Consider the following 111,377-nt stretch of genomic DNA (forward strand, 5'->3'; position numbering starts at 1 on the left):
TTGTTCTGGCCCAGCTTCCATGTGCCGTCGATGCTTTCGACATGAAGCACGAAGGGGACGATCATCCGCAACATGCGGTTCAGCGCGTCCGGCGGCATCTTGTCGGTGAGCCAGGCGGGCTTGGGCGCCAGCCGGTCCTCGAACTGCGCCGACAGTCGGTCGAGCATCGGGCGCAGGCTGTCCTGCGGCTGCCGCTGTAACCGGCCGCGCAGGTGAACGGCGATGTAGTTCCACGTGGGCACCTGGTCGTCGATGCCGTACCAGTCGGGCGAGATGTAGCTGTCCGGACCCTGCACGGCGAGCGCTGCGGGCAGATCGGTGGCGCAGGCCGCGGTGATCGGGTTCGAGCGGACAAGGTGCAGTTCGGCAGAGCCGCCGTCTTCGGACAGGACGAAGGGCACATGCGCCAGCAGCGGCGCGGGATCGCCGTTGACGGCCAGCGTGCCAAAGCCACGGTCGCGGGCGAAGGCCACGTTCCTGTCGCGGCCCGTTTTCCGGAAGGTCGGGTTCGGATGCATCAGCCCGCGATCAGGCGGGTGCCGTCGACGCCCACGATCCGCGTCGGCACGATGCTGCCCTCGACCTGCGGTTCGGCGAAGGTCACCTCTGTGAACTGTTCGGTCCGGCCCATGTGCGGGTTTTCCATCAGCACCGCATGGTCGCGGCCGATCTGGGCGGCCAGGTGCCGCGTCACAGCGAGGTCGCCGGCGGCGCGCAGGCGGGCCGCACGGTCCTTGATCGCCTTGCCGTTCACCTGCGGCATCCGCGCGGCGGGAGTGCCGGGGCGGGGCGAGTAAGGGAACACGTGCAGCCACGTCAGGTCGCAATCCTCGACCAGACGCAGCGAGTTCTGGAACATCGACTCGGTCTCGGTCGGGAAGCCTGCGATGATGTCGGCGCCGAAGGTCATGTCGGGGCGCAGGCGGCGGGCCTCTTCGCAGAAACGAATTGCGTCGTCGCGCAGGTGGCGCCGCTTCATCCGCTTCAGGATCATGTCGTCCCCGGCCTGAAGCGACAGGTGCAGGTGCGGCATCAGCCGGGGTTCCTCGGCGATGGCGCGCATCAGGTTGTCGTCGGCCTCGATCGAATCGATGGACGAGATCCGCAGGCGCGGCAGATCCGGCACCAGCTTGAGAATCCGCATCACCAGATCGCCCAGCCGCGGCGCGCCCGGGAGGTCCTGCCCCCACGAGGTCATGTCGACCCCGGTCAGCACGACCTCGTTATAGCCACGCTCGACCAGCCGCTTGATCTGGTCCACCGCCACCCCGGCAGGCACCGAGCGCGAATTGCCGCGCCCGAAGGGGATGATGCAGAAGGTGCAGCGGTGATCGCAGCCGTTCTGGATCTGGACATAGGCGCGGGACCGGGTGCCGAAGCCGTCGATCAGGTGCCCGGCGGTCTCGGTCACCGACATGATGTCGTCGACCTGCACGGGTTCCGTCTGGCCGATCAGGTCGGGCGCCATGTTGGCCCATGTTTGCGGCTGCATCTTCTCGGCGTTGCCGACGACCACGTCGACCTCGTCCATCGCGGCAAAGCTGTCGGGGTCGGTCTGCGCGGCGCAGCCGGTGACGATGACCTTGGCGTTCGGATTCTCGCGGCGCAGGCGGCGGATTTCCTGCCGGGCCTTGCGGACGGCTTCCGAGGTGACGGCGCAGGTGTTCACCACCACGGCATCCTCGACGCCATGCGCGGCGGCGAGTTCTTTCATCGCCTCGGTCTCGTAGGCGTTCAGGCGGCAGCCGAGGGTGGCGAAGACGGGGGCGCGGCGGTCCATCTACAGCGCCTCGAGAAACGCAGCCGTCAGGTGGCCGGAAAACACGTGGGCGGTCGGCCCGGTCATCCAGACCCCGTCGTCGCGCCAGTCGATGTCGATATCGCCGCCGTCCAGCGTGATGGTGACGTGGCGGCCGGTCAGCCCGCGCCGCGCCGCCGCCACCGCTGTGGCGCAGGAGGACGAGCCAGAGGCCAGCGTTACGCCCGCGCCGCGTTCCCACACCCGCATGCGCAGGTGGTCGGGGCCGATCAGATGGGCGAACTGGACGTTCGTGCGCTGAGGGAAGAACGGGTGATGTTCGATCTCGGGGCCGCGGGCCTCCAGGTCGATCTCTTCCGCGTCCTTCACGAAGAAGGTGCAATGCGGGTTGCCCATGCCGGTCGCGACCGGCGCGCCGGGCATCGGAAGATCCAGCGTGTCCATCTCGGACACCAGCGGGATCTCGGACCAGTCCAGCAGCGGCGCGCCCATGTTCACGCGGGTCAGGCCATTGCCGGCGTCCTCGGCGGTCAGCAGGCCGCGCTCGGTGCGCAGGGTCAGGTCGGCGCGGCCGGTGTCGTCCATCAGGAAGCGGGCGATGCAGCGGGTGGCGTTGCCGCAGGCCCCGGCGACGGAGCCGTCCGCGTTGAAGAAGGTCAGCCGCGCATCCGCCTCGGAATCGGTTTCGATGGTCGCCAGCTGGTCGAATCCGACGCCCATGTGCCGGTCGCCAAGGGCCCGCGCCAGCACTTCGGACACGACGGCACCGCCCGCGCGGCGGTCGATCACCACGAAGTCGTTCCCGAGGCCATGCATTTTCATGAAGGCCAGCCCGTTATGATGCCCGTTGTCGCGCATGGCGGCGCATATATCCCCGCAGCGATTACGAATCCAGAGGTCGTAACGTTACGTGTGCTTTTTGGCCTTGACCGGGGTTGGAGGGTTTCTTAGAGAGGCGCCTCGAGTGGGCCGTTAGCTCAGTTGGTAGAGCAACTGACTTTTAATCAGTGGGTCGCAGGTTCGAATCCTGCACGGCTCACCACTGAACCTCCGGACAGACAACGGACAGCCGTTCCCCTGCGAATCGCGTTCATGCGCGAGCGTCGGGTCGGGGCCGCGGTACAAAGCCGGACATTCCAACGATTCCCCTGCCTTGCGCCCCGTCGTGGGACCTGCTTGCGTGTCGCGCTATATCGACAACATGATTGTCATTAACGCGCGGCTTCGCGCGTTTTAGAAATGCAGGCGAGGGCAGGCACCGAATGCTGGATGGCGACAAGATCTTGATCGAGGGCAGGGCCCTCATCGCCTGTCCTCAGTGCGACATGCTGCATTTCGAGCCGGACATCCCGGAAGACCACACGGCGACCTGCATCCGCTGCGGTCAGGTGCTGGCGGCGCCTCGGACCAATGCGTATCTCCGGGTGCTGTCGCTGGCGACGACGGCGGTGATCCTGATGGTCGGCGCGGTGTTCTTTCCGTTCATCGAGCTGGAAGCCGCAGGGCTGCACAACACCACCTCGGTGATCGACGCGATCCTTGCCTTCTCGACCGGGCTGATGTTGCCCTTGTCCTTCGCGGTGGCGATGCTGATCGTGCTGATCCCGGTGACCCGGTTCGCCGCCATCATCTACACCATCTGGCCGCTCGTGCGGAACCGGAAGCCCTTTGCCGGTGCGTCCGAGGCGTTCCGGCTTGCGGAATTCCTGCGCCCGTGGTCGATGGCCGAGATCTTCATCGTCGGCGTCTCGGTGGCGCTGGTGAAAGTCGCGGGGCTGGCGACGGTCAGCTTCGGCCCGGCATTCTGGGCATTCGCGGGACTGGTGGTCGTCACCGTCCTTCAGGACAACTCCATGTGCCGGTACACGATATGGAAATCTCTGGAACAGAACCGCGCCTGAGCACGGCCCGCGCGCAGGGGCTTATCGCCTGCCAGCGCTGTGGGCTGGTGCATCTTGCGGGTACGGATTACTGCAGCCGCTGTGGCGGCCCGGTGCGCAGCCGGGACCCGCATTCGCTGCAGCGGGTCTGGGCGTGGCTGTTCGCTGGCATCGTCGTCTACATCCCGGCGAACATCTATCCGATGCTGCGCACCGCGACGCTGCTGGACAAGGAGGAAAGCACCATCGTCGGCGGCGCGATCGAGCTGTTCCATCACGGGTCCTACATGGTGGCGACCGTCGTGTTCGTCGCCAGCATCCTGATCCCGATCGGCAAGTTCATCGCCATCGCCTATCTTGCGCTGGGCGTGCGGAAAGCGGTGGTCATGAACGCCCATCAGCGTCACAAGCTGTTCGAGGTGGTCGAATTCATCGGCCGCTGGTCGATGATCGACGTCTTCGTGGTGGCTATCCTGTCCGCACTTGTCCAGCTTGGATCCGTAGCTATCATCAATCCGGGCATCGCGGCCGTCAGTTTCGCGCTGTCGGTTGCGTTTACGATGTTGTCTGCACAAAGCCTTGATCCGCGATTGATCTGGGACGCGGACGAGGAGTTCAAATGAGCGATCCGAAAACGGATCCGACACCCGGTGCGACTCCGGCAGAGCCCAATGTCCGGCGCCGGTCGCGCGGGCTGCTTTCGCGGCTTTCTTTCGTCTGGCTGGTGCCCCTGCTGGCGCTGGCGATCTCGCTTGCCGTGGCGTGGCAAAGCTATTCCGAGCGCGGCATCCTGATTGAGATCGGGTTTGAAAACGCCTCTGGCATCGGGGCCGACCGGACCGAATTGCGCTATCGCGACGTCGTCGTTGGTGCGGTGGAAGAGGTTTCCTTCTCTGAAGACCTCGGAGAGGTCATCGTGGCGGTACGGGTGGACCGGCGGCTGGCCCCCTATCTGGATGACGATGCAGAGTTCTGGGTTGTCCAGCCCGAGGTCTCGGTGCGCGGGATCAGTGGGCTCGATACCGTTCTGTCGGGGGTCTACATCGAAGGCAGCTGGGACAGCGAGGCGGGCGAGGCCCAGACCCGTTTCACCGGGCTGGAAGAAGCGCCGCTGGTCGACCCGACCCGTCCCGGCACGCCGATCGAACTGCGGGCGCGAGACGGCAATTCCATCGCGAACGGTGCGCCGGTGCTTTACAAGGGCATCCCCGTGGGCGAGGTCGAACGCCCCGAACTGGCGCCGAACGGCGAGGGCGTGGTGATCCGCGCCTTCATCGACGCGCCCTACGACCGGCTGCTGTCGTCCAACACGCGGTTCTGGGACATCTCCGGGGTGTCTGTCTCGCTGGGGCCGGGCGGCGTGTCGCTGGACTTCTCGTCGCTTGCGTCCCTTGTCGAGGGCGGTGTCAGCTTCGACACGCTGGTGTCGGGCGGCGACCCGATCGAGCCGGGCCAGGTGTACCAGCTGTTCCCGAACGAAGAGGCCGCGCAGTCCAGCCTGCTGACCGACGGCACCGCAGAGACGCTGGAACTGCTTGCCGTGTTCGACGGTGTGGTCAGCGGCCTGTCCGAAGGGACCGCGGTGCGGTTCCAGGGCGTGCCTGTGGGCGAGGTGACCGGGGTTGCGATGGTCGCCGAGGATTTCGAAGACCGCAAAGTGGTTCGCCTGAACGCGACGCTTGCGGTGTCACCTGCGCGGCTTGGGCTTGGGGACGAGGCGACGACCGAAGAAGCGCTGGCGCTGCTGGACGACTACGTCGTGCAGGGGCTGCGCGCCCGGCTTGCATCGGCCAGCATCCTGTCGAACCAGCTTGTCGTCGAACTGATCGAGATACCTGACGCCGATCCGGCGTGGATCGTGAACCGGCAGGGCCGGCCTCCGGAACTGCCGACCGCGGATTCGGATTTCGCCGACCTGAACGCCACCGCGCAGGGCGTGTTCGAGCGGATCAACGACCTGCCGATCGAAGAGGTCCTCGCCTCGGCGCAGACGATGCTGGATTCGGTGACCGACCTCGTGAGTTCGGACGATACCCGCGCCGTTCTGCCGGGCGTGACGCAGACGCTGGACGACATGCGCTCTGTCGTGCCCGAAGTGAACGAAACGCTTGAGACCGTGCGCGGGGCGGTGCCGGACCTCGAGTCGACGCTGGAGGAAGCACGTGCCATGCTGGACGAGGCGCGGCAGGTGGTGGCGGACATTCGCGAGGCCGGCATTTCCGAGTCGATCGACGGCGCGCTTGATTCCGCGGTCGCCGCGGCCGAGTCGGTGCAGGACGCCGCCGCCGGGCTGCCGCCGCTGGTGGCGCGTCTCGATTCGCTGGTGTTGCGCGCGGAAGCCACGCTAAGCACGTTCGGCGACGGCTCGCGGCTGGTGACCAGTACACTCTCGACGCTGCGAAGCATCAGCGAAGCGGCGGACTCGCTGCGCAACCTTGCGCGCACGCTGCAACGGAACCCGAACTCGATCATTCTGGGACGGTGACATGAAGACCCGAGCTATTGCGACCCTGATCACGGCCCTGACCCTTGCCGCCTGCGGCGAAGGCGGCCCGCGCTATCTTGTGGACTCGCCGCCGTCGAACCTTCGGGTGCGCGCCGCGGTGTCGACCCTGCTGGTGCGGACCGTGTCGCTGCCGACCTACGCGGCGGACGAAGAGATCGCGTTTCAGGACAAGAACGGCGTGGTGAAGACGTCGAACTCGGGCCTGTGGGCGGACGACCCCGAACGGGCGACGACGCTGACGGTGACGCGGCATCTGAACGCGATGACCTCGGCCAAGGTCGCGCCAGAGCCGTGGCCGCTTCCCGCGCCGCCGGATGGTGTCGTGGACGTGCGGATCGAGAACTTCATCGCCACCAATCAGGGCACGTTCCGGATCTCGGGTCAGTATTTCATCGGCTCGGAAGAACCGCCGCTGGAGGACAACTTCGACAACCCTGACTACCAGCCCAAATCGCTGCCCGCTCCGCTGCCGGACCGGGTGGGTGTCTTCGATATCGCCGTGGCGCTGGACGGGACCGGCCCTGCCGCCATCGCCAACGCGCAGGCTGCGGCGCTGACGCGATTGTCGGAACAGATCGCACGGGATCTTGTGCGGTGACGAATGAACGGGCGCGCGGCTTGGGCCGGGCGCCCGTTGACTTTAAGGGAAGCTGAAATAGATGAGAATGGTTCGCAATTCGTTTGACACTTGAGAATGATTTGCATTAACACGATGCTTGAAGCTGTCGCAGACTGGAGAACTAAATGCGCGCCCTGACGACCAACCTTCTTGCTGCGGTTGCCGCGCTTGCGCTGGCGGCGCCCGCCGCTTACGCCCGCGATGGCGAACCGATGAAGGTCGTGACCACTTTCACCGTGCTGGCCGACATGGCTCAGAACGTGGCCGGAGACGCCGCCGAGGTGGTTTCCGTCACAAAGCCGGGGGCAGAGATCCACGGCTACGAACCGACGCCCCGCGATATTGTCCGTGCCCACGATGCCGACCTGATCCTGTGGAATGGCCTGAACCTGGAACTGTGGTTCGAACAGTTCCTCGCCAACCTCGGAGACGTCCCCTCGGTCACGCTGACCGAAGGCATCGACGCGATCCCGATCGCATCGGGCGCCTACGAAGGGCAGTCGAACCCGCACGCATGGATGGGGCTCGACAACGCGATGGTCTACATCGACAACATCGTCGCCGCTTTCTCGGAGCAGGATCCCGACAATGCCGAGATCTACGCGGCGAATGGCGAGGCCTACAAATCCCAGATCCGCGAGACCATCGAGCCTTTGCGTGACCGCATCGCCGAGATCCCCGAGGGCCAGCGCTGGCTTGTGACCTGCGAAGGCGCATTCTCGTACCTCGCCCGCGACTTCGGCATGAAAGAGCTGTATCTCTGGCCGATGAACGCCGACCAGACCGGCACGCCGCAACAGGTGCGTGCCGTGATCGACGGGGTGCGGGAACACGACGTGCCCGTGGTCTTCTGCGAAAGCACCGTCAACACCGCCCCGGCCGAGCAGGTCGCGCGCGAAACCGGCGCTGCCTACGGCGGGGTTCTGTATGTCGACTCGCTGTCCGAGGCTGACGGCCCGGTGCCGACCTACCTCGACCTGCTGCGCGTGACCTCGGAAACCGTTGCGGAAGGGCTCGTGTCGACCACGAACTGATTGCGGTGCGACGACAAGACCTGCCCTGCGGCTTTCCGGGCCGCAGGGCCATGCTATTCTAAGGAAAGATGCAGGGACACCTGCCGAAAGGACATCCGATGCTCGACACCAGCCCGGCACTCGACGCACTCACGACGGAAGACGGTCCCGGCGGCGGCATCCTGGCACGAGACGTGACCGTCACTTATCGCAACGGGCACACCGCGCTCCACAACGCCAGCTTCCAGATCCCGCGCGGCACGGTCACGGCGCTGGTGGGGGTGAACGGCGCGGGCAAATCGACCCTGTTCAAGGCGATCATGGGCTTCGTGCCGGCCGCCGCCGGCGAGATCCGATTGCTGGGCCGCACCGTGAAGCAGGCTCTGCGCGAGAACCTCGTCGCCTATGTGCCGCAAGCGGAAGAGGTCGACTGGGGCTTCCCCGTGCTGGTTGAGGACGTGGTGATGATGGGCCGCTACGGCCACATGGGGTTCCTGCGCCGCCCGCGCGCGGCGGATCACGAGGCCGTGGATGCCGCGCTGAAGCGGGTGAACATGCAGGACTACCGCCACCGCCAGATCGGCGAACTGTCCGGCGGCCAGCGCAAGCGCGTGTTTCTTGCACGGGCGCTGGCGCAAGAGGGGCAGGTGATCCTGCTGGACGAGCCCTTTACCGGCGTCGACGTGAAGACCGAAGAGCAGATCGTCGCCCTGCTGCGCGAATTGAAGGACGAGGGCCGGGTGATGCTGGTCTCGACCCACAACCTTGGTTCGGTGCCCGAATTCTGCGACCGCACCGTTCTGGTGAAGGGGACGGTCCTAGCCCACGGCCCGACCGAGACGACCTTCACCCGCGAGAACCTTGAACTGGCCTTCGGCGGTGTGCTGCGCCACTTCACGCTGGGCGGTGCCGACCTGCACGACGATCACGACGACGACCCGCGCGAACTGACGATCTTCACCGACGACGAACGGCCGCTGGTTCACTATGGCGACCGGACGCGGGTGCGCGGAGACGACTCGTGATGGAACTGCTGCTGCAGCCGTTCACCTATGGCTACATGACCAACGCCATGTGGGTTTCGGCGCTGGTCGGCGGGGTCTGCGCCTTTTTGTCGGCCTACCTGATGTTGAAAGGCTGGTCGCTGATCGGCGACGCGCTTTCGCATTCGGTCGTTCCGGGGGTGGCGGGGGCCTATATCCTCGGCCTGCCTTTCGCGCTGGGCGCGTTCATCGCGGGCGGGCTGGCGGCGGGGGCGATGCTGTTCCTCAGCGACCGGTCGGGGCTGAAGGTCGACGTGATCATCGGGCTGATCTTCACGTCTTTCTTCGGGCTGGGCCTGTTCCTTGTCTCGATCAATCCGATGTCGGTGTCGATCCAGACCATAACGATGGGCAACATCCTTGCCATCACGCCCGAGGACACGCTGCAACTGGCGATCATCGGCTTCGTGTCGCTGGCGATCCTGTTGGCGAAGTGGAAGGACCTGATGGTCACCTTCTTCGACGAGAACCACGCCAAGTCCATCGGATTGCGCCCGGGCCTGCTGAAGGCGGTGTTCTTCGTGCTGTTGTCGGCGGCGGTGGTGGCCGCGATGCAGACGGTCGGGGCCTTTCTTGTCATTGCGATGGTGGTGACACCAGGCGCGACGGCGTACCTGCTGTGCGACCGCTTCCCGCGCCTGATCCTGCTGTCGGTCGCCATCGGCACGCTGACCAGTTTCGTAGGCGCCTACATCAGCTATTTCCTCGACGGCGCCACCGGCGGCGTCATCGTGGCGCTGCAGACGGCGTTGTTCCTTGCGGCCTTCGTCTTCGCGCCGAAACACGGCCTGCTGGCGACCCGCCGGCTTGCGGCAGAGGCGCTTGAGCCGACTGCGCCCGTCGCCAAACCGGAGCCTGCGGAATGACCCTCGACACCCTGCTGCTGCCGTTCCAGTTCCCGTTCATGCAGAACGCGTTCCTGATCGCCGCCATCGTCGCGGTGCCGACGGCGCTGCTGTCTTGCTTTCTTGTCCTCAAGGGCTGGGCGCTGATGGGCGACGCGATCAGCCATGCGATCCTGCCGGGAATCGTGTTGGCGTGGATCACCGGTATTCCCCTGATCATCGGCGCTTTCGCGGCGGGCATGACCTGCGCGGTCGCCACCGGCTATCTGTCAGAGAACAGCCGTGTGAAGCAGGACACCGTCATGGGTGTCGTGTTCTCTGGCATGTTCGGCGTGGGGCTGATCCTTTACACCTCGATCCACACCAACCAGCACCTCGATCACGTTCTGTACGGCAACATGCTTGGCGTAGGGCCGCAGGATCTGTGGACCGCCGGGCTGATCTCGCTGGGCGTGACGGCGGTGCTGCTGCTGAAATGGAAGGACCTGCTGCTGCATTCCTTCGACCCGGCGCAGGCGCAGGCCAGCGGGCTTCGGGTGAACCTGCTGCACTATGGCCTGCTGACGATCCTGTCGCTGACCATCGTCGCGACGCTTACCTCGACCGGCCTGATTCTCGCAGTCGGCCTGCTGATCGCGCCGGGGGCCATCGCATTCCTGCTGGTCCGCAGTTTCGGACGGATGCTGGTCACCGCCGTCGCCGTCTGTCTGATCGCGATGCTGGGCGGTGCCTATCTTAGCTTCTTTCTCGACAGCGCCCCGGCGCCGACCGTCATCCTGCTGCTGTCGGCCATGTTCCTGCTGGCCTTCGTGCGTCGCGTCCGGATGACGCGGCTTGCTTCGGTGAAGCGGATCGAAGCCAAAAGCTGACGCGGTCCGAAAGACACACCCCGGACGGGACGTCGAGATTTCTTCTCTTGTGCCCCCGCCTATATGTTGACACCACTCTGGCCGTCGGCCCAATATGGTGTTGCTTTGGTGCTCGCGGGGTGACTCGCGGGTGAAAAGGGAAACCGGTGAAAATCCGGTACTGCCCCCGCAACTGTCAGCGGCGAGCCAAGGCCCGAAACCACTGGTGTCAGGCAACACCGGGAAGGCGGGTCAAGGCGTCCGAGCCGCGGAGTCAGGAGACCTGCCAAGGCGACAAAAAACGACGACCGCGGCGGAGGGCCCGGGTGCGTAGGCAGGCGCGAAGCGCCCGCTTTCGTGTCCCCTTCGGTTCGCACCAAACAGACCAGAAGGGACAGAGCAGATGACTATCACCGTGTATTCCAAACCCGCCTGCGTGCAGTGCACCGCCACCACCCGCGCTCTCGAGGCCCGCGGCATCGATTTCGACATCGTAGACCTGACCGAGGACGCCGATGCGATGGAGATGGTGCAGGGTCTTGGCTATCGGCAGGCGCCCGTCGTCGTCGCGGGCGAGGATCACTGGGCCGGTTTCCGTCCCGACATGATCGGCCGGCTCTCCTGAGGACATGCCCGGGCTCGTCTACTATTCCTCGCGCTCCGGGAACACGGCGCGGCTGGTCGAACGCCTTGGGCTGCCCGCAGCCCGCGTTCCGGTCAGCCCGTCCGACCCGATGCCGGTGGTCGACGCGCCCTTTGTCCTGATCTGCCCGACCTATGCCGACGGCGAGGGGCGGGGCGCGGTTCCGAAGCAGGTGATCCGCCTGCTGAACGACCCCGCGACCCGGGCCCTGCTGCGCGGCGTGATTGCGGGCGGCAACCGCAACTTCGGCGCCACCTTCGCCCGCGCGGGTGACGTGATCGCCGCGAAATGCGGCGTCCCGGTGCTTTACCGCTTCGAGCTTGCCGGGACCGACACCGATATTGCCCGCATCCGGTCCGGACTGGACCGGATGGGGGACAGCCTCCGCCCCGCCGCCTGACGGCGCGGGCGTCTCCTCCTTATCTACCGTTTTACCACCAAGGACCGTCATGACCGATTTCCGCCCTCCGTTCCGTGCCGACCACGTCGGCAGCCTGCTGCGCCCCGCACCCGTCGCCGCCGCGCGCAAGGCCGGCGTAAAGGGAGCCGAGCTGAAGCAGATCGAAGACAGCGAGATCCCCGCGCTGATCAAGATGCAGGAAGACGTGGGCCTGAAGGTCGTCACCGATGGCGAGGCGCGCCGCGCCTTCTGGCACTATGACTTCATGGACGGTCTGACCGGCCTCGACATCATCGAGACCGGCGGCGACGCGCTGGGCTTCAAGGGCGCCACCGTCAGCCTTGCGCCGACCATCGACAAGGCACTGGATTTCCCCTCCGACCATCCGATGCTGGACCACTTCAAGTTCGTGGCCGCCAACACCAAGGTCTGCCCGAAAATCTCGATCCCCGGCCCGTCGGCGGTGCATTTCCGCGTGACGCCGGACCACAACCATCACGCGCCCTACGCCGATCAGGACCTGTTCACCGCTGACATCGCGGCAGCCTACAAGAAGGCCGTGCAGGCATTCTATGACGCTGGCTGCCGCTATCTGCAGCTGGACGACATTTTCTTCGCCTACCTCGGCGACGAGAAGCAGCGCGAGATCCGTCGCTCGATGGGGCAGGACCCCGACTGGATGATCCAGCGCTACGCGTGGATGCTGGAAGAGGCGATCAAGGACCGTCCGGAAGACATGGTGATCGGCATGCACATGTGCCGCGGCAACTTCCAGTCGACCTTCGTGGCGACGGGCGGCTACGACGCCGCGGCCGATGCGATCTTCAACCACACCAGCGTCGATGTGTACTTCATGGAGTACGACAGCGAGCGTGCCGGCGGGCTGGAACCCCTTGGCCTGCTGCCCAAGGGCACCAAGCGCGTCATGCCCGGTTTCATCACGACGAAGACCCCGGAACTCGAGAACATCGACGACATCAAGCGGCAGCTTGAAGCCGCCTCGAAATTCGTGGACATGGACCAGCTCGGGATCGCGCCTCAGTGCGGATTCGCCTCTACCGAGGAAGGCAACAAGGTCACCGAGGACGATCAGCGCCGCAAGCTGGAGCTGGTCGTGAAAGTCGCCCAGGACGTCTGGGGCGAAGCCTGACACAACACCGGGCCCGGACCGTTCCGGGCCCGTCATCGTTCAACGAGGACCGATCATGCTGGACAACGCCGCGACCGCTTCGCTTGACTACCACGCGCTGAACGCGATGCTGAACCTCTACGACACCGAGGGCCGCATCCAGTTCGAAGCCGACCGCATGGCGGCGCGGCAGTACTTCCTGCAACATGTCAACCAGAACACCGTGTTCTTCCACTCGCTGGACGAGAAGCTGGGGTATCTGGTGGACGAGGGCTATTACGAGCCCGAGGTGCTGGACCAGTATTCCAAGAACTTCCAGCGCGCGATCTGGGACGCCGCCTATGCCCGCAAGTTCCGGTTCCCGACCTTCCTTGGCGCGTTCAAGTACTACACCTCGTACACGCTGAAGACGCGGGACGGAAAACGCTTCCTTGAACGCTACGAAGACCGCGTGGTGATGAACGCGTTGACGCTGGCTCGCGGCGACGAGAAGCTGGCGATGCGGCTGATGGAGGAAATCCTCGACGGCCGCTTCCAGCCCGCGACCCCGACCTTTCTGAACGCCGGCAAAAAGGCGCGGGGCGAGTTCGTGTCGTGCTTCCTGCTGCGGCTGGAAGACAACATGGAAAGCATCGGACGCGGCATCAACTCGGCGCTGCAGCTGTCCAAGCGCGGCGGCGGCGTGGCCCTGATGCTGACCAACATTCGCGAGCATGGCGCCCCCATCAAGGGGATCGAGAACCAGTCGTCGGGCGTCATCCCTGTGATGAAGCTGCTGGAGGATTCCTTCAGCTACGCCAACCAGCTTGGGGCCCGTCAGGGCGCTGGCGCGGTCTACCTCAACGCCCACCACCCCGACATCCTGCGCTTCCTCGACACCAAGCGCGAGAACGCGGACGAGAAGATCCGCATCAAGACCCTGTCGCTTGGCGTGGTGATCCCGGACGTGACCTTCGAACTGGCGAAGAAGAACGAGGATATGTACCTGTTCTCGCCGCACGACGTCGAAAAGGTCTACGGCAAGCCCTTCTCGGATATCTCGGTGACCGAGAAATACGCCGAGATGGTCGACAACCCGAAGATCCGCAAGAAAAAGATCAACGCGCGCGCCTTCTTCCAGACGATCGCCGAGATCCAGTTCGAAAGCGGCTATCCTTACATCATGTTCGAGGACACGGTGAACAAGGCGAACCCCATCGCGGGCCGCATCGCCATGTCGAACCTGTGTTCCGAGATCCTGCAGGTGAACGAGGCATCCGAGTTCAACGACGACCTGTCGTACTCGGCGATGGGCACGGACATCTCGTGCAACCTCGGCTCGATGAACATCGCCCGCGCGATGGATGGCGGCGATCTTGGCGCGTCCGTCGAAACAGCGATCCGCGCGCTGAACGCGGTGTCCGAGATGTCGGCCATCGACTCGGTGCCGTCGATCCGCAAGGGCAACGACGAAAGCCACGCCATCGGGCTGGGGCAGATGAACCTGCACGGCTATCTGGCGCGGGAACGAATCCACTACGGCAGCGCGGAAGGGGTGGATTTCACCAATATCTACTTCTGCACCGTGCTGTACCACGCCTTGCGCGCGTCGAACGCGCTGGCGAAGGAAAAAGGTCAAAAGTTCAAAGGCTTCGAGACCTCGACCTATGCCGATGGAAGCTTCTTCGCTGACTATGTCGAGCAGGACTGGCTGCCCGAAACCGACCGTGTGAAAGAGCTGTTCGAGACCGCCGGCGTGACTGTTCCGACCCGCGACGACTGGGCCGCCCTGCGCGACGCGGTGATGGAACACGGGATCTACAACCGTAACCTTCAGGCTGTGCCGCCGACCGGGTCGATCAGCTATATCAACTACGCCACCTCCTCGATCCACCCGATCACGGCAAAGGTCGAGATCCGGAAAGAGGGCAAGATCGGCCGGGTCTATTACCCCGCGCCCTTCATGACGAACGAGAACCTGGAGTACTATCGCGATGCCTATGAGATCGGACCGGAAGCGATCATCGACACCTACGCCGCCGCCACCCGGCACGTGGATCAGGGCCTGTCGCTGACCCTCTTCTTCCCCGCCGAGGCCACCACCCGCGATATCAACCGCGCCCAGATCTATGCGTGGAAGAAGGGGATCAAGACGATCTACTACATCCGCCTGCGGCAGGCCGCGCTGGAAGGCACCGAGGTGGAAGGCTGCGTGTCCTGCACGCTGTGATTTTGGGGGGTGTGATGTGGAAATTCGGACGGTGCGCATGAATGCGCACCCTACCATGGACCAATGCGCTGCCACCCGTGGGCCGCGAATCCATGCGCAACACCCAACCCGGATCAATGCATCGCCCACCCGTAGGGTGCGCATTCATGCGCACCCTACGCACTCCTCCGAACCCGAAGGACCGACCCGATGAAAGACATGCACCACACCCGACCCGTCCCGCGCGCGATCAACTGGAACCGCCTGCAGGACGACAAGGACCTTGAGATCTGGAACCGCCTGACGGTGAACTTCTGGCTGCCCGAGAAGGTGCCGCTGTCGAACGACATCCAAAGCTGGTCGCAGCTGACCGAGGAAGAGCAGACCCTGACGATCCGCGTCTTCACCGGGCTGACCCTGCTGGACACGATCCAGAACACCGTCGGCGCGCCGTCTCTGATGCCCGACGCGGTGACCCCGCACGAGGAAGCCGTGCTGACCAACATCGCTTTCATGGAAGCGGTGCACGCGCGGTCCTATTCCTCGGTCTTCTCGACCCTTTGCCAGACCTCCGAGGTCGACGAGGCGTTCCGCTGGTCCGCCGAGAACGAGCACCTGCAGGCCAAGTCTCGCCTGATCCTTGATGAATACGACGCGACCTCGAACCCGCTGAAGAAGAAGATCGCCAGCGTGTTCCTGGAGTCGTTCCTGTTCTACTCGGGCTTCTACCTGCCGATGCACTGGTCCAGCCGGGCGCGTCTGACCAACACCGCCGACCTGATCCGCCTGATCATCCGCGACGAGGCGATCCACGGCTATTACATCGGCTACAAGTTCCAGCGCGGGATGGAGCGGCTGGCCGAAGCCGAGCGGCAAGAGCTGAAGGACTTCGCCTTCGCGCTGCTGTTCGACCTCTACGACATCGAGGCGCGCTATACCGAGTCGCTTTACGACCCGCTGGGGCTGACCGAGGACGTGAAGCACTTCCTGCACTACAACGCCAACAAGGCGCTGCAGAACCTCGGCTTTGAATCGCTGTTCCCTGACGAGGCGACCCGCGTGAACCCGGCGATCATGGCCGCGCTTTCGCCCGGCTCGGACGAGAACCACGACTTCTTCTCGGGCTCGGGGTCCAGCTATGTCATCGGCAAGACCGTGGCGACCGAGGACGACGACTGGGATTTCTGACCCCCGAAACGAACACAGCGGCCGCCTTGGCGACCGCTGCATCCGGGATGAGTCAAACAGGTGCTCACGGGACAGAGAGAGCCGGTTTGACGGGACGACTGGTTACTTGCCGGTGCACTTCAAGACGACGCCGGCGGTACGGAACAAGATGTCGAGGTCCAGCTTCAGGGACAGCTGGGCATTGTATTCGTTGTCAAAGCGGGCGCGGCCGGCAAAGCTGCATTCGTTGCGGTCAGAGACCTGCCAAGCGCCGGTGATGCCGGGGCGCAGGTCGTAATAGGCCTTGCCCGGGTAGATTTCCTGCTGCTCGACCATCATCGGACGCGGGCCGACCACCGACATGTCACCGGTCAGCACGTTCCACAGCTGCGGCAGTTCATCAAGCGAGCTGCGTCGCAGGAAGTGACCGACGCGGGTGATGCGGGGATCGTTGTCGAGCTTCTGCTTGTCGTCCCACTCGCGGCGCGCCTCGGGGTTGGACGCCAGGTAGGCGGCCAGCTGTTCGTCGGCGTCCGTCACCATCGAGCGGATCTTCACCAGCCAGAAGGTCCGGCCATGCCGGCCGACGCGGGGCTGGAAGTAGAACGGGTTATGTCCGTCAAGTGCGGTCAGCAAAGCGGCGACGGCGATGAGAATCAGCGCCATCGGTGCGACCAGCAGGACGAAGAGTATATCGAGGGCACGCTTGCCGAACGAGCGGTACAGGCCACCAGCCGGACCGCGGGTGTCGCGGGCCTGGAAATCGACCGCCGGATGCGCCTTGATGGGCGCACCCGAACGGCCCGCATCTGAAAAATGGATCGTCAAAACAGTCACCCCTCGGCGATTACCGCAAACTTCAGCAGTGATTCAAAAGCGTCCGTCCGATCCAAATGTTGCAGCAGCCGGATCCGGCGGATGTGTACCCAACACCACTTGTTAACCACGAGACGGAACATACGCCGGCTCGTTGCTGAGTAAACAGAATCGCCAAAAGAGAGGTCGGGAGGGGGGGCCCGCAACTTGCGCGATAACGGAGAGAGGGTGCTGTGCCGCTTCAGAAAAGCGCAACAATTCAAGAGCTTAAATGTCTTGATCGGCGGAATGCACGTTTAAGGAGAGTGTAGCTCAGCGCGCGGTCCTGTACAAAGGTATAGGAAATTGCACCGTGGGTAATCCGTTCGGATCAGAGACAACCTGAAGGCTTAGCCCCGATTGTTCTCAAAATGAGGTCAATTGCCTGAAGTGTGGCTTCGCCTTGCCACAATCGCGCCACGGTTGATGTCGCGTGGCCGATTCTCTTCCCGTCGGACAGGGATGTGCCAAAACCCGGTCATCCCCGGTCAAGGCTTCGTCGGTCGCGCCTGTCGGTATCTCTGGCCGCATTGGCCAGAGCCGCCGTAAAGAACCCCGTTGCGCCTCCCACGATATAGGCGACCGCAATCCAGAAGATGCCGCTCATGTCCCGTCCGTCCACTTTGTCCCTGTCGTCGTCCCACGACAGACGCAGAATGCTTGTCAGGAGCCTATTGGTCATCAAGACTCGCTGAATAACATTTATAATTACATTATTGTTGCCATTTGGCACACAATTATATTTTGGCCCCTGAATCCGGCGCCCGATCCGTTCGTTTTGTGCTGGCTTACGAGTGGCGATGCTTGGGGTGCGGAACGAAAGGCACGACGGTTCCGGAAAGGTCCGGCTCGGCCTGCGCCGGCCGCTCGTCGGCAAGGGTCCGCACGATGCCGGACAGTTCGGACGCGACAGTTTCGTTCCGGTCCATCACCGACATGCACCCGGGCTCGGACGCCGAGGCGAGCGCGGCAAGATCCAGCACAAGGTCCAGCGCTCTGCGGACCGGTGTGCGTGTCTGGTGCTCGGCCCATTCTGCGGGGCACAGCTGCATCGACAGAAGAAAGCCGCCGGTCCAAAGTTCCCAGGTCGGTTCACCCGGAACCGGCTCGCGGCTAAGCACCGCTTCGTACATCCCCGGGTTGTCCGCAAGCGCGGCGGCGACGCGGTCGTGATGGCCGACAACGGCCTGCGTCGCGGCGCGCTGAAGCTCGGCGCTTTCGAAGGAAGGCAGGAAGGCGTCGCCCCAGACCCAGGGCAGCCAGTCACGCGCGGCGATCTCGACGGGACCGACGGCCAGACCCGCGATGAACCCGTCCAGCTTGGACAGCGTCATCGCCTCGTTCTCCCACGGAACACGCCGCAACAGACCCGACAATCGGTCGAGTATCTCGCTGGAGTGAAGTTCTTTGGGCGCCATGGTCGAGGCATCCGGGAAAAATGGCTAAGTGGCTTACGCAGCGTAACCTGAGCGCGCTGCCTGACGTCAAGAACCCTTTGGCGTTTCAGAATGCAAGTTAGTTTGTAGAATTACTAATGATTATTTCGAAACCGGAAATTCTACCTAGCCCGCGACATGCGCCAGAAGCAGGCAGCTTTCACTGTTCCTGACGCCCGGAATCTCGCGGATTTCCCGCAGCACGCGGTCGAAGGCGGCAAGGCTGTCGAACCGCAGTTCGGCCACAAGGTCCCAGCTTCCGTTGGTGGCGTAGACATCCGTCACCTCTGGCACCCGCCGCAGCGCATGGATCACCGACCGCGACATGCTGCCCTGTAGCTCGATCAGGGAAATCGCCCGCATCTCGTCCCCGGCGTCGGCATCCGTCTCGATGGTGAAGCGGCGTATGCGTCCATTGGCGATCAAAGCATCCAGCCGCGCCTTGGCCGTGGTGCGCGAAATCCCGACCCGCAGCGCCAGTTCGGTCAGCGACATGCGGGCGTCGTCGCGAAGGGCGGCGATGATTTGGCGGTCAGTCCCGGTCAAAGGCACGGTCATTGATCGTTCCGTGTAAAAGGCTGTTCATTATGCGTAGAATATCTAGCGAATTGCGCAATATCGAGAGAGATTTCGACTGCGTATTGCCGCAGACTTCGTGGGGAACGGAGGGTGCGACATGCCGAAAACGATACTTCTGGGCGCTCCGGTGCAAACGGGCGCTGCGCAACCGGGGTGCCTGATGGGCCCCGCAAGCCTGCGCACGGCCGGGCTTGGTGATGTGCTTGCCGGCCTCGGATGGGAGGTCGAGGACCGCGGCGACGCTGCAATCAAGCCGACCGGCCCGATTGACTGCGCAAACCCCGCGGTCCGAAATCTGGCGGAAACGGCGGCATGGATCGACGTGCTGACCACGGCTGCCTACGAGGCCGCGCGGGACAGTGACCTGCCCGTGTTCATGGGTGGCGACCATTCGCTTTCGGCCGGGACCGTCGCAGGGGTGACGCGTCACGCCGCCGAAACGGGGCAGCCGCAGTTCGTCCTGTGGCTGGATGCGCATCCGGATCTGCATACGCTGGAGACGACCGAAAGCGGTAACCTGCACGGCACACCCGTCGCCTATTTTTCCGGCCAGCCGGGCTTTGACGCCTACCCGGAACTGACCCACGCGGTGCCGCCCGAGAACCTCTGCATGATGGGAATCCGGTCCGTTGATTCGGCTGAACATCGCCTGATCGCCGCCATGGGTGTCACCGTTCACGACATGAGGGCGCTGGACGAGACCGGCGTGCTTGCCCCCCTGCGCGGCTTCCTCGATAAGGTGCGCAGCGCGAACGGTCGGCTGCACGTCAGCCTTGATGTCGACTTCCTTGACCCCGACATCGCCCCCGCCGTCGGCACCACTGTGCCGGGCGGCGCGACCTTCCGCGAGGCACATCTGATCATGGAGACGCTGGGGGATTCCGGGCTGGTGAAGTCGCTTGATCTGGTCGAACTGAACCCCTTCCTCGACGAACGCGGACGCACGGCAAAGTTGTTGTGCGACCTGACGGCCAGTCTGTTCGGCCGCCGCGTTCTGGACCGCATGACACGGAGTTTCTGACATGGTGCCCGAACCCTCTGCGCTGGCCTACGTGCCCTTTGTTTCGGTCGAGAACATGATGCGGCTGGTGAACCAAACCGGGGTCGAGCCGTTCATCGCCGGGCTCGCGAAATACATCGAGGCGGACTTCAAACGGTGGCCCGAGTTCGACAAGACGCCCCGCGTCGCCAGCCATTCGACGGATGGCGTGATCGAGCTTATGCCGACCGCCGACGCCGAGAACTACGGCTTCAAATACGTGAACGGTCACCCCAAGAACATGCGCGAGGGATACCAGACCGTGACCGCTTTCGGGGTGCTTGCATCGGTCGCCACGGGCTATCCGCTGCTGCTGACGGAGATGACCGTTTTGACGGCACTTCGCACCGCCGCGACCTCGGCTCTGGCGGCGAAATACCTCGCTCCGGCCGAATCAGAGGTGATGGCGATGATCGGAAACGGGGCTCAGTGCGAGTTTCAGGCAATGGCGTTCCGGGCCATTTGCGGGATCACGAAGCTGCGGCTGTACGACGTGGACCACGCCGCGACCCAAAAGGCGGAACGCAACCTGATCGCCGAGGGGTTCGAGGTGGTCACCTGTACGACCCCGGAAGAGGCGGTCGAAGGGGCGCAGGTCATAACCACCTGCACCGCAGACAAGCAGTTCGCGACGATCCTGACCGACAACATGGTCGGCGCCGGGGTGCATGTGAACGCAATCGGCGGCGATTGCCCCGGCAAGACCGAACTGCACCGCGACATCCTTCTGCGGTCCGACATCTTCGTCGAGTACCCGCCGCAGACCCGGATCGAGGGCGAATGCCAGCAGTTGGACGAGGATCACCCGGTCAACGAGTTGTGGGAGGTCATCGCGGGCCAGCGCCCCGGACGCCGCGACCGGTCGCAGATTACGCTGTTCGACTCTGTGGGTTTCGCGATCGAGGATTTCTCGGCGCTTCGCTATGTCCGCGACGCGATCGAGGACACGCCCTATTTCGACCGGCTTGACCTGCTGGCCGACCCCGACGACCCGCGCGACCTGTTCGGCATGCTGCGCCGCGCGTCCGGCACCTAGCCCATCGCGGGACCGCGAAAGATCAGCACCGTGCCGGTATCCTTGCGGCGGGCCGCAGGGACGCCGCGCACGGTGATGAACAGCTCGCGCCCTTCGAAGTCGCCCGACAGCATCTGCTGGTCGCCGGTCTCGGTCACCTGTTCGGCAACGGCGCTGAGATCCGCGAACGACACGCGCGGTCCGATGACCGAAAGCCTGCGCGCGATGTCGTGGGTTTCCAGTTGGAACCGTTCGGCGATCAGCGCGCTATAGCGTTCGATCCTGCCGTCGGGCCCAAGAAAGATCACGCCGACCCCAAGAATACGCAGAACCAGTTCCGTGCTTTCGTTCAGGTCGGACAGCAGCGTGATCTTGCGTTCGTGCTCTGCGCTGACCGAGACGAGTTCCTCGTTCACCGCGTGCAGTTCCTCGTTCGCGCTTTGCAATTCTTCATTCGAGGCCTGCAGCTCTTCGTTGGATGCCTGCAACTCCTCGTTCGAGGCCTGCAACTCTTCTCCGCTGCTTTCCAGCCGCTCTGTCACGTGTTGAAGCGTCTCTTCCGTCAGCCGCAGATCGCGCTCCAGTTCCTGTATCCGGACGGTCAGAAGCGACCTGTCCTCGCCCCCGTCCTTGGCGATTTCAACCGCTGTTGCGATGGGACGCGGTGCGTCATCGGGGTGCAGGTCAAGCGTCACGAGCATCAAGGTGCCGCCAGCGGACCGGCCAAGGGACTCGATGCGAACGGTGCAATCCTGTGTCCGGTCGTGTCCACGGTCCAGAGACACCTTGCGGACATAGGCCTCTAGCTGACCCTGCCGCTGCCGTTCCATGGCGACATTGATCGGGAGATGCAGGTCGGGGTGTACGATGTCCTCGACCGTCCAGTCGGCAAGGTTGTTCATCGTGTCGATGACCGAAGACGCCGCGCCGAACCAGCCCAGGACGCGGCCGTCGCTGCCGATCAGGATCGAGGACGGCGCGTACCGCTTCAAAAGCGCGTCGTAGCCCCGGATCAGCAGGTCGCGATCGCGCAGTTCCGTGACTTCGCGCAGCATTGGCACGCGCGGGGGGCCGGCGTCGGCAGAGGGCACCGTGCTTGCCTGCGCCGCGCCACGGATCGGGGTCGTCAGCATGGAACGGTCGATGATTGTCCGGGCCGACGCCTTGCGAAACAGCCGCCAGCGGGCGTCTTCGACCTCGAACTCGCCTGCATATTTTCCCAGCGTTTCCGAAGGACCAAGGAACAGGTATCCGTCCCTCCGCAGCCCGAACAGGAACATCGAGATGACGCGGGCCTGCGGTTCGTCGTTCAGGTAGATTAGCATGTTTCGGCACGACACCAGATCCAGATGCATGAACGGCGGGTCCGACAGAACGTCGTGGACAGAGAATATGATCTTCTGGCGGAGGGCCGGGTCGACGATGCGCTGACCGCGGTGTTTCAGGAAATACCTCGACCTCAGCGGTTCAGGGATCTTCGCCAGCGCTTCGTCGCTGTAGACGCCGGCCGATGCGATATCGACCGAGCGGCGGTGTACGTCGGTGGCGATGATCCTGAAGCGGCGGGTCTGACCCGTCTCGCGCAGCGCCTCGGTCATCTCGATCCCGATGGTATAGGCCTCTTCCCCGCTCGCGCAGCCGGGCACCCAGATCCGCAGCGGCGTCGTCTCGTCGCCCTTGCGCACAAGCGTGGAAATCGCGGTCTCGCGCAGAAGGCGGATGGCATCCGGGTCGCGATAGAACTGGGTCACGCCGATCAGAAGGTCTTGGTACAACTCGTCCAACGCGGCTGGGCTGTCCGTCAGAAGGGCAAGATATTCCTCCGTGCTTGGCACCCCGCGAAGCTGTTGCCGCCGCTCGATCCGGCGCTGGACGTTCACCGGTTTGTAGGCTGAAAAATCCACGTGATGCTGATCTTCTAGCAACCGCAGGATTTGGGCGGACGCGGTGTCGCTGCCGCTGGCATCGCCGGCGGCGCCAAGCTTTCCGGTGGCGAACACGTCCCGGATGGCGCTTGGCATGTCCGAAGCGACCATCACGCGGTCCACCGCGCCCGTCGCCAGGACGGACCGGGGCATCGACGCAAAGGCGGCCTCGGCCGGCGACTGAACAAGCACGACGCCGCCGTTCCGGTGCAACGCATCGGCACCGCGCGCACCGTCGCTGCCGGACCCCGACAGGATAACCGCCACGGTCCTCTTCGGGTTGCGCCTGCTGACCGAGTTCAGAAAGGCGTCGATGGGCGTGTGCGGCAGCGCGTCCCCGGACTGATATTCGCGCGTCCGGAAGACTTCGCCATCCAGTTCCGCGATCGTGTTGGGCCGGTTCAGGAAGATCGTGTCCGGCTCTAGCGCCGCGCCATCCTCGATATGCCGGATGCGAAGTCGCGACTTGCGGCCCAGAAGCTCGTCCATCATCGACCGGTAATCCGGCGACAGATGCTGCACCACGACATAACACCAGCCCGCCGCAACAGGCGCATTCTCGAAGAAACGTTCAAGTGGCTCCAGCCCGCCTGCGGATGCCCCTATTGATACGAGGGGCAGTGTCTCTGAATGAGACGTCAGAGGAACTTCTTCCTCCAAGTATGCAGACTCCGTTGCGACCGGGTGCGTATTATTGGTACCATAAGTTTATGGCTTTTCAATGTGAGGGAGGCTCTGTTGGCGAAGATTCTTATCGCCGATGATGATCGCGATTACTTAACGGCATTTAGTGAGGGGATGGAATCGCTCGGTCATGTTGTTACTTGTTCAGCGAGTGGTGAAGATGTGAGCCGTTTTTTGGAAGAAGACGCCTTCGACATAATCTTTCTCGACGTCGTAATGCCGGGCGGCGGCGCAATATCTTTGGTGCATAGCGTCAGGCAACACGACAGCAGCGTTCCGGTGGTCGTGATCACTGGCCGGCCCGAATTGATCAGTTCGCCGCTGTTCCGTGAAGGCATGCGACAGGCACAGGCGAAGGTACACAAGACAGCCACTTTGCAAGAGCTCGATGCGCTGGTCCGGCGGTTGACGGGATGAGCCGGGCGCGGTCTCCATACGCGGCAGTTCGGGCCCCGCGCAGCAACAGGCGGGTCTAGATGGACGTCGCGCTGCCCGCCGCCCGCGCCGACACCCGCCGTCTTGCGGCGATCTGCGCGTCAGCGGTCATCGTCATCACGCTGGTGGTGCTGGTGGTGGGCTGGGGCATGGGGAACTCGATCGTGGTGCGCCTGCACCCGACGTTCCCGGCGATGGTTCCGGGCACTGCGGTCTCTTTGCTGCTTCTGGCCGTCGCGCAGCTTCTTGTGTTGCGACCGACAGAGCCCGCGGCCCGCACCGCGCGGATGCTTCAGATTGCTGTCGCTGGCTTCGCCTTGGTGAAACTGGCGCTTCATTTCGAAGAGCACGCCCGGTTGCCGGATGTGGCGGACCGCATGGCGTTCGCCACGCTGATCGGTCTTCCCCTTGTCGCGGCCTCCGGTCTTTGCGCCACGGCGTCCAATGCGGCGTGGCGCAGACATGCAACGATCCTTGCCAGCGCCGGGGTCGTCATGTGCACGATCGCGCTTGTCGGCTACCTGTTCGACCCGGCGGCTGTCAGGGGCATCGCCGTTTTTCTTGGCCTTGCAATTCCCACGGCGTTCTCGCTGCTGCTTCTGTTTACGGCCGTCCTGCTGTTCAACGCGTCAGGGAGTTGGGTCTCTGCCCTGACCTCTGACGGCGCGCCGTCAGAGGCGGCGCGCGCCGCGCTTCCCTTGGCCGTCGCCGCGCCGATCCTTCTTTGCTATCTCGCGCTGCTGTCGACCGAGGTTGGGATCATCAATCCGAATGTACGGCTGAGTACGCTTGCTGTCCTGCTGGCCGCGCTGTCGGTCGCGGTGGTGGTCCGGACCGCGCGCTTCAATGCCGAGGCACAGCAACGAAGTGCGGACGAGCAGGCCCGTCTGACCCGCATCTTCGACGGTCTCGCGGCAAGCGTTTTCGTCGTCGACGACAAGGGGACGGTCCTTTTGACGAATGACGCGGCACGGAAGATGGCGGGCAAGGGGGTGGTGGCGGAGGACTGGCTTCGCTCTGCGCCGTTTCACACGCTGGATGACCGCAGCGCGCTGGAGGGCGATCTGCATCCGGTGCGTCAGGCGCTGGACGCCCGAGGTGGACCAGAGCTTTTTGCGGGCTGGTTCGGGCCGGGCGGGTCCGAGCACGCGCTTCGGTTCTCGGCGACGAGATTGCCTGCGGATGGCGTCACGTTGATTGCCGTCAGCGACGAGACGCAAAGTTGGATGCTGCGAGAAACTCTGGGCCGGACCGAGCGGCTGGACGCGATCGGGCAACTGTCGGGCGGCATCTCGCATGAGCTTGCCAACATCCTTGGGGTCATCCGTCTGTCCAGCGACACGGCGCTTCTTGGCGACAACGTCGACGGCATGCGCCGCCAGCTGGAAGCGGTTCGCAAGGCCTGCAGTCGGGGCGCAGACCTGACAGAGCGGCTGCTGCATCTGTCGCGAGAGCCCAGCTATTCCGAAACCGCAGTCGATGCGGCGGAAATTGCCCGAAGTGCCGTCTTGCTTGCGAGCGGGTCGATGGCGGATCGGGTGGAACTTGTCGCGAAGCTGGACGACGTGCCGCCGTGCCCTGTCGCGGTATCCGGCGGCGATCTGGAAAGCGCCGTGCTGAACCTGATCCTGAACGCACGTAACGCGGTCGAAGAGGGCGGCGCGCCGGGCCGCATCGAGATCGAGGTGTCGGCGGGCGCGGACGAGGTCGCGATCATCGTTCGCGACACAGGGGTGGGCATGTCGCATGATATCCAGCGCAAGGCACGAGAGCCGTTCTACACCACCCGGCGGGCGAAGGGTGGCTCTGGGCTGGGATTGTCCATGGTCGACAACCTCGCGCGCCGGGTCGGCGGACGGCTTGATATCCGGTCCGCGCCCGGCGAGGGGACCGAGATCAAGATGGTGCTGCCCCGGTCCGGCGAAGCCCAGGCGTCAGAGCAGGACAAGGACGCGGACACACTGGCGGGGCTGACCGGTATCCGGGTGCTACTGGTGGAGGACGACCAATCATTTGCCGAAGCGATGGTGGGCACGCTGGAGCTTCTGGGGGTCGTGCCCTGGGTGGCGCAGGACGCATCGCAGGCGCTGAAAATGTTGGAAGACCGCGGTGCGCCGGACATCCTGCTGACCGACATCGCGCTTCCCGGCGGCATCTATGGCGACCAACTGGCCGTCGAGGCGGTGGCGCGCCATCCGGAGCTGCGGGTGATTTTCATGTCGGGGAACGCGGCATTGCTGAACCAGGCCGACCGCGAGGTTCCCGGCATCCGCCTGCGCAAGCCGGTCTCGTTGAAGGGACTTGCGAATGCGATCCGGCTTACGATGTCGGGGCGGCTAGACCCTCACTGACCGGGAGGCGCCGCCCGGCCAAACGGGCCGAAACACCGGCTGGCGTGCTTGGCGCTCATCGGTTCGGAAAACAGATATCCCTGACCTTTGCGGCATCCGCCCGCCTTCAGTTTTTCGACCTGCGCCGGCAGTTCCACCCCCTCGGCGACGACGTCGAAACCGAACTGGTGCGCGATGGTCAGTATCGCGTCGACGATTGCACCATTGCGCGGGTTCAGATGCAGGTCGCGCACGAAGGACTGGTCGATCTTCAGCAGGTCGATGGGCCAGTCGCTTAGATGACGCAACCCGCCATAGCCGGTGCCGAAGTCGTCCAGCGCCACCTTGGCCCCCCGGGTGCGCAATTCGCCCAAGGACCGGAACGCCTGTCCCTTGCGCTCGCCCAGCACCACGCCCTCGGTCACTTCGATCACGATGTGGTTCCAGTCGACATGCCGGTCGGCGAGATGGGTTTGAAGCTCGAACACGAACTCGGGGTTCATCAGGTCGAACGAGGTGACGTTCAACGCCAGCGTGGGCCGGTCGCCGGACGCCGAGGCCGGGAAGGTTGCCGCGTACCAGTCCAATGCGCGCTGGACGATGCAGCGCGTCAGCGTTTCGGCGCAGGTGTGGTCTTTCAGAACCGGCGCGAAAGCCTGCGGCCGCAGCAGGCCGCGCGTGCGTTCGTCCCAGCGCGCCAGCGCCTCATAGCCCACGCAGACCCCGGTCTCGAGATCGACGATGGGCTGGAAATAGGGCAGCACCTGCCCGTGCCGGACCGCGCGCAGGAACAACGGTCCCATCGCGCGCGCGTTGAACATATCGTGCTTCTCGGGGGTGAAGATGCGGTGCGTGCTGCGGCCAAGATCCTTGGCGGCGTACAGCGCGGTATCCGCCAGTTCGAACAGCGTGTCGAACTCTGTCGCCTGCTCGGGGTAGGTCGCCGCGCCCATGCTGACCCGGCCAAGGTCGGGTTTGCCGAGAAAGGCGGTGGTGCGCTGCACCGCGCTGCGGCAGCGCGACAGAAGCGATTCCAGATAGCTGGTGCCTTTCGTGGGGATCGACAGGAAAATGCCGAACTCGTCGCCGCCCAGCCGCCCGATGATCGCGGTTTCCGGAAAAGCCGACAGGATCGCCTGCGCGATGGCTTTCAGATACGCGTCGCCGAACCTGTGGCCGTACAGATCGTTGATGCTTTTGAAGTGGTCGATGTCGAGGATGATCAGCGCCGCGCTGCCGGTGGCATGGGCCAGCATCCGCTCTGCCTTTTCCTGAAACGAGGCAGAGTTCTCCAGCTTCGTCAGCGGATCGATCTGCGCCAGCCGGTGCAGTTGCGACGCCTGCCTGTTCATCGCGACATAATCTACTTCCAGCGCCACCCGCCGCGTTCCGGCGGACAAAAGGCTTTCGACCAGCCTGCCGATCATCGTGCTGATGCGGACCTGCCGAGAGTCGTCCCAGTTCTCGGGCGCGAAGGTCAGGCCCAGAACGCCAAGGTCCTGCGAGTCCTCGTCGTGCAGCGACATCGCGAACAGTACGAGGTCTTCGCCATCCACGGACAACCGTCGCACGGCGCTTCGCTCGGCGCGCGGCTCCAGCCCGGCACGACCGCCACCCAAGAGAGAGAGTGCGGCGTACAGAACAGTCTCGCGTCGTCCGGCGCCGGGGCAGGACTGCGCAGACGGGGCCGCACCAAGTCCCATGTGTAGCGCGGTGTCCAAGGCCACCACGCAGTCGCGCACATCCAGCCCCGCCAGCACGGCGTCGCGGACAAGCCGCTGCATCCTGTCCAGTTCAGCGCTGACGAAGGCGCGGCGATCGACGGCTTCAAGATCGGTGGGGTCCGATCCCGCAGGGGCGGCGTCCCGAGGGTACAGGGTGCCGGGGGACCTGCTTGCACTGCCGTCGATCGCGTCCTGCATCCCGCCTCCGTCCGTGGCCGCGGCAAAGCCGCATCGACCGACGGGCGCAAGAATTGCGCAACCTTCGTTAACAAATGATTAACGCGGGTTTCCGGTCAGAGGTCTGTCAGCACGTCCGCAACGTTTGCCTTTGAGATCGACACCGCCTTGAGAAGGGCGAACACGCTGTCGCCGGTGGTTAGACCCAGCGCCTCGACCGACCGCCGGGTGATCCGGGCCAGCAGCATGTTCTCACCCGCGCGAAGCTGCACCAGCGCGCCCGGTCCGCCGCCCAGCCGGATGCCGGTAATCGTACAAGGCAGGATGTTCAGGGCCGAGATGTCGGTGGGCCGGCTGCGTGACAGCATCACGTCATGCGCCGCGATCTGCACCCGCACCCGCGCGCCATCGGGCTGTCCGACGTCCGGCAGGAACAGGCGCAGACCGCTTGCGTCCAGTTCGCTGATGCCGTCCGGGTGAGTCCGCACCACGCGCGTTTCCAAAACCGCCCCGGCGGCCCGCGCGCCCAGCGGAGTGACGGCCGGGTCGCTCAGTACCTCGCCCGCAGGCCCCTGTCGCAGCACCTTGCCGTTGTCGATCGCGACGACGGTGGTCGCCAGCCGCGCCACCTCGGACGCCGAGTGGGTGACGTACAGCATCGGGATCGACAACTCGTCCCGGAGCCACTCGAAGTAAGGCATCACCTCGGCCTTGCGCGCCTCGTCCAGCGAGGACAGGGGCTCGTCCGCAAGGATCAGTCCCGGCGCTGACAGCAGCGCGCGGCCGATGGCGACGCGCTGCCGTTCGCCGCCCGACAGGGTGGCCGGACGACGGTCGAGCAGGGCCGAGATACCCAGCAGGCCAATGATCCGGTCGGGATCGGGCCGGGTGACTCCGGCTGGGGCAAGGCGGTGGCCGTACATCAGGTTGCGGCGCACGGTCATGTGCGGGAACAGGCGCGGCTCTTGGAAAATATAGCCCAGCCTGCGCCGCTGCGGCGGCAGGTTGGTGCCGCTGGCGGTGTCGCACAGCACCCGTCCGTCGATGGCGATCCGGGCCTCGTCCGGTTTCAGCAAACCGGCGACGGCGTTCACGATCGTCGTCTTGCCGGCGCCGCTGCGCCCGAACAGCACGGTGATGCCCGGCGGCGCCTCGAACGCGACATCCAGCCTGCGTTCGGCGAAGCGGTGCCGCATCCGGACCGACAGCGTCATCGGCCACCCACCCGCCGCGCCACCGCGCGGCTGACGTATTCGGACAACAGCAGCGCCAGCATCGCCACGGCGACCGAGACGGTCACCAGCTTCAGCGCGGCGTCTTCTTTCCCCGGCACCTGCAGGAAGGCGTAGATCGCCGAGGGGATCGTCTGCGTCTGGCCGGGGATATTCGACACGAAGGTGATCGTCGCCCCGAACTCTCCCATCGCCTTGGCGAAGGCCAGCACCGCGCCCGCCACGATGCCCGGCAGGATCAGCGGCAAGGTCACGGTGGCGAAGATCCGGATGCGCGTCGCGCCCAGCGTCGCCGCGGCTTCCTCGAGCTTGGGATCCACCGCCTCGACCGACAACCGGATCGCGCGGACCATCAACGGGAAGGCCATGATCGCGGCGGCCAAGGCGGCGCCGGTCCAGCGGAAGGCAAAGGTGATGCCGATGGCGTCCAAAGGTCCGCCCAGCGGACCGCGGGTGCCGAAAGTCAGCAGCAGAAGATAGCCGGTCACGACCGGCGGCAGGATCAGCGGCAGGTGTACCAGCCCGTTCAGAAGCTGCTTGCCGGGGAAGGACCAGCGCGCCAAGGCAAAGGCGCAAAGCAGGCCGAATGGCAGGCTGGCCAGCGTGGCCCAAAGCGAAACGCGCAGCGACAAGGCCACCGCCTGCCATTCCTCTGGGCCAAGCCAGTCCACCGCGCCGCTACTCCAGAACCTCGAAACCCATGCGGGCGAACACCTCTGCCGCAGGTGGCGAGGCGAGGTAGTCGAGGAACGGGCCGTTCAATGGGTTGTCGCTGTCTGCCACGGCGCCGGCGGGGTAGACGATGGCGGGATGGCTGTCGGGCGGGAAGGTCGCGACCGCGGACACGTTCGGTTCGGCGGCGGCGTCGGTGGCATAGACCACGCCCAAGGGTGCCTCGCCCAACGCGACCAGCGCCAGCGCCGCGCGTACGTTGTCTGTCTGAACGACGCTGTCCGCCACGCTGTCCCACAGGCCCAGCGAGGTCAGCGCCGCCTTTCCGTAGATCCCGGCCGGCACCGCCTCGACCAGCGCCATGGCCAGCCGCCCCCCGTCCAGCAGGGCGGGAAGATCGGTGTCAGGCGATAGCTCGATCGGTGCGGCCCCTGCGCCCGAGGCGATCAGGACCAGCGAGTTGCCAAGCAGGTCGCGGCGGCTGCCTGCGTCGATCAGGCCCTCGTCCTCCAGTGCGTCCATCCATGCGAGGTTGGCCGACAGGAACAGGTCCGCCGGCGCGCCGTTCTGGATCTGCCGTGCCAGCGCGGAAGACCCCGCGAACGAGATGACAACCTCGTGGCCTGCCTCTGCCTCGTAGTCCCCGGCGATTTCGGTCAGGGCGTCGCGCAGGCTGGCGGCGGCGAAGACAAGCACGCTGTCGGCCAGCGCCGGAACCGGCGCAGCGAGGGCGGACAGGAACAGAAGATTTCTGACAAGCTTCATCGAACGACCGGCGCCTTGATGCAGATGCTTCAAGGTATCGGGGTGCAAGGCCGGGATCGCAAGCGTTATTTCTTGTCAGACATATCGCCCAGCAAGGCCGACAAGGCGGCGATCTCCGCCGCGCCCTCGCGCCGGGAGATTTCTTCCAGCCGCCGGTAGCGTTCCAGCACCTCGGACCCCAGTTCCGTCAGCTGCGCGCCGCCGCCCTTGGTGCCGCCTCGGGTGCGTTCGACCAGCGGTTCGCGGAACGTGGCGTTCATCGTTTCAACCAATGTCCACGCGCGTTTATAGCTCATCTTCATGTCCCGCCCGGCCGCCGAGATCGAGCCGGTGCGCGCAATGCCATCCAGCAGATCGGCCTTGCCGGGCCCCAGCATCCCGCCGCCCGGAAACATCAGGCGCAGGCGCAGGCGGGTGTCGGTGGCATCGCGTGTCATGTCCGGATTTTCGACGTTGGCACGGGGACCTGCAAGGACCAGTGCGCGGGCAGATGCGCAAAAATGAGTCAGAATATTCGGAACAAGTTTTCGCGACTGACGTTCAGTTCCCGAAGGCAGTGCGGAGACCGCACCAGCCAAAACGACTTAGGGAGACTACTAATGCGTAAGCTTCTCATGACGACCGCCGTCGCCGTTGCGATGGCCACGCCCGGCATGGCCGCGACCCAAACCGAAGGCTTCATGACCCAGTCCGAAGCCGGTGATTTCTACGGCAGTGAACTGATCGGCAAGCGTCTTTACGTGTCCGAGGCCGAGGTGGATGCCGAAGCCGACTGGACCGAAGAACAGCGTGCCGAGTGGGACGATGTGGGCGAGATCAACGACATCATCATCGGCGACGACGGCGAAGTGAAAGCCGTTCTGCTGGACATCGGCGGCTTCCTTGGCATCGGCGAAAAGACCGTTGCCGTTGATATGAGCCAGCTGAAGTTCGTGACCGAAACGGCGGACGCCGAGGATTACTTCATCGTGATCCAGGGCAGCGAAGCGATGCTCGAGTCGGCACCTCAGTTCGATATGGCCGCCGTGTCGCCGGAAGGCGCGATCGACGAGACCATGGCGACCGAAGAGACTGCCGAGGCCGACATGGCCGACGCAGAGATGACGCCGGAAGACGAGATGGCGGAAGCCGAAGCGACCATGGAAAACGCCGCTGACGAAGCTGGCGAAGAAATGGCCGAAGCAGGCAACGAGATCGAGAACGCTGCCGAAGAGGCCGGTGACGAACTTGCCGAAGCTGGCAACGCCGTCGAGAATGCCGCCGAGAACGCTGCGGACGAAGCTGGCGAAGAGCTGGCCGAAGCTGGCAACGCGGTCGAGAACGCTGCCGAAAACGCCGAAGCCGAAGTGTCTGAAGAGATGGCCGAAGCTGACGCCGAAATGACCGACGAAGCGATGCCGGCAGAAGAAGAAATGGCCGAAACCGATGGCACCGCCGGCGGCTGGGCGACCCCGGAAGTCGAGCGTGACGGTTACGAGACCGTGCAGATGGTCGACCTGACCGCCGAAATGCTGCAGGGAACCTATGTCTACGGCGCTGACGAAGAGAACGTTGGCGAAATCGCTGACCTCGTCATGACCGAAGATGGTCAGGTCGAAGCCGCGCTGATCGACGTGGGTGGCTTCCTGGGTATCGGTGAGCACCGCATCGAAGTCGACTTCGAAGAACTGCAGGTGCTGCGCGAGCAGGAAGGCAATGGCGTCGAGGTGCATATCTCTGCCACGAAGGACCAGCTGAAAGAGCGTCCGGCCTACGACGGCTGATACGTCTCTCACCAAACAATCAGGGCCGCAGCAGTGCTGCGGCCCTTTTTCGTGCGTCGGTCATCCGAAGCCCGGACATCTTATTGCGGCGCGCACTCTCGCCGCGCCGGATGGCGTGAGGGTTCGTGGTGGTCAGAGGTGTGCGTGGTGGCGCGCGAGCGGACTGATCGTCAGACCATTTCCTCGGGCACGCCGGGAAGCGGCATCGCCGAATTCTCGGCGGCTTTCCGGTCGTAGGGCACAAGAAAGCCGCGCCGTTCCTCGGGCGGGTGCATCGCGTTGTGATAGATGACCGACCGCATTTCCTCGAACGCGGTTTCCAACCGGAACGCCGCTTCCGAGGCATCGTCCGGCAGCCAGTGGCGCAACAGCGCCTCGCGCATCATCGTGACGTCCTCGGGTTCGCGGAACGCCAGTCCGGCCTCGGTGTCCCAGCGCATCGACCGTCCGTTAAGGTTGGCCGACGACACGACGGCAAGCTCGTCGTCGAACACCGACGCCTTGGCGTGCAGATAGATGATCGGTGCGCCGTTCAGGCTGGCGCGCTCGGCGTCGATGTCGATGCCGTTGGTCCGCCGGGGCTGCGCCGGGCTTGCGATCAGAAGCCGCTTGCCGAACGCACGGCGGATCGAGCGGATACAGCGCGATTGCAGGAAATCACCGAACCGGCCATCCAGCTTCGGGTTCTCTTCGAACGCAACCGTATCGGGCGCGCCGGGCAGGATCAGGATCATCCGAAGCTTGGGATTTGCGCGGGCCCGGCGGGCAATCGCGCGTGCCAGCCGCCGGTCGCGGAAGAACTGCGTTTCGATATAGATCAGGCCACGCGCCTCGGCGGTCGCGCGGTGGTGGATGTCCGACAGTTCCTGAACCAGAGTCTTCGGCGACAGTGTCCAAGGTTTCTCGTGGCTCTGGTCGCACGACAAAGTCCGCAGCAGGCCCGGCGTGTCGATCACCTCGTGATGGCCGGCGGCAGTCTGGTTGTACGTCTCGATATGCCGCCGGGCGGCCAGCGCGGTCTCGGGATCCTCCACCAGCACCTGAACGTCGTGCCACGTCTCTTGCGCGGCTTGCTCGTGCTGCTTGGTGTCCCAGCGCCGCTCGTTCAGATCCAGCCCGCCGATGTACAGCCAACGGTCGTCGAAGCTTGCTAGCTTCTGGTGGTGAGAGGCGGGGAAGGCCAGCAGCGGCCGGCCTTTGAACTTTGCGCGCAGATAGGCGACGCCGGGCACATATTTCAGCGCGCGCCGCTTGTGCGATGCTTCGTTGCCTTCGTCCTTCTGCACGATCTGCCGCATCTTCCCGGCGACGATCGGCCAGAAGAAAATGCGCGAGATACGCCCGATCTTGGCGGGGTGAATATCCGCATGCAGCGTCAGGCGCCCGGCAGCTTCGGGAGAAATCATCTCGCGCATGCCGCACAACACGCGGACACAGTGCCAGCACAGCTTGTGCAGCGGCGTCGCGGCCACCGGATCGAAATCCGATACATGAAGCTCGATGTTCACCCCGCGCTCCAGCGCGTCGGCAAGCAGGTCGACCCATGTGTCGCCGACCTTGCGCGCTTCGGGCGAACGCAACTTGGTGCGCGGATCGAAGATGCGGAAGCCCATCGTGATCGACTTTTCCGCCGCAAGCACGCGCCGCTCGAACTCTGGATACGCCTCTTCGGCGGTGATCAGGATTTTCGGGCGTGCGGTGACCGGCTGAAGGGACGCATCTGACATATGGGCTTCGGTCCCTTCGCGGATCGGATCAAGTGGACCACGCGAGTTCCGTGGGCACATCGGTTTCATCGAAATCGGCAACCGGGAAACGCAGCACAGAGCAGAACTGTTCCGCGGTGCTTTCGTTTGTCGCATTACCTTCAAGCTGGTGCGCGAAGGCCGTTACCAGAGCCATGCCCAACCCGCTGCCTTGTGGGGCGTCCGCATGCTCGGACTGCCCGGCAAGGCTGTTGCAGATCATGACCTCTGCGTCGTCCGCACCGTCGCGGCGCAGGTGAACGGTCAGAACCGGCTTCTCGCCGTCGGGCGCGCCCAGATGCTTCAGCGCGTTGGTCAGCAACTCGGTGACGGCCAGCGAAAGCGGCACGGCCTGATCGGGATAGACGACGATTTCGTCGTAACTTTCCTCGAAGGTGATCGAGCTTTCATCGTCGATCGCGCTGCGCACCGTGTGGCCGACAATGGCCTTCAGCAACTCGCCGGCATGGACACGCTCGGCGGTCGAGGTCTCGTACAGTTCCTGATGTACGCGGGCGATGCCCATGACGCGCTGACGGATGTCGGTCAGGGCGTTGCGCACCTCGGGGTCGCGGGCCTTGCGGACCTTCATGTTCAGGATCGACACGATGAGCTGCAGGTTGTTCTTCACCCGGTGGTGGACTTCCTTCAGCAGAACCGTGCGCTGGTGGATGGTGTCGTAAAGCTCTGCCTCGTCGTGCAGGACGTTCTCGGCCAGCCGCATCCATGTGTCTTCCATGTCCCGCAGCTCGCGCGGGGTGGCGGCCTCGTGCTTTGGCTCGGAGATCCGGCGCGACCGCATGAACTGCAGCATCCGGGCGCGCAGGTTGCGGGTCGGGCGGATCACCATACGCTGCACGGCGAAGAAGGCGACGCCCAGACAGACCAGCCACATCGCGACGGGGAACAGCATGGACGAAGTGACGGACAGCCCCTCGATGAAATCGTTGCGGCTGTGTTCCCAGCTTCCCAGCGCATAGACCTGACCGGGGACAACCGGGATCACCGCGAAGACCCGAAGCAGCCCGTCACGGGTCTGGTCGATGAAGGCGCCTTCCTTGCTATAGCGAAGCTCGGCAAGGTCATAGTGCTGCGGCAGGTGCGGCTCGACATCGTCCAGCCCGCGGCTGGAGGTCAGAACCTCTGCGTCGTTGTTATAGGTGATCAGGTCCAGCGGGCGGTCGGCGGACACCTGATCCAGCGGGCGGAACAGCTTGCCGTGCGGCAGCGACACCACGACGTAGCCATTGTACAGACCGTCTTCGATGACTGGCACGGCGATCAGCACGACCGATGTGCGGCTGACCAGCGCGTCGCGGACCACGGTGATGCGGGTGCGCGGATCCTCGGTCATGTCGCGATAGATCTTGCGGTCGCTGGCGTTTTCACCCTGACCGCCCGAGGCACAGGCGATGGTGCCGTCCAGCGCGATGTAACCCGCGAACGAAAAGCCGTCGGACTGCTCGATGAAGCGCTTCAGCTGCCTTTCGCAGTCCCAACCCGTTTCGCGCAGCTGCGGGATCATCGACGCCAGCATGCTGGCCGCGCCGATGCCGGTACGGATGAACGACGCCTCAGGCGCCGCCGCTTCCGCGGTCAGCGCCATAAGGTTCGTTTCCGCCTTGCGGTCAGCCTGACTGAGAAGCTGGAAGGTGGTGGCAACCGAAATAAGGCCGATGGGAAGCAACGCGAGCGCAAGCAGCGCCGCGATCCTGAACGTCAGCGACTGACTTGCTTCCCGGATTCGCGTGATCAAGCGATGTTCTTCCTCGGCTGGAGGCTGCCGGTCACAACCGCCAGCGTCGCGCTGTCGGTCATCTCAAGCGCCTCGTCCTCGCGGATGCCAAGCAGCTCGACCAGCTTGGCCCGCCCACGGTTCACACGGCTTTTGATCGTGCCGATGGCCACTTCGCAGGTTTCCGCGGCTTCCTCGTAGGACATGCCCGACGCCCCGACCAGGATCAGCGCCTCGCGCTGTTCGACCGGCAGACGGGTGAACACCTTTTCGAAATCCGCCATCGCAAGCCGTCCGTCGTGCTGCGGTTTCTCCGACAGGGTCGCCGCCATGGCGCCATCGCTGTCGGAAACCTCGCGCTTGGACTTGCGAAGGTTGGAATAGAAGGTGTTGCGGAGGATGGTGAACAGCCAAGCGCGAAGGTTGGTGCCTTCCTTGAACTTGTCGAAATTCTTCCACGCCTTGACGATCGTGTCCTGTACCAGATCGTCCGCGCTGGCGGAATCTCGCGTCAAGCTGACGGCAAAGGCCCGCATCGCGGGAAGATGCTCAACGACCTCTTCGCGCGGGTCGCCCGCCGCACGGCCATCAGTCATCTTGCGTGTCCTGCTCCTTGAGCTGCTGCAATAGCGCCGCGAACCGATCGGGAACCTGTTCCTGCTCGGTCCTTTGAAAGACCTTGCGGAGGTTCTCGTCGATCTGCTGCTCCAGGTGGGTTTGGTCCCGTTCTTGATCCATATTCTTTCCTGTGCCGAGGCTTCGGTTTTTGTTCCCTGTAGCTTGCACTTTTTTCGACTCGGTGCGGAACCAAACGCGCGTTGCCGCGTTCGGTTCCATGAAAAATGCAAAAAACAGGACGGACAATGGCAAAGGACGAAAGCGACTATCTGTCGGTGAAGGTTGCGGGACTGCTTCCTTATCTCCGGCGGTACGCCCGTGCGCTGACGGGGAGCCAGACGACAGGTGACAGCTATGCGGCCGCGACGCTTGAGGCGCTTCTTGCGGACCGCTCTGTGTTCGACCAGGGCTACTCTGACAAAGTCGCCCTTTTCCGCGCGTTCCACATCATCTGGAGCAGCGCCGGCGCCCCGGTCGAGGGCGAGGACGAAGGCATCGCCAAACGCGCGCAGCGCCATCTGTCCCGCCTGACCAAGAACACCCGCGAGGCGCTTCTGCTGCGCACGGTCGAGGAATTTTCGGTTCAGGAAATCGCCGAGGTGATGGAACTGGACCCCGAGGACGTGGCGCATCTGATCGACGTCGCCCGCCGCGAGATGGAAGAAGCGGTCAAAGGCCGTGTCATGGTCATCGAGGACGAGGCGATCATCGCGATGGACCTGCAGGACATCGTCGCCGAGATGGGTCACGCCATCACCGGCGTCGCACGGACCGCCTCCGGCGCGGTAAGCCTTGCCGCGAAGGAAAAGCCCGACCTGATCCTGTCGGATATCCAACTGGCCGACGGATCGTCGGGCATCGACGCGGTGAACGAGATCCTTTCTGCGGCAAGCGATATTCCGGTGATCTTCATCACGGCGTTCCCCGAGCGCCTGCTGACGGGCGAACGCCCGGAACCGGCCTTCGTGATCACCAAGCCCTATTCCGAGGAACAGGTCCGCTCGGCCATCAGCCAGGCGATGTTCTTCGCCAGCACGGAAACGCTGCACGCCTGATCCGCATCGGTGTGACGCAAACGAAAAGGCCGCCCGACGCATCGGGCGGCCTTTCTTGTTGTCTGCCGTGGTACGCGGAGCGGGGTTTCCCACCGCTCCGCGACCGGCTCCATCTTACACTGGCGGCTTGCCTTGGACCGCGCGGGCGATAAGCGCGACCACGAACAAGACCAGGAAGATGAAGAACAGAATTTGTGCGATCCCGGCCGACGCCGAAGCAACGCCGCCAAAGCCGAAGACGGCTGCGATCAGCGCGATAACCAGGAATGTAAGTGCCCAACCAAGCATGTTGAGACCCTCCTTGAGTTTGGGTTCACCGCGTCGTCGTGACGCGTGATTTGGAATACAAACGCTTGGCCCCCGCCCCGGTTCCCGCTAATTTTTAAAGGCAGACCGGGAACATTTCTTCGACACCGCGCGTTTCACGGGCAACCGCACACGCGAGTGAAGGAGACGAAAGATGGCTACTGCCACGCCCAAGTCGAACGGAAACGGAAAAGCGAGCAACCAGGTCGAGACCATGGCGAAACCTACCGACGTCGACGAACTGAAAGCGCAGATCGAGGTTCTGAAAAAGGACATCTCTGCTTTGACCGGAACCATGAAGGACATCGGCAAAACCCGCGCCGAGGCGCTGAAGACGGCTGCAAGCGATCAGGCGACCGAATGGAAGCTTCAGGGCGAAGCCGCGGTGGACCACGCCCGGCTGAAGGGCCAAAACGCCTATGCGCAGGCGGAACAGTCGATCCGTGAAAACCCCGCCATGGCCGTCGGCATCGCCGCGGGCGTCGGCTTTCTGACCGGCCTTCTGCTGCGCCGCAAATGATGCTGCCCGGCGGACTGAACTATACCGCAAGAACAATGGCCCTGCGCTCTGCGCTGGGCCTTTTCGGTGCGGTCATGCTGCTGGTCGGGATCGGCTTTCTGACGGCGGCCGGATGGATCGGGCTGAGGCTGGTGGCGACGCCGCTGGACGCGGCCCTGATCATCGGCGGCTCTTTCGCGGGCCTTGGTATTCTGGTGCTGCTGATCGCACGCATCGCCCGCCCGCGCCGCCCCGTGGTCGCGCCGCCCGCGATGACGACGCAATGCGCGCAGGTGCAGGCCTTCGCAACGATCGCCGCTGCCTTCGTGCAAGGGGTCGGGGCCGGGATTGCCGCTCGACGCAAATAAGAAATTTCAAAAGTCATTGAAATATGATGCCGGCAGAGGGTCCCTCTCTGCCGGTTTTTCTTTAAGCCATTGGATATCGGAACTTTTTGCTCCGCTCGCGTGTTTTATCCACAACAGGACGAAACAAGAGAGCAGAAAAAATGCTGACACGCGCTTTCATCCTTGCCTCTGCGGTAATGGTTCAGGCCCCGGCCGTGATCGACGACTCGGTCGAGCCGGAACTGGTGCCCGCCGCTGCAAGCACCACCGCTATTCCCGAGATCGAATTCCTGCCCGAGACGGCGCTGACCTTCACCGGTCTGGACGTCGATGCGCTGATGCGCGCGGCGGTGATCGACCGCAACGACCGCGTGGTCGGATCGGTGGCCGAGCTGATGGTCAGCGGCACGGGGCGGATCACCGACGCCGTCGTCCGGCTGACGGGCGGCCCACTGAGCCTGACGAGTGAAAAGGTCGTCATCGGTTTCGACGATCTGAAGGTCGAGGATGCGGGCGACGCCGGGGTCGAGGCCTACGTTGTACACGCAGCCCTCGACAAGGCGAGCATTGACGCGATGCCGCGGTTCAATCCCTGATTATGCCGCCTTGGCGGCGTCGGCCTGTACCTTGCTGGGCGCGACGCCCGATGCGTTGTTGATCACCAGGATCCAGACCAGAATGGGGATTGCGACGATGCCGCCGATAGGTCCCCACAGGAAAATCCCGAAGACCACCGCCAGAAACACCACAAGCGGGTTCAGCGACAACTGGCGGCCGACCGCTGTGGGGGTTACGAACTGCGCTTCGATGAAGTTCAGCCCGACATAGCAGGCCGCCGGCAGCAATGCCTGTATCCCGTCGAAGGATGCGATACCCGCGTACAGCATCGCCACGAAGAACGCCGCCGGCCCGAGGTACAGAACGAAGTTGCACAGGAAGGCGACAAGGCCCCAGACCGGAGCGCCCGTGACGCCTAGCTGGGTCAGCGCGCCGAATACCGCCAATCCGAGGCCGGCGTTGATGACTGCGACCGTCAGGAAATAGCGCGACACCCGTTTTTCCGCTTCCAGCAAGCGCTGAAGCATCAGGGACCGATCAACATTCCACGGGATGTGGCGTGCGACCCAGCGATAGACATCGACCCGCGTGGCGAGAAAGAAGAACAGCGTACCGGCGAAAATCGCGGTCTGCGCAAGGATCGACGGGGCAAGCCAGACCACATCCGTCACCGAAGGCACCGCCGCATCGGCGGAAACGCCGCCGCCATCGTCCTCGCTTTCGGCTGGCGCCGGCGCGGGTTCGGGTACGGGTTCGGGGGTGTTCGAGCCGGTCAGATCCAAAGGCGACGGGGCGTCCTCGTCCTCCACGCCCTTCATGGCGTTGGCGACTTCTTCGGACATCTCATCGATCCCGCGCACCATTTCGCGCAAGTCCCGCACGGTGGATTCCACATCGGCCACCACCTTGGGCGCCTGCTCGATCAGGCGCATGGCGACAGGTTGCAGAAGGAAGATCGTCGCGCCCACGGCGGCAAGCGCGACCAGAAGGTTCAGGATCGCGCCGATCTTGTGGGGGATGCCGATCCGTTCCCAGGACACCGCAAGCGGCGACAGCACGATTCCCGTCACCAAAGCCAGCGTCATGGGTGCAAGAATGGATTCCGCCGATCGCAGAATGGCGCCGGTGGCAAGAATGCCAACGGCGCCGGCGGATAACATTATGATTGTCGGGAGCCTTTGGCCGGTCTTCTCGTCAGGCATGTCGCGCGCTACCGCGCGGGCCGAACAGCAGCCAGATGATGAAGCCCAGAAGCGGGAACACGATCACCGCCAGAGACCACAGAACTTTTTTCCCGGTAGAGGCGTTCGACGACACGATCGACACCAGCGCGTAGATGTCCAGCGCCAGAAGGATCAGCCCGCCGATTCCGGAAAGCTCGAACATGCTTAATTGCCCCATCATACAACTCCGCGTAATTCCAGTTCCGGGGTCAACGCCGCAGGTCCGCGTCTGGTTCCGTTGCCGCGGCGCAGAATTAATCGTGCAGTTGCCGCATTTGCACCACAATTACGCTATGTGCGCCTTTACCGAATCGTATCCACGGGTCATAAATCCTTCATGCTTATGGGGAGCGATATGGCAGATACAGCCAGGATGGGGTTGGCCCGCAGGATCAACGATCTTTCGGCCACCGAACTGCACGAGTTCGTGCAACATCGACTGAACTCGCGTGAGCTGCACCTAATTGTCCGGCAACTGAACGACATCGTAATGTCGAAGGCACCCGGTCAATCCGGCGTGGCGCGTAAGGCGCTCGACCGGCTTGGTTTCGTAGACTAAGCCGGCCACCTGCGTAAAGAAAAGCCGCCGCGCGATGGGGGTCGCGCGGCGGCATTCTTTTTTGGCGGAAGGCTCCGGGGCGGACCCGAAGCCGACCTTTCCTTACATATCCATGTCGACCTTGAAGAACAGCGTCTCGCCAGAGCTGTCGTCGACGCCGTCATTGTCGGTGGCGGCATAGGCGTTGCCCTCCGCGTCGATGGTGAAGCCCTCGATCTTGTCGACGACGAAACCGTTCAACGCCTGCAGGTCCGGCAGGAAGTCGTGCACCAGCGTCTTGGTCACGACCGGAAGCTCCTCGGTCAGCGCCACCGGCTCGAGATCCGACAGCGGCACCGAGTACAGCGCCTTGATCGCGGCATTCGCACCGATCTGGTTGTCGCGCTCGATGATGTAGACCACGTCGCCACCGGCGTAGGTGATGTCCGACAGGCCGACCCAGCCGCTTTCGACAGCTTCGGTCGGGTAGGCGACGCCGCCCCATTCCTTCGCTTCCAGATCGTAGGACAGCAGTTTCACCTGGTTCGCGGGATCGTCGTCGAAGCCACGCTGGATCGCGACCCACAGAACGTCGCCGATACGGGTCACGCCTTCGGCGGCCCAGCGGCGTTCCACGGCCATGATCTCTTTCGGGAAGGGGATCACTTCCTCGATCTCGCCATCGTCGGCGATGTGATAGATCGCATGCAGGATGCCACGGTCCAGACGGCCCTCGGAGGCGACGTAGAAGCTGCCGTCCTCGTTGGCGAACACGCCCTCAAGGTCGAAGCCCTGCGCCGGAACGCCTTCGCGGGTGATGACCGTCTTTTCGGTGATCAGCGCCGGGGTCTGCGTTGCGTCGATGGTGAAGATCGACGGCTGCATGCCGTAGAAGCTGTCCGACACGGCGTACAGTTTGCCGGCTTCGGACGGGTCGGCGGCAAGGCCCGACAGCGCGCCCCAGCCGATCGGGGTGTCACCGTCCATCGTCGACTTGATCTGCGGATAGGCGGCGGGACCGTCCCCCAGTTCGTACAGCATCACGTGCGCACGCACGCCGCCATCGGGGCCAAGGTCGGCCTCGTTCGCGGTGACCAGCAGGCCACGCGACGGGATCGCATAGGCGCCTTCCGGGCCGATGCCCGACGGCAGAAGCTGGATGAACTCGGGATCGGCGCCGGTGTCCTTGTAGACGCCGACCAGCGAAGCGCGTTCCAGCAGCAGGAAGATGTAGGTGTCGTCACCGAAGAAGCCGACTTCCATCCCCTCGGGCTCGACGCCCTTGTTGCCGGACCGGTCTTCCGGGTAGTGGCCCGCCATCACGGCTTCGTACTCGATGCCGGTGTAATTCTCGTACAGTTCGGTGCCATCCTTGTTGAAGATGGTGAAGCCGCGCGCGCCGCCGTTCCAGTCGCCTTCGTTGGCGATGACGATGCGGTCGTTGTCCAGCCACTGAACCGCGTCGGGCTCGCGCAGGCGGCCCGGCTGGCTGTCGGTGAAGACCAGCGCGCCTTCCTCTTCGGTGTCGATGCCTTCCAGGTCGACCGCACCGGCAGAGAAGTGGCTGGCGATGGTGCCGTCCGAGTTGATGATGACGATGTGGTTGTTTTCCTGCATCGTCACGGCGATCTGGCCGGCCTCGTTCACGTCGACGAATTCGGGCTCGGGATCTTCCGGGGCGATGTCGGCGATGCCGGTCACGTCCACGGTGATGATGCCGTCGCAGTTCATCGCGCCATCGGCGACGGGAACGATCTGCACCGCACCGGCGGGCATCTGCGGCAGGCCGCCGTCGCCAAGGTCTTCATCACGCTCGTTCTCGATGGCGATCACGACAAAGGATCCGTCCTTCGCGGGCGCGGTCGAGTCGGGCTGGCCGGCCAGCACGCATTCGCCGGTGATCTCGCCGGTCGCGGTGTCGATCGAGATCATCTTGCCCGAAGGATCGGTATAGCTTTCCGAGGTGTTCACCCCGGCGAAGGCGGTCGAGCCGATGACGGATACCGCGGTCGGCTCGCCGTCCACCTCGATCACGCCCTTGCCCTTCGGCGCGGCGGGGTCGGTGATGTCGATCATGCCGATGACGCCCAGCGGGCTGTCCGAGTAGACCAGCGTCATGCCGTCCTCGGTCGCCGCGATGATCTCGGGCGAAGTTTCGGTGTCGGCATCGGCGCCCGAGTTCTCGGACACCGGGTAGCTGGCGATGCGGTTGAAGACCTGAGCCTCGGCGCCGCCCGCGATCAGCGCGAGCGAGGAGGCTGCAAGGAGCAGTCTGCTAAGCATGGATTGTCCCCTTATTGGCAATATGCCGGGTCGGGCTAGCGCCGCGAGATGACAGCGGGGTGACAGCTGTATGACAGTGGCAATACGGTTGCGGCCGAAGGCTGTCAGGACCTCAGATTGGCCACGATCGGCTGCCGCAACAGGGCCAGCGCGGGGATCAGGGCAAGCACGCAGGTCGCCGAGAGGAAGGCCAGCGCAAGATGCACCTCGCTCCATCCCAGCGACGCCGTGACCAGGATGTCGGTCCGCTGCGTGACGATCCGCGACAGCGCGGCGGCGGCGGCAAAGCCGAAGGCCACGCCCAGCAGCGTTCCGACCGTCAGCAGCGTTGCGCCATACAGCCAGACCACCGCCATCACGAACCGCCGCGGTGCGCCAAGCGCGCGCAGCATCGCGACCTGTCGCTGGAACAGCCGGGTCAGGATGAACAGCCCCAGCAGCACGCTGGCCGCGACCAGGATCTGCGTGACGATGGACATCAGCGACATCGCCTGCCGCACGTCGCCCATGATGCGGTACAGGTTGGCCAAGACGCTTCCGGGGAAGAACGCCATCATCTCGCTGTCGCGGGTGAATTCGTTGCGCAGGGCATAGTTGGCCCACAGCGCAGAGGCGCGGACGATCACGGCCGGTGTGCCGGGGAAGAACTTGGCGTCGAAGGGCGGACCGATCCGGTCGCCCGCCTCGGGCGCGTGGCCGTTGGCAAGGCCATGGACTTCCCACACGGCTTCGACCGGGATCAGGATCGCACGGTCCCAAGGCGTGCCGGTGCGCGGCATCTGTCCGACCACGTGAAAGCCAACCCCCTCGTGCCCGTGCTCCTCGGCGCTGTCACCGATACCGTGCGACGGGGTGAAGCTGTCGCCTACGGCAAGTCCGACCGCAGCGCCCGCCACGGCCTCGTCGGTGGCTTCCCACAGCCGGCCTTCAAGCGCGCCGTCGGTCAGATAGGTCACGAACTCTGCCGTCGTCCCGATCACCGGCGCGTCGCCAAAGCTGTCGCCAAAGGCGATGGGCGCGGCGATCTCGACGTTCTCGTGCTCGGCGATCTCGTTATAGGCGTAGCCGTCCAGCAACCCGACGTTCGACGGCTGCAGGAATACGGCGGCCAGCATCATCGTCAACTCGCTGCCCGGTGCGGACACCACCATGTCGAACTTGTCCGCGGCATGCGCCATGCCCTGCCGCAGTCCGCGCTCTTGCGCGATCAGGCCGATGCCCATGCCGACCGAAACGGCGATCAGCAGAACGAACATGACGTTCGCCCAAAGGAACCGGCGCAGGATGGCGCGGGTCAGGCGGAACGGCGCGTAGCCACGGGTCAGAAGCGCCGCAATGACCACCAGCGGCAGCAGCAGCGCGCTACAGATGATCAGCTCTTGCGTCAGAACCGGCAAACCGTCCCAGCCATCCCGGATCATGCGCGCACCTCGACGTCGCAATCGACCCGCCCGTCGATGACCGAAACCACGCGATCCATCCGATCCAGCAGGGCAAGATCGTGGCTGACCGCGATCAGCGTCTTGCCGCTGTCGCGGACCAGTTTCACCATGTCGTCGATCAGCGCGTCCGCCGCCTCGCGGTGCAGGCTGGCGGTGGGCTCGTCGGCCAGCAGGACGTGCGGGTCATGCGCCAGCGCGCGGGCGACCGCGACGCGCTGACGTTCGCCGCCCGAGAAACTGGCGACGGCGCGGGGCGTGTCGGTCAGGCCAAGATGCGCCAGGCCCTGACGCGCGCGTTTCGTCACGCCCGCGCGGTCGCGGCGACGGCGGAACAGGCTGACCAGCCCGGCATTGCCGGCGGCCGACAGTTCCTCGAACAGCAGGAAATCCTGAAAGATCATCCCGAAATGATCGGCGCGAAACGCGGTCCGCCGCGCGTCGGACAGTGCAAGGATCTCGGTTTCGCCCCAGCGCACCGCCCCCTTCGCGCCGGACCACAGACCGGCGAGCGCGTACAGCAGCGTGGACTTGCCCGCGCCCGACGGCCCGCGAACACCCACCAGCGACCCCGCCGGGATGTCCAGTTCGTCGACGGTCAGGATCGCGCGGCCGCGCGGGTTGGGCACGGACAGGCCGCGCACGCTTAGGGGCAGGGTCATGGAACTTGCTTAGCGCGCGTAGGTGGCGTCGGAAAGACGGACGCGGCTGAGAAAGCCGGTGTCGGGGTCCTTGAAGCTGCCAAGCTCCAGCACGCCGCGCGTCTCGATCTTCACGTTGAACGGGATCACGTCGAGCGTTCGCTTGGTGTAGATGGCAAGGATGTCGTCCGGCCACTCCGCTTCCGTCTCGCAGAAGGGGCAGACGGACATGGGGATCTTGGTCAGGACGAAGAACTGGCTGTCCGCCTTCAGCGGCGGCGCCATGTAGCCTTCGACGGTCAAGCGCTGGCCTTCCAGCGACAGCGCGAGATCGGAAAAGCTGCGGTCCTTGTTGTAAAGCTCGCGCAGTTTCAGCGGGCCCTCGGTTGCGGCAAGCGACGGGGCGGCGGCCATCGGCATCGCTGCGGCGGCGGAAATCAGCAGGGTGCGGCGGGAAATCATCGGATCCTCCGAGTGCATCGAGTCGGTCGGGAAACGTGCCGTCAGATTAACGGCAGAAGGGGCCCGCGTCAGGGGCCCCTTCAACGTTCGTGAAGGCGAACCTTACTCCGCGTTCACGGCATGCAGCATGACGTGGAAGATCACGTTCTGCTCGATGGTGCCGTCGAAGAGATGCGCCCACGGACCCTTGGCGTAGACGGCAACGTCTTCGCCCGAGTGGGTTTCCGAAGACATCGGGATCATCGCCTGCTGGATAAAGTCGATGTCCATCGCTTCCTCGTTCGTCACCTCGGCGCGGCCTTCCGGCGCGGCGAAGGTGCCGTCGGCCTGCTCGGTCAGAACCGAACCAGAGCCGTTCAGGTAGCCGATGACGGTGTAGGGCTTGCCGTCGGCGGCGGTCAGCGGCTCGTCCGAGTGCTCGATACCGGTTTGGGCAACGTCGTAGCACAGGCCGGTGATCGGCGAGCCACGTCCGCAATAGCCGTTGAACGCGATGGCGTGCTCGTGGTCGGCGGTGACGATGATCAGGGTGTCCTCGTCATCGGTCATCTCGTCGGCAAGGGCCACGGCGTCGGCGAAGGCCTTGCCGTCCATCAGGGCGCGATAGGCGTTGCCGGCGTGGTTGCCGTGGTCGACGCGACCCGCTTCGACTTCGAGGAAGTAGCCGTCTTCGTTCTTCGACAGGTACTCGATCGCCGCAGCGGTCATTTCGGCGAGCGACGGCTCGTCGGCGCGGTCGGCCTCGTACATCATGTGGCTGTTTTCGTAGAGACCAAGGATCGGCGCGTCGGCCGACAGATCCAGACCGTCAAAGCCCGCCTGGTCGGTGACGAAGGAAGAGCCGAAGCCTTCCGCCATCTCGATCAGGTTGGTGCCATCGGCGCGACGACCGGCAAGGCCACCCATCTCGGTGCCGTCGGGCAGGAAGTAGCGACCGCCACCGCCCATGGCGAAATCGATCAGGCCGCTTTCCATGGCGTCGATCAGCTGGCTGGCGATGTCCTTCTGGGCGGTGCAGCCCTCGGGGACGGCGTCTTCCCAGTTGCGGTTCGCGGTCTTCGAATAGACGGCGGCGGGCGTCGCGTGGGTCAGGCGCGCGGTCGAGACGATGCCGACCGACTTGCCCATCCCGGTGACGATTTCCGAGAACAGCGTCAGTTCGTTGCCTTCAACGGTCGAGCAATCGTCGTGGATCGCGTCGCCGCCAAGGTTGATCAGGTTGAAGCGCTGCTTCACGCCGGTGTTCATCGCGCCAGCGGTCGGAGCGGAGTCCGGGGTCTGGGCGTTGATGTTGTAGGTCTTGACCAGCGCCGAGTAGAAGTCGGGCGTTTCGTAGGGCAAGACGTGATCCTCGCCCAGACCGCCTTCCATCTGGCCGACGAACAGGCGCGTGGCATAGTTGGTGCCGACGCCGTTGCCGTCCGCGACCATCAGGATCACGTTCTTGGCGTTGTTCTCGTTCATCAGCTTTTCGATCTGGGCCTGAATGGCCTCCTGGCCGGCGGCGTACCACTCGCTGTCCATTTGAACGATATTCTGGGCATTGGCCGCCGTCGCCGCGGCAAGCGCGACGGCAGAGATTGCGATAGTTCTCATTTTGGAAGCTCCCTGGCAGTGTTCCGAGGCGTTCCTTGGGTCCCCGGTGTGAGGATCCTGTAAAGTCTGCATGAACCTTTTGTGACAGGCCGCAACGGCAACCTGGCAACCCGGCGCTTGTCCACATCCGTCTTTCGCGAAGGGCTGAAATGGGGGATAGCTTGTCCCATGAGCCATAACCGAATTCGTATGCGGCATCTGCGCTGCTTTCTTGCCGTCGCGCGTCACGGCTCTGCCACCCGCGCCGCCGAGGTGCTGGGGACCGTGCAGCCCAGCGTGTCGAGGTCGCTGCGCGAGTTCGAGGAAGAGATGGGCTCGCCCCTGTTCGAACGCACCTCGACCGGGCTGGAACTGAACGAGGCGGGGCGCACCCTGCTGTCCTATGTCAGTGCCGGTCTCGGACAGGTGGACCGGGGCATCGAGACGATGCGCGGCCAGATGGGCGCGCAGAAGGTCACGGCCTTCGCGATGCCCAACGTGGTGCGTGTCGTGATGCCGGGTGCGGTGCGGCGGTTCAAGTCGCTGTACCCAGAGGTGGATGTCGAACTTGAGACCGTCGCCAGCGGCCTGCTGCACCACCGCCTGCGCGATGGCGACGTCGATTTCGGCTTTGGCCGCATCACGGCGGCCGAGAAAATGGCGGGCCTGAACTTCGAGCATCTCTATAGCGAGGGGCTCGTGTTCTTCGCCCGTGCCGGCCACCCGCTTGCCCAACGCGCCGGGGTGAAAGTCGCCGAGATCGACGGCTTCCCGGTCATCCTGCCCTCCGGGGGCACCATCATCCGCGACGAGATCAACCGCTTCGTCATCAGTCAGGGCGTCAGCGGTTTCAGCAACATGATCGAAACCGTGTGCTTCGAGTTCTCGCGCAACTACCTTCAGGCCTCTGACGCGGTTGTCTGCCTGCCCCTTGGCGCGATGCGGCAGGAGATCGCGGCGGGCACCGTCATCACGCTGGACGTGGATGCGCCGCAGCTGATGGGAGCTGTCGGCATCTCGAACGTCGCGGGGCGCAAGCTGTCGGCCCCGGCGCAATTGCTGATCCAGATGATCCGGGACGAGGTGGTGGCGCTCGGCCTGTCATAGCGGATCGGTTATGATGTTTCCGGAATTGCTATTTCCTTTGCGGACACCCCGTCGCTAGCGTGAAGCCCGAGGAAATGGGAGGAGGACCCCGGCGGCGCGACCTGCGCGACGCCGGATTTGCGCAGTATGGCCAAGCCGAAGAACATCCTGTTCATCATGTTCGATCAGCTCCGCTGGGATTATCTCAGCTGCTACGGGCACGAACACCTTCACACGCCGAACATCGACCGGCTAGCGTCGAAGGGCGTGCGGTTCACCCGCGCCTATATCCAGTCGCCAATCTGCGGATCGTCGCGGATGTCGACCTATACCGGGCGGTACGTCCACAGCCACGGCGCAAGCTGGAACTTCATACCGCTGAAGGTGGGCGAGATGACCATGGGCGACCACCTGCGCGAGGCCGGGATGGACGCGTGGCTGGTGGGCAAGACCCATATGGAGGCCGATGAAGAGGGCATGGCCCGCCTTGGGCTGGACCCGGATTCGAAGATCGGCGCGCGCGTCGCGGAATGCGGCTTTGACATCTGGGAACGTGACGACGGCATGGTGACGAAAGGGCCCGATGGCAGCTTTGCCGAGGGCGGCATCACCAACGCGCACAACTACACCAAGTACCTGAAAGCGCGCGGCTACGAGTCCGAGAACCCGTGGCACGACTTCGCCAACTCTGGCGTCGATGCCGAGGGGAACGTGCTGTCGGGCTGGTTCCTGAAGAACTCGACCGAGGCGGCGAACATCGCCGACGAGGACAGCGAAACGCCCTACATGACCACCCGCGCGATGGAGTTCATCGAGGGTCACGACGGCCCGTGGATGTGCCACCTGTCGTACATCAAGCCGCATTGGCCCTACATCGTGCCCGAGCCCTACCACGATATGTTCGGCCCGGAACACGTGCAGGCTCCGATCCGCAGCGAGGCGGAATACGAAGGATCGCACCCCGTGCTGAAGGGGATGATGGAAAGCCCTGTGGGCAAGGCGTTCTCGACCGACAAGGTGCGCAACGCGGTGATCCCTGCCTACATGGGCCTGATCAAACAGTGCGACGACCAGATGGGGCGTCTGTTCAAGTGGCTGGAAGACACCGGGCGGATGGACGAGACGATGATCGTCCTGACCTCTGACCACGGCGACTTCCTTGGCGATCATTGGATGGGTGAGAAGCAGTTCTTCCACGACACCTCTACCCGCGTGCCGCTGATCGTCTACGACCCCTCGCCCGAGGCGGACGCGACGCGCGGCACGGTGTCGGATGCGCTGGTCGAATGCATCGATTTCGCACCCACCTTCGTAGAGGTCGCGGGCGGCAAGCCGGCGACGCATATTCTGGAAGGTCATTCGTTGCTGCCGATCCTTCACGGCACCGCGACCGAGATGCCGCGTGACCACGTGATCTGTGAATACGACTATGCCGCCACGCCGCTGGCCGACAAGCTGGGTCTGAACGTGCGCGAGGCGGTGATGTTCATGGTCGCGGACAAGGACTGGAAACTGATCCATTGCGAGGGCGGCTTCCGCCCGATCCTGTTCGACCTTGTGAATGACCCGCACGAACTCGACGACCTTGGCGACCGGGCCGACATGGCTCCGGTGATCGGGCGGATGTACGACAAGCTGTTCCGCTGGGCCCGCCGCACGTCGCAGCGCACCACACGGACGGAAGAGCAGTTGATCGCGATGCGCACCTCGACCCGCAGGCGCGGCGTGATCATCGGCGTGTACGACGAAAACGACGTTCCGCTGGAACTTACGGTGCACTACCGTGGCCGCACGGCGAAGAACATGAAAAGCGGAAAGCAGACGGAAGAGACTTGAAGACCTGCGCTGCCGGGGAGGGCGGCGCGAAGCCAAATCAAGGGGAGGAGGACCCATGAAACATCTGACCAAGGCCTTTGCCGCGTCCGCGGTGGCGGCTGTCATCGCGACCGGCGCCAGCGCGCAGGCGAACCTGACCGCCGAGACTTCGAGCCCGGGCAACAGCCCGCACGTCTCGATCCTGCACATGGCCGAGATCGCGGCCGAGTATGGCATCGCGAACCTGCAGGTGCAGGAAGGCCAGACGCTGACCAACTCGCTGGTGAACCTTGCCGAGGGCAAGACCGACATCGCGGCCATGCCGCTGATCCTGCCGTTCCTGCTGGCCGCCGGGCGCGGACCGTTTTCCAGCATCGGCCCCGAGAAGGGCGCGGAACTGGCCGCCAACGTCCGGGCGCTGTACCCCTACAACGCCGGCGCCTACGGCCTGATCGCCTTGGAAAGCGAAGGCATCGATTCCTGGGATGATCTCAAGGGCAAGAATGTCTGGAACGGCCCGCCCCGCGGCGCCGCTCTGGTCAACGCGCGGCAGGCGATTTCCGGCGCCGCCGGCCTGACAGACGGCGAGGATTATACCGGCCATCAGGCGAACTGGGCGCAGCTTGCCACCCAGTTGGTCGACGGTTCGATGGACGCCTTCGTGGTGCCGCTGACCTTCCCCTCGGCCCGCGTGACGACGATGCAGGCCGCCGGTGATGTGGTGATCGTCTCGACGCCGAAGGACGTGTTTGAAAGCGAGGCCTACGGCAAGCTGTTCAACGCGCCCGGCAACGTCCCGATCTCGGTCGCGTGGGAAGACATGGGCTATACCGACGGTGTGCGCCTGATCTCGGAAGACGGCGTGTTCCGTGGCCTTGGAACCGCGTTCGCGGACGTGGTGCACAAGGACATGGACTTCGACACCGCCAAGGCGCTGACCGCCGCCTATATCGAGACGATGGACCGCATGAAGGCGAAGACGCCCTATGCCGGCAACATCAACGTCGGTGTTCTGGACCCCGAGCTAAGCGGTTTCTGCGGTGTGAACCCGTTGAAGTACCATCCCGGCGCCGTCGCCGCGTGGGAAGAGGCGGGCTATGAAGTGCCCGACTGCGCCAAGCCCGAGGGCTGAAGCCGTTCGGCCGGGCGGCGCACGCCCGGCCACCTCGCCAGGGACCTAGCCCGGGGATCAAGCCATGACCGATACCGTCGAACGTGACATCGCGCACCGGCTGGCGCGCGTGCTGGGGCTGATCCTTGTGATCATCGGCCTGCTGAACACGATGCCCGCACTTCCCGGACTGGACGCCGCGGTCGAGCAGGCGTTCGGCAAGGGCGTGGTGATCCGGCGCTTCCCTTACGAATATCTGTTTCCGCTGGTTTTTGTCCTGATGATGACCATCGTCGCGCTGGAACACTCGTTCGCTCGCGGCTTTGCCGGGCAGGCACCCGCCAAGCGCGGCTTCGGTATTTTCATGGACGTGGCATTGGTCACGATGGCGACGCTGATCGCGCTGGGCTATCTGGTCGAGATCGACGCCGTCTGCCTGATCGACCAGTTCACGGGCGAACGCGCCGAGCTGATCGCCCGAAGCCTTCAGGAAGAGAAAGACTTCGCCGAGATGATGGGGCTGCCCGCGCCCACCACGGTCGACGATCCCAGCTGCATCCGCACCCTCGGCCTGTGGATCTTTCCGCTGATCGCCGCGGCGGTGACGGTTTTTCTTGGTTATAACGTGCGGGTCTGGGGCGTTTCGCTGGTGGCGGTCGCCATCGTGATCGCAAGCTATACCCTGCTGACGGTGATCGTCTGGTACTTCTTCGGCGCCGACGACATGAACAAGTACCTCGTCACCAAGCTGGGCGGCGAGCCCCGTCAGCTGATCGACGGGCGGCCCAACGTCGAGGACATCCTCGTGAACAACGGGCAGGGTCTGCTGGGCCGGTTCATGGGCATCCTGATGAACACCGTCTTCCCCTATATCGTTCTGGGCGCGCTGTTCGGGGTGTCGGCGGGCGGCCGGTCTCTGATCAAGATCGCCTTCCTGTGGACCCGCCGCCTGCGCGGCGGTCCCGCGCACGCGGCCATCGTTTCGTCCGCCATGTTCGGCACGATCTCGGGCGGGCCGGTGGTGAACGTGCTGTCCACTGGCGTGCTGACGATCCCGATGATGCTGAAACGCGGCTTCCGGCGCGACTTCGCGGGCGGGATCGAGGCGGCGGCCTCGTCGGGCGGCCAGATCATGCCGCCGGTGATGGGCGTCGCGGCCTTCGTTCTGTCGGCAATGACGGTGGTGCCCTATCGCGACGTGATCATTGCGGCGGCGATCCCGGCGGTGGCGTACTTCGGCTGCCTGTTCCTGACCGTCGTATTCCAGGCCCGGAAGCAGGGACTCGAACCGGTCGGCGACGCCACCGACGACATGCGGCTGACCCGCGAGGACCGCATTCACCTGCTGATGATCTTTGCCCCGATCCTGCTGATCCTGATCCTGCTGCTGACCCCGAAAGAGGCGATTGGCTGCGGACCGTTGTCGGGCATCTGGGGTGTGACCAAGATCGTGACCGAGAACGGCTGCCGGGCCGAAAACCTGCCGTGGCTGCTGCAACTGATCCAGAACTCGGCGGGCGACGCAGGATCGGCGGGCTGGTGGGCGACGGCGCTGCTGATCGTGCTGTTCTTCCTCGACCGCGAGATCCGCCAGCGTCCCGGCCTGATCGTCACCGCGCTGGCCGAGGCGGGCACGCTTGTCAGTCGGCTTTACCTGATGTTCCTCGCCGTTTCGGTGATCGACTTCTGCCTGAACCTGACCGGGCTTTCCAACTACATCGCGGTGGACATCATCGGCTGGCTTCGAGCGTCGGGCGGCACCATTGGCGACAACAGCCTGTTCCTTGTGATGGCGCTTGGCGCGACGATGGTCATGGCGATCCTGCTGGGCATGGGGATGCCGACGGTGCCCGCCTATATCAACGTCGCGCTTCTGATGGGGCCAATGCTGGTGGGGCTGGGCATCGCGACCTTCACCGCCAACATGTTCATCTTCTACTTCGCCGTCGCCAGTGCGATCACGCCGCCTGTGGCGGTCGCGGCCTTCGCGGCGGCTTCGATCACCAAAGGCGACCCGATGGGCACCGGCTTTGCCGCCGTGAAGGCGGGTGTGGTGATGTTCGTCATCCCCTTCATCTTCGCCTTCTATCCCGAGCTTCTGCTGATCGAGCCGGCGCAGTTGAACCCGGTGCCGGGTGGCGACCGGTATCTGCCGGGGCTGGACGGGACGGTGCACTGGGGCGCGCTGGCCTTGGTCTCGCTGCGCGTTGCGGCGGCGCTGTACCTGCTGGCCAGCGTGCTGGCCCGGTTCGATGGCCGTCGCATGGGACGGATCGAGGCGCTGTTACGTCTTGCGCTGGCGCTGGCGGTGCTGGCCAAGGCGCCGCTTGTCTGGGGTGTGGCGGCGCTTCTTGCGGCAGGGGTCATCGCGTGGCACTGGATGGGAAGGGACAAGCCGGGCCGCCCGATCGCATCGCAGGCGTGACGGCCGAGGCCGGTGCCTGACGGAGGGCCCGAGATGAAACTGCCCAAGACGCCCGATATGCGGCTGGATGGCCGCCACGCGCTTGTCGTCGGCGGGACCTCTGGCATCGGGCTTGCCTGCGCCGCCGCCCTTGCGCGCGCCGGGGCAGAGATCACCGTCGCCGGACGCCGTGCCGAACTGGTGGAAGAGACCCGCGCCGCGCTGCAGGCCGAGGGCCATGCTTCGCATGGGCTGCCGTTGGACATCACCGATCTGGAAGCGACCGGCAAGGCCGTGGCCGAGAGCGGGCCGTTCGACGTGCTGGTGAACGCCGCCGGCACCGCGCGGCACAGCTTCGCGACCGAGACGCAGGTTCAGGACTTCGACGCGGTGATGTCGGTCAACCTGCGCGCCGCGTACTTCCTTGCGCAGTCGGTGGCGAACGGTTTGATCGCTGCGCGCCGGCCCGGATCGCTGATCACCATTTCCAGCCAGATGGGGCAGGTGGGCGGACCGAAGCGTGCCGTCTACTGCGCCAGCAAACACGCGGTGGAGGGCTTCACCAAGGCGATGGCGATCGACCTTGGGCCGATGGGAATCCGGGTGAACACGATCTGCCCGACCTTCATCCTGACGCCCCTGACCGCGCCGTTTTTCGACGAGCCGGAAACCCGGCGCTGGATCGGCCAGAACATCCCGCTGGGACGCGCGGGCGAGGTCGGCGATGTAGCGGGGGCCGCGGTGTATCTTGCGTCCGACGCCTCGGCGCTGGTGACGGGGTCGGCTGTCTCTGTCGACGGGGGCTGGACGGCGGGCTAGGCGGCGACGTTTCTCAGAATCACCCTAAGATGGTTCCGTCTGCGATATTGTATCGCAAAAAGAAACAGATGGGCCGAAGATAGGCGGCGGCTCGACGATGCGGGCAACCGGCCCAAGTATTGGCGTGTGGTAAACGTCGGCGCTGCCGGCAAATCGGCCGGGACAGGCCGAAGTCGGCAACCTCCCCTTTACACGTGGGGGAGTCCCATGCTGCAACGGCGGTTACGCCGGCTGCCGCTCTGGAAGCCTCTGCCTTGGCAGGGGCGGCGGGTGCGGCACATGAACCGAAGAACCCGCCTCGGCGTCGTCCGATCCGGCACGGGGCACAGCGCAGGAGGAGTCCGATGGCGGTACTTCGCGAACTGGCACAGGACATCACCCGGGCGACCGGCGTCAACGAGTTGTCGGTCGAACCGATGGCCCGGTCCGGCTCGAACATGACGATGCTTCTGCGGGGCGAGGGGCAGGTCTTCTTCGCCAAGATCTTCACCGATGCCGACGTGAACGCCGCCGACGCGAACCTGCGCTATGACCGCGAGAAGCAGATCCTGTCGAAGCGCTGGCCGGTCCCGATGCCGGTCATGGTCTATTCCGCAGACACCGAACGGGTGATCGTCACGCGCGAGGTACAGGGTCACGGGTTCAAGCATTTCATCGAGCAGGGCCGCGTAATGGACGCGCTGGGCATGATGGCGCGCTGGGTCGCCGGGTTTCACGCCGCCGTCGGGACACAGAAGCGCGACGAGACCCTGTGGGACCATTTCGGCCAGTACGACGAGATGGAGGGCAACCCGGCCTATGCGGTTCTGCGCGATTTGCTGAGCCAGGTGCCGCTGACCGAATACGTTCTGACCAAGGGCGACGTCTCGGCCCACAACTTCAAATTCAACGACAAGGGTGCCGTCGGCCTGGACTTCGAATCAGTCGGCTACAGGGCCAAGGAATTCGATCTGATCGGCATGATCCGGGGGCTTCACAAGCTGACCGGAGAATCCATTTCGGCGATGTCGGACACGGTTGTGCAACAATACGACACGGTGCGCCGGATTGATGATATCGAAACCACCGCCGCAGCGGTGGCGGTGTTAACAGAGCTTACCGATTATTGACGAAATTGTGGCAGCAAGCGCCTGATTTCCAAGGAAAAGGCCCTTTTCAATTCTGAATTGGGGCAAAATCTGGGCTTTGTTTAGATAACCTTGCGGCATATATTCTCCCCATACCTCTGTGGGGAATAGCTGCTGATGACATATTCGATTTTCGGGAATTGGTTCTGGTGGGGCCTTTCCAAGGGCTGGTGCGACGAGGATGGCAATCCCGTCGATCACGGCAGCGGCGTCTATCAGGCCGACATCAACAACCATGGCAAAGTCCTGATCGACAACCCGGGCGGTGCGTACGACAACAAGTCGATCCGCACGATGCAGGAGAACGTCGACAAGGACACCTACGTCTACCTCGACGGGACCGGCAAGGATTACGGCGACAGCCTGAACCTGCACTGGGACGACGGCGGTCACGACGTGGACATCGTCGAGGTTAACGCGGGCGATTTCGTCGGTGACTTCTGCATGAACGTGCAAAGCATCCAGACGATCGACAAGCTGTATATGTCGAACGTCATCAGCTTCACCGCAGTGGACAAGCACGGCAATCCGATCTCGCCCGTTTACACGGCATCCAACGTCTATGGCGGCGGCGAGACCGGCGACCAGAACGGCGACGACTTCGGCGACGGCACCTACAAGCTGAAAGAGACCGACGGTCACCACGGCGCGCCCAGCAAGTATGTCATCACCTATCTGGACCGCGACGGGAACGAGAAGACCATCTATCTCGAGGCCGACGTCGACCACGGTGACAAGGCGACCATCGGCATCGATTTCGTCGACGCGCCGATCTGCTTTGCCGGCGGTACCGAGATCCTTGTCAAAGGCGGCGTGAAGCGGGTCGAGGACCTGCAACCGGGCGACATGGTCCTGACCAAGGACAGCGGGTTCCAGCCGCTTCAGTGGATTGCGCACCGCCGCATCGGCGTGTCGGAACTGAACCGTGGCGACAACCTGCGCCCGATCCGCATCCGCGCCGGCGCGCTGGGCGAGAACATGCCCGAGCGCGACCTGCTGGTGTCGCCGCAGCACCGTATGCTGGTCTCCGACTGGCGCTGCGAGGCGCTGTTCGGCGAGACCGAGATGCTGGTGCCGGCGAAGGCGCTGGTCAACGACAGCACTGTGACGGTCGAGCATGACGCGGACGAGGTGGTGTACTATCACTTCATGTTCGCGCAGCACGAGATCGTCTATGCCAACGGCGTGGAGTCCGAAAGCTTCCACCCCGGCGAGCTGGGCCTGTCGACGCTGGACACCGCTGCGCGGGACGAGTTGTTCCGCATCTTCCCGCAGCTCGAGCGGAACGTGGACGCCTTCGGCGCTCCGGCCCGCCCGGTTCTGAAGAACTTTGAAGCGAAGGCGATGATGTCGGCCTGACACGGCCCATGACACCGCCTTGGGGATCGGTCGGCACGGGGGCGCCGGCCGATTTCTTTTTGGGGGATCGCGAAATGGGACGGCGACGGCGCACGCGCTGACGCGCATCGCCCCGCCCGCCGTCCCGTATCACCTCACGAAAGGTTCCCGAGCCGCGCGGCCTTACCCTGAGCCTGAAGCGCCAGTTCCATCGCCTTGAAGCACCGCGCCTGCGGCATCGCCGTCTCGGTCCGGTCGCGGATGTCCGCGATCAGCGCCGCGAAATACGGTAGGCCCGCGTCTGACGCGTCGATATGTTCGCAGCGGTCACCGTTCACGAGGAACAGGTGATCCTTGCCCTCGCGCCCGGTGATGTCGACGTATTTGCGAAGTTCGATATAGCCCTCGGTGCCAAGGATCGTCAGGCGACCGTCGCCCCATGTCGGCAGCGCGTCGGGCGTATACCAGTCGATCCGGATGTAGCCCTGAACGCCGTCGCCCCGGACGAGGATCTCGCCGAAATCCTGCAGCCCCGGATCTTTCGGGTTGGCGAAGTTGGCGACGCTGGAGGTCACGATCTCGGCGTCGTCGGTGCCGGTGAAGAACAGGAACTGCTCCAACTGGTGCGAGCCGATATCGCACAGGATGCCGCCGTACTTGCTTTCGTCAAAGAACCAGTCCGGCCGCGTCGGGCGGTTCAACCGGTGCGGCCCGAAGCCCGCCGTCTGGATCACCTTGCCGATGGCCCCCGCCGCGATCAGTTCTGCCGCCTTGGTGACGCTTGCGACCTGAAAGTGCTCTGAATAGTTGACCGACCAGATGCGCCCGGTCTCGGCTTGCACCTTCCTGATCTCGGCAAGCTGGTCCAGCGTGGTGCAGCCGGGCTTGTCGACCATCACGTCCTTGCCCGCCCGCATCGCGCGGATCGCGAAATCCGCGCGTTCGGATGGCACGCCGGCCAGCAGGATCATGTCGATCTCGGGGTCGGCGATCAGCGTTTCGGGGTCGTCGACACGGGGCAGGTCGCGGAAGCGCTCCACGAACCCTTCCTGCGTGCCGGGCTCTCCCTCGGTCCACCAGCCGCGGCCGGTGCAGCCGCGGTCTGTCATTAGCCCGAGCATTTCGTAGATGTGGCGGTGGTCGATACCGATCACGCCAAGAACCGGACCCGTCATTCAAGTGTCTCCCAGATGGATTGCGCGGCCCGTTTCCGAAGACCGCAGAATAGCGTCGATCAGCCGTTGCGCCGTCAGCGCGTCGGTGCCGGACGGATCGGGCGCGCGCCCGGCCCGCGCCGCCTTGACGAAACCCGCGATCAGGTCGCGGTGCCAGTCATGCGGGAATGCCATCGGATCGGCCCCGCCGCCGGTTCCGGTTTCCTCGCCGACCGTTTCCGTCCGCCCGTCGCGCCAGTCGAGCCGCAAAGTGCCGGATTGCAGCGTTGCAACGCATTTGGAACAGTCCAAACGTATCGATTCCGCGCTTCCGGGCCATGCTGCGGTGGTCGCGAAGACCGAGCCGACAGCACCGTTCGCGAACCGCATCCCGGCGGTGGCGAAGTCTTCGCACTCCATATCGTGCAACCCGGTCGTGGCGGCCAGCGCCTGCACGGTCGCGACCGGGCCGGTCAGCGACAGCATCAGATCCAGCGTGTGGATCGCCTGGCTGATCAGGACGCCGCCGCCGTCGCGCGCCATCGTGCCGCGTCCGGGGGCGTCATAATAGGATTGGTCCCGCCACCATGGAATGTCGGCGCGCGCCATCTGAAGCGCGCCCAGATCGCCGGCCTCAAGTCTCTGCCGCAGCGCGATGGAGCCTGCGCGATAGCGGTGCTGGAACACGACGCCAAGCTGTACACCCGCGTCGGCGCACAGGGCGGCGACCTCTTCCGCCTCTGCCAGCGTGCGGCCGATGGGCTTCTCGCACAGGACGTGCTTGCCGGCCCCGGCGAACAGCCGCACCGGATCCAGCCGCGCGTCGGGTGGGGTCAGCAGCAGCAAGGCGTCGACGGTCGGGTCCGCGGCCAGCGCCTCGGCGCTATCGGCCAGCGGAAAGCCGTACTCCGCGGCCATCGCCGCGCCGCTGTCGCCACGGGTCCAGACCCCGCGCACCGAGATGTCTGGCGCAAGGTCCGCCAACGCGCGGGCATGCGGCGTCGCGGCCATGCCGGCGCCGATGACGGCGATGCCGAATGGCTGTGTCATGCAGGTCTCCTCCCCTGTTCGCGAAGTCGTAGCACCCGGTGTCACGGGATGCCACGGGTTTGCCAAAACGCCCGACGCGTGCGAAAGCAGGGCAACCCATGGCGGAGGATCCGGGATGTGGAAATCGCTGTTGATCGGGGCCGGGTTGGCCCTTTGCGCAGCCGCGTCGCAGGCGCAGGCCGTGATCGACTGCAACGGCTGGCAAGGCGGCGCCCGCAACATCGCCGAACCGTGGGAGCAGAACAGCACCACCTTCGCCAACGGCGCGATCCGGGTGGCGTTGCTGGACACGGTGGAACCCGCGGCGGCGGCCTTCTACCTGCTTGTCATCCACCCGCCCTATGACGAGCTTGGCTCGCCCGGCTGTGGCATCATCGGGCTGGATGAGAGCATGGGCTTTTCGAGCATGGATTTCGGTGCGCTGTCCGCCAGCTACGACCCCGCGGCGGGGCTGACCCTGCGCGTCGGGGTCGAGATATTCGAGCCGGACACCGGCGGTTTCGATCCCGCCATCCTGGCGGTCACGGTGAACCAGTCCACCGGCGACCTTTCCCCACGGTTCGAGATTCCATGATCCTTGGCATCGGCACCGATCTTGCCAACATCGAGCGGATCGAGCGGACGCTGGAGCGGTTCGGCGACCGCTTTCGCAACCGTGTCTTCACCGAGGTCGAGCAGGCCAAGGCCGAACGCCGCCGCGACACCGCCGGCACCTATGCCAAACGCTGGGCCGCGAAAGAGGCGTGTTCCAAGGCACTGGGCACCGGTCTGCGCATGGGCATCGCGTGGAAGGACATGGCGGTGTCGAACCTGAACACCGGCCAGCCCGTGATGGCGCTGACGGGATGGGCGGCGGAACGCCTGCGCGAGATGACCCCTGAAGGGCACGAGGCGGTGGTGCATGTCACCCTGACCGACGACCATCCTTGGGCGCAGGCCTTCGTGATCATAGAGGCAAGGCCGTTGCCTTGACACCGCGGGCGCGCGCGCCCATGACGACAGACAAATCGAGGCGAGCGGGGAACCGGAATGTCCAGCAATTCCATCGGCAGCGGGATCATCGAGACGATCAAGACAATTGTCTACGCCCTGCTCATCGCGGGCGTGTTCCGCACACTCTTTTTTCAGCCTTTCTGGATACCGTCCGGGTCCATGAAGGACACGCTGCTGATCGGGGACTTCCTGTTCGTGAACAAGATGGCTTACGGATATTCGCAGTACAGCTGCCCGTTCGCCATGTGCCCGTTCTCGGGCCGCATCATGGGCGAGGAACCCGAGCTTGGCGATGTCGTCGTGTTTCGCCATCCGACCACCGGATCGGACTTCATCAAGCGGGTGATTGGCCTGCCGGGTGACAAGGTCCAGGTGCAGGACGGCGTGCTGTTCATCAATGGCGAAGAGGTTCCGCAGGTCGACGACGGCGTATTCGTCGAGACCTTCGAGCCGCAGGGCCCGGCCGGAAACCTGCCGCAGTGTTCCAACCCCAGCCCGGGGCTTGGCGCCGACTGCATCAAGCAGAAATATATCGAGACTCTGCCGAACGGGGTGGAGCACTCGGTGCTGGATATCGCCAACACACGTCTGGACAACACGCCGGTCTTCACCGTCCCGGAAGGACACTTCTTCTTCATGGGCGACAACCGAGACAACTCCACCGACAGCCGCGTCGCACAGGGCGCGGGCGGTGTCGGCTTTGTGCCCTTCGAAAACCTGATCGGCCGTGCCGACCGGATCATGTTCTCGTCCGCGGGCCGGTCGATGCTGTTTTTCTGGACGTGGAGGAGTGACAGGTTCTTCAAGGCCATCGAATAGGAGCGCTGGCCAGGGAACTGGCCACCGACTGGCTTGACTGGGACGGCGCGACAGATCGCACCCGGTTCGGGCTATTCTTTGCCCTGGTCGTGACGGTCTGGATCGCCGGAACGGCGATCCTGCTGGCCGGGGTGCTGCACGAGGTTCCCGCCGTCGTGCTGACCATCCTGATGGCGCTGCTGCTGTATCCCTTCGCCGGCTACTGCGTGCGGCGCTATCACGACGCGGGCGCCTCGGGGCTTTGGGCTTTTTTCGTCTTCGTCCCGGTGATCGGCCTGTTCTGCCTGTTCTACCTGCTGACCGCCCCCACCGACGCGCGCGGGGATGTCGAACTTTTCCCGATCGAATGGCCGGTGGCGGGGCTGATCCTGCTGAGCTGTATCGTCGGCTTCGCGGTGTCGCGCGTGTTCTGGCAGCCGTTCCACATCACCGACGCCGCGATGAAGCCGACATTCCTTGTGGGCGACTACGTGATCGGCACGCGGGTCATCGGCACGCCGGACCGCAACGCCGTCGTGTTCTTCCGTCACCCGTCGGACGGCGACTACAGCGCGGCGCGGGTGGTGGGACGGCCGGGCGACAGGGTACAGATGCAGGGCGGACTGCTTTATATAAACGGCTGGCCGGTCGAACGGCTTGCACTGCGCCCCTTCGTGGAAGAGTTCCGCGAACAGGGTCCGAACCGCATCTGGCCGATGTGCGCGGCCTTCGGTCCCGCGCCGGGCACTGAATGCATCAAGCGGATGTATGTCGAACAATTCGCGCAGGAAACGGGGCATACCATTCTCGATGTGCAGAACTCGCCCGGCGACCACACGCCGGTGTTCACGGTACCCGCAGACCATGTGTTCGTGATGGGCGACAACCGTGACAACGCCCGCGACAGCCGGTTCGCCCCAGAACAGGGCGGCATCGGGTTTCTGCCCACCGCGCGCATCATGGCCGAGGCGCGGTTCGTCCTGTTCTCCAGCGGCGCGCGCAGGCCGGTCGCCATCTGGGCATGGCGGCCCGAGCGTTATTTCGCCTCGATCGAGTAGGCGCGCGCCACCTTGCCGCCGCCGCCCGCCATCGGCTATGCCGACTGAAATATCGGCCCTAACCGAAAGCCTTCGGCGTGCTCCACGCAATCTCGCTTTTCCTGATGACGATCATGGTGTTCGAGCCCTACTGGATTCCCGCAGGCTCGATGAAACCGACGCTGCTTCCGGGCGACTACATTCTTGTCATCCCCGACCGCGCGCCTTTCGCGCGGGGCGATGTCTTGGTGTTCCTCCACCCGGTCACCGGTCAGGACTACGTCAAGCGGGTGATCGGCCTGCCGGGGGACACGGTGCAGATGCGGGATGGCGTCGTGATCCTGAACGGCGCCGAACTGCCGCAGACCCCGGACGGCGAATTCGTCGAACCCTACACCCCAGCCGGGATGTCGGGCGTGATCCCCCGCTGCGGCAACAATCCCGTGCCGCTTGGCGGTGATTGCCGCAAGCTGCGGCGGACCGAAACGCTGCCGGACGGCCAAAGCTATTCCGTGCTTGAGATCGGGCGCATGGCACTGGACAACACGCCGGCCTTCACGGTGCCGGCGGACCACCTGTTCGTCATGGGCGACAACCGCGACAACTCGACCGATAGCCGCATCGGTGCCGCCGCCGGTGGCGTCGGCTTCGTCCCGCAGGCGAATGTGAAAGGCCGCGCGGTGGCGGTCGCCTTTTCCGCCGCAGGCCGCTATCTGTGGAACCCCGCAGGCTGGCGGGAAGGGCGCATCATGGAAGGAATCCGGTGAGACTGTCCGCCGAACAAGCCGCCTTTGCCAAACGGCTGGGCCACAAGTTCGCCAATGGCGAGTTGCTGCAACGTGCGCTGACCCATGCCTCGATGTCCTCGGCCAACCGGCCCGACAACCAGCGGCTGGAGTTCCTTGGCGACCGTGTGCTGGGCCTTGTGATGGCCGAGACGTTGCTAAGCGCCGACACCGGCGCGACCGAGGGCCAGCTTGCGCCACGCTTCAACGCGCTGGTCCGCAAGGAAACCTGCGCCGAAGTCGCCGCCGAACTGGGGCTGGGCGAGGTCCTGCGCCTTGGCCGGTCCGAGATGCTGTCGGGCGGCCGCCGCAAACAGGCGTTGCTGGGCGATGCGATGGAGGCGGTGATCGCCGCCGTCTATCTCGATGGCGGGATCGAGGCCGCGCGCACGCTGATCCTGACGACCTGGGGCGCCCGGATCGAAACGGTCGAGGAAGACGCCCGCGATCCGAAGACCGCGTTGCAGGAATGGGCGCAGGCCAAGGGCCAGAAACCGCCTAGCTATCAGGAAATCGCCCGCAGCGGCCCCGACCACGCCCCGGTCTTCACCATCGAGGTCACGTTGCAGTCGGGCGAATCCACCCGCGCCGAAGCGCCGTCCAAACGGCGGGCCGAACAGGCGGCGGCCAAGGCGTTGCTGGATCAGTTGGGCGGGTAGGTACTGGTCGTAAGTACTGGTCGTAGGTACTGGTCTCTGGCCCCGGTCCGGTGGATCATGTAGGAACGCGCGATTCCCAGACTGGACATGACATGACCCAGAAAGCCGGCTTCGTTGCCCTGATCGGAGAGCCCAACGCGGGCAAGTCCACGCTTCTGAACGCGATGGTCGGCACCAAGGTGTCGATCGTGACCCACAAGGTGCAGACCACCCGCGCCCGGATCCGTGGCGTCGCGCTGGAAGGCGATGCTCAGATCGTGTTCGTCGACACGCCGGGCCTGTTCCGTCCGCGCCGGCGGCTGGACCGCGCGATGGTCGCGGCTGCCTGGACCGGGGCCGGGGATGCCGACGAGGTGCTGCTGCTGATCGAGGCGCAGCGCGGCCTGACCGATGGCGTCGAGGCGATCATCGCGGGGCTGGAGGAACGCGGCGGCGACCGTCCGGTCGCGCTGGTGATCAACAAGATCGACCGGGTGCAGGCCCCCGCGCTGCTGGCGCTGACCAAGAAGATGAACGACCGTTTCCCCTTCGTCGAGACCTTCATGATCTCGGCAGAGAAGGGCCATGGCGTCGATGACCTGCGGCACTGGCTTGCCGACCGCATGCCCGAAGGCCCGTGGCTGTACCCGGAAGACGAGATTTCGGACTTGCCGATGCGGATGATCGCGGCCGAGATCACGCGCGAGAAACTGACTCTGCGCCTGCATCAGGAACTGCCCTATCAGCTGACGGTCGAGACCGAGAGCTGGGAAGAACGCGACGACGGGTCCGCCGTGATCCACCAGATGATCTATGTCGCCCGCGACGGCCACAAAGGCATCGTGCTGGGCAAGCGCGGCGAGACGGTGAAAGCCGTCGGCAAGGCGGCGCGCGAGGAACTGACAGAGATGCTGGACCGCCCCGTCCACCTGTTCCTGCAAGTGAAGGTGCGGCCCAACTGGCTGGACGAGAAAGAACGCTACTCCGCGATGGGCCTCGATTTTTCGGACGGCAACGGCTGAACCCATGGCGCGCCTGACCTCGGACCTTTGGGTCTCGGCCTATCTGGCGCGGCTGCGTCTGGCGGATATCCCGGCCTTCGTCGTCTCGAAGGGCGATGCGACGGCGGGCGCGGTCCTGATCAAGCAAAGCCCGCTTGACGGAACGGCGACGCTGTACCAGCGGTCGGTCGACCTGATGACAGGCGAACGGCGCTGGGTTGTATTGGCAGAGGGAGACGAGGCTTCGGTCGACGCCTCTGTGACGAAACAACGATCGTTCGATCCGGACCTGTGGGTGATCGAGGTCGAGGACCGCGCCGGCCGGCACCTGCTGGATGAGGAAGGGCTCGACAGCTAGGCGGGTCTCGGCGACAGGCGTGTCGCGCCGAAAAGCAGGTACCCGGCGCCGACGAAGCCTTCCATCAGCCGGGCACAGTTCCACACCAGTTGCGGAGGGGCCAGACGGCCCGGGTCGAGAAACGGATAGGGATAGACCCCGTCCAGAGCGCCGCGCACCAGCGCATAGGCAAGATAGGCAAGCGGCCACAGCAGCCACCGCAAGGGGTCCAGCCACCCGATGTCGTTCTTCCGGGCGAAGATCACCCACCACAGGAACACCGACATCGGGACCACGGCGTGCACCCCCTGATCTGCAATCCGTTGCAGCCCCTGCGGCTCCCACAACTCGGCCAGCAACAGGCGATAGATCAGCCCGACCGAGGCGATCCACAGAACCAACCCGGCGATCAGCCGGTCGGACACCTGCCGGCCGGCCATCACCATCGCCATGAACAGGATTGCGACCAGCCCGTTGGTGAGGATCGTGAAGTACCGCGCCTGCGCCCACAGCACGCCCGCGATCCGGTCCCCCGTCTCCATCTGCGTGATCCCGAACTTCAGGCACAGCGACAGCACGGCCAAAGCCGCCACGATGGCGGCACAGGTGCGGGCGGGGGCGGACAGCAGCATGAAATTATACTGGTTCAGTTTCTTCGCGAGGCAAACACTTGCAGGCCGCCGTGACGCAGCGATATTTGGCGGATGGAATGGCGCGATCAGGGAATCCTGCTGACCTCTCGTCGCCACGGCGAGTCCGGCGCGATCATCGAGGTCTTCACCCCCGGCCGTGGCCGGCACCTTGGCGTCGTCCGTGGCGGCGCCAGCCGCAAGACCGCGCCGATCCTTCAGCCGGGCGCGCAGCTTGACGTGACATGGCGCGCGCGGCTCGAGGATCATCTGGGCGCCTTCACCGTGGAACCGCTGCAAAGCCGCGCCGCGTCGGTGATGTCCGACCGGCTGGCGCTGGCCGGGCTGAACGCGGTGACCGCGCTGCTGTCCTTCACGCTGCCCGAGCGCGAGGCGCACGAGCCGCTCTATCACCGCAGCGTCGCGCTGCTGGACATGCTGGATACGCCGGATCTCTGGCCGCTTGCCTATCTGCACTGGGAACTCGCGTTGCTGGACGAGATGGGCTTCGGCCTCGACTTCAGCGCCTGCGCGGTGACCGGGGCGACGCAGGGGCTGGACTATGTCTCGCCCCGCACCGGGCGTGCGGTATCAGAGGCGGGGGCGGGCGAGTGGAAAGACCGGCTGCTGCCGCTGCCGCGCTGTTTGCGCATTCTGTACGACGCACCGTCGTCCGAGGTGGCGCAGGGACTGCGCACGACAGGGCATTTCATGGAACATTGGCTGGCGCCCGCGCTGGGAGATCGGGCGCTGCCGTCGGCACGGCAGCGCTTTGTCGATCTGCAGGCCCGGCTGGACCGTCCCGGCGGTCAGTGACCGCCCGACAGCCGCATCAGAACCAGCCCGCCCACGATCATCGCGACCGCCGTCAGGCGCATCGGTGTGGCGGCTTCGCCAAGGAACATGACGCCGACAAGGAAAGCGCCCACCGCGCCGATCCCGGTCCAGACCGAATAGGCGGTGCCCAGGGGCAGCGTGCGCATCGCGACCGCAAGCAGCCCAAAGCTCGCAAACATCGCGACAAGCGTGACGATCGACGGGACAAGCACGGTGAAGCCTTCGGATTTCTTCATCGCCAGCGCCCAGACGATTTCAAGCAGGCCGGCGGCAGAGAGAATGATCCACGCCATGACAGAGTTTCCTTCCAGTATGTCCGGGCCGTCCCGGTCGGAATTACCTTGATGGCGAGGCCGTCCTCTGCCCGCGATCTAGCCCGCCCGGCCCCCGGTTTCAAGCCGCGCGGTCATTGCCAAACGCGGTCCGATACGCAACAACCTCGGGACGGCCGGAACAGGGAGGACAGCCATGCAGACCATCGCGGGATTTGACCGCATCGGCGAAGAAAACGCCTTTGCCGTGCTGGCGCGCGCCGGGGAACTTGCGGCGCAGGGCATGGACGTCATCAACCTCGGTATCGGCCAGCCGGATTTTCCGACGCCGGAGAACATCGTCGAAGCGGCCGTGAAGGCGCTGCGCGACGGCCAGCACGGCTATACCCCCGCCACCGGCATCCCGCCCCTGCGCGAGGCGGTGTCGGCCGACCTGCACCGGCGCTTCGGGGCCGAGGTGAACCCCGACAACGTGCTGATCGTCCCCGGCGGCAAGGTCACCATGTTCACAGCGATCCTGATGTTCGGCGAGCCGGGGGCCGAGATCCTGTACCCGGATCCCGGCTTCCCCATCTACCGCTCGATGATCGAATTCACCGGCGCGAAACCGGTACCGATCCCGATCCGCGAAGAGAACGGCTTTGCCTTCTCGGCCGAGGAAACCCTGTCGCTGATCACCGACAAGACGCGCCTGATCATCGTCAACTCGCCCGCCAATCCCTGCGGCGGCGTCACGCCGCGCGCCGAGGTGGACAAGCTGGTCGCGGGCCTCGCCGACTGGCCCGAGGTGGCGATCATGTCGGACGAGATCTACGACCAGATGCTCTACGACGGCGAAGAGCACGTCACCCTCCTGGGTTACCCCGAGATACGGGACCGCCTGATCCTGCTGAACGGCTGGTCCAAGACCTACGCGATGACCGGCTGGCGGCTGGGCTATTCGGTCTGGCCGCAGGACCTGTACGACAAGGCCCGGAAACTGGCGGTCAACGCATGGTCCTGCGTCAACACGCCCTCGCAATACGCCGCGCTCGAGGCGCTGACCGGCCCCCAGGATGCAGTCGCGAAGATGGTCGCCGAATTCGACGCCCGCCGGAAGCTGGTCGTCGACCTCGCCAATGACCTGCCCGGCGTCTCGTGCATCACGCCCAAGGGCGCGTTCTACGCCTTCCCGAACGTGTCGCAGACCGGCTGGAAGGCCAAGAAACTCGCGTTGTCCCTGCTAGAAGAAACCGGCGTCGCCACCGTTGGCGGCCCGGATTTCGGAACACTGGGCGAAGGCTACATCCGCCTGAGCTATGCCAACTCGCAGGACAATATCCGCGAAGCGCTGGGGCGGATGAAGGCGTTCCTGTCCAAGTGATCGGCCCTGCGGGCCGAGCCTCTGGCAGAGGTATTTAGAAAGAGAAGAAGCGGCTGTCCTTTTCTTCTCTTTCCAAAGTACCTCAGGGGGAGCGCCGAAGGCGCGGGGGACAGCGTCCCCCTGCGCGGTGGGTGTCGGGCGTCAGGCCAGAAGACGGCGCGCGATCACCTGGGCCTGGATCTCGGCGGCGCCCTCGAAGATGTTCAGGATACGGGCGTCGCACAGGATGCGGCTGATCCGGTACTCGGTGGCAAAGCCGTTGCCGCCGTGGATCTGCAACGCGTTATCCGCCGCCGCCCAGGCGACGCGGGCGCCCAGCAGTTTCGCCATCCCGGCTTCGAGGTCGCAGCGCTCGTCACTGTCTTTCCTGCGGGCGGAGAAGTAGGTGAGCTGGCGCGCCACCATGATCTCGACCGCCATCATGGCGAGTTTCGACGCAACCCGCGGGAAGGCGGCGAGGGGCTTGCCGAACTGCTGGCGTTCCGTTGCATATTGCAGGCCGGTTTCCAGAGCCGACTGGGCGACGCCGGTGGCGCGGGCCGCCGTCTGGATGCGGGCGCTTTCGAAGGTCTGCATCAATTGCTTGAAGCCCTGCCCCTCGACCCCGCCAAGCAGGTTGCCGCCTTGCACCTTGAAGCCGTCGAAGCCGAGTTCGTATTCCTTCATCCCGCGGTAGCCCAGTACCTCGATTTCGCCGCCAGTCATGCCGGGGGTGGGGAAGGGATCGGCGTCGGTGCCCGGCGTCTTTTCCGCAAGGAACATGGACAGCCCGCGGTGGTCGGTGCTGTCGGGGTCCGTGCGCGCAAGCAGGGTCATCACGTGGGCGCGGGCGGCGTGGGTGATCCACGTCTTGTTGCCGGTGATCTCATAGTCGTCGCCCGTTTTCACCGCGCGCGTGCGCAGCGATCCGAGGTCAGAGCCGGTGTTGGGTTCGGTGAACACCGCTGTCGGCAGGATCTCTGCGGCCGCGATCTTCGGCAGCCAGTGCGCCTTTTGCTCTTCGGTGCCGCCGCAGAGGATCAGTTCCGCCGCGATCTCGGACCGGGTGCCCAGCGAGCCGACGCCGATATAGCCGCGCGACAGTTCCTCGGACACCACGACCATCGAGGCTTTGGACAGGCCGAAGCCGCCGTGTTCCTCGGGGATGGTCAGACCGAAGATGCCCATCTCGGCGAGATCCTCGATGATCTCCATCGGGATGAGTTCATCTTTCAGGTGCCAGTCCTGCGCGTGCGGGATGACGCGTTCGTCCGCGAACCGGCGGAACTGGTCGCGGATCATCTCAAGCTCGTCGTCCAGACCGGTGGCGCCGAAAGTGGCGTGCCCGGCGTTGTCCTGCATCAGCGTGGCCAGCCTCATGCGCGCGGCCTGCGTGTTGCCGGACTGGGTCAGGGTCATCACCGACGGGATCATCAGGGTGCGCTGGTCGTCCTGCGTCAGGTACATGTCCTGCGGACGCGCGGTCTCGTTCTGGCTCATCGGGATGCCGCCGTAGATCTGCCAGAGGTATTCGCCGAACGCGATCTGGTGGATCAGCCGCTCCATCTCGCCGAACCGGCCCTCGGCCTCCAGCGCTTCGGCCCAATGCTGCATCTGCCGCAGCGATTCGACGTAGGTTGCAAGCCAGGCGAGCGCATGGGCGGCGGACTGGTGCGCCTCGATCCGGGCGGGCGACACCCGGTCGCCGTCGACGACTTCCGCGCGGACGCGCGCACGCGCCTTGTCCAGCAGGGCCTCGGCCGCCGGCACGGCATCGGCGGTCAGCGCCAGAAGGTCCGGCAGCATCACGGGGTCCGTCGACATGTCCTGTCCGTCATGGGGCATCGGGCATTTCCTTTTCCGCTACGTCGGGAGGAGATAGCGCCTTTGCAGTCGCAGCGCAACAATAATTCAAAAATGGTACGCAAGGGGATGTAAAATGACTTTACGGATTAACAACTAGGCAGCGCCGCACAAGCCTGTATGACGGTCGGGAACGGTCAGGAGCTTTGCCGATGTTCGAGATCTTCACCCAGATTCCCCCTGCGATTCTTGCTTTCGCGGTCGGTGTGACCCTGTTCGCGGGCTTCGTGAAAGGGGCGGTCGGCTTCGCGCTTCCGATGATCATGATTTCCGGTCTGGGGTCCGTGCTGGCCCCCGAACTCGCACTTGCAGCGCTGATCATCCCCACCGTGGCGGCGAACGTGTGGCAGGCCCTGCGCGACGGGGTCGCGGCGGCGCTGGGGACGGTGCGCAAGTACTGGCTGTACATGCTGATCGTGCTGGTCTTCATCGCGGGCAGCGCTCAGCTGGTGCGGGTGATCCCAAGCTGGGTGTTCTACCTGCTGCTGGGCATCCCGATCACCGGTTTCGCGCTGGTGCAGATCATGGGATGGAAGCTGCATATCCGCCCCGAGCACCGGACCCGGGCCGAATTGATGATCGGGGCGGTGGCAGGCTTCACCGGCGGGCTGTCCGGGGTCTGGGGGCCGCCGACCGTGGCCTATCTCACCGCGATCCAGGCGCCGAAGGGCGAGGCGATGCGGATGCAGGGCGTCGTCTATGCCGCGGGGTCCGTGGTGTTGCTGGCGTCGCACCTGCGGTCTGGCGTGCTGAACGCGCAGACGCTGCCGCTGTCCTTCGCGATGCTGATCCCCTGCGTGCTGGGAATGGTCGCGGGCTACTGGGTGCACGACCGGCTGGACGCGGTAAAGTTCCGCCGTGCGATGCTGCTGGTGCTGGTCGTGGCCGGGCTGAACCTGATCCGGCGCGGCGTGATGGGGCTGCTGTTCTAGCCCGGCGTCATTCCAGCGGGCGCGCCTCGTCGATCAGCATCACGGGAATGCCGTCGCGGATCGGGAAGGCAAGGTGCGCCGCGCGAGAGATCAGTTCCTGATGCGTGGCGTCGTAGCTAAGCACCGCCTGCGTCTGTGGGCAAACCAGCGATTCCAGCATCCGCCGGTCGAACGCGGGCGCGGGGGCCGGGACCGAAGCGTCGTCGCTGGGGGTAGGAAGCACCGGGGGGCGTTCGTTCGTATCGTCGGTCATTGCATGATCTCGTCGCCAGCGCCGCCTCTCAGGGCGAACTCGATCAACGTAACCAGCGTTTCCCGCCGGGTCGACAACGATGGTGCCTCTAGCAGCGCCTGCCGGTCTTCCGGTTCGAACGGGCAGAGCATCGACAGCGAGTTGATCAGCAGCTCGTCATCGGCTTCCCGCATCGCTTCCCAGTCGGTCTTGAGGTTCTCTTCCTGGAAATAGCGCGACAGCAGGCCCAGAAAGTCGCTGCGGTCGAAGCCGGGGTCGTGTTCCGCCGGGCCAAGATCGCGCGAGAAATCGTCCCAGCCGACTTCGCAGCGGCGATAGGGCGTGAAGCCGTCGATTTCCTCGCGGACGCGGAACCGGCAGATGCCCGTCAGGGTGATCAAATAGCGGCCGTCCTCTGTCTCGGAAAAGGCCGTCAGGCGGCCGGCGCAGCCGATGCGATGCAGCCGGTCCGGTGTGCCGCCGGGGCTTTCATAGGGCTGCACCATGCCGATCAGGCGCTGCGGGGTTTTCATGCAGTCGTCCAGCATCGCCAGATAGCGCGGCTCGAAGATGTGCAGCGGCAGTTTCGCGCGCGGCAGCAGCAGGGCGCCGGGCAGGGGAAACACAGGGATCGTGTCGGGCAGGTCGGCGGCTGAAATCATGTGCCAAACCTAGCCCGACGCATACCTCAGGCAAATATCATCGACGACAATTTGCGGCGGCCGTTCAGAGCGACCGGATCCTGTGGCTTCAGCGCCTCGAAGATGGTGAAAAGCTGCTGCTTCGCGGCGGCATCGTTCCACTCGCGGTCGCGGCGGAACAATTCCAGAAGCTGGGCGACGGCTTCTTCCGCCTCGCCCTTCGCGTACAGCGCCTGCGCAAGGTCGAACCGGGCCTGATGGTCGTCGGGGTTCGCCTCGACCTGCGCGGACAGTTCGGCGACCGGGCCAGCGTTCGACGCCTGCTTGGCAAGGTCAAGCTGGGCGTGCGCGGCTTCCAGTTCCGGTGCGGTGCTGATCGCGGCGGGTGCGCCGTTCAGGATCGCTTCGGCCTGATCGAGATCGTCCATCGCGATATGCGCGCGGACAAGCCCGGCATAGGCAGCGGCGTTCTCGGGCTCTTCGCCGAGGATCGCGGCAAAGGTCTGGGCGGCGTCGACCGCCGCGCCTTCGGTCAGCATCGCTTCGGCGGCCTCGAGGGCTTCGCCAAGGCCGCCGTCACCGGCCAGCGCGGCGACGCGGTCGACGAAGGCCTTGATCTCGGATTGCGGCACGGCGCCTTGGAACATGTCGACCGGCCGGCCCTGGTGGAAGGCGACGACGGTCGGGATGGACTGCAGCGGCAGGCCCTGCTGCGCCAGCGCCGCGGCAAGGCGCTGGTTTTCGTCGACATTCAGCTTGGCCATCCGGACCTTGCCCTTGGCGTCGGTCACGGCCTGTTCCAGCATCGGGCCCAGCGTCTTGCAGGGGCCGCACCACGGTGCCCAGAAGTCCACGATGACCGGGACCTCCTGCGAGCCTTCCATCACCTCGGCGACGAAGTTCGCCTCGGTCACGTCCTTGATCAGGTCGCCTTGCGGCGCGGCTTGGTCGGTGTTCTGGCCCAGTTCCAGCATGGCATATGCCCCATCATCTCGTGCAATCGGTGTCGTTGGGTTAGATGGAGCATGCCCGGCGGTCTTGCAAGTGCCGTGCGCGATGGTGCCGCTGTCGGATCAGTCTTTCGGCTCGATGCGCCGCTCGTGCGGGAAATCCCCGGTGGCGATATAGGCGTCTTCCTCGGGGGTGCAGGGACGGCCCAGAACGGGGTTCCGGTGCGGGTGGCGGCCAAAGCGGCGGATGATCTCGCGCACCCGGCGCGGCTGGTTGCCGGCCTCATCGTAGATGTTGCCGAAGTCCGGGGACATGGGAACGATCTTCGTGTCGGTGATGTCGATGATCAGGTCCATCCGCTGAAGGTGGTCCGGCCCTTCGCAGTGGCCGATGGCGATCATGTAGAACAGGCGATGCCACGGGGTCTTCAGCGCCTCGAAATGACCGTTGGCAAGTCCGTCAAGGCACAGGCGGCAGGACTTGATGTCCTGCGCAAAGGCGGCGGGGGTGTCGCGCCAGACCGAGCGCGGGAACTGGTCCAGCGTCAGCAACAGCGCAAGCCGTCCCTCTGGCGTGTCCGCCCAGCCGTCGAAGGCGCCGCGCGCGGCAGCGGCGGTGACGTCGGCATAGGTCTCGGCAATCGCCGCATCCATCCCGCCATGCATCCGGCTGTTCCAGAACGCCGCATGGTCCTCGGGGACGCCGTCGGCAAGGCTGTCCGGAAACCAGAACGACAGGATCTCGTCCGGCGTGACGGCGTCTACGGCGCGTTGTGGCATTGGCTGTCCCCTGTTCCCCTGGTTGAAGCGTTGCGCGGGGGACGGGGTCTGGCAAGCCTACAGATCGAACGTCGCGAAGACCGGGGCGTGGTCCGAGGGCTTCTCCCACCCGCGGGCGTCGCGCAGGACGCGGCTGGAGTGGCCCGCGTTCGCGATGTCGGACGTGGCCCAGACGTGGTCGAGCCTGCGCCCCTTGTCCGCCCCCGACCAGTCGCGGGCGCGGTAGGACCACCACGAGTACAAAAGCCCCTCGGGAATATCCTGACGGGTGATATCGACCCAGCCGCCAGCATCCTGCGTCTGCGCCAGATGCTCGACCTCGATGGGTGTGTGGCTGACGATCTTCAGAAGCTGCTTGTGGTTCCAGACGTCATCTTCGCGCGGGGCGATGTTCAGGTCGCCCACAAGGATCGCCTTCTGCGGCCGTTCGGCGTGGAACCAGTCGCGCATGCCGGTAAGATAATCGAGCTTTTGCCCGAATTTCTCGTTGATCTCGCGGTTCGGCTCGTCGCCGCCCGCCGGGACATAGAAGTTCTGGATCGTGACCCCGTTCTCCAGTTTCACCGCGACGTGGCGGGCGTGGCCCAGCGTTGCGAAATCCATGTCGCCCACGTCGACGATCGGGATCTTCGACAGCACGGCGACGCCGTTGTAGCCCTTCTGACCCCGCGCGACGAGGTGGTGATAGCCAAGCGCCTTGAAGTTCTCGACAGGAATCTTGTCGACCGGGCTCTTGCACTCTTGCAGACACAGGACGTCGGGCTGTTCCTCGGCCAGAAGCTTCAGCACCAGCGGTTCGCGCAGGCGGACAGAGTTGATGTTCCAGGTGGCAAGGGTGAAGGGCATGGGGGTCTCCGGTTCGCGGTGCGGCGGACCCTAGGCGGGGTGCGGGACAGGCTCAAGGGCGAAGGCGCGCCGCGCCCGGCGCTCTCCCTCTGGGTGCTTCGTCAGCGCAATCCGGTTTCTTCCAGCAGCCCCAGACGCTTCGCCTCGTAGTAATAGCCGCGCGCGTACCAGCCGATCGCCTCGTCCACGTCGCCGCCTGACACCAGCCACGCGCCGCGCAGGTATTTGACCGCGTAGCGCAGGTTCGTTTCGGCATCCAGAAGCGACTCGGGCGGGCCCCGGTGCCCCATGGTGCGCGCGGTGGTCGGGTGGATCTGCATCAGCCCCATGTAGGGGCCATTGCGCGCGCCGGGGGTATAGCGGCTTTCGCGCTGGACGACCCGATGCACCAACGCGCGCGGAACGTCGTAATAGTCGGCGTACTTGTTGATCAGCGCCCGGAGTTCCGGCGACTCGCCCTGGTTCAGCGGCACCTCTGCGGCGCGGCGTTCGCGCCCGCCGCATCCGGCGACAAGCGCAAGGCAAAGCCCAAGGATCAACATGCGGAGCATCGGCTGGTTCCGTCTGGTTACATCCCCCGCAGACTAGCCTGCACGCGGTCCGGCCAAAAGGCCCCCCGCCCGACCACGCGCATCACGTTTCGGCGGGCGGGGACCTGCGCGCTTGACCGGTCCGGCGTCCGCGCCAAGATGGGGCGGCCCGCTACGGACGACTCGGTGAATGTCACGAATGCTGCGCCCTGCTTCATGCCTTTTCATAGCGTTGACGCTTTTTCCACAAGGCCCCGCCATGGCGGAAGGATGGGAGACGTTCAGCCACGACCTTGGCAAGGGCGCCGCCGTCTGCCCCTATGACGACGCCGACACCGGCGCCTTCTTCTGCTTCGCCGTCGCCTGCTTGCCCGAGGGCGGCAACCCGCTGATCCGGGTGGCGCTGGGCGGGCAGGACATGGCCCAGCCCGACGTTCCGCTGTCGGTACAGGTCGACGGCAAGATGGTCTCGCACCTGTTTCTGTCGCGCCTGCCGAACGACGGCCCGGACGAGGACATGGCCGATTTCGCCACTCCCTTCGACGCGGCCCGCGACGAGGCGATGATCGCCGCCCTGATGGCGGGAAGCCGGGCCCGGCTGATCTTCGGCACCGGGCTGGCCGCAGTGATCCAGGAAATCAGCCTGAGCGGCAGCCACGCGGCGCTGGACGAGGTTTCGGCGATGTGCGGCGTGCCCGCACTGGCGCCCGAGGAGCACTGAACGCGCGACCGTTGCCGCGAAAAAAAAGCCCGGGCAAAGGTGCCCGGGCCAGTCCAACAGGGAGGTGCATGCCATTACCCGGACATGCGGCGGGGTCTCTTTGCGATATGGTGATCAGACTACGCGGTGACAACCTTTGCGATAGTCCGGAATACCTTACGCAGGGGCATCCTATGCCACCAATCTGTAGCCGCCGGATTCGGTCACAAGAAGGCGCGCATTGGACGGATCCGGTTCGATTTTCTGCCGAAGACGGTAAATGTGTGTCTCGAGCGTATGGGTCGTGACGCCCGCGTTATAGCCCCAGACCTCGTGCAGCAGCACGTCGCGCGCCACCACGCCTTCGGTCGCGCGATACAGGAACTTGAGGATGTTCGTCTCTTTCTCGGTCAGGCGGATCTTCCGGTCGTCCTCGGTGATCAGCATCTTCATCGCGGGCTTGAAGGTGTACGGCCCAAGCTGGAAGACAGCGTCTTCCGACTGTTCGTGCTGCCGCAACTGGGCGCGGATGCGGGCCAGCAGGACGGGAAACTTGAACGGCTTCGTGACATAGTCGTTCGCACCGGCGTCGAGGCCGAGGATCGTGTCGCTGTCACTGTCATGGCCGGTCAGCATCAGGATCGGGCATTTCACCCCCTGTTTGCGCATCACGCGGCACAGCTCGCGGCCATCCGTGTCGGGCAGGCCGACGTCGAGGATCACGAGGTCGTACAGACCTTCCTTGGCCCTTTCGAGCGCGTCGTGGCCGTTCCCGGCCTCGAACACATCGAAATCCTCGGTCATGACCAGCTGTTCGCTCAGCGCCTCGCGCAGGTCGTCATCGTCGTCGACAAGCAGGATCTTCTTCAAATTCGTAGACATGGACGGCGATCTCCTTCGTTCGTGATCAACGACTTGAGCGCGAAACCGGTTCCCTGCAAGATTTGCTGCAACGATTTCACGCGCTCGTGTCGACACAGGCGGAAATGTTTCATATCTCAGGCTACCCGTAACAAACGGCACCGAAACAGCCGGATTTCGTAAATGGCCCTGGACCCCACCATCGCAGAACAGCTGTCGCGCGCCCGCGCCGATCTGCGCATGGGGTTGCCGGTCGTCCTGTTCGACGCGGGCGGCGCGGCGCTTGCGGCCTCGGCCGAGACGCTGGACGCCGCGCGGCTTGCGGATCTGCGGGCGCTGGGTGTGCCGCACCTGGCGATCACGGCGCGGCGGGCCGAGACGCTGAAGGCCCGCGCCTACGACGGCGATCTGGCGCGGGTAACGGTGCCGGACGTTGCGGACATCGGCTGGATCAGCGGCATGGCCGACCCGGCCGACGATCTTGCGATGCCGATGAAGGGGCCGCATGTCTCGCTGCGCGGCGGAGGCGCCGGGCTGTCCCGCGCGGCGATCGCGCTGACGAAATCCGCCCGCCTGCTGCCCGCCGCGGTGCTGGTGCCGGTCGAGAACGGCGCGGCGCTGGCGGCCGCGCACCACCTGACCCTGATCGACGCGGCGGCGGCGGGCCCCGAGATGGAAGCCGCAAGCCCGATGCGTGACGTCATCTCGGGCCGCGTGCCGATGGCCGTATCCGAGGCAGGGCGTGTCCACGTCTTCCGCCCCGACAACGGCGCCGAAGAACACTATGCCGTCGAGATCGGCCGCCCCCCGCGCGACAAGCCGGTGCTGGCACGGCTGCACTCGGCCTGCTTCACCGGCGATGTGCTGGGGTCGCTGAAATGCGACTGCGGTCCGCAACTGCGCGCCGCGATGGCGCAGATGGGAGAGGAAGGGGCAGGCGTTCTGCTGTACCTCAACCAGGAAGGGCGGGGCATCGGGCTGGCCAACAAGATGCGCGCCTACTCGCTGCAGGATCAGGGCTTCGACACGGTCGAGGCGAACCACCGGCTGGGCTTCGAGGATGACGAGCGCGATTTCCGGATCGGCGCGGACATCCTGAAGCGCATGGGCTTTGGCGAGGTGCGGCTGCTGACGAACAACCCGAAGAAGGTCGCGATGATGGAGGGCCACGGCGTTGCGGTGACCGAGCGTGTGCCGCTGCAGGTCGGGCTGAACCCGCTGAACGCGAAGTATCTCGATACCAAGGCGAAGAAGTCGGGGCATATCCTTTGAAGGGGCTCGCCGCCTTCGGCGTCGATCCGTCGGGGGCGCTGCCCCCGAACCCCCGGGATATTTCAGGACCAAAGAAGCAGAGAATGGTGCTGTGCCCAAAGGGTCTGCGCGTTGGGGCGCGGCTGTTTCCCTGCGCCATCGGACGGGGCGGTGTCCGGGCGGACAAGCGCGAGGGGGACGGCGCGACGCCGGTGGGCATTCACCGCATCGTCGGCTGTCTTTACCGGGCGGACCGGATCGCTTGTCCGAACGGCTGGGCCGTTCCCATCGGGCCGCGCGACCTGTGGTCCGACGACGACGGCGACGCGGCATACAACCACCTTGTCCGCGCACCCTACGCGCCCAGCCACGAACACCTGCGCCGGGCCGATCCCTTGTACGACCTGATCCTGATAACCGACTGGAATTACCCGGACGCGACGCCGGGGCGTGGGTCCGCGATCTTCATGCACCAGTGGCGTATGCCGCGGTATCCGACCGCGGGCTGCGTGGCGTTGCGGCGCGATCACCTGCACGCGCTGGCGGCGTGGCTGAAGCCGGGTGCGGAACTGATCGTCCCGCGCACCCTTGCTTCTTCTGGGTAAAAGATCGCGGCGGAGGCCCGCCGTATAGCGGTGGTCAGTAAACGCGGTCGCCGAAAATGGCTGAGCCCACGCGCACGCTGGTCGCCCCCTGTGCGATGGCCGTCTCGAAATCCGAGCTCATGCCCATCGACAGCTTCTCAAGCCCATTACGCGCCGCGATCTTCGCCAGCAGCGCGAAATGCAGCGCCGGTTCCTCGTCGAACGGGGGGATGCACATCAGGCCGACGACGGGCAGGCCCAACTCGCGGCACTCGGCCACCAGCGCGTCGGTTTCGTCGGGCGAGACGCCTGCCTTCTGCTCTTCCTCGCCGGTGTTCACCTGCACGTAGAGGTCCGGGCAGGTCCCCAGTTCGTCCTTCAGCCGCGCCAGCGTGCGGGCAAGCTTCGGGCGGTCGACGGTTTCGATCACGTCGAACAGATCTATCGCCTGCCGCGCCTTGTTGGTCTGAAGCGGTCCGACAAGGTGCAGCGTGACGCCGTCGAACCGTTCGCGGAAGCCGGGCCATTTGCCTGCCGCTTCCTGCACCTTGTTTTCGCCGAACATCCGGTGCCCGGCCTTCAGCACGTCTTCGACCCGCTCCAGCGGCTGCACCTTGGAGATCGCGATCAGATCCACCGAGCCGGGCGCGCGGCCCGCGTCCTGTTCGGCCTTGCGAACACGGGCGGTGATGTCGTCGAGACCCATGGTCAATCCTTCCTGGCGTAATCGCCGCCGAGCGCGTCAAGCAGTTCGTCGATCTCTGAGCCGTAGCGCTCCCACGCTTTCAGCGAGCTCTTGTAGATCGGCTGACGGACCTGGTGAACCGATAATGTGTCGACCCGGCGCTTGTTCTCGTGGAAGTTCAGGCAGGCGTCTTCCCATTCCAGCCCGCAGGCCTCGATCAGGGCGCGCGACTGCGCTTCGGGATCGGCGATCAGGTCTTCGTAGCGGATCTCGTAGAACCAGCCGGGGGCCTCGGCGCGCCAGAAGGCGAGGATCTCTTCGTAAAGGTGGTAGTAGGCCGCGAGATCCTTGAGATCGTAGCTGTAAAGATGCAGGCCCGGCGCGAACATGTTGCGATAGATCGACAGCAGGTTGTCGCGCGGATCGCGCTGCACCACGACAATGCGCGACTTCGGCAGGGCCATCCGGATCGGGCCGATCATCAGGTAGCTTTGCACGCTTTTGTCGGTGACGATATCGGCGCCGGGGTGAAGCGCCAGCATCCGCTCGGCCGCGATCTTGCCGGCGCGGGCGATGTCGGCGTCGGAAACCTTGTCGATGTCGTGGAACACGTGGTCGGGGCCTGCGAGAACGCGCTCGACCTCGGAGGGCAGGTAGCCCAGTTCGCCACCGCCGGTGACGCGGGAGTGGCTGGCGATGATCTGCTCGACCAGCGTCGTGCCGGACCGGGGCAGGCCGGTCACGAAGATCGGGGCGAAATCGCTGGTGCCCGCGACCTTGCGCGCGGGCAGGTCGCGCCCGCCGAACGCTGTGCGGATCGCGTCGATGCGGTCGCGCCGCTCAGCGATATCATAGGGGTGAAGCTTGCGCGTCAGGTCGTTGGCCGGGCGGAGATAGGTGAAGACGCGGTCGTATTGCTTCGTGTCCTCCATCGCTTTCGCCAGCGCGAACCCGATGTTGGCGCGCGAGAACTCGGTAACCGTTTCGTCTTCGACCAACGTCTCCATCTGCGGAATCAGCGGATCGTCGGCCGAGATCTTCTCGGCCAGCAGGAAAATCCGGTAGCTTTCGCCATTCTTCGGCATGATCTCCAAAGCCTTGCGAAAGTCGGCGTGGGCCTCGTCGAAGCGGCCAAGGGTCTGAAGCGTGCCGCCGCGCGCGGTATAGGCGGGGCCGAAGTCCGGATTCGCGGCAAGAAGCGCGTCGAACTCCGCCAAGGCGCCGGTCTCGTCGCCAAGTTCGGCCAGTGCGCGGCCAAGACACAGGCGCGCGACTTCGGGGTCCGCACCTGCCTTCAACGCGGCGCGTACGGTTTCGACCGCCTGTTGGGCCTGGTGTTCCTGCAATTGCAGCTGCGCGAGTTCCAGAAGCGCCTGGGGATGTTTCGGGTCAAGCGCCAGCGCCTTGCGCAACGCCGCTTCGGCCTGCGGGCCGGGGCGATCGGCGGGGACCATCGCCGCCCCCAGCGCCACCCAAGCGCGGGTCATTCGGGGCATCAGCTTCACCGCGCGCTGCAGGTGCGGAATAGCCTCGGTGGGCCGGCCGGTGCGTTGCAGGAATGCGCCATAGTTCGCCAGCCCCTCGGCATAGTCCGGGGCAAGGCGGATCGTGTCGTGGAAGGCGGCATCGGCCTCGGCGGTATTGCCAAGCACGGCCTGCGCATTGGCCAGGATATCGGCAAGCAGCGCCACGTCGGGATGCGACCGGCGCAGGGCCGAGACGACGCGAACCGCACCGGCGGGGTCGCCGGTCTCCATCATGCGGATCGCCTTTTGCACCTCGGCCGGCGGGGCGCCGCCAAGGTCGACGCGCGACTTGGTGCGGCTTCCGGTCAGCGCGTCCTGCATCGCGACCACGAATTTCGGCGGCAGGGGGGCCGCCTTGGCCCGTTCAAGAAAGCTGGCGGTGCGCGCGCGGTCGTCCAGCTTTTCCAGAACGCGGACATACAGCCCCCAAAGCGCCTGCTCGCCGGGCTTGAGCTTCAGCGCCCGGTCCAGAAGACCGGCGGCGCTGTCGAACCGCTGCAGTTTGAAATCGATCTGCGCCATCTGGAACATCGCGGGCGCAAGCCGGGCGTCGATGGCAAGCGCGTTCGCATATTTCGCGCGGGCCTGTTCCAGTTGACCTGCGCCCTCAAGCGCGCGGGCCTGTTTGATCAGTGCGGGAATCTGGGCAGGACCAAGTGGAAGCATGGGGGCAAATCGCTGTGTGAACCGGCGCTGTGGGCCATCGGGCCCTTCGGCGATCAGCTAGCACGGTCGCCGGTGCATGTCGAATGCCGTTCAATAGGAAAAATGGTGCCTGAAAATGAAAAGGACGGGTCGATTGACCCGTCCTTTCCGGAACAAATGATCCTGATGGATCAGAAGCTCATCGCAACACCCAGCGAGAACTGGTCCGCGGTGGTGTCGGTCAGCTGATCTTCCGAGTAGCCGTAGCCGAACTGGATCTCGGCGCCGCCGCCCAGATCGTAGCCAGCCTGCAGGCCGTAGCCCATCGCGTCGCTGTCCGCGGCAACGCCGGTGAACACACCGTAGTTGGCCGAGACCGAGATCGCGCCGGTGGTGTAGCCGAGGCCGATCGCCATGTGCGAGTCGACTTCGCGAGCACCAACGCCGCCCGGGTTGTAGAACAGGCCGTCGATCGAGGTGTAGTTCACCACAGCCATGAAGCCGCCAGCGAAGGTCACGTCGACGCTACCACCGATGCCTTCGGCAGTGCCGTTGACGTCTTCGGAGGTGACGTAGGCCAGGCCGAAGCCCAGGTCGACCGAGCCGAACGAGGTCGAGTACTTGGCACCGATCGCGAGGGTCGGATCGTAGGTGCCGGTGTCGTCGAGTTCAGCCGACACGGCGAAGGCGAAGTCGCCGAACGAGTAGTCGTAACGAGCAACCTGGCCGTCTTTGCCGCCGAAGCCGTCGAACGAGCTGTTGCCGCTGTAACCCCAGTGCGAGGTGTGCGCGTCGTCGATCGAAGCGCCCATGCCGACTTCGGTCAGAGCCCAGTCGAACGCACCGTCGGTGTCACCCATGGTCAGGGTGCCGAACGCGCCGGAGATGAAGATGAATTCACCGCCCTGCGTGGTGCCCGAGAACGCGGTGTTCTCGTCCAGGTCGACGCCGGCGCCGAAGGTCAGGCCGTTGTCGGTTTCACCGGACATGCGGAATTCGATGTCGACGTCGGTCCAGAACTGAACTTCGTCGCCGTAGACGCTACCGCCGACGATACCCATTTCAGCCCAACCGGAGATCGACACGCCCTGAGCGGACGCGATACCGGCGGAGGCCACGAGGGCGGTGGTCGCGAAGAGAACCTTTTTCATTGGTTTTCCCTCATTCATTAAAAGGTGCACCTCAACCCGGTATTCGAATTGAGTATGTTGGGTGTGTCGCTCCAACTGTCTTCGAATGCAACGAAGACCGGACCGGCTCAGCCAAAGCGGAAAGGATTGATGCACCTATGCCACAGTGAGTTTTCGCCGCCCGGAAGCCACTGAAATGAAAATGCCTTGTCGCTCGCATGTGTGTCCGTTACACCCCAGCAGACAAAGGGCACGGGGCACTCTGGCATGACCTATTTCAAACCGTTGAAAGCTCTCGGCATTCTTGTCGGTGCGCCGCTTCTTGTGGCGTGCGGCGGGACCGCGGGCGTCGGCAACGGTGTGTTCGGGGACGGCGCGGACGGTCCCGTCAGCGACGCTGTAATGGAGCAGCGGCAGAATTCTCCGATCGAGATCGAGAATCGGGAGCGCGAAGAGCGTGGCACCATCTGGGACCTGTTCGGCGCCAATTCGGACGATCCCAATGTCACCGTCGAGGTGAACAAGTATATCTGGAACGCCGCGCTGGATGTTCTGTCCTTCCTGCCAATCGAGGGTGCGGACCCGTTCTCGGGCGTGATCGTCACCGGCTATGGCCGCCCGCCCGGCGGCGGACGCGCCTATCGCGCGACGATCTACGTGCAGGACCCGGCGCTGGACGCCCGGTCGCTGACCGTCGCGCTGAACACCCAGTCGGGCCCGGCCGATCCCGCAACGGTGCGCGCCATCGAAGACGCGATTCTGACCCGTGCGCGGCAGCTTCGGGTGCGCGACAGCAACCTCTGATCCGCCCTAGACCCCAGAGTCTGACCAAAGTATCAACGCCGGGCCGGATCGCCCGGCGTTTTCTTTGGTGAACAGGAAGTCCCGCGCAATGTCCCGCTATGACGCGAGCGTAATCGAACAGAAATGGCAGGCCGCCTGGAACGAGGCCGGCAGCTTCACCGCGACACGCGACGAGTCGAAGCCCAAGTATTATGTGCTCGAGATGTTTCCCTATCCCTCGGGCCGAATCCACATGGGCCACGTGCGGAACTACTCGCTGGGCGACGTGATCGCGCGCTACAAGTCCAGCTGCGGCTTCTCGGTGCTGCATCCGATGGGTTGGGACGCCTTCGGCATGCCGGCAGAGAACGCGGCGATGGCGTCGAACGGGCATCCCAAGGAATGGACCTATAATAACATCGAGACGATGAAGGATCAGCTGCGGCCGCTGGGCTTCTCGATCGACTGGACCCGTGAATTCGCCACCTGCGATCCGGAATACTATGGTCAGCAGCAGTCCATGTTCTTGGATTTCCTTGAAAAAGGCATGGTCTACCGCAAGGCCGCCACGGTGAACTGGGACCCGGTCGACATGACCGTTCTGGCCAACGAGCAGGTGATCGACGGCAAGGGCTGGCGGTCGGGCGCCGCGGTCGAGCGGCGCGAGCTGACCCAGTGGTTCTTCAACATCTCGGATTATTCCGAGGACCTGCTGAACGCGCTCGACGGGCTGGACGACTGGCCGGACAAGGTGAAGTCGATGCAGCGCAACTGGATCGGCAAGTCCACCGGCCTGCAATTCGCCTTCTCGCTGGTCGACGGTCCGCACGGCCATGACCGGGTCGAGGTCTACACGACTCGCCCCGACACGCTGATGGGCGCGTCCTTCGTCGGCATCTCGCCCGACCACCCGCTGGCCAGGCAGCTGGAGCGCGAGAACGAGGACGTCGCCGCCTTCTGCGCCAAATGCCGCCAGATGGGCACGTCCGAGGAAGAACTGGAAACCGCCGAGAAGCTGGGCTTCGACACCGGGCTGACGGTATTGCATCCCTTTGATACCGCTTGGGAACTTCCGGTCTACATCGCCAACTTCATCCTGATGGACTACGGCACCGGCGCGATCTTCGGCTGCCCGGCGCATGACGCACGCGACCTCGAGTTCGCGCGCAAGTACGACCTGCCGGTCAACTCGACCTTCGAACCGGTCGAGGCGGAAGACCACGTGGCGCCCGAAAACGGCGGCGAGGCCTATGTCCCGCCCAAGCCGCAGCCGGTGCGCTATGTCCGCGGATTCGCGGGCGACGAGATCCAGACCGGCGACGCGGGAATCGCATCGGCGGTGGCCTTCTGCGAGACGAACGGCGTCGGGCAGGGGATCACCAAGTACCGCCTGCGCGATTGGGGCCTGTCCCGCCAGCGTTACTGGGGCTGCCCGATTCCCGTGGTTCATTGCGAAGATTGCGGCGTGGTGCCCGAGAAGAAGGAAAACCTGCCGATCCGCCTGCCGGACGATGTGACCTTCGACGTCCCGGGCAACCCGCTGGACCGCCACCCAAACTGGCGCAACTGCGACTGCCCGCGCTGCGGCAAGCCCGCCCGGCGCGAGACCGACACGATGGACACCTTCGTCGATTCGTCGTGGTACTTCGCCCGCTTCACCGCGCCGCGCGCCGACACGCCCACCGACCGGGCCGAGGCGGACTACTGGATGAACGTCGACCAGTACATCGGCGGTATCGAACACGCGATCCTGCACCTGCTGTACTCGCGATTCTTCGCCCGCGCGATGAACGAATGCGGCATGCTGCCCGACAAGGCGCGCGAACCTTTCGACGCGCTGTTCACGCAGGGCATGGTGACCCACGCGATCTACCAGACCACGCGGGAACAGGATGGCCGGCCGGTCTATCACTATCCCGAAGAGGTGGACCTGAAAGACGGCAAGGCCTTCCTGAAAGAGGATGGCCGAGAGGTACAGATCGTGCCGTCGGCGAAGATGTCGAAGTCCAAGAACAACGTGGTCGATCCGCTGGCGATCATCGAAAGCTACGGCGCCGACACCGCCCGCTGGTTCGTCCTGTCCGACAGCCCGCCGGAACGCGACGTGGAATGGACCGCCTCGGGCGCCGACGCCGCCTTCAAGCATCTGGGCCGGGTCTGGCGCCTGACGTCCGAGATCGCCGCGCTGGACGACGGCGCCGGCAAGGGCGACGCGGATCTGACCCGCGCCATGCACCGTGCGATTCACGACGTCACGATGGGAATCGAATCCTTCGGCTTCAACGCGGCCATCGCCAAGCTTTATGCCTTCACCAACACGCTGGCGAAATCCGACGCCGGCGGCGCGGCAAAGCGCGCGGCGGCCAAGGTGCTGGCGCAGCTGATGTCGCCCATGACCCCGCACCTGTCCGAGGAATGCTGGCAGATGCTGGGCGGCGAGGGTCTGGTCACCGGCCACCCGTGGCCCAAGGCGGACGAGGCGATGCTGGTCGAGGACACGGTGACCCTGCCGATCCAGATCAACGGCAAGCGCCGCTCCGAGATCACGGTCGCCAAGGACCTGCCGAAAGACGCGGTCGAAAAGCTGGTGCTGGACGACGCCGCCGTTCAGAAGGCGCTCGACGGCGGCGCGCCGAAGAAACTGATCGTCGTGCCGGGCCGGATCGTGAACGTGGTGGTCTGACCGGCCCCTTCTTCTCTTTCCAAGTACCTCGGGGGAGTCGCGCGGCGCGCGACGGGGGCAGAGCCCCCGCCCCGGTTCCCGCAAGCGCCGCGCCACCGGCTGGCGCGGGTGAAGCAACCGCTTGTCATTCGCCCCCCGCAGGGCGATTGTGACCGCCACCGGCCCTGCCGTCCGGGCTCGGCGAGACGCATGACAATCAGGACTGACCGACCGGACCCTGCGATGACGCTTTCCCCGAACCAGACCGCTTCCCGCCGAGGCATGATCGCGCTTGTCGGCGCGCTGGCCCTCTCCGCTTGCGGCTTTACTCCGGTGTTCGGTCCCGGCGGTCAGGCGGAAGGACTGCGCGGAGAGATCCTTGTCGCCGACCCCGGAGACCGGAAGGCCTTTGTCTTCGTGGCGCGGATGGAAGATCGGCTGGGTCTGCCAGAGGCCGCACCCTACCTGCTCGACTACACCATCTCGGTGCGCGAGGACGGTGTCGGCATCACCACCGAACGCGCCACGACCCGCTACAACGTGCTGGGCCGCATCGACTATACCCTGAAGGACCGCGTCACCGACGCCGAACTGGCGAAGGGCAAGGTCGAAAACTTCACGGGCTATTCCGCCACCGGCTCGATCATTGGCGAGATCTCGGCCACCGAGGACGCTTATGAGCGGCTGATGGTCATCCTTGCCGACCAGTTGGTGACCGAACTGATCGCCACCGCGCCGGACTGGCGGAAATGAAGCTTTCCACCCGGGACGCCGCCAGCCATTTCTCGAAACCCGACCCGAACAGCTGCGCCACGCTGATCTACGGGCAGGACGCGATGCGCGTCGCGCTGAAGCGCCAGCAGCTTGTCGCGTCTCTCGTCGGTCCGCAGGGCGAGGAAGAGATGCGCCTGACCCGCATCCCGGCGTCCGAGTTGCGCAAGGACGCGGCCCTTCTGGCGGATGCGGTCCGCGAGACAGGGTTCTTTCCGGGCCCCCGCGCCGTGTTCGTCGAGGAGGCCGGCGACGGGCTGGCCAAGACCATCGCCGCCGCGCTGGAGGACTGGCGCACCGGGGACGCCCATGTCGTCGTGACAGCCGGATCGCTGACCGCGAAGTCGGCGCTGCGCAAGCTGTTCGAAGGTATGAAGTCCGGCTTTGCCGTCGGCATCTACAACGACCCGCCCAGCCGCGAAGAGCTGGAGGCGGAGCTGTCCAAGGCCGGGCTGGGCAAGATCGGCGGCGATGCGATGACCGACATCGTCGCCCTGTCGCGGGTGCTGGACCCCGGCGACCTGCGCCAGACGATCGAGAAGCTGGCGCTGTACAAGCTGGACGACCCGGACCCCGTGATGCCCGAGGATGTCGCCGCCTGCGCCCCCGCCACGACCGAGGCCGCGATGGACGATGTGCTGAACGTGGTCGCCGAGGCCCGCACGCGCGAGATCGGGCCGTTGATGCAGAAGCTGGAAGGGCAGGGCGTGCAGCCCGTCGGGCTTGTGATCGGCGCGACCCGTCATTTCCGCACCCTCTACGCCGCCGCGTCGGACCCGGGCGGCCCCAGCGCCGGCATCGCCCGCGCCCGCCCACCGGTGTTCGGGCCCCGCCGCGACAGGATGCAGCGGCAGGCGCAGGGCTGGGGCGCGGCCCGTCTGGCGCAGGCGCTGGAAATGCTGACCGACACCGACCTGCAACTGCGATCCGCCCAGCAGCGCGCGCCCGCGATGGCGCTGGTGGAACGGACGCTGATCCGGCTGTCGATGCTGGGCGCGGCGCGCCGATAAAACGGGAACAGGGGGAGGACGCAGGATGTACACGGTGATCGGATCGGTGCGCAGCCGCGCGCTGCGGGTTTTGTGGATGCTGGAAGAGATCGGCCAGCGCTATGACCGGATCGACGCCGGGCCGCAGTCCGAAGAGGCGCGGCGCCATAACCCCTCGGGCAAGATCCCGGTCCTGCTGGTGGACGGCGCGGCGGTGACCGATTCGACCGCGATTCTGCAGTTCCTTGCCGACCGCCACAACGCCCTGACCTTCCCTCCCGGAACGCTGGAGCGCGCGCGGCAGGACGGCGCCACCCATTTCGTGCTGGACGAGATGGACGCGCTTCTGTGGACCGCCGCGCGGCATTCCTTCGCCCTGCCGGAAGAACACCGGGTTCCAGAGGTGAAAGAGAGCCTGCGATGGGAATACACCCGCTCGCTGGACCGTCTTGCCGCGCGCATCGCCGGCCCGTTCCTGATGGGCGACACGATGACGGTGCCCGACATCGTCGCGGCGCATTGCCTGAGCTGGGCGCGGGCGGCGAAGTTCCCGGAACCGGACGGCGCGGTTGCGGACTACCGCGACATGATGCTGGGGCGCCCCGCGTTCCGGCGCGCGCTGGGATCCTGACCGGGCAGGGTCTGGGGCGCTGCCCCCGCCGCGCTTTGCGCGGCTCCCCCGAGGTATTTCGAAAGAGAAGAAGGGCGGTCCGGGGTCAGGTGTTTCGGCCGAGCCAGTCTGCCGCGGCGCGACCGGCATGGCGTCCGGTGGCGAAACAGGCGGTAAGAAGGTAGCCGCCGGTCGGCGCCTCCCAATCCAGCATTTCACCCGCGGCGAAAGTGCCGGGTAGGGTGCGCAGCATGAGGCCGTCGCCCAGTGCCGACCTTGCGATGCCCCCGGCGGTCGAGATCGCCTCGTCCAGCGGGCGCAGGCCCGCATGGGGGATCGGCAGCGCCTTGATGGTTTTCGCGAGGTCGTCACCGGATGGAAGGTCTGGCAGCGCCTCGCGCAGCAGGGCGATCTGCACCGGCGAAAGGCCCGCGTCCTTGCGGAGCCGGTTCGAGGCCGAGGCTTTCGAGGGCCGCGCGAGCCGGGCGGAGAGGCGGTCGCGCGCTACGTCGGGCTTCAGGTCGGCCACCAGCGGTACGCCGTCGCGCAGGGCGCGAGAGAGGGCATAGATTGCGCCGCCTTCGAGGCCGCGTTCCGAGATGACGAACTCGCCCCGCGTTTCGGTGCCGCCGGCGGTCAGGCGCACCCCTTTCACCGGTGTGCCGAAGTGGCGCGCCATGTGCGGTGACCAGTCCATGCGAAGACCGGCGTTGGCGGGGGCGAAGGGCACGAGGTCGACGCCCTTGGCGTCCAGCCACGGCGCCCAGGCCCCGTCCGAGCCAAGCCGCGACCAGCTTGCACCGCCCAGGGCAAGCACGGTTGCGTCTGGCGTCAGGCGCTGCGGGCCGTCCGGCGTGTCGAAGGTCAGCGCGTCGCCTTCCCAGCCGGTCCACCGCCAGCGGGTTCGGATCGTGATGTCTTGCGCGGCAAGGTCTGCAAGCCATGCGCGCAGCAGGGGCGAGGCCTTCATCGCCTTGGGGAACACGCGCCCGGTGGAGCCGGTGAACAGATCCTGTCCCAGCGCGCGTGCCCAGTCCTGCACCGCGTCAGGTCCGAAGGCGTCGAGCATCGGAGCCAGCCAGTCGGCGGCCTCGCCATAGGCGGCGTGGAAGCTTGCCGGGTCCTCGGCCTTGGTCAGGTTCAGCCCGGACTTGCCCGCCATCAGGAATTTCCGTGCGACCGACGGCTTCGCCTCGGCCACCGTTACCGCGATGCCTGCCGATGCCAGTTCGCCAGCCGCCATCAGCCCGGCGGGGCCGGCGCCGATCACGAGAGCGGTGGGTTTGGTCATCACGCTTGCCTGTCGCTGGTTTCGCGCCATCCTCTGGCACCGTGAGCGACGAAGGACAAGACAACTGGCCGGTCTGCGCCCTGTGCGGGCGAGTGGTTCCGCCGTGGGCGAAGCAAAGCCTGCACCATCTTGTGCCGAAACTGCGCGGCGGCAAGGGGGGCGAGACGGTGTTGCTGCACCAGATCTGCCACAACGAGATCCACGCCACCCTGACCGAGGCCGAACTGGCGCGCAGCTATGCGACGCCCGAGGCGCTGCGGGCGCATCCGCGTCTGGCGAAGTTCATCGCATGGGTCGGCAAGCGGCCGCCGGACTTCCATTCAAAGACCCCCGGAAAGCGCCGGGCGCGGCGCTGAGGGGTTGCGGATGCGGCGAAGGGCTGCATGGTGACATCAAACACGGAGGCGCGCATGGCTCATGCCACGATGGACGACTTGCAGGCGGCGCTGCCGCGGATAGAAGCCGCTCCGGCAGAGGGGACCATCCGCGCCATCGTGGTTCGCCCCGAGAAGGGCGCGCGCGAGATGCCGGGGTCGAACGCGATGAGCCTTGCCGCCGGTATGCACGGAGATCACTGGTCAAAGGGCTGCTGGCGCGAGACCGAGGACGGCGCGCCGCATCCTGACGTTCAGATCTGCCTGATGCCCGCCCGCGTGATCGAGGCGTTCGCCGGGCCGGACACGGCGGACTGGGGCCCCGCGGGAGACAACCTGTTCATCGATATGGACCTGTCGCCGGGCAATTGCCCGCCGGGAACACGGCTGGCGATGGGCTCGGCCGAGATCGTGATCACCGAAGAGCCGCACAACGGCTGTCAGGGCTTCATCGACCGCTATGGGCGCGATGCCTGCGTGTTCGTGAACACCGGGCGCGGCAGGGATCTGCGGCTGCGGGGGATATACGGGCGGGTGGTCCGGGACGGCACCGTGTCTGTCGGCGACAGCGTAAGAAAGGTGGAAGCATGAGCGTAACCTGTGTCGAACACCCGGACGCCGGGTATTTCGAGATCGTGGTCGACGGGACGGTCGGCAAGGCGGACTTCGACGAGGTCATGCCGCGGCTTGAAGCGTTTATCGCCGAGCAGGGCGAGATCTCGGTGATGAAGGTCGTGCGCGGAATCGGGTTCGTGAACCTTCCCGCCGCTGTCGGGCATGCGTGGACCGGGTTGCAGACGATGAGCAAGCTGCGCCGCGCCGCGCTGGTGACCGACCTGCCCTGGCTGGCGCCGTTTGCCGGGGCGGCTTCGGTGATCTCTCCGATCGAGACGCGGGTGTTCGGTCTGGCCGAGGTTGCGGATGCGCGGGAATGGGTCTCGGTGAAAGCTCCGACCGCGCAGCAAAGCGTCTGACCCGAAGTCAGATCATCCCCTTGATCGCGGCGGCATGCGCGGGCGTTGCCGCCAGCGCGTCGGTCGCCAATTCCCGGGCGCGCGGCAAAAGCGCGTCCGGCTCTGCCAGTTCCTCGACCAGACCATAGGCCAGCGCCGTGTCGGCGGTGATCTTCTGGCCTGCCATCAGGATCATCTTTGCGCGGGCCGGACCGATCAGTGCGGCCAACCGCACCGGGTCCGACGGTTGCGGCAGGAAGCCCAGCTTCATTACCGGGTAGAAGAACTTGGCCGACGGCACGGCAATCCGCAGATCGCAGGCCAGCGCCATGCCAAAGGCGCCGCCCGCCAGCGTTCCGTTCAGCGCGGCGATGGTCAGGCAGGGCAGCGCCGCGATGGCGCCCGAGACCTGTTCCCACACCGGATCGGTGGCCAGCCCGGCGCGGGCCGCGTCAAGATCGGCGCCGGCGGAAAAGACCTTGCCGGTGCCGGTCAGGATCAGCGCCTGCGCCTTCCCAGCGGCGTCCGAGGCGATGCCGGCCAGGTCCCCCAGCATCGCGCCGGTCAGCGCGTTCGCCTTGTCGGGCCGGTCGAGCGTGACCGTCCACAGCCCGCCGTCGCGATCCAGCCGGATCACGCGGTCAGGCCCAGACGGGCGCGGATCGTGTCGTCGCGCAGCGAGATCTCGTCGCCCAGCCAGTCGTCGGATTCGGGTGTCGCCATCCACATCAGCGCCTTCGCGGGCCATTCGGGCGGGATATGCGCCGACCAGTCCAACTGGCTGACCGCATTGATGCCGCTGGCCTTGATCTCACGCTGCATCTGGGTGGCGACGGTGCCCGGCGACAGCCCGATGGCGCGGATGCCACGGCCCCGGTACTCGGCATCGGCGGACCGGGTCAGCATCGCCGCGCCTGCCTTCGACGCGCAATAGTGCGACCACGCCTCGACCGGGTGATGCGCCGCGCCCGACGATACCGTCAGGATCGAGCCGCCACCGGCGGCCAGCATCACCGGCAGCGCCGCGCGCATGCCGTGGTAGACACCCTTCAGGTTCACGTCGATTGCGTGGCTCCAACCTTCCGGGTCGGACTTTGCGATATGCGCGATGGGTTCGATGACGCCGGCATTGTTGATCACCACGTCGAGGCTGCCGAAGGCCTGCACGGTGGCCTTCACCGCCGTCTCGACCTCCCAGTAGCGGCTGACGTCGCAGGGGATCGCGATTGCCGACGGTCCGATCTCTCCGGCAAGCACGCCGATCTCTGTCTCGGTGCGCGCAAGCAGCGCCACTTTGGCCCCGGCGCCCGCGAAGGCCCGTGCTGCAGCGGCGCCGATGCCGCGGCTTGCGCCCGTGATAAGCACCGCTTTTCCGCTGAAATCCATGCTATCACCTCCTTGTCATGCGTTTTTTGAGCAGGTCGGGAATACCTTGCCTCAAAAAAGACCTAGCTTGACCCCGATTGCCAGCCAAAGGAAGTTGGCATCATTCAAATTATTCCTGGAAGGAAACAAATGAAACACTGGCATCTCCTCAGCGGCACCGCATGCATTCTGGTTGCGGCCGGCACGTCCGCGGCGCAGGCCGATGTGACCAGCGCCGACGTCTGGGCCGCATGGCAGTCGATGGCGACGCAGATGGGCGAAACCCTCACCGCCGGTTCCGAAACTCAGGACGGCGGCACGCTTACCGTCACCGACATGGCCGTTTCGATGGAGACGACCGACGCAAGCGCGACGGGCACCATCCCCGAGGTCGTCTTTACCGAGAACGGCGACGGCACCGTGTCGATCACGATGACGCCGAGCTACGACGTCATGCTGAACGTCACGCCGGAAGAAGGCGGCGAGACCGTCGAGATGTCGTTGAACATCGCCTACGAGGGTCTGAACCTGACCGCGTCGGGCGACCCGGACGCCGTGAACTACGACTTCGATGCCAGCAGCGTCACCATCTCGGTCGGCGATCTTGTCGTCGATGAAGAGCAGATGGAACTGGACGTGGACGTCACCCTGTCCGACGTGGCCGGTTCCTACGAGACCGGCGCGGATGCATCCGTCGTGTCCAAGGTAACCGCGGCAACGATGAACCTTGTCGCGCATATGGACGAGCCGGACGGCGGCGACGGCACCTTCGACATGACCGCCGAGCTTGCCGATATCAGCATGGAATCCGAAGGTTCGGTTGCGCTGATGGCCGGGGGCGTGAAGGAACTGTCGACCGCTCTTGCCAATGGCCAGTCGAGCATGACCACCGTGACCCACGGTGCCGGCAGCTACGAGGTTGTTCTGGACAACAAGGACGACAGCTTCGACCTGAACGGCTCGGCCGAAAGCGGTGCGCTGACGGTTGGTCTCAGCTCCGAGGCGCTGACCTACGACGTGTCGAACACCGGTATCGCGATGAACCTGTCGGGCGCTCAGATCCCGCTGCCCGAGGTCGCGGTGACGATGGCGGAAATGGGCTTTGCCCTGACCACGCCGGTCTCCAAATCCGAAGAGCCGCAGGACTTCGCCTTTGCCCTGACCCTGAACGAGCTGGGTGTAAGCGAAATGATCTGGGGTCTGATCGACCCGTCCGGCGCGCTGCCGCATGACCCGGCGACGCTGCGTCTGGATCTGGCCGGCAAGGCGAACTTCCTGTTCGACCTGTTCGACCCGGAATCGATGGAAATGGTCGACGCCGAAATGCCTGCCGAGATCCACGAACTGGACGTCAACGAGCTGAAGCTTGAGGTCGCGGGGGCGGATCTGACCGGCAACGGCGGTTTCACCTTCGACATGAACAACCTTGAAACCTTCGACGGTGTTCCGGCTCCGACCGGCCGTCTGAACCTGCAACTGACCGGCGCGAACGCGCTTCTCGACAACCTCGTCGCGATGGGCCTGCTGCCGCAGGATCAGGCGATGGGCGCGCGCATGATGATGGGTCTCTTCGCCCGTCCCGGCGAAGGCGAGGACTCGCTGGTGTCCGAGATCGAGATTGACGGCGCTACCGGCGCAATCTCGGCCAACGGGCAGCGCCTGCAGTAAGGCTTTGTCGGTATAACAAAGACTTGCGTTTTTCGTGCCGTCGCGTTTCATCGCGGCGGCACGTTCGTTTTGAGGAGATTACGGATGAAACACGCCCCCCTTTCGCTGGCCGCGTTCACGCTGTTCCCGCTGGCCGCCGCCGCCGACGTGACGCCTCAGGATGTCTGGGCCAACATGTCCACCGCGATGAACGCGATGGGCGCGGAAGTCACCGCCGACGTTGCCGAGGATGGCGCGACGATGACCGTCTCGGACATGGTGGCCCGCTTCACGTTTCCGAACGACACCGGCAGCTTCGAGATGCACATGGGCGACATGGTGCTGACCGGCCGCGACGATGGCACCGTCCTGATCGAATTGCCCGCGTCGCAGGACATGACCTTCGGCGGTGAACTGACGGGCGAGGGCGGGTTCAGCGCCACGATGCGGATGGATACGCCGAACTACCTGACCACGGCGACGGGCGAACCCGGTGACGTCACCTATCACTACGAACTCGATGAGTACGATATGACGTTCACCGGCCTCGAACTGACCGGCGACGCCGCCGAGGAGATGGGGACGCCCGGGATCACCGGCACGATGCGGTTCGAGGGCATGAAGGGCTTCTATCGCATCTGGGGCGAGGACGTGGTCCGTATGTCGATGCGCGGCACCATGGAGACCGGCGCATTCGACATGGGCTTTTCCTTCACCTCGCCGGATGGCGATACGGTCACGCAGACCAACACCGCTACGATGGGCGCGATGGAAAGCTCGGCCGAGGTTGCGATCCCGCAGGGCACCTCTGTCATGGCGCTTGGGCAGGCGCTGCGCGACGGCCTTATGGTCAGCTACGAGTACCGCCTTGAAAGTCAGGAGTCCCGGCAAGAGCAGACGATGAACGGCGAGCCGATGGGGTCGCAAAGCGCGGTCTACGGCATGACCGACGGCTCGCTTGGCTTCAGCGCCGACGGCCTGAACCTGACCGGTCGAGTCGAAGGCTACGAGATGGAGATGTTCCAGCCGATGATCGTACCAATGCCGCTTCAGTTCGCGATCGCAGCGGCCGACGGCAGCATGTCGATGCCCGTGCTGAGCAGCGAAGAGGCGGTGGATTCGCATGTCCGGCTCAATTTCGAAGGCCTGACCATCGGCGACTCCCTGTGGGGTATGTTCGATCCGGCCGGTCAGTTGCCGCGTGACCCGGCGCAGCTTGTCGTCGACATGACCGCCAAGGTGAAACTGCTGTTCGACATGGTCGACTACGAACAACTCGTGGCGTTGGAAGACTCTGACGAAGTGCCGGCAGAAGTGTCCGAGGTGGGCATTTCCGAAATTCGCCTGAACGCCGTTGGCGCCGACCTGATGGCGACCGGGGGCTTCACGCTGGACAACTCCGATCTCGAGACCTTCGGCGGTTTCCCTGCCACGGATGGTGCGGCCACGGTAACGTTGAAAGGTTTCGACGCGCTGCTGGACACGTTGATCGGCATGGGGCTGGTGCCCGAGGATCAGGCCGGCATGGCGCGGATGATGCTGGGCGGCTTCGCGCAGAAGGATGACGAGGGGACCTATTCCTCGGAGATCGTGATCGACGGCGAGACCGGGCAGATCAGCGCCAACGGTCAGCGTATCCGCTAGCGACAAAGCGGCGCGCGGGGTTGCCGCTCCGCGCCCATCGGATCATGTAGAAGGCGCGGGCCGATTGCCCGCGCCGAAATTTTTCGCCCCGTTCAGGGGTTACGAAAGGGAGATGTCATGGGACTTCGCATCAACGACACCGTGCCGGATTTCAAGGCCGACACCAGCCAGGGTCAGATCAGCTTTCACGACTGGATCGGCGACAGCTGGGCGATCCTGTTCTCGCACCCGAAGGATTTCACCCCCGTCTGCACCACCGAGTTCGGCGCTGTCGCGCAGTTGTCCGATGAATGGGCCAAGCGCGGCACGAAGGTGATCGGCATCTCGGTCGACGGGGTCGAGGACCACAAGAAATGGATCGGCGACATCGAAAGCTATGCGTCCTCGGACGTGGGCTTTCCGATCATCGCGGACACCGATCTGGCTGTCGCCAAGGCCTTCGACATGCTGCCGGCGGAATACTATCTGCCGGACGGCGCGACGCCTGCCGACAGCGCCACCGTGCGTTCCGTCTTCATCATCGGCCCGGACAAGAAGCTTAAGCTGTCGATGACCTATCCGATGAACGTCGGCCGTAACTTCGCCGAGGTGCTGCGCGCTCTGGACGGTTTGCAGACCGCCGCGAAAGAGACCATCGCGACCCCGGCCAACTGGGAAGTCGGTCAGGACGTGATCATCCCGACCTCTGTTTCGAACGACGACGCCAAGGCCAAGTACGGCGATTTCGAAACCGTGTTCCCGTACCTCCGCAAGGCCAAGCTGCCGTCGTAAAGGGTACGACCCGAACAAAAGAAGGCCCCGTCCATTCGGCGGGGCCTTTTTCATTCACGACTGCACGGTTTACGCGGTGGGAGCCATCTTCGGATGCAGCACCACCTTGGTGTCTTCCGCGACGCGGTCGTACAGGTGCGCGACGTGGCTGTTCACCAGCCGCACGCAACCGTTCGAAATCGCCTGCGCCACTGTCCAGGGTTGCGGCGTACCGTGGATGCGCAGCGCGGTGTCGTAGCCGTTGGCGTTGTAGAGATACAGCGCGCGCGCGCCCAGCGGGTTGTCCGGGCCGCCCGGCATGCCGTCTTCGTACTTGGCATAGCTCGCCGGATCGCGCTCGATCATGTCCGGGGTGGGTGTCCATGTCGGCCATTCGGCTTTCCGGCCAACGGTGAAGGTGCCGGACTCGTAAAGGCTGTCGCGACCGACGCCCACGACATAGCGCAGCGCCTCTCCGTCGCCTTCGGTCAGGTACAGGTAATAGCGGTTCGGATCGACGTGGATTTCACCTGCCGGATAGTCCTTGGACACGCGCACGCGCATCGGCATGTGTTCCTGCGGAACGGTGTAGGTCTCCTGCGCAAGGGCAGGGGCGGTGGCCAGCGCGGCAAGGGTGGCCGAACCGCTGGTGAGGAAAGTGCGACGGGAAACCATTATGGATCCTTTCTTTGGGTACCCCGCGCAGGGTCGCGGGAATGCTCGTGTTCCTTGCTCTGTCCGGGGAAGAACGCGGAACCCTTGGAAAAGGTTCAAAAATGCTTTCGTGGCCCATCCCAGGCATCGGGCCAAGACATGGAAAGGCCGCCCCCGAACGCTGTCTGGGGCGGCCATGAAAGACCGGGTTGAACGGCTTCGGATCAGTTCTGATCGAGGTAAATCAACTCGATCCGCGACGCGTGCATCCAGCCTTCGGTTCCGCCGTAAGTCCGGACTTCCCACCAGTCCTGATTGGTCGGGATCGCCTGCATGTCCAGTTCGTCGACATAGACGCGGCCGACGATCGGATAATTCGTGCCGGGGCCGCTGCGGATGTTGGTGTAGCCGTCGGGATCGACCACGACGGCATCCATGTACTCGCCATAGCCCTGCTCTTCCTCGTAGTACTCTTCGCTCTGCTGATAGAGGCTGGAGCATAGGACATAGGCGCCGCCGCCGTACAGGCTGTCGATCTGGACGCCATAGCCAGAGGGCGACAGTTCCAGTGCCCATGCTTGCAGAAGACCGACCGACGCCTGCGTGCGCAGTTCAAGGAAAGTGCCGGGGCTGGTGCCGGGGCCGCGCTGGAAATAGCGGGACCAGTCCGGAACGCTTACGTCTTCGTCAAAGGCGCAGATTGTGTCGAAGGTCACACCGTTGATGGTCAGTCCGCCGCGGTTGAAGGGGATGCAACTGCTGCTGTCCTCGTACCGGGTGGCGGACAGGTTCAGGATACCGCCGGTCGCCATGTCCGCGATGGTCTCTGCCGCGTCGGGCTCGGAATAGCACTGGATGAAATCAATGACGGCTTGCTGCACGTCCTGCGCCTGCGCGGCGCCCGAGGCGGTAAGCGTCGCTGCGAAAAGAAGGCCGGTCAGCGGCCGCTTGAACGGATGTGTCACGGTACAGGTCTCTTTACAGTTGCGGTGGTAAGAAGGTGAGGGGGCGCCCGGCCAAGACTTCCGGGCGGTTTTGGTCGATTTGGCGTTCCGGCCGGTCATTTGGGCCGATCAGGCTATACAGCGGGAGTCGGGTTTATAATCCGTTGATTCAGATGTTTCCAAATTTAAGATTCCGTATTCTTGCATTAATGCTTGTTGCGGGTCGTATTCGGTCTGAATTTACTTTCTCAGCGCGGAGAGTTTGTTAGGTTTCATCAATCAGCGCCGGAAAGAATGGTCTGCCTTGCCCTCGTATAGCTGGAATGCTTCGGAACGCAGGGCCGGATAAAGGCCAGTTCCGGAAACCGATCAAGATTCACCGTACGGAAACCTGCGATCATGGTTTACGAATGCTTATTAAGTTAGCAGAAATACTGTCGTGAAAACGGGTGTATTTCATATTCGTGACAGGCTCATGCTTTTGGGGCGCAAATTACGACGCGCCAAGCCGGTCTTGCCAGGCGCGACACCCGGAAACGAAAAAGGCCCCGGACGATGCCGGGGCCTTTCGATCTGTGAAGAAGTCGCGCCTTAGTCGGCGGCTTCTTCCTTTTTCTCTTCCGCGATCTCTTCGCCGGTGTCCTGATCGACGACCTTCATCGACAGGCGAACCTTGCCGCGATCGTCGAAGCCCAGAAGCTTGACCCAGACTTCCTGGCCTTCCTTCAGAACGTCCGACGGATGGTTCAGGCGCTTGGGCAGGATCTGCGACACGTGGACAAGACCGTCCCGCTTACCGAAGAAGTTCACGAAGGCGCCGAAATCGACGATCTTCACGACCTTGCCCTTGTAGACCTTGCCCTCTTCCGGCTCTGCCACGATCGAGTAGATCATGTCATAGGCCTTCTGGATGGCTTCACCGTTCGGCGAGGCGATCTTGATCACGCCGTCGTCGTTGATGTCGACCTTGGCGCCGGACACTTCCACGATCTCGCGGATGACCTTGCCGCCCGACCCGATGACTTCGCGGATCTTGTCCTGCGGAACAGTCATCGTCTCGATGCGCGGAGCGTGCTCGGAGAAGCCCGAAGCCTCGCTCAGGGTCTTGGCCATCTCGCCGAGGATGTGCATCCGGCCCTCTTTGGCCTGCGCCAGGGCTTTCTCCATGATCTCGGGTGTGATGCCCGCGACCTTGATGTCCATCTGCAGCGAGGTGATGCCGTTCTCGGTACCGGCCACTTTGAAGTCCATGTCGCCGAGGTGATCCTCGTCGCCAAGGATGTCGGTCAGGATGGCGTAAGAGCCGTCTTCTTCCAGCACGAGGCCCATGGCCACACCAGCCACCGGAGCCTTCAGCGGAACGCCCGCATCCATCATCGACAGCGAACCACCGCAGACCGACGCCATCGAGGACGAGCCGTTGGACTCGGTGATCTCGGACACGACGCGGATGGTGTAGGGGAAGTCGGTCGCGGCAGGCAGAACGGCCTGCAGGGCGCGCCATGCCAGCTTGCCATGGCCGATCTCGCGGCGACCCGGCGAACCCACGCGGCCCACTTCACCGACCGAGTACGGGGGGAAGTTGTAGTGCAGCAGGAAGTTCGACTTGTAGGTGCCGTTCAGCGCGTCGATCATCTGCTCGTCGTCGCCGGTGCCGAGCGTGGTGACCACAAGGCCCTGCGTCTCGCCACGGGTGAACAGGGCCGAGCCGTGGGTCCGCGGCAGCAGGCCGGTTTCACACACGATCGGGCGCACCTCGTCGGTGGCGCGGCCGTCGATGCGGCGGCCGTTTTTCACGACATCGCCACGCAGAACGCCGGATTCCAGCTTCTTCAGCGCCGAGCCAAGGTTCTCGTCCGACTGCTGCTCTTCCGTCAGCGCGGCGATGATCTCTTCCTTGACGGCGGCAACGGTGTTGGTCCGTTCCTGCTTGTCGGTGATCGCGTAGGCGGCGCGCATCTTCTCTTCGCCGGCAGCCTTCACCGCGCCGTACAGAGCGGAGTAATCGGGCGGCTGGAAGTCGAAGGGCTCTTTCGCGGCGTCTTCGGCCAGCGCGATGATCAGGTCGATGACCGGCTGGATCTGCTCGTGCGCGAAGGTCACGGCGCCCAGCATTTCGGCCTCGGTCAGCTCGTAGGCTTCCGATTCCACCATCATCACGGCGTCCTTGGTGCCGGCGACGACGAGGTCCAGACGCTGGTCCGGGTTCTCACGCAGCTTGTGCATGTCGTCGACTTCCGGGTTCAGGATGTATTCGCCATCCTCGTAACCCACGCGGGCACCGGCGATCGGGCCCATGAAGGGCGCGCCAGAGATCGTCAGCGCGGCCGAGGCGGCGATCATCGCGACGATGTCGGGGTCGTTGACCAGATCGTGCGACAGCACGGTGCACATCACCAGAACTTCGTTCTTGAAGCCGGGGACGAACAGCGGACGGATCGGACGGTCGATCAGGCGGGCGGTCAGCGTTTCCTTCTCGGTCGGCCGCGCCTCGCGCTTGAAGAAGCCGCCCGGGACTTTACCGGCGGCGTAGTATTTTTCCTGATAGTGGACGGTCAGGGGGAAGAAGTCCTGCCCTTCCTTCTGTTTCTTGGCGAACGTGACGTTCGCCATGACCGACGTCTCGCCCAGGGTGGCGATAACGGTGCCGTCGGCCTGACGGGCAATCTTGCCCGTTTCCAGCGTGAGCGTTTCCTCGCCCCACTGCATCGATTTCTTCGTAACGTTGAACATATGCGTATCCTATGAGGGAGCCCTCCCAGGCGTATCCCGGGTCTCCCGTTTGATTGGCGGCCCCATTGCCGCCGTCCCCTGTCATCCATTTCGCGTGCCGGGGACTGGTGCACATCGTCTCAGATGCGCGGGCCATACAGGAGAATGGCACATTTTGAAACCGGTTTCTCTGACGGTACGTCGCCTGTTCAGGATTTGTTAAGTCTGTCGGGACGAGGATGCGGCATGGTTGTTCCGTCTCACAGTCGCCCCGAGGAATGGATCGCGCTCGTCTTCTCCGCAAAGGCGGTCGAGAAGGGCGGGGTGGTCCGGCGCTCGGTCGCGTGGGTCGAAAACGAGATCGGCCGGGCACGCTTCGTGGCCGAAGTGCAGGCGCGCGGCTTTCATCTTCTGGAGGCGGGCGGACAGTTCATCGTGATCTGCAGCCACGCCCCGATACGCCGGCTTGTGTGACGCCAGGCGGGCGTGAATTTTCGGCGAAAATTCGGGACCCGAGATGCGGGACCCTGAAAACTCAAACGCCCGCGCGGCGGACCGTGCGGGCGTCGAAGATCGGGCTGGGCCGTCGCTTAGCGGCGGATGCCGAGGCGCTGGATCAGGTCCTGGTAGCGCTTCTCGTCCTTCGCCTTCGTGTAGTCCAGCAGCTTGCGGCGCTGGGCCACCAGCTTCAGAAGGCCACGACGCGAGTGGTTGTCCTTCTTGTGGGTCTTGAAGTGCTCGGTCAGGGTCGAGATGCGGCTGGTCAGGATCGCAACCTGGACTTCCGGCGAACCGGTATCACCGTCCTTGGTGGCGAATTCCTTCATCAGGCGGGTCTTTTCTTCGACAGTAATCGACATCGGGGTCTCCTTTCGGATTGATGGCGCAAGCCGGGATGTCGTCCAGCAAGGCCCGTGGAGAGAATCCGCCCGGATCGTCCGAACGGAAGCCGCGCGTATAGAGGATCGCCTTCGCTTTGCAAAGTGCGAATCTCACGGCGCTGTCTTCAGCGTTTCCCGGAAGCGGTCAATCCAGCCATCACGGTGGGACAGTGGCGCGTGCATGTCCCGTGCTTGACGAAATCGGGCAGAACTTTGTCGAAGTCATGGCGAAACGGTACCGTTCCGATGCTGCTGTCACGAGAATTCGGGGTTACGGGTATGATGAGTCTCGCATTGCTGCTGGGCATGATGTTGTTGGGCATGTCGCTTGACGCGTTGTCCAATGACGACGAACCGGCTTCCGAGGATGAAGAGGTCGCCAACGGCGACTCTGGCGACACGCCGGTGACGGACGTCGCGGCGCTGGTGGGCGACCAAGAGGACGCCGCCGCCGGGGACTCGGTGTTGATCGAGGAATTCGATGCAGAGCAGGACGTGGTCGTCGTAGAGGTCGCCGGCGGCTCCACCGACCCCGATGTCACGGTCGAAGACGACAACGGCACCTCCGTGCTCGCGCTCGACGGGGCCGAGGTCGCGCGGGTGCAGGCGGTGAACGGCGCATTGACCGCCGACGCGGTGCGGCTCGTCGAAGCCGGTTGATCGCGGGCCGTTAACTTCAAACCCAAAAGGTAATTGCGACTCTTCCTTCAGGTCTGGTCCTTACAACGCACGTGGGGGACACGGCCGGAGGTGGGATTTTGCTTGCCGCTTTGCTTTTGCTCGGGCTGCTGCCGTTCGCAGCGATGCCGATCCTTGAAACCGGGTTCGGCGGGGGGAATTCCCCTGAACGGGACCCGGACCCAGACACCCCGAACGGAACGGAAGACACCCCGCTGGACGAGGTGGCCAGTGACGCCGAAGACGACTTCGCTGGCGGCACGCGTCACGCGGTGCCGCCGGGCCCGGGCGCGCATGCCTTCCCGGATTTCCGGCCGGGAGAGGACAGCGTCCTGCTGGACATGACGGATGTCGGCGACGACCTGTTCTTCGACACCGCAAGCCTGCCGGACGGGGCCAGGCTTTCCATCGCCTTCGACGACGACGAGGTCATGACGCTGGATTTCCCCGGGCTTCAGGACGTCCCGGTTGCGGACATATTCCTTTCCGTCTCGGACGGGTCGGGCGACGATCCCTACCAGATCAGCCTCGGGGACGCGGCCGAGATCCTTGGCGACGGCGTGCTTGATCCGACCGACCCGGACACCCCGGACGCCCCCGGCCCGGACGGCGAGGCTGATGTGACCGACCCGGTCGACCCAGAGACGCCGGACACACCCGGCCCAGAGGTAGACGGCCCGGTTATCGACCCCGTAGACCCGGACATCGCCGATGATCCTGACACTGCCTCGGACCCGCTTGACCCCGTGGACCCCGATGCGCCCGACACGCCGGGGCCCGAGGTGACGGGCCCGGTGCTGGACCCGGTCGACCCTGAAACGCCCGACGTTCCCGGGCCGGCGGGATCGGGCGATGTCATCGACCCGGTCGATCCCGATGCCGAAAGCGGCTGGCTGGACGGGTCCGCCGCCGCACCGGCCGAGGTTACAAGCTTCAGCCCGGGGGAAGAACTGCTGCGCGTGCAGGTCGGGGAAGGCTGGGCGCTGGACGGTCCGCCCTTGGTGCAGGTGACGCCATCCGATGACGGGCAGGACGCCGAAGTGTCGCTGAACGGTACGCGCGTTGCAGTGCTCAAGGGCGCGCCGTTCGCGACTGCGTCGGATATCCGGCTGGACCTTACGCCCTAGCCCTGCCGCGGCAGAGGCACCACCGCGCGGTCGCGGTCCGGTTCCAGCTCTTCGAAGTCGAAGTTGTCCAGCTTCGCCGCCCGCTTGCCCGCCCGCTCGGCGGCGGTGCCGATACCCTCGACATCCTCGCGGGCCTGCCGGAAGTGGGTTTCTAGCTTGCCGGCGCGTTGCAGAACCAGTTCCACGTCGCGGTGCAGCAGCCGAAGCGTCTGCCGGATCGCCCCGGCCTGCGCCCGCATCCGCGCGTCCTTGAGGATCGCGCGCATCGTGTTCAGCGTGGCCATGCAGGTGGTCGGCGACACGATCCAAACCCGCGCGTCGAACCCCTCGCGCACCAGTTCGGGGAAGTTCGCGTGCAACTCGGCATAGACCGCCTCGGACGGCAGGAACATCAGCGCACCATCCGCCGTCTCGCCGTCGAGGATGTATTTCTCCGAGATCGCCCGCAGGTGCGCACGGACGGCGGTGCGCATCTGTCGCTGCGCCTCGGCCAGCGCCGCCTTGTCCTCGGCGGCACGCAAGCGCTCGTAGGCTTCCAGCGGAAACTTGGCGTCAATCACGATGGGGCCGGGCGGTTCCGGCAGGTGGATCAGGCAATCCGCGCGCCGTCCATTCGACAGCGTGGCCTGCAGCGTATAGCTGTCCGAGGGCAGCGCCTTGCCGACGATATCGTTCAGCTGGATTTCCCCGAACGCCCCGCGCGTCTGCTTGTTCGACAGGATGTCCTGCAAAGACAGCACGTCGCCCGACAGACGCGTGATGTTCTCTTGCGCCTTGTCGATCGCTTCCAGCCGCTCTTGCAATGCACCCAGCGACCGGGCCGTGCGTGTAGCCGACCCTTGCAGCGCCTCGCCCGTCACCCGGCTGACCTCGGCCAGCCGCTGTTCCATCAACTGCAGCGTTTGCGCCTGCTGCATCGCCTGCGCTTCCGAGACCGAGTTCAGCCCGCCGAACAGTTGCTGTTGCCCGTCCGACAGCATCTGCACCCGCTGGCCAAGGCCCGCCATATGGGCCGACACCTTCTCGGCCGCCGCCGCAGAACGGCCAGCGCGGCGGATCGAGACCATCAGCAGTAGAACCAGCAACAGAAGAAATGCGCCGCCACCAAGCGCGGCCCAAACAATCGGGTCTTCCAGCGAATAGGCGACGCCGCCGATCTCGATCATGTCCGCCCGAACAGCCGTTCGATGTCGGACAGCTTCAGTTCCACGTAGGTCGGACGCCCGTGGTTGCACTGACCGGAATGCGGCGTCGCTTCCATCTCGCGCAGCAGGGCGTTCATCTCGTCGCCGGTCATCCGGCGGCCCGAGCGGACCGAGCCGTGACAGGCGACGCGGGACAGCACCGCCTCGATCCGGTCCTTCACGGTCTGGCTGTCGCCCATGTCGGCAAGCTCGTCGACTATGTCGCGCAGCATGGCGGCCGCGTCGACCTGCCCAAGGATCGCGGGCGTTTCGCGCACCGCCACGGCACCGGCGCCGAAAGGTTCGATGGTCAGGCCCAGCCGTTGCAGGTCATCGGCTATGTCGAGAAGGGCCGCGGCGTCGCCGTCCGACAATTCGACCACTTCGGGGATCAGAAGCGCCTGCGCGGCGACGCCGTTCTCCGCCATCTGGCGTTTCAACTTTTCGTAGACCAGCCGTTCATGCGCCGCGTGCTGGTCGACGATGACCATGCCGTCATCGGTCTGGGCGATGATGTAGTTCTGGTGAACCTGACCCCGCGCCGCGCCCAACGGCAGATGCGCCGGTGCGATCTCGGGCGCGTCATCTTCGACCACGGGATCGACCCGCGCCTGTCGCGCCCCGGTTTCCGCGAAGCCGTACTGGGGCGGCGTGACGGGCGGAGCCTGCCACGACCGCGCTTCTGCCAACGCCCGGGACGAGGCGTATTGCGGCGCAGCGTAGCCGCGCGCGCGATCCATCTGATAGACGCGGGGTTCCGACCCTTCCGCCGGCTCGGGCCGCATCGCGCCCAGCGTCGCGCCCGCCACGGTGGTCGAGGCGCGGTGCCCGGCCTCTGCCAGCGCATGCCGCAGGCCCGACACGATCAGCCCGCGCGCCATGCCGGGCTCGCGGAACCGCACCTCGGATTTCGCGGGGTGGACGTTCACATCGACAAGGTGCGGATCGCATTCGATGAACAGCACCGCCGCCGGGTGCCGGTCGCGCGAGAGGTAATCGGAATAGGCGGCCCGCAGCGCGCCCAGCAGCATCTTGTCCCGCACCGGGCGTCCGTTGACGAACAGATACTGCGCCACGGCGGACCCGCGTGAATAGGTCGGCAGCGCGGCATATCCCGACAGCGCCAGCCCGCTCCGGTCGGCGCCGATGCGCAGCGCGTTCTCGGCGAACTCGGCGCCAAGGATGCGGCCAAGCCGACCGTGCAGCGCGTCGAACAGATCGCCGGTTTCCGGATCGGCGCGGAAGGTGGTGCGGCCCTCGCCGCCGCCGGTCACGTCGCGCAGGGTGAAGCCGACGTATGGCTCGGCCATCGCCAGCCGTTTGATGACGTCACTTACCGCCTGGCTTTCGGCGCGGTCGCTGCGCATGAACTTCAGTCGGGCGGGCGTTGCGAAGAAGATGTCTCGCAGTTCGACCACGGTGCCCCGGTTCAGCGCGGCGGGCTTCACCGGGTCCAGACGGCTGCCGGATACCGCGATGGTCGCGGCCTCGGATCCCGAACGCGAGGTGATAGTCAGCCGTCCGACCGCGCCAAGCGAGGGCAGCGCCTCGCCCCGGAACCCGAAGCTGTGGATGTTCAGCAGGTCGCTTCCGTCGATCTTCGACGTGGCATGCCGCGACAGGGCCAGCGGCAGTTCGTCCGCGGGGATGCCGTGCCCGTCGTCGGTGACGCGGATCAGCGTCTTGCCGCCATCGGCTATGGCGACGTCGATCCGGCTTGCGCCCGCGTCCAGCGCGTTCTCGACCAGTTCCTTCACAGCCGAGGCCGGACGTTCCACGACTTCGCCCGCCGCGATGCGGTTGATGGCCGCCTCGTCAAGCTGACGGATCGGGCTGCGGACAGTTTCCGCCGGGTCTATCTTGGGGTGCGCGCTGGACATGCCACAAGGGATAGCATGGCTCAGCGCGATTCTGCCACGGGGAAAAGCGCGCCGGTGGCCCGTGTGTCGCCCCCGAGCACCAATAGCGCGGCGACGATCAGGCCGCGCGCGCGGTAGCTTTCGGCGACGGCGACGCCACGGCTCAACGCCATGGCGCGTTCGGCGTCGGTCAGGGGCAGGACATCCACCGTCACCGGGCGCGGACCAAGGTCACTGTCGGGCGACAGGGTGTCCGCCGGGGTGCGCAGAATGCCGGGATGGCCGGGCAGGTCGACGGCACTCGCGATCAGCGTTGCCGCGGCGTCGGCCTGCGCGGCGCTGGCGGCAAGAACAGTCACGCTGTCCGCGATGCCAAGCGAGTGGCTGCGCCCCCGCCAGCCTGAGGTCGCCAGCCCCCGCACCGGACCCTCGAACGGCAGGTCGATCGTCGCCGGGACCGGACCCGCCAGAACGGCGCTCGCGCTTTCGCCCTCGGTCAAATGGAACGCGATGTCGCCGCCGTTGTTGGCATGCGCCTTCGTCACGCCGTCGATCGCCATGGCCGCCACGATCTCGTCGGCGACCGAGCCAGCGACGGCGGCCATGGGGGTGACGAACAGCGGTGCGAAAGGGGCGGTGGCGGCAAGCATTCGTCGGGCGATGGGGCCTTCGATGCCGGGCTTTTCCGTGATGGGCGTCCGCAGCATCGGCAGTTCCGTGGCCAGATCCTCCAGCACCCCGTCGAACCGCTTCGCTGCGCAGCGAAGCGCGTCGTCGCGGGCTGGGCCAGAGGCGTCGGCGATGATGTCGATGGGGCCATGATGCAGGTGCAGCCGCCCATCGGGCAGCATCGCAGCGGACGCGCGTTCCATCAGGGGCGACCCGTGCCTTTCGTCGCCGCGCCGTATTCGCCACCGGTGGCAAGGATGTCTTCGAGGCTTCGGATCGACCCCTCGTGCCCGCCCATCGCGGCATAGTCGTCGCGGCGCAGCGTGAACTCCAGCGGTGCGACCAACGCAGGCGTCGGGACCGAACCGAAGGCCCGCGCCGGCAGCGTCGTGACGTCGACCATCATCGTTATGCCGCCCCCCGGCCAGACATAGACCGGAGCGCCGCCACTGGTGACTGTGGTCTTCAGCGCCTGCACCGAGCGCGTCAGTTGCACCGGATTGCGCGTCACCCCGGCGCGCAAAGACCCGCCCGCGCCGCCCATGAACATAACGGTGCACAGCGCGGGTTCGCAGTTCTCTTCGATCAGATCGACCGTCGGCTTCAGCGCGGCTGGCAATGGCGCGGGCTCTGGGATGAGATCGTCGTTCAACACGTAATAGCCGTACTGCTCGCCCGTGGTGGACACCATCAGAAGCGTCAGACCCGGTCGCGCGCCCTTCTCCGGACGCCACGGACCAAGAATGGTCAGCGGGTCCTCGATATCGGTGCCGCCCCAGCCCAACCCCGGCTCGGCCACCTGGAAATACCGGCCGGGCGTAGACCTGCGGCCCTTGATGCGGATGCCGGTGTCGGGCCAATCGATCACCTTGCCCGCCTGATGCTCGCTGACGACGCCGGTGATGTGATCGTCCACGACGACCACCTCGTCCACCAGCCCCTGCCACTGGTCGGCGAACATGCCGATGGTCGCGGAGCCGCAGCCGACGCGCATCCGCTCTTCGCGCTGGCCGTCGACGATGGGCGGCTGTCCGGCCTGCACGACAACCTCGGCCCCGGTGTCGACGCTTAGCGTCACCGCCTCGCCATTGCACAGCGCCAGCATCGCCTCGCAGGTCGCACGGCCTTCGGATTTTGACCCGCCGGTCAGATGGTCGACACCGCCAAGGGACAGCATCTGGCTACCGTATTCGGCGGTGGTGACATGGCCGATGACCTCGCCCCCGGCGCGGACGGCGGCGGCTTCGGGGCCAAGGTGGCGGTCGGTGTCGATCTTCACCTTCACGCCGCAATAGCTGAAGATCGCCTCGGTCACGACGGTGACGAAATCGGCGCCGTCGATCTGGCGCGACACAAGGAACGGCGCGGGCTTGTAGTCGGGATAGGTCGTGCCCGCACCGATGGCCGTGGGGAACAGCTCGGCGTCGGGGGCGATCGTGCCGTCCCAGTCGCGGGCTAGGAAGGGGACAAGGTCCTCTCCGGCGGCAAGTCGGCTGTCGAGGATCGTCAGCGGATCGCAGCGAATGATCCGCCCGTTCTCGTTGGCATAACGGTCGCAGGCCCCGGCGCGGCCCTCGGCGATATAGCACATCACCGGGCACGCATCGCAGCGGATCTTGTCCGGTTTGGTGCGAGGCGTCTCGCCGGTCGAGGTATCGGCGCGGGTGGTCATGTGGCGAGTGAGGGGAATAGGGCAGCCCCCGGCCGCGGGTGGGGGTGAAGCCCCCGCCCGGGGGGGCGGTCGGGGGCTGCCCGGCGGTGCCGCCGGGCGGGCGTTGCTTTGATAAGGTCCGGCATCATCGGCCCGCCTCCCGGATCGCCGCGCGCACACGATGCGGCAGCGCCGGCAGCCGCGTGATCCGCGCGCCGCTGGCGTGGCGGATCGCGTTCAGGATCGCGGGGGCAGTGGGGATCAGCACGTGCTCGCCAAGCCCCTTCGCCCCAAGCGGCCCCTCGGGATCCGGCTTCTCGATGAAGAGCGAGCGGATCTCCGGCATGTCGCCGGTTGTCGGGATCAGGTAGTCGTGCAGGTTCTCGGTGCGGCCGGGGATGTATTCCTCCATCAGTGCCATCCCAAGGCCCTGCGCGATGCCTCCCTCGACCTGCCCCTCGGCCAGCAGCGGGTTCACCACGCGGCCAAGATCGTGCGCGGCGGTCATCCGTAAAACGCGCACCGTGCCCAGCGTCGCGTCCACCTCGACCTCTGCCACCTGCGCGCCGTAGCCGTAGACGGCATAGGGCTCGCCCTGTCCGTTCTCGTCCAGAGGCCGGGTCGGCGGGTCATAGGTTTCCTCGGCAGACAGGACATAGCCCAGCGGGTTCGCGGGCAGGTCGGCAAGGTGGATGGTCCGGATCGCACGCCCGTCGCTGACCGTCAGTGCGCCGCCTTCCAGCGACAGCTTCGCTGCGGCCCCGGCGTTGGTCAGCGACAGGATCTCGCTGCGCAGCATCCGTCCCGCCCGCAGCGCAGCATTTCCGGTCACGAAGGTCTGCCGCGAGGCCGAGGTCTTGCCGCAGTCGGGCGTCAGCGCGGTGTCGCCATCGACCAGCGCAACCTGCCCGACCGGCAGCCCGACCGCGTCCGCGAAGATCTGTGCGATCACGGTGTTCGAGCCCTGCCCGATGTCCGCCGCGCCTTGGTGCAAAACCAGCGCTCCGTCCGAACTTATCCCGGCGCGGATGGTCGAGGGGTTGGGCAGCCCGGTGTTGCCGCAGCCGTACCAGCAGGACGCGACGCCAACGCCGCGCAGCCTGCGCGGGTCCGAGGTGTCTGCATACGCCAGCGCGGCCTGCCATGCGGGCCGCAGGGCTTCGAGACATTCGGCAATGCCGATGCCGCCGGGTGTCTGGCCGCAGACGGTGGTGTCGCCGTCGCGCAGCGCGTTGATGATACGAAACTCCAGCCGGTCAATTCCGGCGGCAATCGCGAGGTCGTCGTACAGCGTCTCTTGCACCACCGCCGCCTGCGGCACGCCAAAGCCGCGGAACGCGCCTGCGGCGGGGCCATTCGTGTGCATCGCCCGCGCCTCTGCGTGATAGTGGGGCGTGCGGTAGGGGCCAGAGGCATGAACCGGCACGCGCACCGCGACGGTCGGACCCCAGCTGGCATAAGCGCCGGTGTTGAAGTCGCCGTCGAATGTCATGCCCGTCACCCGGCCTTCCGCATCGCATCCGGCGCGGCCGGTCATCTTCGCGGGGTGCCGCTTTGTCGTCGATGCCATGCTTTCGCTGCGAGTGTACACCATGCGGCACGGCCGCCCGGTCTTCAGCGCAGCAAGACCGATCAGCGGCTGTAGCGACACGTCGAGCTTCGCACCGAACCCGCCACCGGTTGCTGCGGGTTGAACGCGGACCCTGTCCAGCGGCAGGCCCAGCACCTTCGCCGTCTCGTCGCGGTCCATTACCGGGGCCTGCGTGCAGGCGCGGATAACCAGCGTATCGCCGTCCATCCACGCGATGCCCGCCTCGGGCTCGATATAGGCGTGCTCGACAAAGCTGGTGTCCACCTGTGCCTCGGCGGTGAAGGCTGACGTGTCCAGCACGGCTTCGGCATCGCCGCATCGGACAAGGCCCCGGATCATCAGGTTGCCGGGGCGGTTCGGGTGCAGGTCTTCGGACGGCGCGGATTCCAGATCGGTGACGGCGGGCGTCGGGGTCCAGTCGACCGGGAAGCGCGAAAAGTCGAGCGCATCCAGCACGGCGGTCTCGCCTGCGACGATGGCCACGGCTTCGCCCCGCTGGCGCACGAACGCCTCGGCCAGCACAGGTTGATCGACGAAATCCGGGATCGTTCCGAACAGGTTCGGTCCGGGGATGTCGGCGGCTGTGAAGACCTCGACAGCGCCGGGCGCGGTAGCGGCCCATGCCGCGGCATCGCCAAGCGTGAAGGCCGCAGCATGATGCGGCGAGCGGACCGCGCGAACCTCCAAAGTGTCGGGCAGAACAAGGTCCGCGCCATAGACCTCGGTCCCCGCAACCTTCGGCCCGCCATCCAGCCGTTCCAGCCGCGCGCCGACTGCCGCGCCGGCGTCCGGGCGTCCGGGTTCAGAGATTCCGGACAGGTCGCAGACCGCGTCGATGATCTTGGCATAGCCGGTGCAGCGACACAGCACGCCGCCCAGTGCATCCTCGACCTCGCGACGGCTGGGCGCGGCATTTTTCTGCAGCAATGCTGCAGCGGCGGTCAGCATGCCGGGGGTGCAAATGCCGCACTGAGCAGCGCCATGCCGCAGGAAGGATTGCTGCAGCATCGGCACGATATGCTGCACCCCCTCGACGGTCGTCACTTCGGCCCCGTCGGCGCGGATCGCAGGGGTCAGGCAGGCGCAGACAGGGTCGCCGTTCAGCAGAACGGTACAGGCCCCGCAATCGCCCGCATCGCAGCCGATCTTGGTTCCGAACTGCCG

General features: G+C 65.1%; 109 protein-coding genes, 1 tRNA gene and 1 riboswitch (2 of these 111 only partly in view). Of the genes, 59 read left to right on the forward strand and 51 right to left on the reverse strand.

Annotated elements, in window-relative coordinates; all coding sequences use genetic code 11:
* The 3 genes in view from ACP156_RS10215 to dapF are tightly spaced (each overlapping or abutting the next) and all read right to left on the reverse strand, a layout consistent with a single transcriptional unit that may run on beyond the window.
* Window positions 1-518, reverse strand: partial view of an FMN-binding negative transcriptional regulator gene (locus tag ACP156_RS10215; RefSeq protein WP_425051218.1) — the 5' portion only. Its footprint begins 106 nt before the window's first position; 518 of the gene's 624 nt are visible here — the first part of the coding sequence; the start codon lies at window positions 516-518; the stop codon falls past the left edge of the window.
* Window positions 518-1,780: a tRNA (N(6)-L-threonylcarbamoyladenosine(37)-C(2))-methylthiotransferase MtaB gene (gene mtaB / locus ACP156_RS10220; protein WP_425051219.1), complete on the reverse strand. Its 1,263-nt coding sequence runs from the start codon at window positions 1,778-1,780 to the stop codon at window positions 518-520. Before mtaB ends, ACP156_RS10215 begins: the two co-directional genes overlap by 1 nt.
* Complete coding sequence (dapF, locus tag ACP156_RS10225) at window positions 1,781-2,581, reverse strand: diaminopimelate epimerase (RefSeq protein ID WP_425051220.1); 801 nt, start codon at window positions 2,579-2,581, stop codon at window positions 1,781-1,783.
* Between the two features lie 144 nt (window positions 2,582-2,725).
* On the opposite strand from dapF, the gene ACP156_RS10230 reads away from it, so the two are divergent.
* From ACP156_RS10230 to nrdF, 14 genes are all read left to right on the forward strand, one after another.
* A tRNA-Lys gene (locus ACP156_RS10230) sits at window positions 2,726-2,801 on the forward strand.
* A 220-nt stretch (window positions 2,802-3,021) separates the two neighbouring features.
* Complete coding sequence (locus ACP156_RS10235; RefSeq protein ID WP_425051221.1) at window positions 3,022-3,660, forward strand: paraquat-inducible protein A; 639 nt, start codon at window positions 3,022-3,024, stop codon at window positions 3,658-3,660.
* A complete protein-coding gene (locus ACP156_RS10240) occupies window positions 3,630-4,262 on the forward strand; it encodes a paraquat-inducible protein A (RefSeq protein WP_425051897.1) in 633 nt (210 codons plus the stop codon). Before ACP156_RS10235 ends, ACP156_RS10240 begins: the two co-directional genes overlap by 31 nt.
* The gene (locus ACP156_RS10245; RefSeq protein WP_425051222.1) at window positions 4,259-6,124 is read left to right on the forward strand and encodes an intermembrane transport protein PqiB; all 1,866 of its coding nucleotides are present in this window, start codon (window positions 4,259-4,261) and stop codon (window positions 6,122-6,124) included. The genes ACP156_RS10240 and ACP156_RS10245 overlap by 4 nt, the downstream gene beginning before the upstream one ends.
* A gap of 1 nt (window position 6,125) precedes the next feature.
* The gene (locus tag ACP156_RS10250; RefSeq protein WP_425051223.1) at window positions 6,126-6,743 is read left to right on the forward strand and encodes a PqiC family protein; all 618 of its coding nucleotides are present in this window, start codon (window positions 6,126-6,128) and stop codon (window positions 6,741-6,743) included.
* A 146-nt stretch (window positions 6,744-6,889) separates the two neighbouring features.
* Complete coding sequence (locus tag ACP156_RS10255; RefSeq protein ID WP_425051224.1) at window positions 6,890-7,798, forward strand: metal ABC transporter substrate-binding protein; 909 nt, start codon at window positions 6,890-6,892, stop codon at window positions 7,796-7,798.
* Window positions 7,799-7,896: 98 nt separating this feature from the next.
* Window positions 7,897-8,802, forward strand: coding sequence for a manganese/iron ABC transporter ATP-binding protein (locus ACP156_RS10260; RefSeq protein WP_425051225.1), 906 nt, complete (start codon window positions 7,897-7,899; stop codon window positions 8,800-8,802).
* Window positions 8,802-9,686, forward strand: a complete 885-nt coding sequence (locus ACP156_RS10265; protein WP_425051226.1) for a metal ABC transporter permease — start codon at window positions 8,802-8,804, stop codon at window positions 9,684-9,686. The genes ACP156_RS10260 and ACP156_RS10265 overlap by 1 nt, the downstream gene beginning before the upstream one ends.
* Window positions 9,683-10,534, forward strand: a complete 852-nt coding sequence (locus ACP156_RS10270) for a metal ABC transporter permease (protein WP_425051227.1) — start codon at window positions 9,683-9,685, stop codon at window positions 10,532-10,534. The genes ACP156_RS10265 and ACP156_RS10270 overlap by 4 nt, the downstream gene beginning before the upstream one ends.
* Before the next feature lie 89 nt (window positions 10,535-10,623).
* Window positions 10,624-10,818, forward strand: a riboswitch (cobalamin riboswitch).
* A 98-nt stretch (window positions 10,819-10,916) separates the two neighbouring features.
* Window positions 10,917-11,138 (forward strand): glutaredoxin-like protein NrdH, encoded by a 222-nt coding sequence (nrdH, locus tag ACP156_RS10275; RefSeq protein ID WP_425051228.1) that lies wholly within the window; start codon window positions 10,917-10,919, stop codon window positions 11,136-11,138.
* A 4-nt stretch (window positions 11,139-11,142) separates the two neighbouring features.
* Entirely contained in the window at window positions 11,143-11,556 is a 414-nt protein-coding gene (gene nrdI / locus ACP156_RS10280; RefSeq protein ID WP_425051229.1) for a class Ib ribonucleoside-diphosphate reductase assembly flavoprotein NrdI, read from the forward strand.
* A gap of 49 nt (window positions 11,557-11,605) precedes the next feature.
* The gene (locus ACP156_RS10285; protein WP_425051230.1) at window positions 11,606-12,706 is read left to right on the forward strand and encodes a 5-methyltetrahydropteroyltriglutamate--homocysteine S-methyltransferase; all 1,101 of its coding nucleotides are present in this window, start codon (window positions 11,606-11,608) and stop codon (window positions 12,704-12,706) included.
* 55 nt (window positions 12,707-12,761) lie between these two features.
* Window positions 12,762-14,894: a class 1b ribonucleoside-diphosphate reductase subunit alpha gene (gene nrdE, locus ACP156_RS10290; RefSeq protein ID WP_425051231.1), complete on the forward strand. Its 2,133-nt coding sequence runs from the start codon at window positions 12,762-12,764 to the stop codon at window positions 14,892-14,894.
* Between the two features lie 189 nt (window positions 14,895-15,083).
* The gene (gene nrdF / locus ACP156_RS10295; RefSeq protein ID WP_425051232.1) at window positions 15,084-16,061 is read left to right on the forward strand and encodes a class 1b ribonucleoside-diphosphate reductase subunit beta; all 978 of its coding nucleotides are present in this window, start codon (window positions 15,084-15,086) and stop codon (window positions 16,059-16,061) included.
* 102 nt (window positions 16,062-16,163) lie between these two features.
* On the opposite strand, the gene ACP156_RS10300 is transcribed toward nrdF, so the two are convergent.
* The 3 genes from ACP156_RS10300 to ACP156_RS10310 all read right to left on the reverse strand — a co-directional run bounded on the left by ACP156_RS10300 (window position 16,164) and on the right by ACP156_RS10310 (window position 18,889).
* Window positions 16,164-16,868: a sugar transferase gene (locus tag ACP156_RS10300; RefSeq protein ID WP_425051233.1), complete on the reverse strand. Its 705-nt coding sequence runs from the start codon at window positions 16,866-16,868 to the stop codon at window positions 16,164-16,166.
* 815 nt (window positions 16,869-17,683) lie between these two features.
* Window positions 17,684-18,313: a UPF0149 family protein gene (locus tag ACP156_RS10305; protein ID WP_425051234.1), complete on the reverse strand. Its 630-nt coding sequence runs from the start codon at window positions 18,311-18,313 to the stop codon at window positions 17,684-17,686.
* Between the two features lie 144 nt (window positions 18,314-18,457).
* On the reverse strand, window positions 18,458-18,889 hold the full coding sequence (locus ACP156_RS10310) for an Lrp/AsnC family transcriptional regulator (RefSeq protein WP_425051235.1): 432 nt from the start codon (window positions 18,887-18,889) through the stop codon (window positions 18,458-18,460).
* A 118-nt stretch (window positions 18,890-19,007) separates the two neighbouring features.
* Between ACP156_RS10310 and rocF the strand changes: the two genes are divergently transcribed.
* Both rocF and ACP156_RS10320 read left to right on the forward strand, forming a co-directional pair.
* Window positions 19,008-19,931, forward strand: coding sequence for an arginase (gene rocF, locus ACP156_RS10315; RefSeq protein ID WP_425051236.1), 924 nt, complete (start codon window positions 19,008-19,010; stop codon window positions 19,929-19,931).
* A gap of 1 nt (window position 19,932) precedes the next feature.
* Entirely contained in the window at window positions 19,933-20,985 is a 1,053-nt protein-coding gene (locus ACP156_RS10320; protein WP_425051237.1) for an ornithine cyclodeaminase, read from the forward strand.
* On the opposite strand, the gene ACP156_RS10325 is transcribed toward ACP156_RS10320, so the two are convergent.
* A complete protein-coding gene (locus tag ACP156_RS10325) occupies window positions 20,982-23,549 on the reverse strand; it encodes a chemotaxis protein CheB (RefSeq protein ID WP_425051238.1) in 2,568 nt (855 codons plus the stop codon). The two genes, ACP156_RS10320 and ACP156_RS10325, sit on opposite strands and share 4 nt — an antisense overlap.
* Window positions 23,550-23,627: 78 nt before the next feature.
* Here ACP156_RS10325 and ACP156_RS10330 point away from each other — a divergent pair, with 78 nt between their 5' ends.
* Both ACP156_RS10330 and ACP156_RS10335 read left to right on the forward strand, forming a co-directional pair.
* Window positions 23,628-23,990, forward strand: coding sequence for a response regulator (locus ACP156_RS10330; protein ID WP_425051239.1), 363 nt, complete (start codon window positions 23,628-23,630; stop codon window positions 23,988-23,990).
* A gap of 59 nt (window positions 23,991-24,049) precedes the next feature.
* Window positions 24,050-26,359 (forward strand): ATP-binding protein, encoded by a 2,310-nt coding sequence (locus ACP156_RS10335; RefSeq protein ID WP_425051240.1) that lies wholly within the window; start codon window positions 24,050-24,052, stop codon window positions 26,357-26,359.
* Here the strand turns inward: ACP156_RS10335 and ACP156_RS10340 are convergent.
* The 5 genes from ACP156_RS10340 to ACP156_RS10360 form a co-directional block, all read right to left on the reverse strand.
* Window positions 26,353-28,260 (reverse strand): putative bifunctional diguanylate cyclase/phosphodiesterase, encoded by a 1,908-nt coding sequence (locus ACP156_RS10340; protein WP_425051241.1) that lies wholly within the window; start codon window positions 28,258-28,260, stop codon window positions 26,353-26,355. The two genes, ACP156_RS10335 and ACP156_RS10340, sit on opposite strands and share 7 nt — an antisense overlap.
* A gap of 95 nt (window positions 28,261-28,355) precedes the next feature.
* The gene (modC, locus tag ACP156_RS10345; RefSeq protein WP_425051242.1) at window positions 28,356-29,453 is read right to left on the reverse strand and encodes a molybdenum ABC transporter ATP-binding protein; all 1,098 of its coding nucleotides are present in this window, start codon (window positions 29,451-29,453) and stop codon (window positions 28,356-28,358) included.
* Window positions 29,450-30,142: a molybdate ABC transporter permease subunit gene (gene modB, locus ACP156_RS10350; protein WP_425051243.1), complete on the reverse strand. Its 693-nt coding sequence runs from the start codon at window positions 30,140-30,142 to the stop codon at window positions 29,450-29,452. Before modB ends, modC begins: the two co-directional genes overlap by 4 nt.
* A 7-nt stretch (window positions 30,143-30,149) precedes the next feature.
* Complete coding sequence (gene modA / locus ACP156_RS10355; RefSeq protein ID WP_425051244.1) at window positions 30,150-30,908, reverse strand: molybdate ABC transporter substrate-binding protein; 759 nt, start codon at window positions 30,906-30,908, stop codon at window positions 30,150-30,152.
* Window positions 30,909-30,973: 65 nt separating this feature from the next.
* Window positions 30,974-31,345 carry a winged helix-turn-helix domain-containing protein gene (locus tag ACP156_RS10360; protein WP_425051245.1) on the reverse strand — a complete coding sequence of 124 codons (372 nt, stop codon included), beginning with the start codon at window positions 31,343-31,345 and terminating at the stop codon, window positions 30,974-30,976.
* Window positions 31,346-31,507: 162 nt separating this feature from the next.
* Between ACP156_RS10360 and ACP156_RS10365 the strand changes: the two genes are divergently transcribed.
* Window positions 31,508-32,671 (forward strand): PRC-barrel domain-containing protein, encoded by a 1,164-nt coding sequence (locus ACP156_RS10365; RefSeq protein ID WP_425051246.1) that lies wholly within the window; start codon window positions 31,508-31,510, stop codon window positions 32,669-32,671.
* 170 nt (window positions 32,672-32,841) lie between these two features.
* Here ACP156_RS10365 and ACP156_RS10370 read toward each other — a convergent pair whose 3' ends face one another.
* From ACP156_RS10370 to ACP156_RS10385, 4 genes are read right to left on the reverse strand one after another with little or no spacing between them, the layout of a single operon-like run.
* On the reverse strand, window positions 32,842-34,398 hold the full coding sequence (locus tag ACP156_RS10370; protein WP_425051247.1) for a phospholipase D family protein: 1,557 nt from the start codon (window positions 34,396-34,398) through the stop codon (window positions 32,842-32,844).
* Window positions 34,399-34,426: 28 nt separating this feature from the next.
* A complete protein-coding gene (locus tag ACP156_RS10375) occupies window positions 34,427-36,172 on the reverse strand; it encodes a sensor histidine kinase (protein WP_425051248.1) in 1,746 nt (581 codons plus the stop codon).
* Complete coding sequence (locus ACP156_RS10380; RefSeq protein ID WP_425051249.1) at window positions 36,169-36,747, reverse strand: RNA polymerase sigma factor; 579 nt, start codon at window positions 36,745-36,747, stop codon at window positions 36,169-36,171. Before ACP156_RS10380 ends, ACP156_RS10375 begins: the two co-directional genes overlap by 4 nt.
* Window positions 36,740-36,988, reverse strand: a complete 249-nt coding sequence (locus tag ACP156_RS10385; protein WP_425051250.1) for a NepR family anti-sigma factor — start codon at window positions 36,986-36,988, stop codon at window positions 36,740-36,742. The genes ACP156_RS10380 and ACP156_RS10385 overlap by 8 nt, the downstream gene beginning before the upstream one ends.
* A gap of 26 nt (window positions 36,989-37,014) precedes the next feature.
* Between ACP156_RS10385 and ACP156_RS10390 the strand changes: the two genes are divergently transcribed.
* Window positions 37,015-37,824: a response regulator gene (locus ACP156_RS10390; RefSeq protein WP_425051251.1), complete on the forward strand. Its 810-nt coding sequence runs from the start codon at window positions 37,015-37,017 to the stop codon at window positions 37,822-37,824.
* Window positions 37,825-37,938: 114 nt separating this feature from the next.
* Here ACP156_RS10390 and ACP156_RS10395 read toward each other — a convergent pair whose 3' ends face one another.
* Window positions 37,939-38,112 carry a DUF1328 domain-containing protein gene (locus ACP156_RS10395; protein WP_275631842.1) on the reverse strand — a complete coding sequence of 58 codons (174 nt, stop codon included), beginning with the start codon at window positions 38,110-38,112 and terminating at the stop codon, window positions 37,939-37,941.
* 172 nt (window positions 38,113-38,284) lie between these two features.
* On the opposite strand from ACP156_RS10395, the gene ACP156_RS10400 reads away from it, so the two are divergent.
* The 3 genes from ACP156_RS10400 (at window position 38,285) to ACP156_RS10410 (ending at window position 39,572) form a co-directional block, all read left to right on the forward strand.
* On the forward strand, window positions 38,285-38,650 hold the full coding sequence (locus ACP156_RS10400; protein ID WP_425051252.1) for a DUF883 family protein: 366 nt from the start codon (window positions 38,285-38,287) through the stop codon (window positions 38,648-38,650).
* 35 nt (window positions 38,651-38,685) lie between these two features.
* Complete coding sequence (locus ACP156_RS10405) at window positions 38,686-38,997, forward strand: hypothetical protein (RefSeq protein WP_425051253.1); 312 nt, start codon at window positions 38,686-38,688, stop codon at window positions 38,995-38,997.
* 140 nt (window positions 38,998-39,137) lie between these two features.
* On the forward strand, window positions 39,138-39,572 hold the full coding sequence (locus ACP156_RS10410; RefSeq protein WP_425051254.1) for a PRC-barrel domain-containing protein: 435 nt from the start codon (window positions 39,138-39,140) through the stop codon (window positions 39,570-39,572).
* Here ACP156_RS10410 and ACP156_RS10415 read toward each other — a convergent pair whose 3' ends face one another.
* Window positions 39,573-40,619, reverse strand: coding sequence for an AI-2E family transporter (locus ACP156_RS10415; protein WP_425051255.1), 1,047 nt, complete (start codon window positions 40,617-40,619; stop codon window positions 39,573-39,575).
* 109 nt (window positions 40,620-40,728) lie between these two features.
* Window positions 40,729-40,920: a PLD nuclease N-terminal domain-containing protein gene (locus tag ACP156_RS10420; protein ID WP_425051256.1), complete on the reverse strand. Its 192-nt coding sequence runs from the start codon at window positions 40,918-40,920 to the stop codon at window positions 40,729-40,731.
* A gap of 192 nt (window positions 40,921-41,112) precedes the next feature.
* On the opposite strand from ACP156_RS10420, the gene ACP156_RS10425 reads away from it, so the two are divergent.
* Window positions 41,113-41,316, forward strand: a complete 204-nt coding sequence (locus tag ACP156_RS10425) for a hypothetical protein (protein ID WP_425051257.1) — start codon at window positions 41,113-41,115, stop codon at window positions 41,314-41,316.
* Window positions 41,317-41,418: 102 nt separating this feature from the next.
* Here the strand turns inward: ACP156_RS10425 and ACP156_RS10430 are convergent, their stop codons facing one another.
* The 5 genes from ACP156_RS10430 to ACP156_RS10450 all read right to left on the reverse strand — a co-directional run bounded on the left by ACP156_RS10430 (window position 41,419) and on the right by ACP156_RS10450 (window position 47,716).
* Complete coding sequence (locus tag ACP156_RS10430) at window positions 41,419-43,578, reverse strand: esterase-like activity of phytase family protein (protein WP_425051258.1); 2,160 nt, start codon at window positions 43,576-43,578, stop codon at window positions 41,419-41,421.
* Between the two features lie 104 nt (window positions 43,579-43,682).
* Window positions 43,683-44,999: an FtsX-like permease family protein gene (locus tag ACP156_RS10435; protein ID WP_425051259.1), complete on the reverse strand. Its 1,317-nt coding sequence runs from the start codon at window positions 44,997-44,999 to the stop codon at window positions 43,683-43,685.
* A complete protein-coding gene (locus ACP156_RS10440) occupies window positions 44,996-45,679 on the reverse strand; it encodes an ABC transporter ATP-binding protein (RefSeq protein ID WP_425051260.1) in 684 nt (227 codons plus the stop codon). Before ACP156_RS10440 ends, ACP156_RS10435 begins: the two co-directional genes overlap by 4 nt.
* 9 nt (window positions 45,680-45,688) lie before the next feature.
* Complete coding sequence (locus ACP156_RS10445) at window positions 45,689-46,120, reverse strand: hypothetical protein (protein ID WP_425051261.1); 432 nt, start codon at window positions 46,118-46,120, stop codon at window positions 45,689-45,691.
* Window positions 46,121-46,222: 102 nt separating this feature from the next.
* Window positions 46,223-47,716, reverse strand: a complete 1,494-nt coding sequence (locus tag ACP156_RS10450) for an alkaline phosphatase (RefSeq protein ID WP_425051262.1) — start codon at window positions 47,714-47,716, stop codon at window positions 46,223-46,225.
* Window positions 47,717-47,884: 168 nt separating this feature from the next.
* Between ACP156_RS10450 and ACP156_RS10455 the strand changes: the two genes are divergently transcribed.
* The 7 genes from ACP156_RS10455 (at window position 47,885) to ACP156_RS10485 (ending at window position 57,416) form a co-directional block, all read left to right on the forward strand.
* Window positions 47,885-48,802 (forward strand): LysR substrate-binding domain-containing protein, encoded by a 918-nt coding sequence (locus ACP156_RS10455; RefSeq protein ID WP_425051263.1) that lies wholly within the window; start codon window positions 47,885-47,887, stop codon window positions 48,800-48,802.
* Window positions 48,803-48,928: 126 nt separating this feature from the next.
* Complete coding sequence (locus ACP156_RS10460; protein ID WP_425051264.1) at window positions 48,929-50,617, forward strand: sulfatase-like hydrolase/transferase; 1,689 nt, start codon at window positions 48,929-48,931, stop codon at window positions 50,615-50,617.
* Window positions 50,618-50,672: 55 nt separating this feature from the next.
* Window positions 50,673-51,728: a TAXI family TRAP transporter solute-binding subunit gene (locus ACP156_RS10465; protein ID WP_425051265.1), complete on the forward strand. Its 1,056-nt coding sequence runs from the start codon at window positions 50,673-50,675 to the stop codon at window positions 51,726-51,728.
* A gap of 64 nt (window positions 51,729-51,792) precedes the next feature.
* A complete protein-coding gene (locus ACP156_RS10470; protein ID WP_425051266.1) occupies window positions 51,793-54,132 on the forward strand; it encodes a TRAP transporter fused permease subunit in 2,340 nt (779 codons plus the stop codon).
* A gap of 33 nt (window positions 54,133-54,165) precedes the next feature.
* Window positions 54,166-54,930: an SDR family NAD(P)-dependent oxidoreductase gene (locus ACP156_RS10475; RefSeq protein ID WP_425051267.1), complete on the forward strand. Its 765-nt coding sequence runs from the start codon at window positions 54,166-54,168 to the stop codon at window positions 54,928-54,930.
* Between the two features lie 344 nt (window positions 54,931-55,274).
* The gene (locus tag ACP156_RS10480; RefSeq protein ID WP_425051268.1) at window positions 55,275-56,039 is read left to right on the forward strand and encodes a hypothetical protein; all 765 of its coding nucleotides are present in this window, start codon (window positions 55,275-55,277) and stop codon (window positions 56,037-56,039) included.
* Between the two features lie 135 nt (window positions 56,040-56,174).
* Window positions 56,175-57,416 (forward strand): Hint domain-containing protein, encoded by a 1,242-nt coding sequence (locus ACP156_RS10485; protein ID WP_425051269.1) that lies wholly within the window; start codon window positions 56,175-56,177, stop codon window positions 57,414-57,416.
* A gap of 134 nt (window positions 57,417-57,550) precedes the next feature.
* Here the strand turns inward: ACP156_RS10485 and ACP156_RS10490 are convergent, their stop codons facing one another.
* Both ACP156_RS10490 and ACP156_RS10495 read right to left on the reverse strand, forming a co-directional pair.
* Window positions 57,551-58,570, reverse strand: a complete 1,020-nt coding sequence (locus ACP156_RS10490) for a Gfo/Idh/MocA family protein (protein WP_425051270.1) — start codon at window positions 58,568-58,570, stop codon at window positions 57,551-57,553.
* A complete protein-coding gene (locus ACP156_RS10495) occupies window positions 58,571-59,599 on the reverse strand; it encodes a Gfo/Idh/MocA family protein (protein ID WP_425051271.1) in 1,029 nt (342 codons plus the stop codon).
* Between the two features lie 115 nt (window positions 59,600-59,714).
* On the opposite strand from ACP156_RS10495, the gene ACP156_RS10500 reads away from it, so the two are divergent.
* From ACP156_RS10500 to ACP156_RS10535, 8 genes are all read left to right on the forward strand, one after another.
* On the forward strand, window positions 59,715-60,173 hold the full coding sequence (locus ACP156_RS10500) for a hypothetical protein (RefSeq protein ID WP_425051272.1): 459 nt from the start codon (window positions 59,715-59,717) through the stop codon (window positions 60,171-60,173).
* The gene (gene acpS, locus ACP156_RS10505) at window positions 60,170-60,571 is read left to right on the forward strand and encodes a holo-ACP synthase (protein WP_425051273.1); all 402 of its coding nucleotides are present in this window, start codon (window positions 60,170-60,172) and stop codon (window positions 60,569-60,571) included. Before ACP156_RS10500 ends, acpS begins: the two co-directional genes overlap by 4 nt.
* Before the next feature lie 57 nt (window positions 60,572-60,628).
* Window positions 60,629-61,411: a signal peptidase I gene (gene lepB / locus ACP156_RS10510; protein ID WP_425051274.1), complete on the forward strand. Its 783-nt coding sequence runs from the start codon at window positions 60,629-60,631 to the stop codon at window positions 61,409-61,411.
* A gap of 17 nt (window positions 61,412-61,428) precedes the next feature.
* Window positions 61,429-62,448 carry a signal peptidase I gene (gene lepB, locus ACP156_RS10515; RefSeq protein ID WP_425051898.1) on the forward strand — a complete coding sequence of 340 codons (1,020 nt, stop codon included), beginning with the start codon at window positions 61,429-61,431 and terminating at the stop codon, window positions 62,446-62,448.
* A gap of 77 nt (window positions 62,449-62,525) precedes the next feature.
* The gene (lepB, locus tag ACP156_RS10520; protein ID WP_425051275.1) at window positions 62,526-63,194 is read left to right on the forward strand and encodes a signal peptidase I; all 669 of its coding nucleotides are present in this window, start codon (window positions 62,526-62,528) and stop codon (window positions 63,192-63,194) included.
* The gene (rnc, locus tag ACP156_RS10525; RefSeq protein ID WP_425051276.1) at window positions 63,191-63,871 is read left to right on the forward strand and encodes a ribonuclease III; all 681 of its coding nucleotides are present in this window, start codon (window positions 63,191-63,193) and stop codon (window positions 63,869-63,871) included. The genes lepB (ACP156_RS10520) and rnc overlap by 4 nt, the downstream gene beginning before the upstream one ends.
* Before the next feature lie 92 nt (window positions 63,872-63,963).
* Complete coding sequence (era, locus tag ACP156_RS10530) at window positions 63,964-64,872, forward strand: GTPase Era (RefSeq protein WP_425051277.1); 909 nt, start codon at window positions 63,964-63,966, stop codon at window positions 64,870-64,872.
* A gap of 4 nt (window positions 64,873-64,876) precedes the next feature.
* Complete coding sequence (locus ACP156_RS10535; RefSeq protein ID WP_425051278.1) at window positions 64,877-65,209, forward strand: DUF1491 family protein; 333 nt, start codon at window positions 64,877-64,879, stop codon at window positions 65,207-65,209.
* Here ACP156_RS10535 and ACP156_RS10540 read toward each other — a convergent pair.
* On the reverse strand, window positions 65,206-65,820 hold the full coding sequence (locus ACP156_RS10540) for a Pr6Pr family membrane protein (RefSeq protein ID WP_425051279.1): 615 nt from the start codon (window positions 65,818-65,820) through the stop codon (window positions 65,206-65,208). The genes ACP156_RS10535 and ACP156_RS10540 overlap by 4 nt on opposite strands.
* Before the next feature lie 72 nt (window positions 65,821-65,892).
* Here ACP156_RS10540 and recO point away from each other — a divergent pair, with 72 nt between their 5' ends.
* The gene (gene recO, locus ACP156_RS10545) at window positions 65,893-66,633 is read left to right on the forward strand and encodes a DNA repair protein RecO (RefSeq protein ID WP_425051280.1); all 741 of its coding nucleotides are present in this window, start codon (window positions 65,893-65,895) and stop codon (window positions 66,631-66,633) included.
* On the opposite strand, the gene ACP156_RS10550 is transcribed toward recO, so the two are convergent.
* Window positions 66,627-66,947 carry a DMT family transporter gene (locus ACP156_RS10550; protein ID WP_425051281.1) on the reverse strand — a complete coding sequence of 107 codons (321 nt, stop codon included), beginning with the start codon at window positions 66,945-66,947 and terminating at the stop codon, window positions 66,627-66,629. The genes recO and ACP156_RS10550 overlap by 7 nt on opposite strands.
* A 175-nt stretch (window positions 66,948-67,122) precedes the next feature.
* Between ACP156_RS10550 and ACP156_RS10555 the strand changes: the two genes are divergently transcribed.
* Window positions 67,123-68,289, forward strand: coding sequence for a pyridoxal phosphate-dependent aminotransferase (locus tag ACP156_RS10555; RefSeq protein WP_425051282.1), 1,167 nt, complete (start codon window positions 67,123-67,125; stop codon window positions 68,287-68,289).
* A gap of 141 nt (window positions 68,290-68,430) precedes the next feature.
* On the opposite strand, the gene ACP156_RS10560 is transcribed toward ACP156_RS10555, so the two are convergent.
* Entirely contained in the window at window positions 68,431-70,113 is a 1,683-nt protein-coding gene (locus ACP156_RS10560; protein WP_425051283.1) for an acyl-CoA dehydrogenase family protein, read from the reverse strand.
* Window positions 70,114-70,283: 170 nt separating this feature from the next.
* Here ACP156_RS10560 and ACP156_RS10565 point away from each other — a divergent pair, with 170 nt between their 5' ends.
* A complete protein-coding gene (locus ACP156_RS10565; protein ID WP_425051284.1) occupies window positions 70,284-71,063 on the forward strand; it encodes a sulfite exporter TauE/SafE family protein in 780 nt (259 codons plus the stop codon).
* 7 nt (window positions 71,064-71,070) lie between these two features.
* On the opposite strand, the gene ACP156_RS10570 is transcribed toward ACP156_RS10565, so the two are convergent.
* From ACP156_RS10570 to ACP156_RS10595, 6 genes are all read right to left on the reverse strand, one after another.
* Window positions 71,071-71,223 carry a Trm112 family protein gene (locus ACP156_RS10570; RefSeq protein WP_275632279.1) on the reverse strand — a complete coding sequence of 51 codons (153 nt, stop codon included), beginning with the start codon at window positions 71,221-71,223 and terminating at the stop codon, window positions 71,071-71,073.
* 89 nt (window positions 71,224-71,312) lie between these two features.
* Complete coding sequence (locus tag ACP156_RS10575) at window positions 71,313-71,957, reverse strand: LON peptidase substrate-binding domain-containing protein (RefSeq protein WP_425051285.1); 645 nt, start codon at window positions 71,955-71,957, stop codon at window positions 71,313-71,315.
* Between the two features lie 26 nt (window positions 71,958-71,983).
* On the reverse strand, window positions 71,984-72,910 hold the full coding sequence (locus ACP156_RS10580; protein ID WP_425051286.1) for a tetratricopeptide repeat protein: 927 nt from the start codon (window positions 72,908-72,910) through the stop codon (window positions 71,984-71,986).
* 99 nt (window positions 72,911-73,009) lie between these two features.
* Window positions 73,010-73,666 carry a DUF924 family protein gene (locus ACP156_RS10585; protein ID WP_425051287.1) on the reverse strand — a complete coding sequence of 219 codons (657 nt, stop codon included), beginning with the start codon at window positions 73,664-73,666 and terminating at the stop codon, window positions 73,010-73,012.
* A gap of 57 nt (window positions 73,667-73,723) precedes the next feature.
* Window positions 73,724-74,512 (reverse strand): exodeoxyribonuclease III, encoded by a 789-nt coding sequence (locus tag ACP156_RS10590; protein ID WP_425051288.1) that lies wholly within the window; start codon window positions 74,510-74,512, stop codon window positions 73,724-73,726.
* A 101-nt stretch (window positions 74,513-74,613) separates the two neighbouring features.
* Complete coding sequence (locus tag ACP156_RS10595; RefSeq protein ID WP_425051289.1) at window positions 74,614-75,063, reverse strand: transglycosylase SLT domain-containing protein; 450 nt, start codon at window positions 75,061-75,063, stop codon at window positions 74,614-74,616.
* A 238-nt stretch (window positions 75,064-75,301) separates the two neighbouring features.
* On the opposite strand from ACP156_RS10595, the gene ACP156_RS10600 reads away from it, so the two are divergent.
* Window positions 75,302-75,763 (forward strand): hypothetical protein, encoded by a 462-nt coding sequence (locus ACP156_RS10600; protein WP_425051290.1) that lies wholly within the window; start codon window positions 75,302-75,304, stop codon window positions 75,761-75,763.
* A 171-nt stretch (window positions 75,764-75,934) separates the two neighbouring features.
* On the opposite strand, the gene ACP156_RS10605 is transcribed toward ACP156_RS10600, so the two are convergent.
* Entirely contained in the window at window positions 75,935-76,624 is a 690-nt protein-coding gene (locus ACP156_RS10605) for a response regulator transcription factor (RefSeq protein ID WP_425051291.1), read from the reverse strand.
* A 162-nt stretch (window positions 76,625-76,786) separates the two neighbouring features.
* Between ACP156_RS10605 and ribA the strand changes: the two genes are divergently transcribed.
* Window positions 76,787-77,875 carry a GTP cyclohydrolase II gene (gene ribA, locus ACP156_RS10610; protein ID WP_425051292.1) on the forward strand — a complete coding sequence of 363 codons (1,089 nt, stop codon included), beginning with the start codon at window positions 76,787-76,789 and terminating at the stop codon, window positions 77,873-77,875.
* Between the two features lie 83 nt (window positions 77,876-77,958).
* Window positions 77,959-78,459, forward strand: coding sequence for a L,D-transpeptidase family protein (locus tag ACP156_RS10615; RefSeq protein WP_425051293.1), 501 nt, complete (start codon window positions 77,959-77,961; stop codon window positions 78,457-78,459).
* 34 nt (window positions 78,460-78,493) lie between these two features.
* On the opposite strand, the gene ACP156_RS10620 is transcribed toward ACP156_RS10615, so the two are convergent.
* The 3 genes from ACP156_RS10620 to ACP156_RS10630 form a co-directional block, all read right to left on the reverse strand.
* Window positions 78,494-79,144, reverse strand: a complete 651-nt coding sequence (locus ACP156_RS10620) for a YggS family pyridoxal phosphate-dependent enzyme (RefSeq protein WP_425051294.1) — start codon at window positions 79,142-79,144, stop codon at window positions 78,494-78,496.
* Window positions 79,145-79,146: 2 nt separating this feature from the next.
* Window positions 79,147-81,315, reverse strand: a complete 2,169-nt coding sequence (locus tag ACP156_RS10625) for a tetratricopeptide repeat-containing sulfotransferase family protein (protein ID WP_425051295.1) — start codon at window positions 81,313-81,315, stop codon at window positions 79,147-79,149.
* 170 nt (window positions 81,316-81,485) lie between these two features.
* A complete protein-coding gene (locus ACP156_RS10630) occupies window positions 81,486-82,445 on the reverse strand; it encodes a porin (protein WP_425051296.1) in 960 nt (319 codons plus the stop codon).
* 246 nt (window positions 82,446-82,691) lie between these two features.
* Between ACP156_RS10630 and ACP156_RS10635 the strand changes: the two genes are divergently transcribed.
* The 5 genes from ACP156_RS10635 (at window position 82,692) to ACP156_RS10655 (ending at window position 88,260) form a co-directional block, all read left to right on the forward strand.
* Window positions 82,692-83,228 carry a DUF3576 domain-containing protein gene (locus tag ACP156_RS10635; RefSeq protein WP_425051297.1) on the forward strand — a complete coding sequence of 179 codons (537 nt, stop codon included), beginning with the start codon at window positions 82,692-82,694 and terminating at the stop codon, window positions 83,226-83,228.
* An 88-nt stretch (window positions 83,229-83,316) separates the two neighbouring features.
* Entirely contained in the window at window positions 83,317-85,890 is a 2,574-nt protein-coding gene (leuS, locus tag ACP156_RS10640; RefSeq protein WP_425051298.1) for a leucine--tRNA ligase, read from the forward strand.
* 222 nt (window positions 85,891-86,112) lie between these two features.
* Window positions 86,113-86,622: a hypothetical protein gene (locus tag ACP156_RS10645; protein WP_425051299.1), complete on the forward strand. Its 510-nt coding sequence runs from the start codon at window positions 86,113-86,115 to the stop codon at window positions 86,620-86,622.
* Entirely contained in the window at window positions 86,619-87,650 is a 1,032-nt protein-coding gene (gene holA, locus ACP156_RS10650; protein WP_425051300.1) for a DNA polymerase III subunit delta, read from the forward strand. The genes ACP156_RS10645 and holA overlap by 4 nt, the downstream gene beginning before the upstream one ends.
* 25 nt (window positions 87,651-87,675) lie before the next feature.
* Entirely contained in the window at window positions 87,676-88,260 is a 585-nt protein-coding gene (locus ACP156_RS10655; protein ID WP_425051301.1) for a glutathione S-transferase family protein, read from the forward strand.
* An 85-nt stretch (window positions 88,261-88,345) separates the two neighbouring features.
* On the opposite strand, the gene ACP156_RS10660 is transcribed toward ACP156_RS10655, so the two are convergent.
* Window positions 88,346-89,530, reverse strand: coding sequence for a TIGR03862 family flavoprotein (locus tag ACP156_RS10660; protein WP_425051302.1), 1,185 nt, complete (start codon window positions 89,528-89,530; stop codon window positions 88,346-88,348).
* A 41-nt stretch (window positions 89,531-89,571) separates the two neighbouring features.
* On the opposite strand from ACP156_RS10660, the gene ACP156_RS10665 reads away from it, so the two are divergent.
* Genes ACP156_RS10665 through ACP156_RS10675 form a run of 3 tightly spaced genes read left to right on the forward strand, consistent with a single transcriptional unit; the run spans window position 89,572 to window position 90,878 of the window.
* Entirely contained in the window at window positions 89,572-89,886 is a 315-nt protein-coding gene (locus tag ACP156_RS10665; RefSeq protein ID WP_425051303.1) for an HNH endonuclease, read from the forward strand.
* A 54-nt stretch (window positions 89,887-89,940) separates the two neighbouring features.
* Complete coding sequence (locus ACP156_RS10670) at window positions 89,941-90,495, forward strand: MOSC domain-containing protein (protein WP_425051305.1); 555 nt, start codon at window positions 89,941-89,943, stop codon at window positions 90,493-90,495.
* Window positions 90,492-90,878, forward strand: a complete 387-nt coding sequence (locus ACP156_RS10675; protein WP_425051306.1) for an STAS/SEC14 domain-containing protein — start codon at window positions 90,492-90,494, stop codon at window positions 90,876-90,878. Before ACP156_RS10670 ends, ACP156_RS10675 begins: the two co-directional genes overlap by 4 nt.
* Before the next feature lie 7 nt (window positions 90,879-90,885).
* Here ACP156_RS10675 and ACP156_RS10680 read toward each other — a convergent pair whose 3' ends face one another.
* On the reverse strand, window positions 90,886-91,494 hold the full coding sequence (locus ACP156_RS10680) for an enoyl-CoA hydratase/isomerase family protein (protein WP_425051307.1): 609 nt from the start codon (window positions 91,492-91,494) through the stop codon (window positions 90,886-90,888).
* The gene (locus ACP156_RS10685) at window positions 91,491-92,243 is read right to left on the reverse strand and encodes an SDR family oxidoreductase (protein ID WP_425051308.1); all 753 of its coding nucleotides are present in this window, start codon (window positions 92,241-92,243) and stop codon (window positions 91,491-91,493) included. The genes ACP156_RS10680 and ACP156_RS10685 overlap by 4 nt, the downstream gene beginning before the upstream one ends.
* A gap of 129 nt (window positions 92,244-92,372) precedes the next feature.
* Here ACP156_RS10685 and ACP156_RS10690 point away from each other — a divergent pair, with 129 nt between their 5' ends.
* The 3 genes from ACP156_RS10690 to ACP156_RS10700 all read left to right on the forward strand — a co-directional run bounded on the left by ACP156_RS10690 (window position 92,373) and on the right by ACP156_RS10700 (window position 96,284).
* Window positions 92,373-93,890: a DUF2125 domain-containing protein gene (locus ACP156_RS10690; protein WP_425051309.1), complete on the forward strand. Its 1,518-nt coding sequence runs from the start codon at window positions 92,373-92,375 to the stop codon at window positions 93,888-93,890.
* A gap of 84 nt (window positions 93,891-93,974) precedes the next feature.
* On the forward strand, window positions 93,975-95,513 hold the full coding sequence (locus tag ACP156_RS10695; protein ID WP_425051310.1) for a DUF2125 domain-containing protein: 1,539 nt from the start codon (window positions 93,975-93,977) through the stop codon (window positions 95,511-95,513).
* Between the two features lie 117 nt (window positions 95,514-95,630).
* On the forward strand, window positions 95,631-96,284 hold the full coding sequence (locus ACP156_RS10700) for a peroxiredoxin (protein WP_425051311.1): 654 nt from the start codon (window positions 95,631-95,633) through the stop codon (window positions 96,282-96,284).
* Window positions 96,285-96,353: 69 nt separating this feature from the next.
* Here the strand turns inward: ACP156_RS10700 and ACP156_RS10705 are convergent, their stop codons facing one another.
* From ACP156_RS10705 to pnp, 3 genes are all read right to left on the reverse strand, one after another.
* Window positions 96,354-96,938, reverse strand: a complete 585-nt coding sequence (locus ACP156_RS10705; RefSeq protein ID WP_425051312.1) for a L,D-transpeptidase — start codon at window positions 96,936-96,938, stop codon at window positions 96,354-96,356.
* Between the two features lie 203 nt (window positions 96,939-97,141).
* Window positions 97,142-97,882 carry an SH3 domain-containing protein gene (locus tag ACP156_RS10710; protein WP_425051313.1) on the reverse strand — a complete coding sequence of 247 codons (741 nt, stop codon included), beginning with the start codon at window positions 97,880-97,882 and terminating at the stop codon, window positions 97,142-97,144.
* Window positions 97,883-98,452: 570 nt separating this feature from the next.
* Window positions 98,453-100,594, reverse strand: coding sequence for a polyribonucleotide nucleotidyltransferase (gene pnp / locus ACP156_RS10715; protein ID WP_425051314.1), 2,142 nt, complete (start codon window positions 100,592-100,594; stop codon window positions 98,453-98,455).
* A gap of 144 nt (window positions 100,595-100,738) precedes the next feature.
* On the opposite strand from pnp, the gene ACP156_RS10720 reads away from it, so the two are divergent.
* The gene (locus ACP156_RS10720; RefSeq protein WP_425051315.1) at window positions 100,739-101,047 is read left to right on the forward strand and encodes an N-(5'-phosphoribosyl)anthranilate isomerase; all 309 of its coding nucleotides are present in this window, start codon (window positions 100,739-100,741) and stop codon (window positions 101,045-101,047) included.
* Window positions 101,048-101,163: 116 nt separating this feature from the next.
* Here the strand turns inward: ACP156_RS10720 and rpsO are convergent, their stop codons facing one another.
* Window positions 101,164-101,433 (reverse strand): 30S ribosomal protein S15, encoded by a 270-nt coding sequence (rpsO, locus tag ACP156_RS10725; protein WP_425051316.1) that lies wholly within the window; start codon window positions 101,431-101,433, stop codon window positions 101,164-101,166.
* A 300-nt stretch (window positions 101,434-101,733) separates the two neighbouring features.
* On the opposite strand from rpsO, the gene ACP156_RS10730 reads away from it, so the two are divergent.
* Both ACP156_RS10730 and ACP156_RS10735 read left to right on the forward strand, forming a co-directional pair.
* Complete coding sequence (locus ACP156_RS10730) at window positions 101,734-102,114, forward strand: hypothetical protein (protein ID WP_425051317.1); 381 nt, start codon at window positions 101,734-101,736, stop codon at window positions 102,112-102,114.
* A gap of 98 nt (window positions 102,115-102,212) precedes the next feature.
* The gene (locus ACP156_RS10735) at window positions 102,213-103,259 is read left to right on the forward strand and encodes a hypothetical protein (RefSeq protein WP_425051318.1); all 1,047 of its coding nucleotides are present in this window, start codon (window positions 102,213-102,215) and stop codon (window positions 103,257-103,259) included.
* Here the strand turns inward: ACP156_RS10735 and ACP156_RS10740 are convergent.
* The 5 genes from ACP156_RS10740 to ACP156_RS10760 all read right to left on the reverse strand — a co-directional run.
* A complete protein-coding gene (locus ACP156_RS10740) occupies window positions 103,256-104,425 on the reverse strand; it encodes a DNA recombination protein RmuC (RefSeq protein ID WP_425051319.1) in 1,170 nt (389 codons plus the stop codon). The genes ACP156_RS10735 and ACP156_RS10740 overlap by 4 nt on opposite strands.
* Complete coding sequence (gene mutL / locus ACP156_RS10745) at window positions 104,422-106,323, reverse strand: DNA mismatch repair endonuclease MutL (RefSeq protein ID WP_425051320.1); 1,902 nt, start codon at window positions 106,321-106,323, stop codon at window positions 104,422-104,424. The genes ACP156_RS10740 and mutL overlap by 4 nt, the downstream gene beginning before the upstream one ends.
* A 20-nt stretch (window positions 106,324-106,343) precedes the next feature.
* A complete protein-coding gene (locus ACP156_RS10750) occupies window positions 106,344-107,174 on the reverse strand; it encodes a UPF0280 family protein (RefSeq protein WP_425051321.1) in 831 nt (276 codons plus the stop codon).
* Window positions 107,174-108,643: a 6-hydroxynicotinate reductase gene (locus tag ACP156_RS10755; RefSeq protein WP_425051322.1), complete on the reverse strand. Its 1,470-nt coding sequence runs from the start codon at window positions 108,641-108,643 to the stop codon at window positions 107,174-107,176. Before ACP156_RS10755 ends, ACP156_RS10750 begins: the two co-directional genes overlap by 1 nt.
* Window positions 108,644-108,767: 124 nt before the next feature.
* A protein-coding gene (locus ACP156_RS10760) for a molybdopterin-dependent oxidoreductase (RefSeq protein ID WP_425051323.1) crosses the window boundary here: on the reverse strand, window positions 108,768-111,377 show its 3' portion. Its footprint extends 105 nt past the window's final position; only the last 2,610 of its 2,715 coding nucleotides appear in the window; its start codon lies beyond the right edge, outside the window — the gene reads right to left on this strand; it ends in the stop codon at window positions 108,768-108,770.

The organism is Psychromarinibacter sp. S121, assembly GCF_049801035.1.
Taxonomy (GTDB): domain Bacteria; phylum Pseudomonadota; class Alphaproteobacteria; order Rhodobacterales; family Rhodobacteraceae; genus Psychromarinibacter.

Excerpts from the sequence above, each read along its gene's own strand:
- ACP156_RS10580 (WP_425051286.1), bottom strand. The coding sequence starts at position 72,910 with ATGCTGGAACTGGGCCAGAACACCGACCAAGCCGCGCCGCAAGGCGAC.
- ACP156_RS10570 (WP_275632279.1), bottom strand. The coding sequence starts at position 71,223 with ATGCTGGAATCGCTGGTTTGCCCACAGACGCAGGCGGTGCTTAGCTAC.
- dapF (WP_425051220.1), bottom strand. The coding sequence starts at position 2,581 with ATGAAAATGCATGGCCTCGGGAACGACTTCGTGGTGATCGACCGCCGC.
- ACP156_RS10720 (WP_425051315.1), top strand. The coding sequence starts at position 100,739 with ATGGCACATTTTGAAACCGGTTTCTCTGACGGTACGTCGCCTGTTCAG.
- ACP156_RS10560 (WP_425051283.1), bottom strand. The coding sequence starts at position 70,113 with ATGCCCCATGACGGACAGGACATGTCGACGGACCCCGTGATGCTGCCG.
- ACP156_RS10390 (WP_425051251.1), top strand. The coding sequence starts at position 37,015 with ATGGCAAAGGACGAAAGCGACTATCTGTCGGTGAAGGTTGCGGGACTG.
- ACP156_RS10385 (WP_425051250.1), bottom strand. The coding sequence starts at position 36,988 with ATGGAACCGAACGCGGCAACGCGCGTTTGGTTCCGCACCGAGTCGAAA.
- ACP156_RS10420 (WP_425051256.1), bottom strand. The coding sequence starts at position 40,920 with ATGTTCGAGCTTTCCGGAATCGGCGGGCTGATCCTTCTGGCGCTGGAC.
- rocF (WP_425051236.1), top strand. The coding sequence starts at position 19,008 with ATGCCGAAAACGATACTTCTGGGCGCTCCGGTGCAAACGGGCGCTGCG.
- ACP156_RS10670 (WP_425051305.1), top strand. The coding sequence starts at position 89,941 with ATGGCTCATGCCACGATGGACGACTTGCAGGCGGCGCTGCCGCGGATA.
- ACP156_RS10260 (WP_425051225.1), top strand. The coding sequence starts at position 7,897 with ATGCTCGACACCAGCCCGGCACTCGACGCACTCACGACGGAAGACGGT.
- ACP156_RS10470 (WP_425051266.1), top strand. The coding sequence starts at position 51,793 with ATGACCGATACCGTCGAACGTGACATCGCGCACCGGCTGGCGCGCGTG.
- ACP156_RS10360 (WP_425051245.1), bottom strand. The coding sequence starts at position 31,345 with ATGACACGCGATGCCACCGACACCCGCCTGCGCCTGCGCCTGATGTTT.
- ACP156_RS10410 (WP_425051254.1), top strand. The coding sequence starts at position 39,138 with ATGCTGACACGCGCTTTCATCCTTGCCTCTGCGGTAATGGTTCAGGCC.
- ACP156_RS10690 (WP_425051309.1), top strand. The coding sequence starts at position 92,373 with ATGAAACACTGGCATCTCCTCAGCGGCACCGCATGCATTCTGGTTGCG.
- ACP156_RS10270 (WP_425051227.1), top strand. The coding sequence starts at position 9,683 with ATGACCCTCGACACCCTGCTGCTGCCGTTCCAGTTCCCGTTCATGCAG.
- ACP156_RS10480 (WP_425051268.1), top strand. The coding sequence starts at position 55,275 with ATGGCGGTACTTCGCGAACTGGCACAGGACATCACCCGGGCGACCGGC.
- ACP156_RS10630 (WP_425051296.1), bottom strand. The coding sequence starts at position 82,445 with ATGAAAAAGGTTCTCTTCGCGACCACCGCCCTCGTGGCCTCCGCCGGT.
- ACP156_RS10575 (WP_425051285.1), bottom strand. The coding sequence starts at position 71,957 with ATGATTTCAGCCGCCGACCTGCCCGACACGATCCCTGTGTTTCCCCTG.
- ACP156_RS10445 (WP_425051261.1), bottom strand. The coding sequence starts at position 46,120 with ATGATTTCCCGCCGCACCCTGCTGATTTCCGCCGCCGCAGCGATGCCG.
- ACP156_RS10250 (WP_425051223.1), top strand. The coding sequence starts at position 6,126 with ATGAAGACCCGAGCTATTGCGACCCTGATCACGGCCCTGACCCTTGCC.
- ACP156_RS10750 (WP_425051321.1), bottom strand. The coding sequence starts at position 107,174 with ATGGAACGCGCGTCCGCTGCGATGCTGCCCGATGGGCGGCTGCACCTG.
- pnp (WP_425051314.1), bottom strand. The coding sequence starts at position 100,594 with ATGTTCAACGTTACGAAGAAATCGATGCAGTGGGGCGAGGAAACGCTC.
- ACP156_RS10565 (WP_425051284.1), top strand. The coding sequence starts at position 70,284 with ATGTTCGAGATCTTCACCCAGATTCCCCCTGCGATTCTTGCTTTCGCG.
- ACP156_RS10340 (WP_425051241.1), bottom strand. The coding sequence starts at position 28,260 with ATGCAGGACGCGATCGACGGCAGTGCAAGCAGGTCCCCCGGCACCCTG.
- ACP156_RS10415 (WP_425051255.1), bottom strand. The coding sequence starts at position 40,619 with ATGACGCTGGCTTTGGTGACGGGAATCGTGCTGTCGCCGCTTGCGGTG.
- ACP156_RS10495 (WP_425051271.1), bottom strand. The coding sequence starts at position 59,599 with ATGACACAGCCATTCGGCATCGCCGTCATCGGCGCCGGCATGGCCGCG.
- nrdF (WP_425051232.1), top strand. The coding sequence starts at position 15,084 with ATGAAAGACATGCACCACACCCGACCCGTCCCGCGCGCGATCAACTGG.
- ACP156_RS10450 (WP_425051262.1), bottom strand. The coding sequence starts at position 47,716 with ATGAGAACTATCGCAATCTCTGCCGTCGCGCTTGCCGCGGCGACGGCG.
- ACP156_RS10440 (WP_425051260.1), bottom strand. The coding sequence starts at position 45,679 with ATGACCCTGCCCCTAAGCGTGCGCGGCCTGTCCGTGCCCAACCCGCGC.
- recO (WP_425051280.1), top strand. The coding sequence starts at position 65,893 with ATGGAATGGCGCGATCAGGGAATCCTGCTGACCTCTCGTCGCCACGGC.
- ACP156_RS10235 (WP_425051221.1), top strand. The coding sequence starts at position 3,022 with ATGCTGGATGGCGACAAGATCTTGATCGAGGGCAGGGCCCTCATCGCC.
- ACP156_RS10285 (WP_425051230.1), top strand. The coding sequence starts at position 11,606 with ATGACCGATTTCCGCCCTCCGTTCCGTGCCGACCACGTCGGCAGCCTG.
- ACP156_RS10660 (WP_425051302.1), bottom strand. The coding sequence starts at position 89,530 with ATGACCAAACCCACCGCTCTCGTGATCGGCGCCGGCCCCGCCGGGCTG.
- ACP156_RS10555 (WP_425051282.1), top strand. The coding sequence starts at position 67,123 with ATGCAGACCATCGCGGGATTTGACCGCATCGGCGAAGAAAACGCCTTT.
- mutL (WP_425051320.1), bottom strand. The coding sequence starts at position 106,323 with ATGTCCAGCGCGCACCCCAAGATAGACCCGGCGGAAACTGTCCGCAGC.
- nrdH (WP_425051228.1), top strand. The coding sequence starts at position 10,917 with ATGACTATCACCGTGTATTCCAAACCCGCCTGCGTGCAGTGCACCGCC.
- ACP156_RS10395 (WP_275631842.1), bottom strand. The coding sequence starts at position 38,112 with ATGCTTGGTTGGGCACTTACATTCCTGGTTATCGCGCTGATCGCAGCC.
- ACP156_RS10595 (WP_425051289.1), bottom strand. The coding sequence starts at position 75,063 with ATGCTCCGCATGTTGATCCTTGGGCTTTGCCTTGCGCTTGTCGCCGGA.
- ACP156_RS10305 (WP_425051234.1), bottom strand. The coding sequence starts at position 18,313 with ATGGCGCCCAAAGAACTTCACTCCAGCGAGATACTCGACCGATTGTCG.
- era (WP_425051277.1), top strand. The coding sequence starts at position 63,964 with ATGACCCAGAAAGCCGGCTTCGTTGCCCTGATCGGAGAGCCCAACGCG.
- ACP156_RS10755 (WP_425051322.1), bottom strand. The coding sequence starts at position 108,643 with ATGACCACCCGCGCCGATACCTCGACCGGCGAGACGCCTCGCACCAAA.
- ACP156_RS10615 (WP_425051293.1), top strand. The coding sequence starts at position 77,959 with ATGGTGCTGTGCCCAAAGGGTCTGCGCGTTGGGGCGCGGCTGTTTCCC.
- ACP156_RS10460 (WP_425051264.1), top strand. The coding sequence starts at position 48,929 with ATGGCCAAGCCGAAGAACATCCTGTTCATCATGTTCGATCAGCTCCGC.
- ACP156_RS10465 (WP_425051265.1), top strand. The coding sequence starts at position 50,673 with ATGAAACATCTGACCAAGGCCTTTGCCGCGTCCGCGGTGGCGGCTGTC.
- ACP156_RS10245 (WP_425051222.1), top strand. The coding sequence starts at position 4,259 with ATGAGCGATCCGAAAACGGATCCGACACCCGGTGCGACTCCGGCAGAG.
- ACP156_RS10240 (WP_425051897.1), top strand. The coding sequence starts at position 3,630 with ATGGAAATCTCTGGAACAGAACCGCGCCTGAGCACGGCCCGCGCGCAG.
- ACP156_RS10655 (WP_425051301.1), top strand. The coding sequence starts at position 87,676 with ATGTACACGGTGATCGGATCGGTGCGCAGCCGCGCGCTGCGGGTTTTG.
- ACP156_RS10695 (WP_425051310.1), top strand. The coding sequence starts at position 93,975 with ATGAAACACGCCCCCCTTTCGCTGGCCGCGTTCACGCTGTTCCCGCTG.
- ACP156_RS10335 (WP_425051240.1), top strand. The coding sequence starts at position 24,050 with ATGGACGTCGCGCTGCCCGCCGCCCGCGCCGACACCCGCCGTCTTGCG.
- ribA (WP_425051292.1), top strand. The coding sequence starts at position 76,787 with ATGGCCCTGGACCCCACCATCGCAGAACAGCTGTCGCGCGCCCGCGCC.
- ACP156_RS10475 (WP_425051267.1), top strand. The coding sequence starts at position 54,166 with ATGAAACTGCCCAAGACGCCCGATATGCGGCTGGATGGCCGCCACGCG.
- rpsO (WP_425051316.1), bottom strand. The coding sequence starts at position 101,433 with ATGTCGATTACTGTCGAAGAAAAGACCCGCCTGATGAAGGAATTCGCC.
- modA (WP_425051244.1), bottom strand. The coding sequence starts at position 30,908 with ATGAAGCTTGTCAGAAATCTTCTGTTCCTGTCCGCCCTCGCTGCGCCG.
- ACP156_RS10550 (WP_425051281.1), bottom strand. The coding sequence starts at position 66,947 with ATGGCGTGGATCATTCTCTCTGCCGCCGGCCTGCTTGAAATCGTCTGG.
- leuS (WP_425051298.1), top strand. The coding sequence starts at position 83,317 with ATGTCCCGCTATGACGCGAGCGTAATCGAACAGAAATGGCAGGCCGCC.
- ACP156_RS10635 (WP_425051297.1), top strand. The coding sequence starts at position 82,692 with ATGACCTATTTCAAACCGTTGAAAGCTCTCGGCATTCTTGTCGGTGCG.
- ACP156_RS10310 (WP_425051235.1), bottom strand. The coding sequence starts at position 18,889 with ATGACCGTGCCTTTGACCGGGACTGACCGCCAAATCATCGCCGCCCTT.
- ACP156_RS10485 (WP_425051269.1), top strand. The coding sequence starts at position 56,175 with ATGACATATTCGATTTTCGGGAATTGGTTCTGGTGGGGCCTTTCCAAG.
- mtaB (WP_425051219.1), bottom strand. The coding sequence starts at position 1,780 with ATGGACCGCCGCGCCCCCGTCTTCGCCACCCTCGGCTGCCGCCTGAAC.
- holA (WP_425051300.1), top strand. The coding sequence starts at position 86,619 with ATGAAGCTTTCCACCCGGGACGCCGCCAGCCATTTCTCGAAACCCGAC.
- ACP156_RS10425 (WP_425051257.1), top strand. The coding sequence starts at position 41,113 with ATGGCAGATACAGCCAGGATGGGGTTGGCCCGCAGGATCAACGATCTT.
- ACP156_RS10500 (WP_425051272.1), top strand. The coding sequence starts at position 59,715 with ATGTGGAAATCGCTGTTGATCGGGGCCGGGTTGGCCCTTTGCGCAGCC.
- ACP156_RS10435 (WP_425051259.1), bottom strand. The coding sequence starts at position 44,999 with ATGATCCGGGATGGCTGGGACGGTTTGCCGGTTCTGACGCAAGAGCTG.
- ACP156_RS10625 (WP_425051295.1), bottom strand. The coding sequence starts at position 81,315 with ATGCTTCCACTTGGTCCTGCCCAGATTCCCGCACTGATCAAACAGGCC.
- ACP156_RS10730 (WP_425051317.1), top strand. The coding sequence starts at position 101,734 with ATGATGAGTCTCGCATTGCTGCTGGGCATGATGTTGTTGGGCATGTCG.
- ACP156_RS10380 (WP_425051249.1), bottom strand. The coding sequence starts at position 36,747 with ATGACTGATGGCCGTGCGGCGGGCGACCCGCGCGAAGAGGTCGTTGAG.
- nrdI (WP_425051229.1), top strand. The coding sequence starts at position 11,143 with ATGCCCGGGCTCGTCTACTATTCCTCGCGCTCCGGGAACACGGCGCGG.
- modC (WP_425051242.1), bottom strand. The coding sequence starts at position 29,453 with ATGACGCTGTCGGTCCGGATGCGGCACCGCTTCGCCGAACGCAGGCTG.
- ACP156_RS10265 (WP_425051226.1), top strand. The coding sequence starts at position 8,802 with ATGGAACTGCTGCTGCAGCCGTTCACCTATGGCTACATGACCAACGCC.
- ACP156_RS10370 (WP_425051247.1), bottom strand. The coding sequence starts at position 34,398 with ATGTCAGATGCGTCCCTTCAGCCGGTCACCGCACGCCCGAAAATCCTG.
- ACP156_RS10430 (WP_425051258.1), bottom strand. The coding sequence starts at position 43,578 with ATGCTTAGCAGACTGCTCCTTGCAGCCTCCTCGCTCGCGCTGATCGCG.
- ACP156_RS10590 (WP_425051288.1), bottom strand. The coding sequence starts at position 74,512 with ATGCCCTTCACCCTTGCCACCTGGAACATCAACTCTGTCCGCCTGCGC.
- ACP156_RS10645 (WP_425051299.1), top strand. The coding sequence starts at position 86,113 with ATGACGCTTTCCCCGAACCAGACCGCTTCCCGCCGAGGCATGATCGCG.
- ACP156_RS10490 (WP_425051270.1), bottom strand. The coding sequence starts at position 58,570 with ATGACGGGTCCGGTTCTTGGCGTGATCGGTATCGACCACCGCCACATC.
- ACP156_RS10620 (WP_425051294.1), bottom strand. The coding sequence starts at position 79,144 with ATGGGTCTCGACGACATCACCGCCCGTGTTCGCAAGGCCGAACAGGAC.
- ACP156_RS10535 (WP_425051278.1), top strand. The coding sequence starts at position 64,877 with ATGGCGCGCCTGACCTCGGACCTTTGGGTCTCGGCCTATCTGGCGCGG.
- ACP156_RS10455 (WP_425051263.1), top strand. The coding sequence starts at position 47,885 with ATGAGCCATAACCGAATTCGTATGCGGCATCTGCGCTGCTTTCTTGCC.
- ACP156_RS10605 (WP_425051291.1), bottom strand. The coding sequence starts at position 76,624 with ATGTCTACGAATTTGAAGAAGATCCTGCTTGTCGACGACGATGACGAC.
- ACP156_RS10585 (WP_425051287.1), bottom strand. The coding sequence starts at position 73,666 with ATGCCACAACGCGCCGTAGACGCCGTCACGCCGGACGAGATCCTGTCG.
- ACP156_RS10365 (WP_425051246.1), top strand. The coding sequence starts at position 31,508 with ATGCGTAAGCTTCTCATGACGACCGCCGTCGCCGTTGCGATGGCCACG.
- lepB (WP_425051274.1), top strand. The coding sequence starts at position 60,629 with ATGTCCAGCAATTCCATCGGCAGCGGGATCATCGAGACGATCAAGACA.
- ACP156_RS10540 (WP_425051279.1), bottom strand. The coding sequence starts at position 65,820 with ATGCTGCTGTCCGCCCCCGCCCGCACCTGTGCCGCCATCGTGGCGGCT.
- ACP156_RS10685 (WP_425051308.1), bottom strand. The coding sequence starts at position 92,243 with ATGGATTTCAGCGGAAAAGCGGTGCTTATCACGGGCGCAAGCCGCGGC.
- acpS (WP_425051273.1), top strand. The coding sequence starts at position 60,170 with ATGATCCTTGGCATCGGCACCGATCTTGCCAACATCGAGCGGATCGAG.
- ACP156_RS10740 (WP_425051319.1), bottom strand. The coding sequence starts at position 104,425 with ATGATCGAGATCGGCGGCGTCGCCTATTCGCTGGAAGACCCGATTGTT.
- ACP156_RS10400 (WP_425051252.1), top strand. The coding sequence starts at position 38,285 with ATGGCTACTGCCACGCCCAAGTCGAACGGAAACGGAAAAGCGAGCAAC.
- ACP156_RS10675 (WP_425051306.1), top strand. The coding sequence starts at position 90,492 with ATGAGCGTAACCTGTGTCGAACACCCGGACGCCGGGTATTTCGAGATC.
- ACP156_RS10600 (WP_425051290.1), top strand. The coding sequence starts at position 75,302 with ATGGCGGAAGGATGGGAGACGTTCAGCCACGACCTTGGCAAGGGCGCC.
- ACP156_RS10700 (WP_425051311.1), top strand. The coding sequence starts at position 95,631 with ATGGGACTTCGCATCAACGACACCGTGCCGGATTTCAAGGCCGACACC.
- ACP156_RS10255 (WP_425051224.1), top strand. The coding sequence starts at position 6,890 with ATGCGCGCCCTGACGACCAACCTTCTTGCTGCGGTTGCCGCGCTTGCG.
- nrdE (WP_425051231.1), top strand. The coding sequence starts at position 12,762 with ATGCTGGACAACGCCGCGACCGCTTCGCTTGACTACCACGCGCTGAAC.
- ACP156_RS10705 (WP_425051312.1), bottom strand. The coding sequence starts at position 96,938 with ATGGTTTCCCGTCGCACTTTCCTCACCAGCGGTTCGGCCACCCTTGCC.
- ACP156_RS10320 (WP_425051237.1), top strand. The coding sequence starts at position 19,933 with ATGGTGCCCGAACCCTCTGCGCTGGCCTACGTGCCCTTTGTTTCGGTC.
- ACP156_RS10405 (WP_425051253.1), top strand. The coding sequence starts at position 38,686 with ATGGCCCTGCGCTCTGCGCTGGGCCTTTTCGGTGCGGTCATGCTGCTG.